Below are 115,343 nucleotides of genomic sequence, written 5' to 3'. Positions count from 1 at the left end.
CAGTTTTGCCATTGTGCCATCGGTACGGCGATGATAGCGGCTAAGGCGGCGGAAACCGACATGGTTGCCGACAGAGTGCCGACAACCAAACCGATACGTTTCGGCAGGTTGCGTTTTGCCAGTGCGGGTAACAATACATTGCCCATTGCAATGGCTGACGACAAAACGATAGTACCGGCAACCAGCAGGGTTGGCGAAGGTAAGGCGGAACGCAAAATAATACCGGCAGACAACAATATGATTGACCCCACCAATACATTTTCCATGCCGAAGCGTTGTGCAAACCGTGCGGCTAATGGTGAAAACAAGGCGAAAGCCAGCATCGGCAGCGCACCTACCATACCTATAAAAGAGCCGGATACACCTAAGTCATCGCGGATAAAGCCGACCACCGGCCCGATGGCAATAATCGGAGAACGGAGGTTGATAGCAAGTAGTACCACAGCAAATAAGAGAAGCCCGACGGAAATTTGCGGGCGTATAGGCGGAGTCGTCATAAATGCTTTTGTGTAGAATCAGTTGGCAGATAACGGCAGCATTATTTTCAGACGGGATTATAGCCAAATTAGCGAAAAGATAGATGTGGTATGTCAATTTCTGTGGAGAAACATTTATTCTTCCAATTTTCTTCCACCAATAAAAAAGAAAGAGATGTTCCAGTAATAAAAAGAGTAGTTTGCTTCAATTTGATTATTATGAAGAAGACAGCACAGAAAAAACGCCTTCCTAATCGGAAGGCGTTTGCCGGAAAAATTAAATGGTAAGTTTATTTGGCAGCAGAGGCAGTTGAAGCGGCTTCTGCGGCAGCAGCTTGTGCCGCTTGCTCGCCCCAAGAGGCAGGATATTTGTAACCTGCAAAGCGTTCTTTGGCGTAAGTTTTAAATTCCTCGGAATTATAGGCTTCGGCTACATCTTTTACCCATGGGCTGTCTTTATCGGCGGTTTTAACGGCTGCCCAGTTTACATAAGCAAAGCTCGGCTCTTGGAAGAGGTTTTCAGTCAGTTTCATCCCGCTGCTTATCGCATAGTTGCCGTTAACAACGGCAAAGTCGACATCGGCACGGCTGCGGGGCAGCTGTGCGGCTTCCAATTCAACGATCTTGATGTTTTTCAGGTTTTCGGCAATGTCGTTTTTAGACGCGGTAAGAGGGTTGACATCGGCTTTCAGTTTCAACCAGCCCAGTTCGTTCATCATAACCAGAGCACGGGCGAAGTTTGACGGATCGTTCGGTGCGGAAACACTGCTGCCTTCTTTTACTTCGTCCAACGATTTCAGTTTGCCGGGATAGAGGCCCAGAGGGGCGGTCGGCACTTGGAATACTTCGGTAATGTCCAGTTTGTGTTCTTTTTTGAAATCGTCCAGATAAGGTTTGTGCTGAAAGATGTTGATATCCAGTTCTCCTTCGGCCAAAGCCAAATTGGGGCGTACATAATCGGTAAACTCAACCAATTTTACTTTGTAGCCTTTTTTCTCCAAGGCAGGTTTGATTTGTTCTTTTACCATATCGCCGAAATCACCGACGGTGGTGCCGAAGACGATTTCTTTTTTCTCAGCGGTATTATCGGCAGAAGAAGGGGAAGTAGCCGCAGGAGCAGTTTCCTGCTGACCGCCGCAGGCAGCCAGAGCCAAAGCCAATGCACCGGCGGATAAGGTTCTGAGTAAAGCGTTTGCTTGCATGTTCGAATACTCCTTATACAGATAGGTAAGAGTAGGTGGTAAAGTTTTTACAGGCCGTCTGAAAAGGTTGTTTTCAGACAGTTTGATTCAAATATTCAGCGTTTGTCGAGTTTGTGGGAAATGAAATTGCCTAGTCCCTGAATCATGATAACCAGCAGTACCAAAATTGCCACGATGAAAATAATAACTTCAGTTTGATAGCGGTAGTAGCCGTAACGGATAGCTAAATCGCCCAATCCGCCACCGCCGATCATGCCTGCTGCTGCACTGTATGAGAGTAGGCCGATGGCCAAGACAGTAATGCTGGAAACCATACCGGCACGCGCTTCGTTGAGCAGCACTTTGAAAATAATCGCGGCGGGTGATGCTCCCATGCTGCCGGCTGCTTCGATTACGCCGCGGGGAACTTCACGGAGATTTTGTTCGACCAGTCGGGCAAAGTAAAACAAACCGGAAACGCTTAATACCAATGAAGCGGCAACCGGACCGATGGTGCTACCGACGATGGCACGGGTGGCCGGAATCATGGCAATCATCAAAATCACAAACGGAAAAGCCCGCATCAGATTTACGATGTTGTCGAGCACCAGATTGACGGGGCGATTGTAATGGAGCTGGCGGTTGGCGGTAACAAACAGCAATACACCCAGAAGCGTGCCGAATATGGTGGCGAATGTAGTGGAAAGACCAACCATAATAAAGGTTTCCCACAGTGCCTGAATGATTTCGTTCTGCATTCCACTAATAGTTTGTAGGGATTGCGTTAAAGTTAAATCAGCCATGTTAATCCTCACGCACCAGCTCGCACCCGATTTCGGATTGGGCATGGATTTGATTATTCTCTACATCAACCACTTCAACGATTTTACCGTGATGAATCAGGGCGGCACGGTCGCACAGACGGCGGAGAACACTCATTTCGTGAGTTACGATAACTATTGTAACGTTAAATCGTTTGTTAATGTCTTCCAAACATTCCAGAACACTGCGTGTGGTGGCAGGGTCGAGTGCGGAAGTCGGTTCGTCGGCAAGGATCACTTTCGGGCTGGAAGCCAGTGCTCGAGCAATGCCTACACGTTGTTTCTGGCCGCCTGAAAGTTGGGCGGGATAATGCTCGGCACGGTTTTCCAAACCGACGATTTCCAAACATTCGGTTACACGCCTGTTGATTTTATCTGCAGGCCAGCCGGCGATTTCCAACGGAAAAGCCACATTTCCGGCAACGGTACGGTTACTTAGTAAGTTAAATTGCTGAAATACCATACCGATATTTTGTCGTGCTTTACGTAAAGCGGCGGCACTTAAAGCAGTCAATTCTTCGCCACCGACGATTACTTTCCCGCTGTCAGGGCGCTCGAGCAGGTTAATCAGACGAAGCAGAGTGGATTTACCCGCACCGGAATAACCCATCAGGCCGAATATTTCGCCGGCTTTGATTTCCAAAGTGGTGGGTTCGACGGCAGTAAACCATGTTTTATCGCGATGTTGGTAGCGCTTGGAGACGTTGTCCAAAATAATCATAATTTTTCCAGATACAACAAAGCCCGATGTTTCGACACAGCGGGCTTTAACGGACGGGTCGGCCATGGGATGGCATAACCGCACGCTTTAGCTGGTTTAACGCCCGCAAGCTGTGTCAAATCGGCGTATTTAAATTCAGGCTGCAAACATTACTGCAAATCAGACTTATAGTCAAGTTTTGAGGATTAAAAGGTTTTTAGCCGAACTTTTTGAAAGTATCTCAGCACGACTCGGTTGAGAGGGCCGGATAAAGGAGGTCTTTTCAGACGGCCGTTAGGTTGGCAGTGAGGTATTTTTTAATGTTTGCCCGACCGCCAAATCGACCAAATAATCCACACGCTGTTGGCAAAAGCCAGCAGGTAGCCGATAAAGCCGATGAATTTGGGGCCGGTTTCGATGCTCATCACGATAGACGAGCCGATAATCAGCGCGGCAGTAACAATGCCCATGGTCAGGCGGTTGGTGGCGCGGTCGATTTGGTGGCTGAGTTGGTCGAAATGCTTGAAATCGATATTCAGCCCCACTTGGCCTTTTTGCAGGCGGCGGCTGAGGCGGAAAAGGTTTTGCGGCAATTCGTCGAGCGCTTGCACGATGGTTTGCGCGTGCATTTTGCTTTTACGCAGTATGTGTTCGGGCGACGCGCGTTCGCCGAACACTTCCGCCACAATCGGCTTGGCCTGTTCCAGCAGTTCGGTGCTGCCGTCGAGCCGTTTGACTACGCCTTCGAGGGTAATCAGGGTTTTGAACAGCATCACCAAGTCGCCGGGCAGGGTCAGCCCGTGGCGGCGCATGATTTGGGTGATGTCGTTGATCACTTGGCTGATGCGTAAATCGCGTATGGGCGTGTGTTCGTAGTTGAGCAGCATTTCCAAAACGTCGGCACCGAGCAGGTTTTCATCGGGCAGCTCGCCTTGCGCCCAGTTGATCAACACATATTGCATGGTGAATTGGTCGCGGTGGGTGAGGGCGTTGATGAGGTCGATGATTTCGCGGCGGCGGGTGCTGCTGAGGTGGCCGACCAAGCCGAAATCAATCAGGGTGATGCGGCCGTCTCTGTTAAGGAAAATATTGCCTGGATGCGGGTCGGCATGAAAAAAACCCTGTTTGAGTATCATGATAAAGAGGGTGTCGGTAATGCGGCCGGCGAGTGTACGGCGGGTGGCGGCATCAAGCGTTTCAGACGGCATGTCTTTCAACAAAGTGTCGGAAACGTATTCCTGCACGAGAATGTGGCGGTTGGAATATTCTTGATAAACTTTGGGAATATGGATAAACGGGTGGTTTTGAAACGTGGTTTCAAACCGCTGCATATAGCGCAGCTCTACCGATAAGTCGGTTTCTTTTGCCAAGCTGCGCGAAAAATACTGCACCATCTGTACCGGCCGGTAGCGGCGCGCTTCGGGTATTTCTGATTCAATCAGATTGGCCAGATGGGTTAAAATACGCAAGTCGGCCTGTATGGTCGGTTCGATGTCGGGGCGTTTGATTTTAACGGCTACGATTTCCCCGTTGATAAGCTCGGCACGGTGTACTTGCGCAATCGATGCGCTGCCTATGGGTTGGGAGCCTATGTGTTTGAATACGCTGGCAACGGGGCGGTTAAGGTGGGATTTGATCAGGGCGTGAATATCGGTGGTGGGAATCGGCGCTACGTCGCTTTGCAGCCGTTCGAATTCTTCAATCCATTCGGCGTTGAAAATATCGACGCGGGTAGACAATACCTGTCCGAGTTTGACAAAAGTAGGCCCCAATTCTTCAAATGCCATGCGGAAGCGGCGCGGGGTGCTCATATAGCGGCTTTCAGGTGCGGATTCATCTTCGTTGCTGTTTTGGTAAGACAGCTTGATGCGCTGCACAAACTCGCCCAAACCGTATTTGGTCAGGATGGCAATGATTTCACGCATTCGTGAGAAATCACGCATAGCAAGTAAAGTTGGAATCATCATGGCTTTTGCTGTATCTTAGCGGCTGATTGGAGCAGAGAGCATAACATAAAGGGCGGTAACAAATGACAAAAAGCCGTCTGAAAAGCAGTTTACGGAAAAATTAGATGACGATTCATTTTAAGCGATGGTGTTTTACCGTTTTTACAGCAGCCTGTTTGATGTTGCCCGGCGCGAGGAATCTGCAGGCCGACGAGTTGGAAAATTTAATCCGCCTTCAGTCGGGGCAGACATTGCAAGCCGATGATTACAGCCGGCGTCCCCAATCATCCGGCGGCCACAATGCCGATGATTTAATCCGCAGTGCAATGGGATTGCTTGGCGTGGCTTACCGTTACGGCGGTTCTTCTGCCCGCACGGGCTTTGATTGCAGCGGTTTCATGCAGCATATTTTCAGCCGCAGCATGCAGATCAGTTTGCCGCGAACTTCGGCGGAGCAGGCGAAAATGGGGGTTGCGGTAAGCCGCAGTGATTTGCAACCCGGAGACATGGTGTTTTTCCGCACTTTGGGGCGCGGGCGTATTTCCCATGTGGGGCTGTATATCGGCAACAATCGTTTTATCCATGCGCCGCGCTCGGGCAAACGTATCGAAATTACCAGCCTTTCCAATAAATATTGGAACTCAAAATACGCTACGGCGCGGCGGGTAAAGAAAAACGATCCTTCGCGTTTTTTGAACTAGGTGAGCTGATATGAGTATGCCCGAAATGCCGAAGTGGTATGGAGATAACGGTGAAATCGTATCGTGTACCGAAAAAATAAAAGTGATGACGGAAAATATGACCGAGCTTTTTCAGACGGCACAGGATGCTTTTGAAGATGCGTTGTTGATGGGCTGCGGCGAAGCACAGTTGCGCGAATATCTGCACCGCTTGGTAGACGGTGTGGAAAATCCTTATAAGCAAAGTTGAAACAGAGAAGCATATTGTTGCGATGTAGACGGAATCTTAACCAGATTCCGTTTTTCTTTTGGACATCGCAGCGGTTTCGTCTTTTCAGACGGCCTCTACGGCGTTATGATTTACACAGATTAACAACTTAATAAAACAAGATGGCAGGCGGTTTGGAAGACGGAAGGCTGGTTTCAGACGGCCTTCTGTAAAGGTTTTTTCAGACGGCACGTTATCGGCGGAGAAGGAGAAAACACACATATGATCAGGCCGTTGAGTATTATTTTTGGCTTCTTGGCATTGGGCGAGGGCGTGGTTTATTTCACGGGCATCAAATTGCCCGGCAGTATTGTCGGCATGGGGCTGCTGTTTGCCGCACTGCATGCGGGGTGGGTGAAAACGTCGTGGTTACAGCAGTTGGTGGATGTGCTGATGGGGAATCTTTCCCTGTTTCTCGTGCCACCGTGCGTAGCCGTGATGAGCTATCTTGATTTGGTGGGGCGCGATTTGCTTTCTATCGTTACCGCTACGGTAGTCAGCACTTTTTTGGTGATGTTTGTTACCGGAAAGGTGCATGAATGGATGAGGAGGCTGTGGTAATGGAAATGTTCGCCCATCCTGTATTGCTGTTGTTCATTACCGTAACCGTTTATTGGATTGCCAATGTGTTGCGGGCACGGACAGGCAGTTTTTTTTGCAATCCGGTAGTGTTGAGTACGATTGCGGTGATTCTTTATCTGAAAACATTCGATATCGACTATGCCACTTATCATGAAGCCGGGCAGTTTATCGACTTTTGGCTGAAGCCGGCCGTGGTATCGCTTGCCGTACCGTTGTATCTCAATTGGAAAAAAATCAGCAGCCAGTGGTTGCCGATTGTAATATCGCAGGCAGCAGGCAGCATTACCGGCATCATTACCGGCGTATATATTGCCAAGTGGATGGGAGCCGGGCGGGATGTGGTGTTGTCGTTGGCGGCAAAATCCGTTACCAATCCGATTGCGATTGAAATTACCCGTACCATCGGCGGTATTCCGGCTATTACCGCCGCAACGGTGATTTTGGCAGGGATGATGGGGCAGATGATCGGCTTTCGCCTGATGAATATGAGCACGGTGCGCATGCCTACGTCGCAAGGCATGTCGATGGGTGCGGCATCTCACGCGATGGGTATTGCCGCTTCGCTGGAACGCAGCCGCAAGCTCGCCGCGTATGCCAGCTTAGGGTTGATTTTCAACGGCGTGCTGACCGCCGCGTTGGTGCCGATACTGATTCCTCTGCTGGGTGTGTAATCACGCAACCGGAAAGGCCGTCTGAAACTTTTCAGACGGCCTTTGTAATACGTTCAGACGACCTGTATATTCTCCGAAATAACTAGCCCCTAGCCACAATGCAGCATCAACAAAGCGGGCAGGGCAGCATACAATCACCATCAAACACAACACATTATTACAGGTATTGCCATGCTTACCGACGCATTCGGCCGCAATATTGATTATTTACGTATTTCCGTAACCGACCGTTGCGATTTGCGTTGTACTTACTGTTTGCCCAAAGGCTTCAAAGGTTTTGCCATTCCCCAAGACTGGTTGACCATTGAAGAGCTTGCCCGTGTGGCTGCCGCATTCGCACGGTTGGGTACCAAGCGTTTCCGGCTTACCGGCGGCGAGCCGCTGTTGCGCAAAGGGTTGGCTGATTTGGCCGCTGAGATCAACCGCCAGCCCGGTGTCGAAGATATTTCGTTGACTACCAACGGTACGCAACTGCACAAACACGCCTGCGAATTGCGTGAAGCCGGTGTACGTCGTTTGAATATCAGTTTGGACAGCCTGCGCAACGATTGTGTGAAAGATATTACCGGTACCGATTGCCTACCGCAGGTATTGGACGGCATCCGAACCGCCAAAGAAGCCGGTTTCGAACGCATCAAAATCAATATGGTCCCGCTTAAGGGGATTAATGATGCGGATTTAGACGACATGGTAGCTTTCTGTATCGAAAACGGCTTTATTCTCAACCTGATTGAAGCCATGCCGATGGGAGAAACCGGGCAGGCACATGCCAAAGTCAGCTTGCAGCCGGTATTGGCGGAATTGCAGCAGAAGTTTGATTTAACGCCGTTTGAAGGCAAAATCGGCGGAGGACCTGCACGTTATTGGCAGAGTGCCGACGGCGGCTTTACGCTTGGCTTGATTACGCCGATGAGCCAGCATTTCTGCGCCACCTGCAACCGTGTGCGCCTTTCCGCCACAGGCAATATCCATCTGTGTTTGGGACAGGAAGATAAAGTGGCTTTGCGTCCGATGTTGCGTAATGGATGCAGTGATGATGAGTTGGAAGATACGGTTCGTAGTGCGATTATGCGAAAGCCGGAAAAACATGAGTTTGTAGAAAAGCCGAAAAAAATTATCCGAGTTATGGCGTTGACGGGCGGATAGCGGATTAAATTGAAACAGGCCGTCTGAAAAAATACTTTTCAGACGGCCTGTTTCAATTTAAGAATACAGAATAATTGTGGAGGCGGATGGTAAAAAGTGAAAATACTTCCTTGTCTGGATAACGGCTACTATTAGTTGTTGATTAATCCTAGTGTTACGAGATAGAAAAGAATGCTTAAACAAAAGTAAGGAACATTTTTATTGTTTATTGTTCTTATTATCTAAGGTTTATATCAGCCATTACTGCGTAATTGAAGAATTATTGTTTTAAGGCTCGTTTGCTGGTTTACATTTTTTTTCCAAATGCTAGAATTGTAAGAAATTGTTATCAAGCATTGGCCATGATTCGGTTGTTTAAAACATGATGCTTTAAAGAAAGCACGGGAATGAATATGCAAAAGAATTTGATATCGCAGATATTGATTTTAATCTCTTTTTTAATGCTGGGTGCTTGTGCTTCTGATCACAAGCCGCCGAAAGAATCGGATGAAAGCGGCGAAAAAGTCAATGTTCAAATAATCGTTGCACCCGATGTTAACCCCGATATGGTCGGTCGACCCTCTCCTGTTCGTTTGGATTTATACCAGCTCACTTCCGACGGTGAATTCAAACAGTCCAATTATTTCGATCTCATCAACGAAACCAAAGAAAAATTAGGCGATAAACTGATTCAGCATAATCAATATATGCTGCATCCCGATACGGTTAAGGTATTTCCGGTAAAAGTCGATTCGCATTTGAAATACTTCGGTGTGGTTGTCAGCTATCGCGATTTGAATGAAAGCCAATGGCGGTTGATGCTGTTGAAGCAAGACAAACGCTGGTATCAGTTCGGCAGACAATATCTATATCTGAATATCGGTAAAAATACCGTCAGCCAACTTTCCAAACAAGAAATGAGGGAAATGTTGAAAGAATATAAAGAGCGGCATCCCGAACAGAAAAATATTCGGGAAAGCGGCAAAGCGCGTAAGGAAGCCAATGATTTGAGCAAAGGTATTTTCCGCGAAGATAAATAATCTGCACACGTATAACGATAATTTATTTGGGTTGAAAACATGGCAATCGAAGCAAAAGTAGTCTGGTCGGAAGGTATATTCATTACCCCTCAGCATTTCCAGCAATTTGAGCGTTATATTGAATCCGGTCTGCGGCAATTGGCATTATCGCGGGAAGGATATTTTTGGGGATTTTCTTCATTGGTACTTGATACCGGCGGATTGAAGCGAGGCGTTATCGGTGTGCGTGAAGCCGAAGGAGTATTCCCTGACGGCTCGGTTTTTATGTTGTCTGAAAAGCAATTGGAAAGCTTAAGCTTCAAAGTGCCTGCCAATGTTAAAGATACCAAACTGTGTTTGGCGGTTACGCTGCCTTCATCAGTGAATAATGAAATCGGTTTTCCGGAAGAAGGGTTTGCCGGTTCTTTCCGATATAAGGCATTTGACAAAGCATTGGTCGATACAACCAATACCGAACTGGATACCCGTCAGTTGACATTGGCCGAACTCAATCCGATGCTTGTGTTGGAAAGCGATGTAACCAGCGGGCAAACTGCATTGCCCATAGCATTGATTGATTCTTGTTCGGCTGATTTTGAGGTGGTGCTGGACGAAACTTATATCCCACCATTTTTAGGTAGTCAAAAGCAACAGCATTTGAAAGCTTATATTTCCGAAATATACGGATTGCTGATGCAGAAGAGCAATAGCTTGGCCAATGCGGTGAATGATCCGAATACCGGCGGGTCGGTTGAAGTAATGGATTTCATGATGCTTCAAACAATTAACCGGTATTTGGCTTATTTAGGGCATGAGCAGGAAGGTGCACGCCAAACCCATCCCGAGCAGCTGTTTGTAAATTTATCCAAACTTTGTGCGGATTTGATGACATTCTTGCCAGCCAGAAAAGTAGGTGGGCTTCCGGTTTATATGCATAACGATTTGGCTTCCTGTTTCGGCAAGTTGTTTTTCCATCTGCGCAAATCTCTTTCCATTGTGCTTGAGCAGCGTGCCATCAGAATTCCGCTGGATATGCGCGATGAAGCGACGCACGTCGCACAAACGCCGGATCAGACTTTGCTGGATAAAGCCTCGTTTATTTTGGCCGTTAAAGCCGATATGCCGAATGAAGCACTGCGCCAGAAGATTCCCAGCGTGGTGAAGATTGGCACGGTAGAAAAAGTGAAAGAATTGGTGGCCTACCATTTGCCCGGTATCAGAGTGCATGCCTTGTCGGTTGCGCCGCGGGAACTGCCATATCACAGCGGTTATGTCTACTTCGAGCTGGATAAGAAGAACGAACTGTGGGATATGTTCGATACTTCTTCAGGAATGGCCTTCCATCTGGCAGGGAATTTCCCGAATTTGGACGTTGAATTTTGGGCGATTAAATCTTTGAGCTAATTAATTTGATTTGGAACTGTGTATGAATAACCAGAATTATGCTGCTTATGGAAATGTAAATATTTACAACCCATTGATTGAAGCGGCGAAGCCTGTTTTCATTTTGGTCAATGCTATGAGGCAAACAACCAGTCAGTTGCCTACAGATAGTCTGATCAACAAATTTTCTTTGTTGATTAACCGCTTTGAAGAAGACGCTGAAAAAAACGGTGCTAAATATGACGCAATACAGGCGGCAAAATATTGTTTGTGCACGTTTGTGGACGAGTTGGCCGTGCGTGCAGGCTGGGCCGATGAGAGTTGGTCTAAAAACAGCTTGCTGGTGTCTTTTTATGATGAAACGTGGGGCGGTGAGCGTTTCTTCGAAATTATTCAAAATCTAAAGCAAGATCCGGATAAAAATATTGATTTGATTGAATTTATGTATCTGTGCTTGCAATTCGGCTACAAAGGTAAATATCAAGTCTTGGCCAGCGGTGAGCTGGAAGTGGACAAAATCAAAAGAGATTTACTGGCGATCATTCATGCCCGCCGTCCTGACCAAACAGCTAATCTGTTCGGTCATGACCCAGTAGTTAAAAATACCGTACAAAGGCAACGGCGTAGATTGACTATTCCGTTATGGGTGGTAGGAGTTTTAGGTGCGGTAGTGTTAGGCATTGCTTATTTTGCGATGCAGTGGTCTCTTGGAGACGACTTCGATACGGCAAGCACGAAAGTAAACAGCCTCAAGTTGCCTATGGTTGCACCTAAGCAAAGAGAAGTGAAAAACACCGTTCGTTTGCGTCCGTTGCTGGAAAATGAAATTGCCAGGAAATTGGTTTCTGTTGCCGATGCTCCCGACCGCAGTACGGTAACTATTTTGGGTGATGGCTTATTTGAATCCGGTTCTGCCTATATCCAAGACCAGTACTATCCGGTTTTGGCGGCAGTAGGGCAGGCGTTGAACAGTGTTGACGGGCAAGTGGTTGTTACCGGATTTACTGACAACAAACCGATACAGAGTCTGAATTTCCCATCTAACTGGCATTTATCACAAGGAAGGGCAGATGCGGTTAAAGAAATTCTGTTGACTTACGTACAAAACGGAAACAACCGTATTCGTTCGGAAGGCCGTGGCTCCACAGATCCGGTGGCACCGAATGATTCTCCGGAAAACAGAGCTAAAAACCGAAGGGTTGAGATTACATTATTTACTACCGGTACCGGCCCTAGATTAGGCAGCAGTGTGGAGGTGCAGGCTGAATCGGCATCACCCGTTGCGCAATGATCTACCTGAGGACAAGTAATCTGAAATTGGATTGATACGGAAAAACGAGCATGAAAAAACTTCTTTATTTTCTAGGATCCCGCTCTTTATGGGTGATGTTGGGTATAGCCGGTTTGATTATCTTGGTATGGTTTATCGGCCCGTTGGTTTCTGTCGGAGATATTCGCCCGTTGGCGAGTAAAAGTATCCGCTTGGCGGTATGCGCGGCAATCGTGGCAATTTGGTTGGCTAAGGGTATATTCCGGCAATACCGGGAATCGCGCCGCAATGCTGCCTTGTTAAAAGAAATTCGCGCGGCACAAGAACCCATCTTAAAAAGTGCAACGGATATCAGCTCCATGAGCCGTCAGTTTGCGGAGATGGATAAGGTATTGAAAAACGCTAAGTTTTCGAAATCTAAAAACAGCCTGCTGGCCAGACTGGAAGAAGGCCAATATCTGTATCAAATGCCTTGGTATGTTGTTTTGGGGGCCGCCGGCTCGGGTAAAACCACCGCGTTGAAACATTCTGGATTGAATTTCCCGCTGGAAAGTACATTGGGCACTTCTGTAAGCGGTTTGGCCGGTACGCGTGATTGCGATTGGTTTTTATCGGATGAAATCGTGTTGCTGGATACGGCCGGCCGTTTGTCGGTGCATGACAACCATAGCGAAAAAGATTCCGAAGACTGGGAAGAATTCGTATCGCTGTTGAAACGTTACCGTCCCAAACAGCCGATTAATGGCGTGTTGGTTACCGTTGGCGTAGATGATTTGCTGGGCGGTAAAACCAATATTGCCGAGATGTCGGTGGAATTGCGTAAACGTATCCATGAAATGCACAATAAATTAGGCATTCATTTCCCTGTGTATCTGATGATAACCAAGCTCGATTTGCTGCATGGGTTCGATAAGTTTTTCGCACATCTTACCGAAGAGCAGCGCAGCCAATATTTCGGTATTTCATTATCTGCCAACGAGAGTTTGGAAACACCGCTTGCGGCTGCCTCTAATTTGCTGGTGCAGATTCAAGATAAATTGCGTTCTTCCATGTTGGGAACGATTAATAATCTGGAATCCCCGGAAGATAAAGCCGCGGCATTTGCATTTCCGGAAGAGTTTGAACGCCTGAATCAGGCCGTACTTTCTCTGCTGAAAGAATTGTCGAAGTCTTCCAAATTCGAGCAGCCCATTGTTTGGCGTGGTGTATATTTCTCTAGCGCAACCCAGACCGGAGAGCTTTTCAATCCGGCCTTGGAAAGTTTGCAAGGTGAATTTCAGCTGTCGAAAAAATACCTTGATTCAGAGCGCACCAGCCCCGCAAATACGGATTACAGCTTTTTCCTACACAGGTTGTTTTCGGATGTTATTCTCAGTGAGGCCAATTTAGCCGGAGAGAATAAATCTTGGTTTTTCCGTAACCAAATGCTGTATTGGTTGGGGGTGGCAGTTATTGCCGCAGCGGTTATCGGCGGGATTACCTTGATGTTGAACAGTTATGCGAACAACAGCTCGTATTTGTCGCAAGTTACCGATAAAGCAACTCAACTGGAGCAAAAAACTAAATCTTTTGCAGAAGCACCTGATTTGTTGAAAGCGGTTGCTTTCGCAGAGCAAGTACGGGATACCACAAAAAGCGAAGATATTCCTGATCTTTCTTCTCCGCCGTTCAGTTACAGAATGGGTTTGTATCAGGGTGGACAGATGGGTGATGTGGGCGAGTCTGCGTACCGTAGGATTCTCCAAGACAATGTGATGCCATTAATCAGCTACAAGCTCGACGAATTGCTGAGAACTACCAGTGGTTCAGACGGCATCAATGGCTATAACGCTTTGAAAGCATACTTGATGATGTTTAATAAAGAACATTTCGATGCTGCTTTCATGCAGAATTGGTTGATGTCCAATCTGTCTAAGGCAGAATCTGCCGGAATGGATGAACAACAAAAAAAATCCATTGAGCAGGCTTTGAGCCAAGTCCTTTCTAAACAAAGTATCATTTCCAGTGTGCCTTATGATGAAGAATTGGTGGAACGTCGTAGGCAGGAAATTGCACGGCGAGATATTGCAACGATGGTTCTGGAAGACACTCTCACTTCTGTGTCGCGTGAAGGTATAGGAGGAATAACGCCTGTATCGTTTTCAAGCATGGGTGGTGTGCAAAGCCATTTACTGTTTCGTCGTAAAAGCGGCGGTGCATTGAAACAACCGATTAATTTTATCTATATAAAAGAAACATATATTAAAAAAGTGCTGCCTACCATGGTCAAGTCGGCTGAGCGGTTTTTTAGTGAAGATAATTGGGTATTGGGGAATTATGCTTCGCTCAGTCAAAGTAAAGCTTCGGTTCTCTCCGATGCCCAAAGACTGTATTTTGATAACTATATCCGTGCGTGGAAAGGCTATGTGGCCGACTTATCACTGGTTACACCCAAATCGACTCGCGAAAGCATTCAAATTGCCAAATTATTGTCGGAAAAAAACTCTCCTTTGGCGAACATCATTAAAGGAATTAGCGAAAATACAACATTGAACATTAATAACCAGTTGACGGCTAAAGCAGGTAGTAAAGTTGCAGATTGGTTAAATAAGGCAGGGCTTTCCAAGCTACTCGGTACGGAAGGTGAAAATGAAGTTAAAAATGAATTGGCAGCCTTGAAACATTCCACTCCGGTGGATGATGCTTTTGCCGATTTTCATATATTGACGGTGTCTGACAACAACCAGGAACCGGCCATTAACGGTATCACAGAAGCTATTAACGAGCTTTATGTTTATTTGGTTGCTATTAATGTTGCAGTCGAGAAAGGTGTGGATCTTCCGCCTGATGATTCTTTTGTTAAATATAAAGCCGAGGTAAATCGCTTGCCGCTGCCGTTTCGTGAGATGCTGGATAATTTTTCGGGCATTATTCTGAAAAACACCGATAAGGTGGTTGATGAAAAGTTGATCTCTACTTTAGAGAAACAGCTTGTAACATTAACCAACAGCTGCCAAGATATGCGTAAACAAGGTTATCCTTTTGAATCAGGGTCAGCCAATAGTGTAGCACTCGAAAGTTTCTCCAATATTTTTGGGCCGAATGGTATATATAGTAACTTCAATAATTTATCTGGTCAGGCTGCCGTATTGGCAAAGTCGGATAAATTAGAAACAGTGAGGGCTAAAAGTGAGACCTTTAAAGAACGTTTTTCCACATTAGATAAAGTAACAGCCATCCGTCATGCTTATTTCGATAAAGGATCGGAAACTCCCACATTTGATTTTTCCGTGAAAGTATTGATTCTCGATCCTAGCGTAGAAAGTGCCAATATTTCTTATGACGGCAAAAGTTATGTTTACAGCCATGGTCCGGTTGCTCCGGTAACATTTACTTGGCCTTCAAAAAACGAAGGAGCTTTGGCTAAAATCGATATTGCATCTCCTGAAATCAATAGCGCAGGTATCAGTGAAACCGGTGTATGGTCGGTGTTTAAACTGATTGAAAAGGGTAAGATTTTGCGCCAAACAGGTAATACTACCGTAGTGGAATATAATATTCAGGGCAAAAACGTGGTGGTTGAGTTTGCTACCTCTACTGCATCTAATCCCTTTGATTTAAGTAAGTTACGCGCTTTTGAATGTATGTGAACAGAAAACGACTGCAATCATAATTTTAATTGTAAGGGCTGAGATAAAAGGGTGATGATATTGTCAGATTGTTTCAGCTCTGTTTATTTTTAGATTATTGCAGTAAGAATGAATGGCAAATTAAAAAACCGCTTGAAATTTCATTTTCAAGCGGTTGTAATCTTTTGGCAGGGTCTCTATCGAAACGTTCAATTAATATTTTGAATATATTATATTTATTTAAATTTGATTTTTCAGTTACCAACAATTTTACCAACATTTTGCAAAGGTCAAAGCGTTTTGCGGCGGGACTGGTGTTGTTTGCGAAAAGGCAAAAATGCCTGCCTTTTTACGGGTCAGAAAATTCACGCGGCCAATATGTCAGAAAATTCCGTTTCCCTTGTTCCGCTCCCCCTGTTTGTGTTTTGCCGTGGGGTTGTTTTGCAAATATTTGATTTTGCCTGAATGGCAGAATCGGGCAAGACGGGAAAGACGTTTTTAGGCCGTCTGAATGAGTTGACGCGGTTTGTCTTCGCTTCGGGGGTAAATCTGCCATTTGGGTGTTGAGCCGTCGTCTCCATTTTCAAAATGCGCTGCAAGCCGTCTATTTTCGCATCAGGTTGCGTTTCAAACACCTTGCAATACCTATCCATAGTAAAGCCATTAAATCTAATCTATGCGCTTATTTTCAGCCTTTATTTAAATTGATGTGTTTACTTCACATTTTAATGCCCCCGCCGTTTACATGGGATTGATTTTGAAAATGCAGAATTTGCAGGTGCAGAATTTGCAGGTGCAGGGACGTAAGAGATTCGATAGCGGGTATCGGCGTTTTTGCCGATAGGGGGCGCATCTTTTGCAAGGGGTGCGCTCCGCCTTGCCCGTCTGCAATATCGGTACGGTGGCTTTCCGTTTCCGCTCCGTCTGTATGGCACGGTTGCCGGCTCCGTGGGCTGTTTGGCCGTCTTAGGAACTCCATGCCTTTGCCCCCGCTGCGCGGCGGCTCTCTCCCCCTGTTTCTTCATGCTGTTGTCTGCAAGGCGGTAACCTGTGCTGTGGCCGACCGTTTTCCTGTCTGTATTTCTGTCTTCAGGCCGTCTGAAAATCTGCTTGCCCGTTTTTCAAGTTTTTGTGATTTTTCGTTTTTTCGGATTTTTCAGTTTCGGCGATTTTCGCCCCCGTGCATTTTCGCTGTATTTTTTTTGAAAAAAACTGAAAATCGAAAAGCTAAGGCTGCGCCATCAGAACCATACTGCGTATGGTAATTTATAAAGGTGGGTAAAAAGTACCTATCAAAAGGGGGTAAAAATGGCATGACTTGGGTAAAAAATACCCATCAAAACGCCTTTTTGCTTAATTTTTAAGCAGGTGATGGGTAAAAAGTACCCTTATTATTGCAAAAAGTACCCATCAAGAATTAATTAATTTTGAATGAATTGACCCTAAATTGTTGACAATCTGTCCGCAAAATCATCTCGAAGCAGGGATGGTTTTCGACTGGAAGATAGGAAAAATTGTCAACAATCTGCCCTATTTTCTGCTGGTGTTTCGCCTGTTTTTTAAGCAATGTTGATTCTGCATTTGGCGGTTGTTGATGTGTTTGCTTCACATATTCCAATATGTCATTAAATTATCATCGGCTCGTTTTTTCGGATAAGCGGTATCGGTATCCCTTTGTGCTTTTTTACGGGTCAAAAAATTCCCCGCTCCGTGTCTGCAACGGGGTAAATCTGCTCTGTACGGGGCGTTATCTGCTTGGATAAGGGGTAAGGACGTCTGAAAGGGGAAACGCGCTGTAAATGCAAAATAGGGGCATAAAAAACCGCCCTTGTTTAGACGGTCTTCGGGGGATTAAATCGGGCTGCCGATATTTCAGACGGCATCAAAGGGATTAAACACCCTTGCGCCGGTATGGGCAAAGTCGGCGGTATTGCGTGTTACCAATATCAAGCGGTGCTGTATGGCCGCCGCTGCTATCCACGCGTCGTTTTCGGGTGCGGGGTCTGGGGTGTGCAATCGGGCGCAAATGGCGGCGGTGGTTTCATCTATCGGCAAAATGCGGTTTTCAAACGTGGGCTTCACGGTTTGTTCAAGCCATGCCCGCAATACCTGCCCTTGTACTTGGTCTTTGCGTTCCATGCGTAATATGCCCCGTTCAAGCTCCATGATGTTTATTGCGCTGGTGTAAAGCATCGCGGCATCTGTTGATTCCAGCCATGCTTTTACTCCGCTGTTCACTCTATTTGGGCGGCGCGTTTCACTGATTATGTTGGTATCCAGTAAATACACGGTTACTCCCCAAAATCCACTTCCCGCCGTTGTGCTTTGCTGCGCGGCGGTATTTCAAAATCTATTTTTTCCAATTCTGCCGATAGATCGGGGGAAGGCGTTAATGCTTCTAGGGCATTTCGGGGCTTTCCTGCCAGCTTTTGATATTCGGCGTAGCTCAATAAAACCAATGCGGGCTTCCCCCTGTTGGTTATGGTTAACGGGGCATTGTCTGCTTCACGCATGGCGCGGCTCGTGTGTTGGTTAAATTCCCTGCTCGTCATGATGGCTGCCATGATGTCGCTCCTTTCTTTTGTGTTTGTATCTATGTTACTACTTTGTATTGTCTGAAACAATCCAATAGCGTATTACGGATAAAAAAACACCAGCGGCAAGGGCTGGTGTTGTTAGCAAATGTTAACATCTCAAACTGTTTTGGCGAAACTCGCAAGCTCGTTTTCAGACGGCTTTTTCCAATCGTCCGTAAACGTGTGGGTGGCCGGTATATCCAATATGCCCCCGCAATCGTCAACGGCAAAAAAGGTTAGGGCGTATAGGCTGCATCGGTTCTTTCCGCCTTGTCTGCTTACTGTGATGAAGCCTGTATCTTTCAGTTCTTTAATAGCTGCCTTTACTGCTCTGCTGGAAACGCCTATTTCAGCAGAGGCGGCTTCTGTCTGACCCGCCTGTAAATTGCCGTTGTTACTGCCTGTATATTGCGATAACAGATACAACAGCACTTTTACGGCGGTGCCGCTCAATGCTCGAAATTGCGGGGCGCGGATTACTTCTACCGGTAGCTGCCGATATGGTCGGATTGTGCGCTTGCCCCTTTGATGTCGTCTTGCCATATTTCCATTCCTTTTCGGTTGGCGTTTTTTCAGACGGCCTTACTGCTCCAGCGCGTCGGCAAACTTCTGATACACGGCCGCACGCGGATCGGCGTTGGTTTCCAGTATCAGAAACAGTAAATCAGGCCGCTTTTCCCTACGCTCGGCAATTTCCTTTTTGGCGGCCGTCTTGGTGGGGAAATAACCGATTAACAGCGGTTTGGCCGTTTGTCCGTCGGTGTCGGTTGCCCATAGGGGTAATGCGGGGTGATAGCGGATATTTAAGGCCGTCTGAAAAGCGGTATCAGGTATGCCGCGCCCGTGCAGATATTGCGCGGCGGGGTCTTGGCTGTTGATGGGCTGCGCTTCGTGCCATAGGGCAAGCAAGGCGGCCTGTTTGTCTTTCGGTTGGGCGGCAGGCTTGGCAGGCGGTAACGGGGCGCGGGGCTGATGTTGCGTTGCTTGGCCGTCTGAAAAACCCAATAAAGCGGCGGTTTCGTTGGCTGCGTTGGCAAAGTCGTAACCAAACACCAGCATAAGCAAGTCAAAACCGCTGCCGCCGTCGGGGGTGCATTGGTTGCAGATAAATGCGCCCGTGCCTTGATAGTCGGTATAGCGGTAACGGTCTTTGCCGCCGCAATAGGGGCAGGGCTGGTGTTTACGGGTGTTGAGTAGCTCGGCAGGCACACCAAGTGCGGCATGAATTTCAGGCCAGCGGCCATGTGCGGCGGCTTTCAGGTCGGATAGGTCGTAACGGCGGTTATTCATGATGTCTGCTCCGTTTCAGACGGCCTTATCTCGATACCCGCCTGAAAAAAGGTTGCACTTACCCCGCCTTGCCCGCGCGGGGCAAAGCTGGGGGAATAACAAAAGGGGGTTATGCCTGTTGAATCAGGTAGGCGTCGTAAGGCTTGGGATAGGCTTTAACGGCCTGCTCTGCGGCCTGTCTGTCGGCAAATTTGCCAAGTGAAAGCCATTTGCAGCCGGTAGCGTCCAGTTCGGGATAGCAGGCAGCGGGAACGGCAATGCGGGCAATGAATTGTACGGTTTGGGGATTTTGCACTTGTGGCGTGGTTTGAGTTTTTTGCATTTTGAATGCTCCTATACTTTTGAGATTAAGAAACCCATTAGGGGGCGGTGCTCTCTCTGGTGTATAGTCCAGCCTGCGCCTTACGGTTGGCAGACACCGCCATAACTTGACTTGATAGGCCGTCTGAAAATGGCCGCTCAATGTGAAATTTTGGCGTGAAAAAATCAGCGTTTACCCTGCTGATAAGGGCTATACAAATTTGAGAGAGAATCTGTAATTTAATTCTCAATGCTCAAGCTGTCAATGGTTTTGTTTGGCCGGTGTTGTATAAAGTGCTATATCAAGTGCTGTACATACAACATCACGGCGGCCAGTCCGATTTTTTCCGCGCTGTTTCCTACGATGGCTTCCAAGTCTGCAATGGTGGCCGATTTTTCTTTCTCCCCGAATAAATCGATCACCGCCCTTACTTCGCTTTCATCAAGCCGGAAAGGTTCGGGTTTCGGCGGCGTGGTATCGGCAATTTCCGCCTTATCCACAATCAAGCCTAAAATCTTTGCTTTGCCCATTGATGCGGAGACGGCGGCTCCTGATTGTGGTGTCGGTGCGTTTAATGCTTTCTGCCGCGCCTGCTCAAGCTCTGCAATTACATCGTCCACGGTTACTGCGTGTCTTGCCCTGTGTTCCGCCTTTAAGCCGTCAATCATCGCGGTAATATCGGGGTCTTGAAGCAGTTTATAGGCTTCGTTGGTTATCGTTTCGGGCTTCATGTTTTCGGCGTTGTATGCCTGCCGGTATGCTTCGCTTGCATTGCCTGTTTCCACAAACAGACGGGCAAAGTGTTCCTGTTTCGGTGTCATGGTATATATCCTTTCAGCAAGCCGCCATCGTGCGCGTTATAGGGCGTTTGCGCGGCCTGCGTATAGTGTCGGGTATGGGCAATGTCTTACTGCGCGTTTTTCATCGCTTCTTTGCAGTATTGATCTACTTGGCCGGAAACATCGAAAACACCGTTATGGCTGCCGTCTTCCCGCTGCTGTAAATTAAAGCCGTCAATGCGTAAATCAACGGCGCGGGCGGGTATGTGCTGCCCGTAAGCGGGGGCGGTTGTCCTGATACCGCTTTCAATCAGCTTATCGCGCATCATGGCGGCGGCTTTACCATATCCGGCCAGCTTGGCGGCGGCCTGTGCAAACGCTTCCGCCGCTTTCAGATATTCGGGAATATGCTCATTCTCGATTTCGGCGGCAAACATTTCATATTGCGATCCAAGCAATAAACGGCGCAATTCTTCAATGCGGTTTGCCAGTTCCAAACGCTCGGCATACAGACGCTCTAAAAGCTCGGATTGCGCTGCCAAAATATCGGCCGCCCGGTCGGCTTGGTCTCTCTTGGCGGCAATGGCCGCGTCAAGCTCTTTTACTTCGCTGTTTTCAAAATCGGTCTTGCCTATTGAAAGCAGGCGGGCAAAAAGGCTTTTCCGTTCGCTGCGTAAATGCTCGGCTTCGGCAACGGTTTCTTTTGCTGCCGCCGCGCCTGTTTCTGTTGCTGCTATTTGAGCATCCAGTTCTTCCATCTGCTTTTGTGCTTGTGCAAATAATTCTTTTCTTGTTTCAAGTGTTTGTTTTGTATATTGAAAATCCATTTTTTACTTTCCTTTTTAGTTTGCCAGCGTGTAGATACCGCGTTTAACGGTTCTGCCGCGTTTATTGATATGCGGCTGCATGGTGCAGACAACGGGATAACCTGCATGGCGCAAGTCATAGATACGCGCCTGAAAGCCCATGATGTCCATTTGTGAGGCTTCGTAGCTCGTGATGCTGCCGTGGGTGCGGATATGGTTCAGGATTTCGCCGCATTGTGAATCAGGCTCAAACGGGGCATAATGGCGGCCTGATTTTGGGGGATTGATGCCGTCTGAAATGCTTTGTGCGTTTTGGGCGGTTTCGTTTTTCATGATTTGCCCCCTTTAGATACGTTTAGCCGCTTGTTTGGCGATATAGTCGTCTATTTCGCTTTCCAGCCAGCCGATCGCGTTACCGCTGCCGGACAACTTAAACGGGCGGGGCATATCGGGGTCGTGGCGGCGGTTCTTGGGGTCGAGACGATACCAAAGCGTGCTTGATGAAATGCCAAGACGTTTGGTTACTTCTTGTTGTCGTAAGATGGTTGCCATAAGTAAATTGCTTCCTTCCTGATAAGGCGTGGTTGAAAATTATGGCAAAAAGATACCGCCCTCATGAGGCGGTTTAAATGAAGTAACTTGTTGATTTCCTGAAATAGCATGTTGATTTGGGTAAATCAGCTAGTTGATTTGGGTATTTTTGAAGTTATCTATCCATGAATCAACTGTTTCTTTTACGGGGGTACTAGGCGCGGGAATATCCCCATGTGCAATAAGGTCAAGAATCATTCTGTTTAATGCGGCTTTCCCGCCACGTTGGTTGAGTAGCTCTTTTTTTTTCTTTTAATAATTCATTTACTGCGGCAATTGTGCCAGCCTTTTGATAAGGGCTTTGCTTAGCACAACCTGCTTTACGGGCATTTTCTATAACTTTTTCCATGCCAATTTCTCCTTCCTCTCGTTCTATATTAATTAAAACGATAGATTCTGTTATTAAATTGGCAACTGATTGAAGTTCATAAAAATTATCTTCAAAAGTTCTATGTTCAAATTCTGAAACATAATCATAAATAGCTTTAGTTGTTATGAAATGTTGCATTTCAACAATCGTTTTCCAGTTTTGCTCAAAAGCTAATCCCTCTGTTACTGGAAAACAGAAAGTCCGGTAATTGTATGGTTCCCCTTCTCTTTCCTCGAATAGCTCTATTGCTTTGTTACATTCTTTTTCGATTTCAAGCATTTCAGTTTGTGTTTTTTGATGCCAAAAATATTCTCCATCGTTACATTTAAAGTTATAGAATGTTCTACGCAATATAGCTTCTGCATTAAATGCCAAAGACGATAATGCCTTATTAAATTCAGTAGTCTTTTTTATATCCCATAGTTTACTGTAAGACTCATCACTCAAAGCGTATCTTTCCATTATTTAAGTCTCTTTACTTGTTTCACTCTCGATCATCGCGCGGGCTTGGTTGTGCCGTTCCCGCAAAAAATCGCTATACCATTGCATCATCTCTACCCTGTGGGGCAGATATTCGGTGCGGTGGTATGCCGCCCGCACTTTGTTCTGTTCTACATGGGCCAGTTGCCGTTCGATTACATCGGGCGGGAAACCGTTTTCATTCAGTACATCGGTAGCCAAGCTGCGGAAACCGTGCGGGGTAGCAATACCGCTGTAACCCATGCGTCCCATTGCATAGCTTAGGGTGTTTTCGCTCATGGGCTTGCTGCTGTCTTTGTAGTTTGGGAACAGATACCGGCTGTAACCCGTAATAGGGTATAGATTCTCCAAAAGCTCCAACGTCCAATCAGACAAGGGCACAATGTGCGCGGCCCGCATCTTCATCTTCTCGGCAGGGATAACCCATAACCGCTTGTCCTTGTCGATTTCTTCCCATTCTGCAAAGCGGATATTCCCCGCCCGCACAAAGGTAAGCATGATCAACATCATGGCAATTCGGTTTTCTTGGCGCATCGGTTCGCGGATTAAACGGCGGTAAAACTCCGTGATTCCGCTTTGCGGCAAGGCGGGCTGGTGTTTGACTTTCTCACGCACAATCACGCCGCTAAGGGCAAAAGCGGGATTCTCTGCCGCCCTGCCCGTCTGAATGGCGTAATTGAAAACGGCCTTGATACGCTGCAATACGCGGGTGGCGGTTTCCGGCACTCCCCGTGCTTCTATCGCCCTTACTGCTTCCAGTAGCAAAGGGGCTTTGATTTCAGTAATGGGGTATTTTCCAAGAATAGGGAAAGCATCTGTTTCCAAAGAATGCAACACGCGGGCGGCATGGGTGCCCGTCCAGCGCGGCAGTTGGTTTTGATGCCATTCACGGGCGATTTTTTCAAAGCTGTTTGCAATGGCTGTCTGTTGTTGCCGTTTGGCCTGCTGCTTGGCTGCGGCGGGGTCTATACCGTTTGCAAGCTGTTGTTTGGCCTGTTCGCGCGCGGCTCTTGCTTCAAAAAGGCTGATAGCGGGATAAGTGCCGATTGATAAGGTTTTCTGTTTGCCGTCAAACCTGAAATTAAGCTGCCAGTATTTGCCGCCGTTCGGTTTGCACACCAGCGACAAGCCGCCGCCGTCGGATATTTTTTGAATCTTATCCGTGGGCTTCAAGTTCTTTATTTGGCGGTCGTTTAGCGGCATTTGTTGGCAAAAAAATAAGGGGTGTTGGTAACTATGCGAAAATTGTACCAACTAAAAACGGTTGATTCAATCGGCTTAAATTGGATTAAATTAGATAGCAAGACACGTTAAAAACGGCAGAAAGCCTTTTAAATATAATGGCTTGGTTGATGCGATTGGATAATATCAGACAAAAAAACAACCGCTTGAAAGCGGTTTGTGGTGCCCAGGGTCGGACTCGAACCGACACACCTTTCGGCGGGGGATTTTGAGTCCCCTGCGTCTACCAATTTCGCCACCTGGGCAGGTGGAAGAGAACGCCATTATAATGATAAAAATAATCTTGTAAAGCCTTATGGCGGGTATTTAGGTTTATTTTTAACAAGTATATGAAAAATATAAAAATTAAGTTTATTTTTAACTAAAGGTTTAATGGTAAAAGTAGCTTGGGGCAAATTCAGACGGAATTTGCCTGAAAAACTACGTTTTCCCCCTACATGAAAACGGTTAAACACGTTAAGATAGATACATTTTCGGTCTTTGGGAGAAACTGTTATGAACCGGATGATAAAGAATTTATTTTTTACCACGTTTGCATTGACTTCACTATCTGCCTGCCAGCCGCAAGAACAGGCTGCGCCCAAGCCTGTTGAATCAGCAGCATCGGTTGTGCCACAACCAGCTGCTGCTACAGGGTTTCACGGTTCGGATATGCGTAAGGAGGACATTGGCGGCGATTTCACTATGACCGATGGTAACGGAAAATCTTTTAACATCAGTGACTTGAAAGGAAAGGTGGTTATTTTGTCATTCGGTTACACGCATTGCCCCGATGTTTGCCCGACCGAATTATTGACCCACCGTGATGCGTTGAATCAGCTTGGCGAACAGGCTAAAGATGTGGCGGTGGTATTTGCCAGCGTGGATCCGGAGCGCGATACGCCTGAATTAATCGGCAAATATGTGAAACAGTTTCACCCCGAGTTTATCGGGCTTACTGTTACCGAGGGGCAGAATTTGCCGGTAATCAAACAACAATATCGTGTGGTTTCAGCCAAGGCTCAGGAGCAATCTGAGAAAGTATATTTGGTTGACCATACCGCAGGTGCGTATCTGTTGGATAAAGATGGTGAAGTGGCAGTATTCGAGCCTTACGGCAGCACGGCTGCACAATTCGCCGACGATATTAAAATTTTGCTTAAATCATAAACCTCGTCAAATTTGGCAGGCCGTCTGAAAATTTTGCTTTGCACATAATATTTTCAGGCGGCCTCAGCGGGAAAAAACATGACTGACAACGCTTTGACCATCGCCCTTTCTAAAGGCCGTATTTTTGATGAAACCCTGCCGTTGCTTGCAGCCGCCGGCATCGTGCCGCTTGAAGAGCCGGGCAGCTCGCGTAAACTGATTATCGGCACCAACCTGCCCAATGTGCGGCTGGTGATTGTGCGTGCCAGCGACGTACCCACTTATGTGCAATACGGCGCGGCGGATTTCGGCATCGCCGGCAAAGACGTATTGATCGAGCACGGCGGCGACGGTTTGTATCAGCCGCTGGATTTGCAGATTGCCAAATGCCGCATGATGGTTGCCGTGCGCAAAGGTTTCGATTACGCCGCCGCCTCACAGCCCGGCAACCGTTTGCGCGTCGCCACCAAATACCCCGACATCGCCGCCGAACACTTCGCCGGCAAAGGCGTGCATGTGGACATCATCAAACTTTACGGCTCGATGGAACTTGCTCCGCTGGTCGGCTTGAGCGACGCGATTGTCGATTTGGTATCCACCGGCGGTACGTTGAAAGCCAATAATCTGGAAGCCGTGGAGCATATCGTGGATATTTCCAGCCGTTTGGTGGTCAACAAAGCAGCGTTGAAAGTGAAACACGCGCTTATCCAGCCGATTATCAACGCATTTGCCGAAGCAGCCGGGCAGTCTTAAAGAGGCCGTCTGAAAAGCCGCCGTTACACGTTTTCCTTTAAATTAGACCTACCCATGAACATCACCTCAGATAAAAAACTGGCCGTCTTAATCGATGCCGACAACGCCCCCGCCGACATCATCGACCGCCTGTTGGCCGAAATCGCCAAATACGGCATTGCCAGCGTTAAACGGATTTACGGCGACTGGAGCCACGGCCTTTCCAAATGGAAAGCCGCCCTGCTGCCGCATGCCATTATCCCCGTGCAGCAATTCGCCTACACCAAAGGCAAAAACGCTACCGACATGGCATTGGTGATCGACGCGATGGACTTGCTTTACAGCGGCAATTTCGACGGCTTCTGCATTGTATCCAGCGACAGCGACTTCACCCGCCTAGCCAGCCGTCTGCGCGAAAGCGGCCTCACCGTTTACGGCTTCGGCGAAAAGAAAACCCCCGAAGCCTTCCGCAAAGCCTGCGACAAATTCATCTACACCGAAATTTTCCGCCCCGAAAAACGCACGCCGGAAAAAAACAAAAACAGCGGCAAAACCAAAGCGCAGAATGAACCGGCCGAACATACCGGCCAGCAAGCCGACCTTTCCAAACTGCTCACCCGCGCCGTCAAAGAAAATGCCGACGACCTCGGCTGGGCCAACCTCGGCCCCATCGGCAGCTACATCAACAAAACCAACCCCGATTTCGACCCCCGCCTTTACGGTTTCGGCAAACTTTCCGACTTGATCAAATCGCTCGATTTGTTCGAATACCGCACCGACAACAATCAAATCCAAGTGCGCAGATATCCGAATCCGGCCGAAAAAAACAACAGGCCGTCTGAAAATAAAGACAGCAAAGAAAAACAAGTTGCCGAAGCCGCTGCACCGCAAGCACCTGCCACCGAAGCCGACAGCGGCAAACTCGCAAACAAACGCGGCAAGAAACGCCAGCAGCAAGAGCGCAAACAGCCGGAAGCGGAAACAGCCGCTACCGTACCGCCCGCACCAACGGCAGAAGCCGCTGAAACCGCCAAGCCCGAGCAGCAAGACGCGCCCAAGCCCAAAAACGGCAAAGCCAAATTTACCAAGCTCATTCCTTTGGTGCAGCAAGCCGTTGACAACACCGCCGACCCGCAAGGCTGGGCACGCCTGAGCGACGTATTGAAACAGCTGGCCCCCACCGTCAACCCGCACGATTACGGCTTCGACACCGACCGCGCCCTGATTCACGCCGTTTACAGCGACTGGCTGGAAATCAAAAAAGCCGGCCGCGGCGAACGCGTGCGCGTGAACAAGCGGTTTGTGAGCAAGGATTGAATATTTTCAGACGGCCTTTTATTGCTTTGAGAGTTGGTTATAGGCCGTCTGAAAAACTTTTATTTTTATTGAAGAATTAAAGGCAGCACATACAAATGAAACATCTCTCCACCCAATCCCCCAACTTCCAAGCCGAGCTGAAAGCGTTGCTGGCTTTTGAAACCGCGCAAGACCCGAAAATCGATCAAATTGTTGCCGACATCTGTGCCGACGTACAAAAGCGCGGCGATGCGGCGCTAATCGAATACACCAACCGTTTCGACGGCATGAATGCACAAACTATGGCCGATTTAACGTTGAGCCAAGCCGATTTGCAGGCTGCTTTCGAACGCATTGCACCCGAAGTTCAGACGGCCTTGAAAACCGCCGCCGCCCGTGTGGAAAGCTACCACCAACGCCAAAAAATGACCTCGTGGAGCTATACCGACGAAGACGGCACCCTGCTCGGCCAGCAGATTACTCCGCTCGACCGTGTGGGCATTTATGTGCCCGGCGGCAAGGCGGCTTATCCCAGCTCGGTGATTATGAACGCCATGCCAGCGCATGTGGCGGGCGTGCCCGAAATCATCATGGTGGTGCCAACACCCAAAGGCGAGCGCAACGATATTGTGTTGGCGGCGGCATTTGTGGCCGGCGTAACCAAAGTGTTTACCGTCGGCGGTGCGCAGGCGGTGGCGGCTTTGGCTTACGGCACCGAAACCGTGCCGCAGGTCGATAAAATCACCGGCCCCGGCAATGCGTTTGTGGCCGCCGCCAAACGCCGCGTGTTCGGCGTGGTAGGCATTGATATGGTGGCGGGGCCGTCTGAAATTCTGGTGATTGCCGACGGCACCACGCCTGCCGATTGGGTGGCGATGGATTTGTTCAGCCAAGCCGAACACGACGAAATCGCCCAAGCGATTCTGATTGCCACCTCGCAGCAATATTTAGACGACGTTCAAGCGGCCATGAACAGGTTGATCGAAGACATGCCCCGCCGTTCGATTATCGAGGCTTCTTTAAACAACCGCGGCGCGATGATTCTGGCCAAAGACCTCGATGACGCTTGCGAAACCGCCAACTATATTGCGCCGGAACATCTGGAATTGTCGGTAGAAAATCCGCAGGAATGGGCGCCAAAAATCCGCCACGCCGGTGCGATTTTCATGGGCAAATACACCAGCGAGAGCTTGGGCGACTATTGCGCCGGCCCCAACCATGTGCTGCCTACCAGCCGCACGGCGCGTTTCTCTTCGCCGCTGGGCACTTACGATTTCCAAAAACGCAGCAGCCTGATTCAGGTTTCTGAGCAAGGGGCGCAAAAGCTCGGCCGGATTGCCGACGTGTTGGCACAAGGCGAAATGCTTACCGCCCATGCCAAAGCGGCGGAATTCCGTTTGAAAAAGCTTTGATATAGTTTGATAAGGTTGGAAGAGGCCGTCTGAAAGCGAATTCAGTGAACTTTGCCAAAACCCGCTTTAAGCAGGTTTCACTAAAAAGTTTTTCAGGCGGCCTGAAAACTTTGCAAACTTGCCGGATGTGGATACAGTTCAAGGTGTAGCAGCGCAGCGAACGCAGATATATCAAACAGATAGGGAAGCGAGCGGGCAGCGCACAACGCAGAAATGCGTTGCAAGCGGTGTTTGCAAAGGTTTCGGCCTGTGAATTTTGCATTGTTATGGGAATTTTATTCGAGCTGTTTGCAGAGTTCGTTTTACAGATTGTTGCCGAATTTTTGGTCGAATTAGGCATCGGTTCTGCCAAATCAAGCCTCAGTGAATCGCGGCCTTGGCTGGTAGCCGTAGGTTATGGGATTGTCGGTGCGTTAATCGGTGCGGGCAGTTTGCTGGTGTTTCCTGAACATTTCATCCGCAGCGAAAACCTGCAAGTATTCAATTTGCTGTTCACACCGGTATTGGCCGGTACGCTGATGTGCGTTATCAGCCGTGGGGAGAAGCGGAACGGCCGTTCTTTACGGCGGCACCGTTTTGTTTGCGGTTTTTTGTTTGCTTTTTATATGGCACTCGTCCGTTTGTCGGCATAAGCCCCTGTTTGAAAAATAAGTGCGAAACCATATTTGAAGGCCGTCTGAAAACCTGTTTTTCAGACGGCCTCTCGTTTATGCCTTCTACGGCGGCCTTTATGCCGTCTGAAACGGCGGCACGGGTAGGCCGAATTCTTGCAGTAGGGCCACGGTTTCATATACGGGCAGCCCCATCACGCCGGTGAAGCTGCCGTGCAGGTTTTCGACAAACAGGCCGCCCAAGCCTTGAATGCCGTATGCGCCGGCTTTGTCCATCGGTTCGCCGCTGGCAATGTAGGCGGCGATTTCGGCGGCGGTCAGCGGTTTGAAGGTAACGTCGCTTTGCTGGAGGACTGCACGGGTTTCGCCCTGCCAATACACGCATACGGCGGTAAGCACTTGGTGGGTGGTGCCGGAAAGCTCCAGAAGCATGGCGGCGGCTTCGGCAGGAGATGCGGGTTTGCCCAGAATGTGATTGTGCAACGCAACGGTGGTGTCGGCGGTAATCAGCGGGTATAGCGGCTGGTAGGGATATTGTTGCTGCCAGTAGGCAACGGCCGCGGTGTTTTTCTCGCAGGCCATGCGCGCGGCGTAAGCGGCGGTGGGTTCGCAGGCGTAAGGGGTTTCGTCGATATCGGCGGGCAGGCGGATAACGGTATAGCCGATGTTTTCGAGAATTTCGCGCCGGCGCGGGCTGCCCGAGGCGAGATACAGCGTGTTCATACTTCTTGTCCTTTTACGGCGCGCCGTTGCAGGCGGTCGAGCAGGGGCGTGGGCAGCAGGCGTTTCAGATACCAGAACAATACGGTGGGGAAAGTAACCAGATAGCGGGCTTTGGGTTGGGCAGCCGTGAGTGCTTTCACGCAGATGGCGGCGCAATCAGGCGACGACATGGTAAACGGTGCCACCGCGCCTTCCGCTTCGAGACGGTTGAGCTGGTGCCGGTAGCTGCGGGCGTGGAAACTGTTGTCGATGTCGATGTATTGGTGCAGCTTTTTCAAGGCGTTGGGGCGGAACTTCGTGGCAATAGGGCCGGGTTCGACCAAGCTCACGAAAATGCCGCTACCCGCCGTTTCGAGGCGGAGGGTGTCGCACATGCCTTCGAGGGCGAATTTGGTGCTGTTGTACGCACCGCGCCACGGCATGGCGGCGAAACCTAAAATGCTGCTGTTGACCAAAATCCGGCCGTATCCTTGTTTGCGGAACACTTCCATGGCGCGGCGGATACATTCCCATGCGCCGAATACGTTGGTTTCGAATTGTTCGCGCAGGGCATCGCGGGGAATGTCTTCCACCGCGCCCACCTGTCCGTAGCCCGCATTGGAAAACAGGGCATCGAGTTTGCCGCCGGTTTGGGAGAGCACGGTATCGAATGCCGTCTGAATGCTTTGACTGTCGGTAACGTCGAGTCGGAGGGTGTCGGTTAAACCTTCGTTGCGCAAGTGGGCAACGTCTTCGGGACGGCGGCAGGTGGCAAATACCCTCCAGCCGAGTGCATGCAGTTGTTTGGCGGTGTCGTAGCCGATGCCGCTGGAGCAGCCGGTAATTAAGATGGTTTTCATAGTATGTGTTTTTAAAGCGGTAAAGACGCTGTATGTTAAACGATAAAACCGCAGGCCGTCTGAAATTTTTCAGACGGCCTGCGGTAACGGAACGAAGTTAAAGCCGTTGGATTCTTTGCTTCAGTGCGGAAATACGGTTTTCGATGGCGGTAACCTGTTTGTGCCACGTCAGCAAACGCGTGGCGGCCAGTATATAGATGATCAGGATGCTGCTGCCGGAAAAATAGCTGTGGAAACTTTCCAATATTTCCCTGATCATGCCGCCGGACGGCGTGGAGCGGCCCGACCATGCGATGAAAAAGCAGATGATACCCAACATGCCCACACCCGAAGCCAGCATCACCAAGCCGCTGCTGAGCTGCCACCTTTTAAAGCGGTTGGAAGCCAAACCCGCCATCAAAGTAATCAGGCTCACCGCCAACGTGCCCGAAAGCATGATGCCTTTCGGAATGGCGGGTTCTGTCGAAATAAAAGCCACCAAGCCGAACATATGGAAAAAAGTTACCGCTACAACGAGAAATATGATGCTGAAAAAGGTACGCATTACCCGTTCCGTTTTGAAAGGTGGATATACAAAATATGCGGGCGTTGTTTCGGATTTGTCCCGCCACTGAAGCCGGTAAGAGGAGGCGGTATTATGCCGATGAATTTCTGGGCATGATAGTGTTTCGGACAAACGGCTTGAAATGCGGTTGGTTATAACCTGAGTAATTGCTTGTGCAGGGATTGGTTTAAGACGGCTTCCGGTTGTCGTCCGAACCACATCCGGCCGTCTGAAAATTTTTTCCTTTACCGATGGCGGTTTCAGACGGCCTCAATCCCCGCTACAATGCCTGCTTTTGTGTTTGCCGCATCCTATGGATTTATTCTGGCTGTATTGGGCACTTGCCGCTTCCGCTTTCACTTCCGCCACCATTTTGCCCGGCACCTCGGAAGCGGCGTTTGTGCTGTTCGTTCAAAACCGCCCCGGAGCGTGGGCGGGAGCATTGCTGGTTGCCGGCACCGCCAACGGTTTGGGCAGCATAGCCTCTTACGGCATGGGAAGGCTGTTTCCCGATAAAAAGAAGCCGTCTGAAAAAGTGTTGCGCTGGCTCAACCGCTACGGTATTTGGACATTATTATTAGCGTGGCTACCCGTTGTCGGCGACGGTTTGCCGATTGCCGCCGGCTGGCTGCGGCTGCATTTCTGGAAAAGCTGCATCATGTTGGTTGCAGGAAAATTCATCCGCTACGGTGTGCTGCTGGCAGGAATGAAAGCGTGGCTGTAAACAAGGTTTCGAGGCCGTCTGAACACCGTGTTTTTCAGACGGCCTCAAGTGTTTTGCGCTACAATGCACGATTGGAATGGATTCTGAAGAAGCAGCATGAAAGAACATAAAGCCCGCAAACGGTTCGGGCAAAATTTTTTGCAGGACACCCGCATCATCAGCGATATCGTGAACGCCGTCCGCCCGCAGCCGGAAGATACCGTGATTGAAATCGGTCCCGGTTTGGCGGCGATTACCGAGCCGTTGGCAAAGAAATTAAACCGGCTGCATGTGGTCGAAATCGACCGCGACATCATCAAACGTCTGAAAACCCTGCCATTTGCCGACAAACTGGTGATTCACGAAGGCGACGTTTTACAGTTCGACTTCAAAAGCGTGGCGGGCAGAAAAAAAATCGTCGGCAACCTGCCGTACAACATTTCTACACCATTGCTGTTCCGTCTGAGCGAAGTGGCGGACGAAGTGGAAGACATGCACTTTATGTTGCAGAAAGAAGTGGTCGAGCGCATGGTGGCCGAGCCGAAAACCAACGACTACGGCCGTTTGGGCGTGATGCTGCAATATTTTTTCGATATGGAAATGCTGATCGAAGTGCCGCCCGAATCGTTTGATCCCGCGCCGAAAGTCGATTCCGCCGTAGTGCGCATGATTCCGCAGCAGGGCCGCATCGGTGTCGCACGGGATTTCGGGAATTTCGGCAAACTGGTCAAAGCCGCATTTGCCCAACGGCGTAAAACCATACGCAACAATCTGAAAGAAATTGCTTCAGACGAAGATTTGCAGGCGGTAGGCATCAACCCGCAAGACCGTGCCGAACACATCTCACCGGAGCTTTATGTGGAATTGAGTAATTATTTGGTGAAAAAGGCCGTCTGAAATTTGGGAATAATATGATTAAATTCAAAAATGTACACAAATACTTCAAAGACCTGCATGTGATTAACGGCGTAAATTTGGAAGTGAAACAAGGCGAAGTGGTGGTGGTGTGCGGCCCTTCGGGCAGCGGCAAATCTACCCTTATCCGCACCGTCAACCAGCTCGAAACCATTGAAAGCGGCGAAATCTGGGTGGACGGCATGAACGTGGCCGACCCGAAAACCGATTTGAACAAAGTGCGTGAAGAAGTGGGCTTTGTATTTCAGGGATTCAACCTTTATCCGCATTTAAACGTGTTGGAAAACATCATCCTTTCTCCGATGAAAGTGAAAAAGCAAAGCCGCGAACAGGCCGGGCAAAAAGCAATGGAGCTTTTAGACCGTGTGGGCTTGGCGCACAAAAAAGATGCCATGCCCGGCCAGCTTTCCGGCGGCCAGCAGCAACGTGTGGCCATCGCCCGCAGCTTGGCGATGGAACCCCGTGTGATGTTGTTCGACGAACCGACTTCGGCATTGGATCCGGAAATGGTAGGCGAAGTGTTGAAAGTCATGAAAGATTTGGCGAACAGCGGTATGACCATGATGTGCGTTACCCACGAAATGGGTTTCGCCCGTGAAGTAGCCGACCGTGTGATTTTTGTCGATCACGGCCGAATTATTGAAGAAGCCGAACCGGAAGAATTTTTCACCAATCCGAAACACGAGCGTGCACAGCAATTTTTGCAGCAGGTAATGAAGCAGGGGTGAGAAAACGGTATTGTGTAAAACAAAGATTAACGGTTGATTTGCCGTTTCATTGCGGTTGAAACGATTTAAAAATACCAATCAAACAGGCCGTCTGAAATGATTTTCAGACGGCCTGTTTGAATTTATTTACTTGTACGGACTGTTTACTCGTATAGTGTGTGTGCGGATTAACGGTTACCTTCGCGTTTCAGTGAGTGATAGCTGTTGTCTACGCGTACACCGGTTGCTTCGGCAACGAATTTTACGCTGTCATCATTTTTAGCAGCACGTTTTACACCTTGGTGTTTTACTTCTTTCAGGCTGGTAATCACGCCGGAGTCATTAGCATGGTTCCATTTCGGTAATGAAGCTCCGCCTGCTGCGGCAAAAGCAGTGGCAAAAGTGGCAACAGCTGCAAAAATGATTGAGGTTTTTTTCATGAGAGTTCCTTTAACTTTCTAATTAAAAAATCTGTTTGTGAATGACAGTGCTCTGTCGATGGAATGCATTCTAATGATTTCCTATTGGTTTTAAAATATGGGTTTTATTGAAGTAATGTTTCCTATTGGGAAGTAATAAATATGACAGTAATACGTCTAAAGTCTATTTGAAGTGATCTAATTGAGCTTGAGCGTAACCCAAAGCATAACAGGGTAGAAGCCCCGGTATCATATAGATGAGGCACGGATGCACACCGGCAGGAATGCGCCCATAAATGTTATAGCGAAAAGTTCTCGTGAAAGAAAATGGCTGGGGAGAGGTGTTGTTTATTACAGATTGAAAACGGTTTCAGGCTTTACCCTGCATGTTGTGGTGTTCAATCTCAAAACCGCTGTTTCGATAAGCACGGAAGCGTTCGCGGGCTTCGGCCAACTCTTCCAAACTGCTGCCGACGATTTCCAACACCCGCGCAGGCGGCACCGGCGCGTCGCACCAAAAATCGGGCGCAAGATTCAGCACCACCAAACCGCTTTCCGTTTCGGGCAGGGTGTGGCCGTAAGCCAGCACCACAGGCACATTTTGCGGGCAGGTCTGACCTGTTTCCCATATTTCGTGAGGCAGGAAACTGGTCGGCTCGAACTGCCATAAGTCGATATCCAACCGCGCAACGGCTTCGGGAGAATCCGCCCACACCAATACGCGGGAGCCGCTTTGCATGGCGCGGGCGGCCAAACGGCAGGTGAAGGCGTAGGGGTTGCCGACATGGGTATAGAATGTTGCTTTAGGCATGTTGGTCTTTCGGGTTCGGTTGTACTTTGTTTTTCAGACGGCCTGAAGTGTCGTATGGGTATGTTTGATAGATGGGAAATACGGTAAGGCCGAGTTGCGGCGGAAACAATAAGATGAGGCCGTCTGAAAGTGTTCAGACGGCCTTTGCCGTTATTTGGCTTCCAGCTTGCTTACGCCGCCCATATAAGGTTGCAGGGCGGCGGGGATGTTGATGCTGCCGTCGGCGTTTTGGTGGTTTTCCAGCACGGCCACCAGCGTGCGGCCGACCGCTAAGCCCGAGCCGTTTAAGGTGTGTACCAAACGGTTTTTGCCGTTTTCATCTTTAAAGCGGGCTTTCATGCGGCGGGCTTGGAAGTCTTCGCAGTTGGAGCAGCTTGAAATTTCGCGGTAGGTGTTTTGTGCGGGCACCCATACTTCCAAATCGTAGGTTTTGGCCGCGCCGAAGCCCATATCGCCGGTGCACAGGGTAATCACGCGGTAGGGCAGTTCCAGCAGTTGCAGGATTTTTTCGGCATGCACTACCATTTCTTCGAGCGCATCGTAAGATTTTTCGGGGTGGACGATTTGCACCATTTCCACTTTGTCGAACTGGTGCTGGCGGATCAGGCCGCGCACGTCTTTGCCGTATGCACCCGCTTCGGAACGGAAGCAGGGCGAATGCGCGGTCAGCTTAATCGGCAGGCTTTCAGACGGCACGATGCTGTCGGCCACAGTATTGGTAAGGGTAACTTCGGCGGTGGGAATCAGATATTGCGTGGTTTTGGTTTCGTCGCCGCCGCGGGTAACGTGGAACAGGTCTTCACCGAATTTCGGCAACTGGCCGGTGCCGAACAGGGTGCTGTCGTTCACGATATAAGGCGTGTAACACTCGGTGTAGCCGTGTTGCGTGGTGTGGGTGTCGAGCATGAATTGCGACAGCGCGCGGTGCAGGCGGGCGATTTGGCCTTTCATCACGGTGAAGCGTGCGCCGGAAAGCTGCGCACCGGCTTCAAAATCCAAGCCCAGCGGCGCGCCCAAATCAACGTGGTCTTTCACATCAAAATCAAATGTGCGCGGTGTGCCGATTTTGCGGACTTCTACGTTTTCGGTTTCGTCTGCGCCTACGGGCACGCTTTCGTGCGGCAGGTTGGGAATGGTGGTGAGCCATGCTTCCAATTCGGCTTGAATGGCATCGAGCTTGGCGGCGTTTTGTTCGAGTTCGGTTTTAATATCGGCAACTTGTGCCATCACTTGCCCGGCTTCTTCGTGTTTGCCTTGCCCTTTGAGCATGCCGATTTTTTTCGATTCGCTGTTGCGGGCGGCTTGCAATTCTTCGGTACGGACTTGAAGCCGCTTGCGTTGGTTTTCCAATTCTTCAAAACGGGCGGTATCGAATGCGTAACCGCGGGCGGTTAAACGGGCGGCTACGGCGGCGGTATCGTTACGGAGCAGTTGGATATCTAACATGGTTTCCCTCGACATAAAAATTTTCGGAATACCTGTTATTGTAAACCAAATCCGCCTGAAAAGGCCGTCTGAAAGTGCTTTAAGCCATTTTCAGACGGCCTGTGCGCCAAATTGACCACCGTGTGAAAAAAGCGGATAATTCCACCGGTTTGTTTTTCAATGTTTCAGACGGCCTCAGTTGTCTGAAACTTTTTATTTTCTAAGAACTTATACCTCATGAAATCACCCGAACTCCTTCTTCCTGCCGGCGGTCTCGAACGCATGCGCGCCGCCTATGATTTCGGCGCAGATGCCGTTTATGCCGGCAGCCCGCGCTATTCCCTGCGCGCCCGCAACAACGAATTCGCCAAACTGCCGGTGCTGGAACAAGGCATTAACGAAGCACACCAACGCGGCAAAAAATTCTTCCTCACCGTCAACACTTTGCCGCACAACTCCAAACTGAAAACCTTTATGGCCGACATGGAGCCGCTGATCGCCATGAAGCCCGACGCATTGATTATGGCCGATCCCGGCCTGATTATGCAGGTGAGTGAAAAATGGCCGGAAATGCCGATTCACCTTTCCGTGCAGGCCAACACCACTAACTACTGGGGCGTGAAATTTTGGCAAAAAATCGGCGTGGAGCGGATTATCCTCTCGCGCGAATTGAGCATGGAAGAAATCGCCGAAATCCGCCAGCAGTGCCCCGACATTGAATTGGAAGTGTTCGTGCACGGTGCATTATGTATCGCTTATTCCGGCCGCTGTCTGCTTTCCGGCTACTTCAACCACCGCGACCCCAACCAAGGCACCTGCACCAACGCCTGCCGCTGGGATTACAAAGTGCACGATGCCGAAACCGATGAAATGGGTGATGCCAAATTGTTACAAGGCTTTAATTTCAGTCAGGCGCAGGAAGAAGCCAATGCCGCATTTGAAGGCATCAACGGTCAAGTGCGCCATCCCGAAGCCAACAAAGTGTTCCTGATTGAAGAAGCCAACCGCCCGGGCGAGCTGATGCCGATTATGGAAGACGAGCACGGCACCTATATCATGAATTCCAAAGACTTACGCGCCATCGAGCAAGTGGCCAAACTCGCCGAAATCGGTGTGGACAGCCTCAAAGTGGAAGGCCGTACCAAATCGGTTTACTACGTTGCCCGCGTCGCCCAAGCCTATCGCAAAGCGATTGACGATGCCGTAGCCGGAAAACCTTTTGATTACAGCCTGTTAGCCGAACTCGAAGGCTTGGCCAACCGCGGCTACACTTCGGGTTTTTTGGAGCGCCACCAAACGCAGGAATACCAAAACTACCTGCACGGCCATTCGCTGGCCAAACAAAGCCAGTTCGTCGGCCAGATTACCGAAATCGATGCCGACGGCTGGGCGACGGTGGAAGTGAAAAACCGTTTTGCCGTGGGCGACACCATTGAAATCATCCACCCGCAAGGCAACCAAACGCTGGTGCTGGATGCCATGACCCGCAAAGGTGAAGCGGTGGATGCCGCGCCCGGTAACGGTATTCAGGTGAAGATTCCCAACATGCAGGGTAAAGATAAGGCATTGATTGCGCGGATTATGAATCCTTAACCTGATGTTTTGTTGAAAGAGGCCGTCTGAAAATGAGCTTTGCGAGTTTTCAGACGGCCTCTTTCGGTTTGGGTTCGCGCGGGTTATCCCAGTAAGCCGTCGATATATTTCACCGGCGTGATGCCGCTCAACGAGGCCATGAATACCACCACGATCAGGCCGCATGCGGTCATCCGGTTCGGGTGGCAGTAATTACCGACGATGCTTGGACGGTAAGCTGCCTACCGTGCCACCGACCAAGGCTGTCGGTCCGCACGTCGTTACCGCAGCCTTACGGCCAAATTTGCATTCAAGTCAACGGGCTTCATCTGCTATCCTTTTGATTTTGTTTAAATAGATTTGGTTTTGGTGTTGAAGGGCTTCCGCTTCTTCAGGGGTGGCCGTCTGAAAAAAGATTTTGCTGCCGAAGCGGATTTGCGCCAGCCGCCCCAAATCGGCTGCTGCTACGGTGGCGATTTTCGGGTAGCCGCCGGTGGTTTGTGCGTCGGCCATCAGGATAATCGGTTTGCCGTTCGGCGGAACCTGTATGGTGCCGAACCAAACGGCGTGCGAAAGTATTTCCAGAGGTTGTTCCAACGGCAGCTCTTCGCCGTCGAAGCAGTAGCCCATGCGGTTGCTGTTGCTTTGCAGTGTCCAAGCGTTTTGCCAGAGGCGGTAATGTGCTTTGCGGGCAAAAGCTTGGTATTCGGAAGAAGGCAGTGCGTGAATACGGAGTGAGGGAGTGGGAGGGGCGATACCGATTCGGTTCATTTTCGACCCGAAGCAGTTTACCGGCACGGCATCTCCTGCACGCAGGCAACGGCCTTCAAAGCCGCCGAAAGCCGACCTCAAATCAGTGCTGCGTGAACCGAGCACTGCGGGCACGTCAAATCCGCCGTGTACGCATAAATAGCCGTACATACCTTTGACGGCGCGGATCAGTTTCAGCGTTTGCCCGCGCCGTGCGGTGTAGCGCCAATAGGAATAAACCGGTTCATCGTCAAGTTGCGCTTCGTAAATCGCACCGGTGATACAGAAAGGGGTGTCGTATTCAAACGATACGGTAATGCCGCCTAATGCTATTTCCAATGCTGCCGCGCCGGCATCGTTGCCCAATAGCAGATTACCGGCCTGAAGAGAAAGCGTGTCCATCGCACCAGCATGGCTTATACCGCGGCAATGCAGGTCGAACCTCCCCAAATCTTGAATATGGGCCATGGCTTGGACAGCAGCAACATGCATCATAAAAAAATCCTTTCCGTTACAAAGCGTACCGTGTCGACCGCCAAAAGCAGGGTCGGTGGGGGGAGGCCGTCTGAAACAACGGTATTTCCGTGCGGCCTATAATCTACTGTCCGTCGTTCGGAGAAGCAAACGGATAAATACCGGTTTGGCTGCCGCCTATTGCTACCGAATCGGTAGAATCGGTAGATATTTGCATCTGCGGTACGGTGCGGCGCGATGTGTATAGGTTTTCGGGCAAACCGCCCAAATAAGGAAAGCCGGGCTGGAAACCCACCGTAAACACGCTATAAACAGGCTCGGTATGGCGGCGTACGATTTCTTCGGGAGTGGTGTGGTGGAAAGCTGCTACTTCGGTTAAGTTTTCGCCGAACTCGTTGCCTTGGCAAATGAGGAAATGTCTACACGCCGGCTTATGGCTATATGCTTCGGTTTTTTCCATAAACGGTACAGGCCGTCTGAAAGGTTTTTCAGATCAGTCTGCGGAAAGGTAAACACCGTTAAATTATTCATGCCGGTTACTATTTCCGCTACATGGAACAGAGTTTGTGCTGTATCCGCAAACACCCGCAGCCGGCGTTGCTTCCGTAAGTCGGCAGGCGGTGGTAAAAAACATACGAGTACAAGCTCGCCGACAGTAATAATTTTCAGCACGGACATGTTAGTTTTTGTTATAATTTTTAAAATATATACTAATATTTTCAAAAGCTTTGTCAAGATTTGTCGGGGAAAAATACAGGTGGCATGCAGAGAGGGTGAAAGGCAGAAGAAAATTTAGAGATGCCTTTGCCGCCGATTTCTTTTAAAATAGTATTTGCATATTTTCATAAACAAGCAATAAAAGGGAAGACATGCGTTATCACGGAACCATTGTCAGCTGGGACAACGAGCTTGGGTTCGGATTTGTTAGGGAAGGGCAGTCTACGGCTGAAATATTTGCCCATATCGGCGAATTTGTTATCGACAACCCGCCACCGCGCGAGGGCGAAACCGTATCGTTTGAAATTGTCTGCAACAGTCGCGGCACAGAAGAAGCAAAACATATCGAATACACCAACCGCAGCAAGGCTCCTGAGCCGGAGCAATTCGATTTCACTGATGAAGCACCGAAAAAAATTTCCCGCTGGGTCGGTTTGATGCTTGCTGCCATTATCGGTATTCCTGCTTTGAGCGCAGCGGTTTACTATGGTATGGACTATTGGCAAACCCATCGTGCGGCTTATAGAAGCAACGAAATCGTGGTAGACCGGGTTGCTGCAGAAATGATGGCCGAACGAGAGGCATGGAAAAAGGCGGTTAATGCTTCGGCAGGGCGGAATGCAGCGAAGTCGGAGTTGTCGGATGATGCATCTGATGCTCAGGCGGAGCAGCATGCTGTCAAGTTAAAGTTGTTGGGAAATGTACGGGAAAATTTTAAATGCGACGGTAGACAATATTGTTCGCAAATGCGTTCCTTTGAAGAAGCCCAATTCTTCTTGAAAAATTGCCCGAATGTGAAGATGGACAGCGACAGAGACGGTATCCCCTGCGAAGACCATTTTCAACATTAATTAAGGTATCAATTCACAATTGTTTTTATCTATAAAACTTAAAAAGGCCGTCTGAAAACATTTCAGACGGCCTTTTTCTCTTAAACCGGCCGATAAATGAGGTGTTTTTAACGCTGATTTCTTTTAGAATACGGCTATTCAGCAAAACCGCTGCTTTATGACGGTTGCCGTTTTCAGACGGCGTTTTATTTTAATGAGCAAACAGAGAATATCCGAAATGAATCTATATCAAACCATTGCTACGGAAGCCGAAAAAGCCTTTGCTGCCGCAGGTATTGCCGATGCGCCTGTGGTTTTACAGGCTGCCAAAAATGCCGATTTCGGCGATTTTCAGATTAACGGTGTAATGGGCGCGGCGAAAAAAGCCAAACAAAACCCGCGCGAGTTGGCGCAAAAAGTAGCCGATGCGTTGGCAGGCAACAGGATTATCGAAACTGCCGAGGTGGCCGGCCCCGGTTTCATCAATTTGCGTTTGCGCTCCGACTTCCTTGCCGAACATGTTCAAGCTGCATTAAACGACAAACGTTTGGGTGTGGCCGAAGCCGAGCGGCAAATCGTGGTGGTGGATTATTCATCGCCCAATCTGGCTAAAGAAATGCATGTAGGTCATTTGCGTTCCAGCATTATCGGCGACAGCATCGCCCGTGTTTTACGTTATCTCGGCCATGAGGTTATCGCCCAAAACCATGTGGGCGACTGGGGTACGCAGTTCGGTATGTTGGTGGCTTATTTGGTTGAGCGGCAAACTGATAACGCCGCCTTTGAACTGGCCGATTTGGAAAAATTTTACCGCGAAGCCAAAGTGCGGTTTGATGAAGACGAAGCCTTTGCCGATACTGCCCGCGATTATGTTGTGAAGCTGCAAAGCGGTGATAAGGCAGTATTGGCTTTATGGCAGCAGTTTGTCGATATCTCCCTCAGCCATGCGCAAAATGTTTACGACAAGCTGAGTTTGAAACTCCGTCCCGAAGATGTAGCCGGCGAATCGATGTATAACGATGATTTGCAAAACGTGTCCGACGAGTTGGTAGAACAGGGTATCGCTGTCGACGATGACGGCACGCGGGTGGTGTTTTTGGACGAGTTTAAAAACCAAGACGACGAACCGGCAGCCTTTATTATCCAGAAAAAAGGCGGCGGATTTTTATATTCGACCACCGATTTGGCCTGTATCCGTTACCGTGTGAACCGTTTGGATGCCGACCGCGTACTGTATGTGGTTGATGCGCGCCAAAGCCTGCACTTCCAACAACTTTTCGCTGTTGCCCGCAAAGCCGGCTGGCTGCCTGAAAATGTTGTTGCCGAGCATATTGCTTTCGGTACCATGATGGGTAAAGACGGCAAACCGTTCAAAACCCGTAGCGGCGACACGGTAAAACTAGTGGAGTTGCTTGATGAAGCGGTGGAGCGTGCAACGGCATTGGTGCAAAGCAAAAACCCTGATTTGGATGCGGACGAAGCGGCTAAAATCGGCAGAAGCGTCGGTATTGGCGCGGTGAAATACGCCGATTTGAGTAAAAACCGCACCAGCGATTATGTGTTTGATTGGGAGTCGATGCTTTCATTTGAAGGCAATACCGCTCCTTATCTGCAATATGCCTACACCCGCGTACAAAGCGTGTTAAAAAAAGCAGGCGAATGGGATGCCGCCGCACCGCTGGTGTTGACGGAGCCGTTGGAAAAACAGCTTGCCGTAGAATTGTTGAAGTTTGAAGACGTGTTGCAAAACGTGGCCGATACTTCTTATCCGCATTATTTGGCGGCTTATCTGTATCAAGTATCAGCCTTGTTCAGCCGTTTCTACGAAGCCTGCCCGATTCTGAAGGCAGAAGGTACGGCTCGCAATACCCGTCTGCAACTGGCCAAGTTGGCCGGTGGCACTTTGAAGCAGGGTTTGGATTTGCTGGGTATCGAAACGCTGGAAATGATGTAATAGATAAACTGTATATCAGAGGCCGTCTGAAAAATTCAGACGGCCTCTGTGTTGAGGTCAGGTAACGGTGAGATAGCAGGATAAATATTTAAGGTTTCGCTTGGCATTGAATAAGATTCGGCTAAATGGAACAGTACGGAAATATGAAATCTTTGCAAGATTTTCATGCTGTGCATTTTTTACTTTTATTATTGATGTGTGAATATTGAGGCCGTTTGAAAACACTTTTCAGACGGCCTCAATATTTATGCTTGCAATATTAGACCGATTCCTCATATAGGTTTAAAATTAAATTGTCGGAATGCTTTAATTTTAATAAGGAGTATTGCCATGAATGCTTTTCACAAGGCTCTAACCTTGTCTGCCGTTTTTTTACTGGCGTCGTGTGCGGTAACACCCGAACAGCGTGCCGCACGTGAAGCGGCCCAGAAAAAATACGAGCAGGAGTTACAGGTTGCATTGGCAGCACAATGCGATAAGGAAACGGCTTCTTTGATGGAGCAGCAATTCAATCCGCCGGTGAAACAGAGTGAAAAAGAACGGAAAGAGTTCCGCCTGCGTTATGTCGATAAAGTGGCCGATCCAATGTTTCAGGCTTGCTATAAATTGGCTTGGCAAAACTATATTTCCCAGCAGCGGTTGCAGCGGATATATGATTATTACGATGATTGGGATAGCTTTTACTTCCCATACCGCAGGCCGTTTTGCCGTTATTGTTGGTAACGGAGGCAAGCCTCTTTTCAGACGGCCTCAAGCATTAGCCGGAGTTTATTTACAGAGCATGCAGCCGTATTTTGAAGAGGATCTGTAAAACGTTTTCATTCCGCAAAAAAACAGCCTTAGATTCTTTATCTAAGGCTGTTTTTTGTTGCAGTTAGCGTAATTCAGTATGCAGGCGGCTCAGCCATGTGGATGCGTCTTTGCCTTGGTATGTACTACCGTCTTTGTTCAGCAAACGCAGGCGGGTGCCGTCGGCGGTAGGTTCAACATAAACGATCAGTTCGGGTGCGGCCGCGGCAGGTGTTTGGTTTTTACCTTTGCCGAAAATACGCTTGAGGAGGCCCGGTTTCTTAGTTGAGATAGCCTCTCCTTCTTGAGGAGCCGGTTGTACCAAGAAAGCATGACGTTGGGTGTTTTGACCGATTACGGTAAGGCCGATACGGTCAAGTGCCAGCGCGGTACGCCGCCAGTTGCGGTCGTAATCGCCACGCAACACAACGCTGTTGCCTTCCAATTTGGCCAAATCGCTACCGCTACGGGCGGCAACGCTTTTACCCAAGGCGTTTTCGGCTTGTTTGGCATCTACGCCCAAATATTGCATGAAGCGTGCCAAGAAAGCGGCTTCCAGATTGGGGTCGTTCGGGCGCGGTTGCCATAGAGTGGTATCTTTGTTTTTATCGCCGTACACTTCTTTCATGCCTTTATGAGCGAAGAATACGTCGGTTGTGCCGCTTCTGCTTTGTTCGATGCGGATGATGAATTTATCGCGCTCGCTGGTAGAGTAAACACCGCCGAGACCGACTTTTTCAAACAGGCGGCGCAAGCTGTCTTGAGGAATTTTGGCACGGTTTTCCGCCCATTCGGTTTCCATCTGGCCGATGGCGGGTTCTTCGGATTTGATATCAAAGCCGTTCTCTTGCCAGAATACTTTCAAAAGCGGCCAGATTTCGGCAGGCTCTTTTCCTTCGACCACCAGCCAACGTTGGCTGCCGTCGCGTTCCAAGCGTACACCTTTCACGCTTTTCAATACGGCTTGATTGGCAAGCTGCTGCACCGTTCTGTTGCGGTTCAGATCGCTGGCGCGTACGGCACCACCGCCTGCGGGAATCTGATAACGGTTGCCTTGATCGGGGTTTGTCAGATCAGGCGGTACTTCAAGGTTGACTACTTTACGGTTTTGGGTTTGGTAGTCCAACCGGGGTTGTTCTTTGTTGCCGGAGCAAGCGGCAAGGCCGATCAGGGTAACGGCTAATACTACCGGTTTCATACGGTTCATATAGTGATTCCTGTGGTTAAATCAGTTTGGCATTTTTCAATGCATTGCGTACTTTGGCTTGGCCGTCTGAAGAAAGTTCAATAATCGGCAGCCTTGCGTGGGCATTACATTTGCCTAATTCGGAAGCGGCCCATTTGGGTGCGGCAGGGCTGGGCTCGCAGAACATAACGTCGTAAATGGGCACGAGCCGCTTGTTGAGGTCCCGTGCGGCCTCGATATCGCCAGCCAATGATGCATGGCACATGTCGGCGAATTCTTTGGGTGCAACGTTGGCTGCTACGCTGATCACGCCGTGGCCGCCGCAAAGCATGAAAGGCATGGAAGTGGGGTCATCACCGGAATAAACGGCAAAGCCTTCGGGAGCTTGGTTGATGAGCGCAATTTCGCGGGCAATGTCGCCGCTGGCTTCTTTAACACCAACGATGTTGGGAATTTCCGCCAGACGCAAAATGGTTTCATTGCTCATGTTGACTACGGTGCGGCCGGGTACGTTGTAGAGAATCATGGGAATATTCGCGGCTTCGGCAATGGCTTTGAAGTGTCGGTAAATACCTTCTTGGGAGGGCTTGTTGTAGTAGGGAACGACAGACAAAGTGTAGTCCGCACCCAAACGTTCGGCAGCTTTGGAAAGCTCGATGGCTTCTATGGTGTTGTTGGCACCTGTGCCGGCGATTACGGGAATGCGTTTGTTGGCATGTTTGACTATGGCTTCGATAACGGCCAGATGTTCTTGTACGAGAAGAGTAGCGCTTTCGCCTGTGGTGCCGACTGCGACGATTGCATCGGTACCACTGTCGATATGCCAGTCGATAAGGGTTCTGAGGTGGTCAAAATTTACGCTGCCGTCTTGATTCATGGGTGTAATCAGAGCGACGATGCTGCCTTTTAACATGGTAAAACCTTTATTTCTCGAAGTATTGGAAAAATTGCTGTGATTTTAGCTTAATTTTGCGGATTGTGTGCGATATTGCCGCCGGACGGCCTGCAAAGGTTTGCAAAGGTAAAAGGCCGTCTGAAAACCCTTTTAAACTCTTCCGGCAAATGCCGTATTTTTATCTGTTATATTATAAAGACATAAATTTAAAGGGGCTTTGGCTTGATCAGGCCGTCTGAAAATTGAAGCATCGGAGTAAATTGTTTACAATTCCGCTCTTACATTTTTTAGCTTTTTGTTACATCTGTAAGGAAGGATTTAATCGTTATGGCTGCTCCGATTCATAAAACGGCAGATAAACCCGATTTGGTTTACCGTTTGGAAGACAAACCGCCGTTTGCCAATGCGCTGCTGAGTGCCGTTACCCACCTGCTGGCGATTTTCGTGCCGATGATTACGCCGGCGCTGATTGTGGGCGGTGCGCTCAAATTGCCGTCTGAAATGACGGCTTATTTGGTGTCGATGGCGATGGTGGCTTCGGGCATCGGTACCTATTTGCAGGTCAACCGTTTCGGGCCGGTAGGTTCCGGACTGTTGTCGATTCAGTCGGTTAACTTTTCGTTTGTCGGCGTGATGATTTCGCTTGGTTTGGGCATGCAAGAGCAAGGGTTGGACGAGCACGCGATGGTTTCGGCGTTATTGGGCGTGGCATTTGTCGGCGCGTTTTTGGTGGCCGGTTCCGCTTGGCTGCTGCCTTATCTGAAAAAAGTGATTACGCCTACCGTGAGCGGCGTGGTGGTGATGATGATCGGCTTGAGCTTGATCAGTGTGGCGATTACCGAATTCGGCGGCGGTTTTGCAGCTTTGGGTAACGGTACGTTCGGTTCGTGGCAAAACATTGTTTTGGCAGCGTTTGTGTTGGCAGTGGTGTTGTTTTTCAATGCCTTGAAAAATCCGCTGCTGCGTATGAGCGGTATCGCGGTGGGCATGATTGCGGGCTATATCGTGGCTTTGTTTTTGGGCATGGTGGATTTTTCGGTGCTGGAAGATTTGCCGGTAATCACCGTGCCGGTGCCGTTCAAATACGGTTTTGATTTCCAGTGGGTGTCGTTTCTGGTGGCCGGCTTGGTGTATTTGCTGAGTATTTTTGAAGCGGTGGGCGATTTGACCGCTACGGCGATGGTGTCCGGCGAGCCTTATGAAGGCGACGAATTCCAACAGCGTTTGCGCGGCGGGGTGTTGGCCGATGGTTTGGTGTCGGTGATTGCCACTGCGCTCGGTTCGCTGCCGTTGACGACGTTTGCGCAAAACAACGGTGTGATTCAAATGACCGGCGTGGCTTCGCGCCATGTGGGTAAATATATCGCCGCGATTTTGGTGCTGCTCGGTTTGTTCCCGATTGTCGGACGTGCCTTTACCACCATTCCCAGCCCGGTAATCGGCGGCGCGATGGTATTGATGTTCGGCCTGATTGCGATTGCGGGCGTGCGCATCATTATGACTAACGGTATCAACCGACGCGAAGCCGTGATTGCGGCCACTTCTATCGGCTTGGGTTTGGGAGTGAGTTTCAAGCCGGAAGTGTTTGCTTTGCTACCGGTTAAAGAGTTGTTTCAAAACCCGATCTGTATGGGTGGCGTGGCGGCGTTGGTGATGAATCTGGTAATGCCGCGCGATACCGGTGCGAAAGTGTATTTGAGCGACGAGTTGGAGAGCTAACCGTTCGTTGTTTGATTTGGAGTGTAAACAGGCCGTCTGAAACTTTCAGACGGCCTGTTGCGTATGGCGGCATTTGGGTTAATCATCGTGGTCGATGCGTTTGGAGTAAACTTTTCCGGTTCTTGCATCTACTTTCAATTCATATTTTCTGCCTTTGGATACGATGTCCACATCGTAATGCGGGCGGCGTGAGTCGAGCTCGGAATCAATGTCGACCACCCGACCTTTCACTTTAGTTTTGGCAGCGGCAACTGCTTGTTGGGACGATATATATTGGGCTGCAAAAACCGGTGCTGCGATTGCAAGCACTAGGGCGGCAGCAGGTATGGCCATCAATGGTTTTTTCATAGCGATTTCCTTTTGGTGGGAGCAAGGCCTGTTATTTTAATGATGGAAAATTAGTGCCGAATTAGGGGTGTTTTTAAAGTATTGCGTTGGAAATTTTGCAGTTATAGGGCTTGCAACAGATTATTCTGGTTCGTAATCCGGAATCACGGAAAGCACTCTGCCGTGCTGTGCGTCTACCAGCACTTCGTAGCTGCGTTTGTTACTGGCGATATTGATTTCATAGTAGCTGCGGCCGTATGAGCGGGTTAGGTTGATGTCGGTAATATGCCCTTTCACCACGTTTTTGGCGGCTGCCACCGCTTGTCGGGGCGTATTCGATTTGGCAGAAGGCGCGGCATCCGCCGTAACAAGCAGCGCGGCGGCAGTAAGGGTAACGGTGGAAAAAATCTTTTGCGGCAGATGCATACAGTCCTCGTTCATGGGGATATAGGCGGGGCATGTTTTGAAGCGGTATTTATCGATTTATAAATAAGGCACAATCAGGCCGTCTGAAAGCAGCACCGGAGAAGAAGCGTTTTCCTTTTGTTTATTATCGGTTTAGGGTTTAACTATACCAGTTATGCGGAGCCACTGCATTCGTCTTGAAGGGATTAATTTCAGACGGCCTCTTGAGGAATGCAGTAAAATACCCGCTTTGAAGTTTTCAGACGGCCTTATTGAGATATGAGTACCGATGCACCGCAATCTCCCCCGATAAACTACATCACCCCCGCAGGCTGGCAGGCTTTGAAAGACGAGCTGTACAGCCTTGTCAACAAAGAGCGCCCGGAAATCGTGCAGATTGTTAACTGGGCGGCAAGTAACGGCGACCGCAGCGAAAACGGCGACTATCTTTACGGTAAACGCCGTATGCGTGAAATTGACCGCCGCATCCGTTTTTTAACCAAGCGTTTGGAAGCCGCGCAAGTGGTTGACCCTGAGCAGCGCGAAGCAACCGATCAGGTTTTTTTCGGCGCGACGGTTGAGTTGTTACGCGGCGACGGTAGCGAGCAGACGGTTAGAATCGTGGGTGTCGACGAGATTGATACCGCCCGAAACAAAATTTCATGGATTTCACCGCTGGCCCGCTGCCTGATTAAAGCGCACGAGGGAGACGAAGTTGTGTTGCACGGGCCGGAAGGTAAAGAAGTGATTGAAATTTTGTCGGTGGAATATGTGAAGATCGACTAAGGATATGATGTTCCGAAGTTGTATCAGGCCGTCTGAAACCGACCGTAAAAAATAATGACAACAAATCGATATGAGTAATACCTTGATATGGCAGGATAAACTGCCGGAACACAATTTGCCGGCCGGTGCAGACGGCATTATGCAGGCGCAATCGCTTACCGTGGCTTTACGCAGTTTGGGGCATGCTTTCTCCGTGTGCTTGTTGCATTTGGGCAGCAGCGGTTTTGACGACTTGTTTTCAGACGGCCTCGATAAAAACGAAGCATCAGAATGGTTTGCCCGCGACGTATTGCTATGTTTGGACGATACGCCGGTGGTGTGGGCGCGCAGTTTGTGTGCGGCATCAGCTTCCGAATGGCGCAATCTGCTTGACTGTGGCACCCGCCCGCTGGGTGAGCGCTTGTTTGACGGTTCGCTGCCTTTAATCCGTTCACCGTTTGAATATGCCTTCTTAAAAGATGCCTGTGTTTTAAGCGGATTTGACGGCGAGGCGGTGCTGGCGCGCCGTTCTCTGTTTGATTGGCACGGTAAAAAACTGGGCTTGGCAGAGTGTTTTCTTCCCAACTTGAAAAATTTTGTTTAACGGTGTGATTGTTTTAATTGATTGGATTATAATTCGCACAGTTTTGAAGCCGTTTGGGAACAGACGGCTTTTTTGTTGCAATTAATCTAATAAATATAGTTAATATTACGCATGAATGTTAGACGTTTACTCTTGAAATTTTTGCCGCGTTACGTGGTAGGCAGGCTGGTGATTTACAGCAAGCTGATGCGCGTGGAAAAACCCATCGGCACGTTGCTGCTGCTGTGGCCTACGCTGTGGGCTTTATGGATTGCTTCGGAAGGCGTGCCTGATTTTGTGGTGCTGCTGGCTTTTGCCGTCGGTACGTTTTTGATGCGCAGTGCAGGCTGTGTGGTGAACGACTTTGCTGACCGCGGCTTCGACGGCGCAGTAGAACGCACCAAAGCCCGGCCCTTTGCTCGGGGTTTGGTTTCTCCTGAAGAAGCCATATTGCTGGCCTTGATTCTCTGCTTGTTGGCGGCATTGTGTCTGCTGCCGCTCAACCGCCTTACTTGGCTGATGAGTTTGCCGGCGTTGTTTTTGGCGGTAACTTATCCGTTTACCAAGCGTTTTTTCCCGTTGCCGCAGTTTTATCTGGGGTTGGCTTTCTCGTTCGGCATTCCGATGGCGTTTGCCGCCGTTACCGAAACCGTGCCGCCGCTGGCATGGCTGCTGTTTACTGCCAATGTGCTGTGGACGCTGGCCTATGACACCATTTATGCGATGGCCGATAAGGAAGACGATTTAAAAATCGGTATCCGCACCTCAGCCATTACTTTCGGCGACAATGATATTTCCGCCGTGATGCTGTGCCATTTCTGGTTCACCATGCTGATGGTGATACTGGGTTTCCAAATCGGCGCAACATGGCCTTATTGGATGGCGTTGCCGCTGACGGTTTATTGGCAGTATGAGCAATATAAGGAAATCCAAAGCCGCGACCGTTGGGCATGCTTCCGCACTTTTCTTGAAAACAACCGCATCGGCATGGCGTGGTTTTTAGGTATTACCTGGCATTATATATGGGTGGCAATACAGGCCGTCTGAAAACAAACGGCATAAAATAGATAGGCTGTCCGAAATGTATTTTTCAGACGGCCTTTATGTTTTCTTTGACATAAATTATTGAAGTTAAAGGGGATAAATAAAAAATTGCCAGAAATGCCAAGTGTAAAGCAACCCTGAAAAATTTGAGCTTTGATAGAACAGTAGGTACAATCACAGCCTGTTTTGCCTAGTGTGAAGAGAATTATATGAGCCTGATCAGCGAAATCTTGCCTTTATCCCATATTGTGCTGGATTTGGAAGTCAGCAGTAAAAAACGGGTTTTCGAGCAGGCAGGCCTGCTGCTGGAAAACGAAGCGGAACTGGCACGCGCCGATGTTTTTGATTGTCTGTTTGCCCGTGAAAAGCTCGGTACCACCGGTTTGGGGCAAGGGGTGGCGATTCCGCACGGCCGCCATGCTTCAGTGAAAAAAGCGGTGGGAGCATTTATCCGCACTAAAGAACCGGTAGCTTTTGATGCGCCCGACGGTAAACCCGTTTCCTTGATTTTTGTGCTGCTTGTGCCTGAAAATGCCACCGGAGAGCATTTGGAAGTGTTGTCGAAATTGGCCGGCAGATTCTCCCAAAAATCAGTACGTGAAGCTTTAATGGCTGCTGCTACGCCCGAAGAAGTGCAGAGTTTGTTAAACGCAGAGTAATCGACTATGCCGAGCATTTCCGTTCGCCGTCTGTACCAAGACAACCAACATAAGCTGCAGCTGGCGTGGGCGGCAGGTACGGCAGGAGCCGATAACCGTATCGGGGTTGAGGCCGACAAGCCCGTTTTGGCGCTGGTCGGCCATTTGAATTTTATCCACCCCAATCAGGTGCAGGTATTGGGTGTGGCGGAAGTCGAATATCTGACCCGCTTGGAAGCAGAAGAAACGGCTGTCAGTTTCAGCCAGCTTTTCGATTTTTCAATGGCATTGGTTATTGTTGCCAATAGCTTGTCTGTGCCGCCTATATTGCGAGACTACTGTCATACCAATAATGTGCCGCTGTTGACATCGAAGCTGGAAAGCCCGTATTTGATGGACGTTTTGCGGATTTATCTGCAACGTACATTGGCTGTTTCCACTGTTAAGTATGGCGTATTTCTGGATGTGTTTGAAATCGGCGTATTGATTACCGGCCAGTCGGGTTTGGGTAAAAGCGAGTTGGCTTTAGAGCTGATTTCGCGCGGCCACAGCTTAATTGCCGACGATGCGGTTGAATTGTACCGTACCGGTCCGGAAACCTTGGATGGTCGTTGTCCGCCCATGCTGAAAGATTTTCTCGAGGTTCGTGGTTTGGGTGTGCTCAATATCCGCCATATTTTCGGTGAAACCTCTATCCGTCCTAAAAAAATTCTCCAGCTTATTATCAATTTGGTTGCTGCTGACGATGATTATATGAAGCAGCTCGACCGTTTGAGTATACGCACTGAAACCGAATCCATTTTAAATGTAAACATCCGTTCCGTTACCTTACCGGTGGCAGTAGGGCGGAACTTAGCCGTATTGGTGGAGGCGGCGGTGCGTAATTATATTTTGCAGTTGAGAGGTAAAGACAGTACGAGGGAATTTCTCGAACGCCACCAAAACATTTTGAAAGAAAACGAATCCGATCATGAAAATAGTGCTGATTAGCGGTCTTTCCGGTTCGGGAAAATCGGTTGCTCTCAAATTATTGGAAGATTTAGGCTATTACTGTGTCGACAACTTGCCGATGAAATTATTGCCCGGCCTGATCCAGTATCATCTCGATAATAGTGAAGTAACCCAACTTGGCATCAGCGTCGATATCCGTTCGCGTATCGATATCAATGAGGCGGGTGAGCAAATACAATATCTGCGTGAACAAGGTTATGATATAGAAGTGTTGTTTTTAGAAGCGGATGAAGCTGTGCTGATACGCCGCTTTTCCGAAACGCGCCGCAGCCACCCGTTGTCCGGTCAAACCATGACATTGCTTGAGAGTTTGCAAAAAGAGCGGGCATGGCTTTCGCCGCTACGTGAGTTGGCTTATTGTATCGACACTTCTAAAATGAATGCCCAGCAGCTTCGTTATACCGTGCAGCAATGGCTGAAGCATGAGCGCAAAGGCCTATTGGTAATTTTAGAATCGTTTGGCTTTAAATACGGCGTGCCGACCAATGTTGATTTTCTGTTTGACATGAGGAGCCTGCCTAACCCTTACTACGATACCGAGCTACGTCCGTTTAACGGAATGGATAAGCCGATTCAGGACTATTTGGCCGACCAACCCGCTGTGCAGGAAATGATTAACGACATCAGTAGTTTTATGAACCGCTGGCTGCCGCAGATGCAGGTAGAAAGCCGCAGCTACGTTACCATCGGCATCGGCTGTACGGGAGGGCAGCACCGCTCCGTATATGTTGTGGAGCAGTTGGCCGAGCGGTTGAAAGGCCATTACGAATTACTGGTTCGCCACCGTCAGCTATCCGTATTGGCAGAGCGTTAAATATCTTTTCAGACGGCCTCTTGCTATCAGAGGCCGTCTGAAAAGCCTAAAACAAAACAATATGCTATAATTGCCGCATCAAATTCAGGCAGCCTGTTGTCGGGCTGCCTGATTACGTTATTCCGGCGCAGGAAACCTTTTGTCTCAACACACTCTCGCAAAAGCCGTGTGAACAGCAGTTTCACTGCTTAACACTTTATCGAAGTTTCCGCTCCCCTTACCCATCAAGAGAACAGACACATGGCAATCCAATGGTTTCCCGGCCACATGAACAAGGCGAAAAAAGCCATCGCCGAGCGCATCAAAAGCATTGATATGGTGATCGAAATGCTCGATGCCCGCCTGCCTGCCTCCAGCGAAAACCCCCTGCTGGCACAGCTTTCCGAAGGCAAGCCCAAGCTCAAAATCCTCAATAAACAAGACCTTGCCGACCCCGAACGAACCGCCGTTTGGCTCAATTACTACAACAGCCGGCCAGACACCCAAGCCATCGCCCTCGACTCTTCCGAGCAAGGCGCAACCGCCAAAATCACCCGCGCCTGCCGCAACATGATGCCTAACCGTGGCGGCATCGACAAACCCCTGCGCGTACTCATCTGCGGCATCCCTAACGTCGGCAAATCCACCCTGATAAACGGCATGATCGGCAAAAAATCCGCCAAAACCGGCAACGAACCCGGCATCACCAAAGCCGAACAACGCCTGTTTCTCGCCGACGACTTCTGGCTCTACGACACCCCCGGCATGCTGTGGCCGAAAATCATCGTAGAAGAAAGCGGCTACAACCTCGCCGCCAGCGGAGCCGTAGGCCGCAACGCACTCGACGAAGAAGAAGTCGCCCTCGAACTGCTCGACTACCTGCGCCGCCACTACCTGCCCCTGTTGCAGGCACGTTACCAAGCCGACAAAGACCCCAGCAGCCACTGGAACGACACCGACTGGCTCGAATGGATCGCCAAAAAACGCGGAGCCGTATTAAGCGGCGGACGCATTAACTACCAAAAAGCCGCCGAAAACATCCTTACCGATTTCCGCGACGGCCACATCGGCAGAATCACACTCGAAACGCCGAACCAATGGGAAAGCTGGCTGAAAACTGCCCGTCAGAAAGAAGCCGAGCTTAAAGCCGCAAGGGAAGCCAGAAAGGCAGAGAGAAAAGGGCAGCACCCGAAAAGCGGAGAAAATGGCTGAATACCTTTCAGGCGGCCTGTTGCCAAAGGCCGTCTGAAAACCCAAGTTGCAATATCTAAAATTTTTAACCGGAAAGGTTTTTGATGATGGAACAAATAAGAAATAATCCGGCACCCCAAAAAATCATGGATAACCGTGTAACCCACTACAACGGTATCAGTTATTACTATAACGAATTGGGCAATATCGTATGTCGTGAAGCCCAAGGTATTATACAAAATCTGTATTATGATTTATTCGACCAGCTTATCAGAATAGAAACCTTTACCAAGTTTGAAAATAACACATGGGAAAAAGACGTATGGGCATATGAATATGATGCCCTGCGCCGCCGCACAAAAAAAGCCAAAATTCTTGACGACGGTACACAAACCAACATTACCGAATTTCTTTGGGACGGCTCGCGCCTGTTTCAAGAGATTTACGCCAACGGGCGTTACACCTATACCTATGCCGACCAAAACAGCTACGAACCTTTAGCCCAAGTTCACAATTGGACAAATGCAGAAGGCGAAACCAATGAAACCATCTTCTATTTTCATTGTGATCAAGCAAGCTCTCCTCGCGAGATGACGGATAAAGATGGTAATTTAGTGTGGTATGGTAAATACCGCGCATGGGGGCAGTTAACTTTTGCAGAATCCCTTGTTCCAAATGTTCATCAGCCTTTCAGACTGCAAGGGCAATATTACGACCCCGAATCAGGCCTGCATTACAATTTTCATCGTTATTACGATCCTAATTTCGGCAGGTTTATGACCCAAGACCCGATAGGCTTGGCAGGCGGAAGCAATGCTTATTTTGCTTTTCCGAATGCGCAAACTTGGGCTGATCCATTAGGATTAATTAGAATTTTACCAGGTAAAAAAGGAACTTCCGTTCATGCAAATCCTGGGCCAAATGCTACTCCTCCGGGTTCTAGGGCTGAGCATGATCCTCCTCATGTACATCTTGGAAGCAATGATGGGCCTCGTATGAGTACAGAAACTTTTGAACCATTTACTGATGCAGATAATAGAAAAATGTCAAAAGAGCAAAAAGATTTTTGTAAAGGATTAAGAAAAGAAAAAGATTCTCAAAGAAGAGAGACTATTCAAAAGCGTCAGCAACAAGTATTTGATACAGGTACATTTGATGAATAGTTTTGGAGCAAGAAAATGAATAAAAAAATGATTATGAGTAAATTTAAAAGAAAAGAAAATCTTATTAAATACAAAAGATTATTTCTAAGTCGCATTAGGGCCAATGTCAGTTGGATAAGCTTGGGTATGTATCCTGATGAATTATTTGTTATGCAAGTTATAAGTCATAAAAGGAAGCATGAGGAAAGCCCTGAGCATAATAGAAACGGTATGTTTCATTGGTGGCTTGGTAAAAAAAACATGAATAAAAAGGAAATGGAAAATTTAAAACAACTTGCACTCGTTGACGAGGATATTTTTTTAAAAAATGAAATATTAAAGAAGATTCAAGAGTATAAATCCTAAAAATGTTACTTAGTATTATTTATTCTGTGCTTTTCCCATGACCGAAAAACTCCCCCCCGATGCGCTGATTGAAGCCGCGCTTTTAACCCAAACCGAGCCTTTAAGCGAAAAAACCATGCGCGAGTTGTGCGTGCCGCCGCTGTCGCCCGACAAGCTGATCGATGTGCTGGCAAACTTGAAAACCCGCTGGCAAAACCGCGCTTTGCAGTTGGTGCATACGCATGAAGGCTGGCGTTTTCAGATTGCCCAAGCCGCATTCGAGCGGTTGGGCAGTTTGCAGGAACAGCGCGCGCCGCGCTATTCGCGTGCGGTGATGGAAACGCTGGCGATTATCGCCTACCAGCAGCCGGTTACGCGCGGCGACATCGAAGGCATACGCGGCGTGGCGGTGTCGCAAAACGTGATGCAGACGCTGCAAGACCGTGGCTGGATTGAGATTATCGGCCACCGCGATTCCATCGGCCGCCCCGCTTTATGGGCGACGACCAATGTGTTTTTAAGCGATTTGCAGTTGGAAAGTTTGGAAGAACTGCCGCCGCTTACCGAATTGGGCGAGCTGGTATTGCCCGACTTGATTGAACCCGCCGAAAGCGGCGACGAAGAAGAAACAGAAGCCGGGCAAACCGAGCCGCTTTCCGAACCGCCCGTACTGAATTAGCAGCTAGGTCGGATACTTGTATCCGACTTACGGTTAAATTAATTTCAGACGGCCTTACTTGAAAAAAACGATATGCCCGTCATACTCGGGCTTGACCCGAGTATCCCGCATCTCCGTAAGCAGTAGGTCGGATTCTCGAATCCGACAAAATCGCGGGCATTCCATTGTGTGTCGGATACAAGTATCCGACCTACGGTTGAATTAATTTCAGGCGGCCCCGACCCTACAAAAGGCCGTCTGAAAACCCATCTTATTTATTTTTTTAACAACCCATCCTGCCGCACAAGCCGCAGAAGAACCGTTTTCCTTTCAGGAAAATGCGTTAGGAGCTTTTAGTGAACACCAAAAAAATCTCAAGCAAACGTGAATTGCGCGACGGCGCACCGGCCAAGAAAAAGGCTGCCCGCAAAAACACAGGCAAGTTTTCAGACGGCCTTAAGAATAAAACAGGCGTAAAAGAAGCCGCAGGCAAACCCGCCGCGCCGAAAACGCAGGCTTCCCGCGCCAAAAAGCTGGTGGTGCGCAATCCCAATCAAAAAATCATGGAACGCGCCCGCGATTTGAAAGAAAAACGGGTCGACTTAGACAGCTTCGAGCCGGTGCGCCTGCAAAAAGCCCTTGCCGCGTCGGGCGTGGGTTCGCGCCGTGAAATGGAAGACTGGATTACGCAGGGCTTGGTTACTGTTAACGGCAAAACCGCCCGGCTTGGCGACAAAGTATCGCCCGACGACCAAGTTACCGTGAAAGGCAACGTAATCAAGCTCAAATGGCCCGACCGCCTGCCGCGCATCATCCTCTATTACAAGCAAGAAGGCGAAATCGTATCGCGCGACGACCCGCAAGGCCGCGTGAGCATTTTCGACCGCCTGCCGCAAGCCGCCAGCAGCCGTTGGGTGGCCATCGGCCGTTTGGACATTAACACCAGCGGCCTGTTGATCCTTACCACATCGGGCGAACTGGTCAACCGCTTCGCCCACCCCAGCTTTGAAGTCGAGCGCGAATACGCCGTGCGCGTGTTGGGCGGTCTGGACACTGAACAGATGAAAACGCTTACCGAAGAAGGCGTGATGCTGGAAGACGGTTTGGCCAAAGTGGAACGCATTTACGAGCAAGGCGGCGAAGGGGCAAACAAGTGGTATAACGTGATCATTAAAGAAGGCCGTAACCGTGAAGTGCGCCGCATTTTCGAGCATTTCGGCTTAACCGTGAGCCGTCTCGTGCGCGTAGGATTCGGCCCCATCGGCTTGCCCAACCGCTTGAAACGCGGCCAGTTTTACGAACTGAATCCGGCCGAAGTGGCGGGCGTGATGAAATGGGCCGACATGCCCCTGCCCGGCTCCCGCCGCAGATAAGAATATTGATAATAAGGAGGCCGTCTGAAAATTTTTCAGACGGCCTTCTTATTATCGGATTGGAATATTAACCGATTTTACGCTGCTCCATTGTATAGCCGTGAAGCAGATAATCGATGGTTTCACGAACACTTTTGATTGCATCTCCAAAGGGGAGAGGGTCTTTCCCACGGAAAAACAACCCCTTGTCTACTTCGCCACGCCATGCTGCCGCCAATTGTATATCGATACAGAACTGGCCGACTTTTTCTAAGCCGTCGCGTAAACCGCATACGGAAAGGCAGTTGATACCTTGTGTGCAACGTCGGGGATCTGCTTTGGCATTGCTTTGCAACTTCGCTTCGCGTTTAATGTAATTATCCAGAAATTTGGTACGGATACCACGGGCAGGTAAACCGGCAACCGACATGAATTCAACCACTTGTTCGGTAGGAGCTCTCGCCAGCGTTTTCTTAAAATTCAGGTGGGCATCACCTTCTTGGGTAACTGCAAAAGCTGTACCGATTTGTACGGCAGATGCCCCCCATTCTTTGAGGGCAGTAGTGATTTTTTCAAAATTAGCCATACCGCCAGCTAAAATTAAAGGGATTTTTTCGCTTTCCAGGCCGAGTTTTTTAAACACTTCAAACGTTTCCTCGATGACCCGCTTAAATTCGAATTTTGCATCGTTTACACCGTCTACCGTTGCTGCACCTAAATGTCCGGCGGCATGGGCGGGATGTTCTACAACGATGGCATCGGGCAATATGCCTTTTTTCATCCAGCGTTTCAGCACGATATTGATGCCGCGTGATTCGGAAAGAATCGGCAGCAGGGCAACGTCTTTATGATAGCCTTCGGTCATTTCCGGCAAATCAAGCGGCAGGCCGGCACCCATTACGATAGCGTCCGCACCCGATTCGCAGGCTTGGCGTACCAAGGCTTGGTGGTCTTTAACCGCTTTCATCACGTTAACGGCAATCATGCCCTTGCCTTGTGTGGAGGCTTTTGCTTTCTGAATTTCCCGATCAAGTGCGATGTGGTTGAGCTTGCAGTATTTTTCTTCGGTAGGGTTGATTTTCGACTCGGCGAGCAAGTCTTCATGCAGGTGGCGCAAATCTACGCTGGCAATTGTACCGACACCATTTTCACGAGCCACTGCGCTGGATAATTTGGATGCGGATACGCCTACGCCCATGCCGCCTTGCACAATCGGAATAAGTGATTTGCCACGGATAATCAAAGAGTCGAAATCGTGTTGCATGTATATGCTTCCTTTATAGAGTGGGCAGATTTCTCGAAATGGGGTAGGGGGGGAATTTTGTAGTGGATGGATAGTGTTTCCGCTTCGGAAGACAGAACCGCATTTCGTGAAACAGTTGATGTATTTTGTTGATGTGGGTTTTAAGGCTTAGGCATTATACTCTAGCATCTGCCAAAATTAGAGTAAAACTATAGTTTTTTTATTTCAGATGGTTGTAAAATTAAGTTATTGTCGATTAACTATTTGTTAGAAAAATATTTTTTAGATTTAAGCGAGTGAAAAAGGCCGTCTGAAAATGTTGTTCAGACAGCCTTTCGTGTGTAGATAAAAATTTAAGAACGGCGTTGCAGCATCCACGATTCGATTTGACGGGCATCATTCACACGGCTGAGGGAAGAGGGGGCATTCAGCAGCACAATGGTAATCGGTTGGTTTTGCACATTGGCTTTTACAACCATAGAACGGCCGGCTTCACGAATATAGCCTGTTTTTTGCAGTTCGATATTCCAGTTGCCTTCACGAACGAGGGCATTGGAATTTTTATAGCTCTGGCGGCGGCCGTTGTTGGTATAAACCGAGCCGTAGTTGGAAGTGCTGTTACGGCGGATAACGGCATATTTGCTGGCGGCTTGAACCATTTTGCTCAGGTCGTTGGCGGTAGATACGTTACGGAAATCCAAGCCGGTGGGTTCGTAGAAACGGGTGCTGGACATGCCGAGGCTTTGAGCCTTACGGTTCATAGCACTTACGAAAGCGGATATACCGCCGGGGTAGCTGCGTCCGAGCGCGTGGGTTGCACGGTTTTCACTACTCATCAGGCTCAAATGCAGCAGTTCGCCGCGGGTTAAAGTAGTACCGATGCTCAAGCGGCTGCCGGTACCTTTCAGACGGTCGATTTCATCCGGCGTGATGGTGATGGCTTCATTCATGTTTTGATTGGCATCCAGCACTACCATCGCAGTCATCAGCTTGGAAATGGAGGCAATCGGCATTACGCGGTTGGGGTTTTTCTGATAAAGCACTTCGCCGGTTTTATCATTAATAATCAATGCAGATTGGGAAGACAGCAGCGGGCCGGCAACAGCAGCCTGAGCTTCAATCTGTTCTTCGATATTCATTGCAGCAAATGCACCCAAGGGATCGCTTTGGGTGGAGAAGTTTTGCTCTAAGAATTGGCCTAAAATGTCTAAGTCATCGGCGGCTGCGGGAAGAGTAAAAGCAGCCATGCTGATGCTCAAGCAAATAGCGGCTGCTTTTTTGGTTATGCGGATAATCGGCATATTCATATTCCATTATTTTTCAAGATTAATATGCGGTAACTTTATGTATTATTGATTGAATTTGATCGGCTTGTAAAGCGAGGGCAGCAAATTTTTCACTTTTTACCGTCATATTTTACGTAAACGGTACACTTCCCGGATAAAAGGCCGTCTGAAAAACTGTAATTTGCATTATTTGTTGCCAATGTCGTTTGATAAACGGGCGGATACTTATTATACTTATTTGTTCAATATTTATTAAACGGGCAATGCCCGACGGCAATTTAATTTTAAAAGATACGGAATATGTCTGACGAAAAACGTTCCTGCTCGTTTTGCGGTAAGCCCGAGCATGAAGTAAAAAACTTGATTGAAGGCGAACATGCCTTTATCTGCAACGAATGTGTGGAAACCTGCGGCATTATGCTGCAAACCCAGGACGATCACACGGAAGCTTATGAAACCAATATGCAGGGTGTTCAGGACAAACTACCTACGCCTGCCGAGATTGTTGCCAATCTGAACGACCATGTTATCGGTCAGGAGCAGGCGAAGAAAGCTCTTGCGGTAGCGGTGTATAACCATTACAAGCGTTTGCGCCATCCGAAAAGCAGTGGCAACGTGGAATTGTCTAAAAGCAATATTCTGTTGATAGGGCCTACCGGTTCGGGTAAAACGCTGCTGGCGCAATCGTTGGCGCGTAAGTTGGATGTTCCTTTTGTAATGGCCGATGCTACTACGCTGACCGAAGCCGGTTATGTGGGTGAAGATGTCGAGCAAATTATTACCAAATTGTTGGGCAAATGCGATTTCGATGTGGAAAAAGCCCAGCGCGGCATTGTTTATATTGACGAAATCGACAAGATTTCCCGCAAGAGCGACAATCCTTCGATTACCCGTGATGTTTCCGGCGAAGGGGTACAGCAGGCTTTATTGAAGTTGATTGAGGGTACTGTGGCTTCCGTGCCTCCGCAAGGCGGGCGCAAGCATCCGAATCAGGAATTTATCAATGTCGACACTACCAATATTCTGTTTATTTGCGGTGGTGCGTTTGCCGGTTTGGAAAAAGTGATCCGTCAGCGTACGGAAAAAGGCGGCATCGGTTTCGGCGCGGTTGTGAGCAGTAAAGACGAGAATGCTGATATTACTACTTTATTTGAAACCGTCGAGCCGGAAGATTTGATTAAATTCGGTTTGATTCCCGAGCTAATCGGCCGCCTGCCGGTGATTGCTACTTTGGCGGAATTGGACGAAGACGCATTGATTAATATTTTGACCGAGCCGAAAAACGCGTTGGTTAAACAATATCAAGCTTTGTTCGGCATGGAAAATATTGAATTGGAAGTGTTGCCCTCGGCTTTACACAGTATTGCAAAACAGGCGATGGAGCGCAAAACAGGTGCGCGCGGTCTGCGTTCGATTGTAGAGCGTTGCCTGCTGGAAACCATGTATATGCTGCCTGATTTGAAAGGCGTGAAAAAAGTTGTGATTAATGAAAACGTGATTGAAAAAGGAGAGCAGCCGAAGTTGCTGTTGGCCGATGGCAGCGAATACAAGTTGGGTTGCGAAGATAAAATGAAAAGCCGTAAACCGGCTGCGTAATATCGTTTGATTGTTCAATAGGCAAAAAGGCCGTCTGAAACAGTGTTTTCAGACGGCCTTTTTTGTATCGGATTCTGTTTTACAGATTTTTGCCGCGGTAGCGTCCGGCCATGGCTTTGTAGACCATGTTTTCGTATTTTAAAGTTTCGTAGCGTGCGTTCAGCAGTGTTTGGGCGGAGGCATATTCAGTGTTGAGCGCATCCAGCCAGTCTTTCAGTTCGTTTTTGCCGTGTTGGTAGCGCACTTGGTAGTAGCGGCTGTTTTTTTGATCGAGTGCATATTTTTTGCGGGCATTGGCTAAAGTGGCTTCCGCATGGCTGAATTTTTGGTAGTTGCCGTGCACTTCGTTTAAAGCGGCGGTCAGCGTTTGTTCAAAATTCAGGCGGGCGTTTTCAAAATTTGCTTCGGCGGTTTTATCTTCCCATTTCAAAGTCTTCCAGTTGAGGAAGGGCAGGTTGAGTTTGACCGAGCCGCCTAAGAACGGCACGTCGAATGCGGTGCGTGCCTTATCCGAAGAAGTGCTTAATGTCGCACCTACGGTAATGCTCGGATACCAACTGCGTTTTTGTGCGGTTACGTTTTTCAGCGACGATTGCAACCGGTATTCTGCAGCACGTAAATCGGGGCGGTTGGCAAGAGTGGAAATGGGAACGTTTAAATCCACGCCTTTGGCGCTGCTCAAGCGATAGCTTGCGGGAGAGGCTGCCATGGCTTCGGCGGGTTTCAGGTTCAGCAGGTTACGCAAGGTCTCTTGTGTTAATTCACGGCTGTTTTTCAGAGAAATCAGGCTGTTTTGTGCGGACAGCAATGACTGCTGCGCCTGACGCGGTTGGGCGGCATCGGCTTTGCCGTACCGGTATTTGGCCGAGGTGATACGGTTGATTTCTTGGTATTGCTTGATGGTTTTTTCGGTTAAGGCGATGGCTTCGTTCAGGTAGGCGATATTGAAGTAGGCATCGGCAACGTTGTTGGCCAATGTCAGACGGGTGGCGGCCAAGTCTTGTTGCGTAGCCTGATATTCCCATACTTGCGCGTCGGCTTGAGCATTGAGTTTTTGCCATAAGTCGATTTCATAGCTTAAACCGAGCTGGCTGCTGAATGAAGGAGTGCTGTTGCCGCCTTTGAGGTTTTTGCTGGCGGATGCGCCCAAAGAGCCGCTGAAAGAGGGAACCAATTCTGCGCCGAGAATGTTGGCTTGGTATAAGGCTTTGTTCATATTGACGGCGGCCTTTTTCAAGTCGATATTGCGGGTAAGGGCTTGTTCTATCAGGGCATTGAGCCGGGTGTCGTTATAGGTTTCCCACCAGCTAAGGGTAATGTCGTAACGTTGGGCGGCTTCTTCCGCGGAAATGATGTGGCCGGTGGCTTCGAGCGTCAGGTTTTTGTTCGGGGTGTGGTTGACGACGCAGCCGCTGATGATGAAGACGATGCTTAAGTTTAAGGCCGTCTGAAAAGGTTGGTGCAGTTTCATAAGGTTCTCCGCTGTCGTTAAACCGCTTTGAAACAACGGTTGTGCAGGTTTGTCCGGTTGCATGGATATGCTGTTTCAAATGGGTTTGACTGCATGGTTTTCAGACGGCCTCTTGATGGCGGAGGCCGTCTGAAAAATTTAATCATGTGCCAGTGCGTCAATCGGGTTGAGTTGGGATGCCCGTTTGGCCGGCATAAAGCCGAATATTACGCCGATGATCGAGGAACAGGATACGGCGGCCACAATCGACATGGGCGAGAATTTCATGGCGAAATCGGTAACGAAATGGTTGAACACCAAGCTGATGGCTACTGAAAACAATACGCCAGTCAAACCGCCGATCAAACAAATTAAGACGGCCTCGATAAGGAATTGCTGCAAAATGTTTGACTGCCGTGCGCCGATGGCCATACGTATACCGATTTCTTTGGTACGTTCGGTAACCGATACCAGCATGATGTTCATTACGCCGATGCCGCCGACAATAAGTGAAATCAGGGCGATGCTGGAAATCAGCAGCGTCATGGTGCCGGTGGCGCTTTCGATGGTTTGCTTGATGCTGTCGCTGTTTTGCATAAAAAAGTCTTCACTGCCGTGGCGTGAAATGAGCAGTTCGGTTAGACCTTTTTCTGCGGCTTGCGAGTTGACATCATCTTTAATTTTAACGGTGATGGCACTGATATAACGCTGGCCGGTAATTTGGTTGAGCACTGTGGTGTACGGTGCCCATAATTGCAGGCTGTCGGTGCTCCCGAACGGGCTGTCGTCTTCTTCGGTGATGCCGATGACGCGCAGCGGGCGTTTTTTGAACAAAATCACTTTGCCCAGCGGGTCGGTGCCGTCTGAAAACAGCTTGTTTTTGGTATTTTGGTCGATAACCACGACTTGGCTGCCGTGTTTCACATCATCTTCGCTCAAGAGCCGACCTTGTGCCAGTTTGATGCCGCGCACGTCAAAATACTGTTCGCCCACGCCGTAAAGCTGGGCGGTAGCATCAATATTACGGTAAGTCAGTATGCCGGCGGTGGCGGTAGTCGGCGTGGTACTGGCAACATAGCTTTGTTTGGAAATGGCATTCGCATCGGCGATTGTGAGTGTGCGGATGCGTGAAGCCTGACGGTCGCCGAAACCTTTGCCGGGCCTGATGCTGATGGTATTGGTGCCGATTGCGCTGATATCCTGCAAAATTTTTTCTTGCGAACCTTTACCTAAGGCAACCACCGACACCACGGAAGCAATGCCGATGATGATGCCGAGCATGGTAAGCAGCGAGCGCATTTTGTGTGTCAGAACCGCCTGCACCGACATACGGAAAGATTCTAAAAATTGGTCTTTGAAAAACAGCCACGAGGTGTTTTCTTCGATGCTTTTCACGCTGCTGGGAGGAATATCGGTGTTTTTGCTGGTGTCGGAGATAATGCGGCCGTCGCGGATTTCGATGATGCGGTTGGCTCTGGCCGCGATTTTCGGGTCGTGCGTAACCAGAATTACGGTATGACCTCGGGCGTGCAGATCGTGGATGATTTCCATTACGTTTTCGCCCGATTGGGTGTCCAATGCGCCGGTGGGTTCGTCGGCGAGGATAACTTCGCCGCCGTTCATCAAGGCACGGGCGATACTTACGCGTTGTTGCTGGCCGCCTGAAAGCTGGCTGGGTTTGTTGCTTTCTTTGCCTTCCAAGCCTAAATCATGCAGGATTTTTTCGGCGCGTTTGCTACGTTCCGCCTGCTCTATACCGGCATAAACGGAAGGTAGGGCCACATTGTCGCGAGCGGTTAAGGCATTGAGCAGATTGTATTTTTGAAAAATGAAACCGAACCGTTTGCGGCGTAGGGCGGCCAATTCGTCGGCGGACATCTGTGAAGTTTCGATACCGTCGACAGTATAAGAGCCGGAGCTGGCGGTATCCAAACAGCCCAAAATATTCATCAGGGTCGATTTGCCTGAACCGGATTGGCCGATGATGGCGACAAAATCGCCTTTTTCTATGTTCAGGTTGACGTCTTTCAAAACATGAACGCGGTTGTTGCCGCTGCCGAAACAACGGTTGATGTTTTTACACTCGATTAAGCTCATAATCCGCTCCGTTACCTCGGTCCCATTCTGCGGCGGGCGGTATCGATGTCATCAGCGGTTGATTCGGAAATAATGACTTTTTCTCCTTCTTTCACACCTTCCGTAATCTGAATATTAGTGCCGTCGCTTAATCCGGTTTTGACCGCACGTTCTTGTACTTGGTCTTTATCGCCTAAAATGCGTACGGTTTTTTTTCCGTCTTTGGTTTTTACCGCCAGATTGGGTACGCTCAACACTTTCTCGGCTTGATTGATCACAATGGTGTTTTCAGTAGTCATACCGATATGCAAAGCACCGTCTTCATTTGGTACTAAAGCGCGGGCGTAGTAGTAGATGGCGGTATCGGTGGTGTCGGTGCTGGTGGTGTAAGAGCCGTTAGACATGGCGGTAAGGCCGGGGTCGACCGTGTCGATAACCGCTTCACGGCTATTGTCGGGCATAGACAAAGTGGTAAATATTAGCTTTTGCCCGGCTTTCACTTTATTGGCATCTCCTTCGGCAATCTGCATTTTATTCAGCATTTTGCTCAGATCGGCCACTTGGACGATAGTAGGTGTCGTTTGGTTGGCGTTAACGGTTTGCCCTTCTTCTACAGGAATGGAAACAACCGTGCCATCTATCGGTGAAGAAATGTGTGTATAGCCTAAGTCAGCCTCGGCCGTATTGATGGCGATTTGAGTTTGCCTGATTAAGGATTTCAGTTCGGCAACCGATGCTTTGGCTGCAGCCAGTATGTCTTCCGCATCTTCAAATTCGGCTTTGGAAGTGGCATTTTCCGCCCATAATGCTTTCTCGCGCTTGTATTTTTTTTCTGCCGTGCGTTGTTTGATTTCAGCGGAATGCAATTGGGCTTTATAAGTGTCGAGCTTGGCTTTGTTGGTATTTAACGTATTCAGTTGGGTGGTAGAGTCGATTTCGGCGATCAAATCGCCTTTTTTAACTTGTTGCCCCAATTTGACATGCAGTTTCTTGATTTGCCCCGAAGCTTGCGAACCGACAGCCACCAGCTGTGCTGCCGATATTGTACCGGTTGCGCTTACCGTTTGCCGTATATCCATGCGGCTGGCAGGCTGGGTAAGATAATTGATTTTGTCGTCAGATTTGAAATACGACCATGCAGCAAAGACCAGTATTGCTGCTGCGGCCAACAGAATAAACCATTTAATTGTTTTTGCCATAATGTTTGAATATCTTTGATAGATTACCGGTTTTGTATGCCCGGAAACCAAAGTGGTTCTATGAAAATAAAAACAGCGGCAGTGTACTTCAATCCTGTTTGGCAGCCAAGTTGATTGCTATTTAGAAATGAAAAAACAACTCTTTGTTCTTTAATTGTTTTGTGGGATAATTTAAATGTAAGTAAAGATTGGCGTTTACTCAAAAATCCTGATTGCTGAAATTTTTTAATGGTAAGTGCTGAAGAACAATATCAAATACCGATAATTCCGCTCAGTATATTTACATGACCAAATATCGCTTTTATTCATAGAAATATTGCTGAGTATATTATACTGATTTGTACTTAAATACTTTTTCTTTAAGAAATTTTTAATAATCAGCTTTCACATAACGGCTTAACTTCCCTCACAACAGGATAATATGAAATTCCAACAAAAAGGCTTTACCTTAACCGAACTGATGATTATCGTTTTGATGATAGGTATTTTGGCAACCATCGCTTATCCGTCTTACGATACATATATCCGCCGCACCAGATTGGAGAGTGTACGTTCCGATTTGTTGGCGAATGCACAACTGCTCGAGCGTTATTATGTGCAAAACCACAAATTTCCGGGTAGTGCGGCAGAAGATCAAGTGGAGCGTGATAAAGTAGGGAGTGCATTAAAGCAGAATGCCTATTTTGACATCTCGTACCAACCGGCCGAAGACAGCAACAGCAATTTCAGCTTGGTTGCCCAGGCCAATCCAACCAGCAATAAGGGTGAAACGCGCGTTATGAAAATAGATGGTAACGGCATTGTTACCGTTTGTTCTTCTGCTGAAAATGAAGCGGATTGTTACATATATTAACGCAAAGCTTGATTAAATTCGGTCGTTTTCTTTACATAGGCTATAAATTTTTGCATACTGCCAGCATAATTTTTTATAAAATAATGACAGGGAAGACAGTATGCAAAATACACAGCAAGGCTTCACGCTCGGCCAATTACTCATCACCATGGCGATTGCCGCCATTTTGGCGGCAATCGCCATTCCGTCTTACCTGCATCATATTCAAAACGGCAATTTACAACGCGCCCACGCGGCTTTGTTGGAAAACGCTCATTTTATGGAACGTTTTTACCAACAAAATCGCACATTCAAACAAACCTCCACAACTTGGCCGGAGCTGCCGGTTTCCGAAACTAATGCGTTTTGTATCCGTGTTCAGGGAAAAGCACAAGGGGCGCATGATAATCAGTTTACTTTAAAAGCGGTTGCACTCGATAAGAATGATGAACCGCGTATCTTAAAAATAAATGAATCTTTGATAACAATGGTTTGCGAAGACAGCATCAGTTCCTGCAAAGATGGCGAAAATGTTTTTTCAGGAAACGATTCGACGGATAAATCGTGTTCCGTATTCAAATGACGCAGGTGGTAAGGTCTGGGATTGATGACAAGAGGCCGTCTGAAAACAGTTTTTCAGACGGCCTGAGCTTTACCTAAACAATCGAAAAACGTTTAGGCGTGGAAAACAGATTATTTCTGTTTCGGGCGGAATGCTTTGCACACGTTTTCATCGGTTTCGATAAACGTTCCGCCGATTAAATCGACGCAATACGGAATGGCGCTGAACAGGCCGTGTACCTTGACTTCGCCGTTTTCGCCGCGTACGCCGCCCAAAGTTTCGGCAATCGCTTTGGGGCGGCCGGGCAGGTTGATAATCAAACATTTGCCGCGAATGCCTGCCGTTTGGCGCGACAAAATCGCTGTCGGCACATAATAGAGGCTGATTTGGCGCATTTGTTCGCCGAAACCGGGCATTTCCTTATCGACAACCGCCAATGTTGCTTCGGGAGTAACGTCGCGCGGGGCAGGGCCGGTGCCGCCGGTGGTAAAGATGAGGTCGCAGCCGTCGGTATCGGTCATACGGCGTAAGGCGGCTTCGATGGCGGATTGTTCGTCGGGAACGAGTGCCTCGGTGAAATGAACGGGATTGTTTACGGCGGCCTGCAACCATTCTTTCAAGGCGGGAATGCCTTCGTCTCGATACACGCCGCTGCTGGCTCTATCGCTGGCGGAAAGCAGGCCGATGGTAACGGTAGCTAAGGTTTTGCTCATGCGGTTTCTTTCTTTGGTTTTCAGACGGCCTATAAATCCACCAGCAGGCGGCGGATTTTTTCGATGGCATTGCGTGCGTCTGCGCCGCAAGCGTCGGATCTGTCGGAGCCGTTTTTCATGCAGGCGATACCGGTTATACCGCACAAGTGTACATACGGCAGCTCCAATTCGCGTGCCAGTGCGGCTTCAGGCATGCCGGTCATGCCGATAATATCGACACCGTCATTTTGGTAGCGGCGCACCTCTGCCCGTGTAGGCAGGCGCGGGCCTTGGATGCAGCCGTACACGGCTTTGTCGTATACGGGAGTACCGTGCGAGGCGGCATGCTCCAGCAGGGCTTGGCGCAGCTTGGCATCGTAGGGTTCTGAAAAATCGATATGTACCACTTCCTGAGATTGGCCTTCGAAAAATGTGTTATGGCGGTGGTGGGTATAGTCGACCAAGTCATCCGGCACCACCAGCGAACCCGGCTCGTAGGCTTCGGTTAAGGTGGCCACCGACGCTACGGATACGATGCGCTCTGCACCGATGGAGTGTAAAGCCCAAATATTCGCACGATAGTCGATTTCGTGCGGGGCGAGCGAATGGTTGAGGCCGTGGCGGGCAAGAAAAACGATGTCGCGACTGCCGAGTTTGCCGAACAGCAACGGGCTGCTGGTCAAACCGTAGGGCGTGCGGACGATACGGCGGTCGGTAATGTTGAGTTCGGGCAGGCGGGTCAGGCCGCTGCCTCCGATAACGGCTATCATGGGCGGTTCTCGCATCAGTTCGGGAAAGGTATTGTAAAGGATTCGCCGACGGGTGTGTATCGGCGGCAGGGCGGTAAAACAAAATAGAGGCCGTCTGAAAACATCTTTCAGACGGCCTCTTGTCGATAAATGTCAGCTTGCTGCCTTACTTCACATGCGGCGCAATGATTTGCAGCATTTGGCCCAATACTTTCGGGTTGCCGGCCACGATGTCGCCGCTTTCCAGCCAGCTTTCGTTGCCTTGCATGTCGGTTACGATGCCGCCTGCTTCCTGTACCAACAACGCACCGGCGGCGATGTCCCACGGTTTGAGGTTGAATTCGAAAAAGCCGTCCAAACGCCCGCAGGCGACGGCACACAGGTCGAGCGCGGCGGCACCTTCGCGGCGGCCGCCGGCGGTTTTGGCCAAAAAGTCTTTCAGGATGGCGAGGTAGGTGTCCATCATGCTTTGGTCGACAACCGGAAAGCCGGTGCCGATTAAGCAGCGGTTGAGTTCGATGCGGGAAGAAACGCGGATGCGGCGGTCGTTCAGCAATGCGCCTTTGCCGCGCGAAGCCATGTATAAATCGTTGCGTTCGGGCGCGTACACCAATGCTTCCTGCAACACGCCTTTGTGCAGCAGCGCCATAGAGATGGCATATTGGGGATGGCCGTGCAGATAGTTGGTGGTGCCGTCGAGCGGGTCGATAATCCACTCGTATTCGGCGGTGGATTTGCCTTGCGAGCCGCCTTCTTCGGCGGTGATTTTGTGATGGGGATAGGCTTCTTTGAGCGCGTCGACCAAAATGGCTTCGGCGGTGCGGTCAACATCGGAAACAAAATCGTTAAACGCTTTGCTGTCGGTTTTAACGGCATCGAGATTGCGCGACGCGCGGATCATCATATCGCCTGCTTTGCGCGCGGCTTTGAGGGCGGTGTTTAAAATCGGGTTCATGGCATTCTTTCTAATCGGGTACAATAAGGCAAAACGTAAAACGCTGCGTTTACGCTGTTTCCAATGTTGTTAAAGAGCATTCAGACGGCCTTGAGGCCGTCTGAAAAATATTCAGGCGCACATTATACCCCTGTTCCGAAAATAAAACATGATGAATCCCAAGCCCGCCGTTCCCGCTTATCTCGACAATATCCATATCGTGCTCGCCCGCACCAGCCACCCCGCCAATATCGGTTCCGCCGCCCGTGCCATGAAAACCATGGGGCTGCACCGTTTGACTTTGGTTGCGCCGCAGCTGATTGCCACGCCGATGACCGAAAACCCGCCGCTGTTCGATGCCGCCAAGCCGCAGGATTTCAAACTGCCCGAAGAGAGCTTCGTGCTGGCATCCGGCGCGGCGGACGTGTTGGAAAACGCCCGTATCGTGGCTACGCTCGACGAAGCGTTGGCGCACACCACCCTGAGCTGCGCCTTAACCAGCCGCAAACGCGAGTTGACCGCGCCGCTGCAAACCCCGCGCCAACTCGTGCCCGAATTGCTGCAAGCCGCTTCAGACGGCCGACAGGTTGCGCTGGTGTTCGGCAACGAAACTTTCGGCTTGAGTATCGAAGAAGTGCAAAACTGCAACCGCCTGATGACCATCAACGGCAACCCCGACTATTTCTCGCTCAACCTCGCGCAAGCCGTGCAGGTGGTGTGTTACGAACTGTTCAGCCAAACCGACATGCCGATGAAGCATTTAGAGCAGGAAACCCGGCCGGCCACCCACGAACAGATTGCCGGTATGGTCGGCCATATGGAAAGCGTGATGAACGACATCGGCTTTTTCAACCGCCGCAACAGCGAACGCCTGATGCGCCGCATGCAGAATCTGTTTATGCGGGCGGATACGCAAACCGAAGACATTGATATCCTGCGCGGCTTTTTGAATACCGTGAAACGCAATTTGAAAGATTAATCGTTGAGGCCGTCTGAAAAAAAGTTCCGGCAAAGCGGAAAGTTTTCAGACGGCCTCAGACATAACCGTAAAACAAAACAACTCTCCAAACATTTCCATTTATGAACTACGCACTCGATGCCTTATGGTGGCGTTTAACCGACCCCAACGTCCGCGATTTAGCCTCCGTTCTCACCGCGCCGGCCTTGTGGCACAGCGGCTGCGAACTGCCCGTGCGCGAATTGTTGGGGGAAACGGGCTTCCGTTACCTGCTCGATTTGGACGACCGCTCCGAAGCATTGCAGCAATATCTGGCCGACAAACAACCGTTCGGCCACCGTTTGGGATTGTATGCCGAACATCTGCTCGCATTTTGGCTGTCAACCGCCCCGCATGCTTCACTGCTTGGGCAGAATGTGGCAGTTAGTCGTGCCGATGGGCAGACCGCGGGGGCGGCAGATTTTATCGCCGTCTTGAACGGCCGTACTTACCACATCGAATTAACCTGCAAATATTACGGTTGCGCATCAGGGAGGCCGTCTGAAATGGTGGGGCTGAACCGTCAAGACCGCTTGCAGAACAAAGCGGCCAAGCTCCCGCAACAGCTTGCCCTGCTGCAAAGTGAAGCGGGGCGGGAAGCGTCGGAAGCGTTGGGGTTGGAGCCGCAACGGATTAAAGCGGTTTCAATTGTGCGCGGTGTCGGCTTTTCCGCGCAGCCGCAGCCGCTGCACGAAGCCCCGCTGAATCCTTACGGTTGGCACGGTTCGTATATCGCTGATTGGGCCGAATACAATTTTTCAGACGGCCTCAACCGCCGCTATTGCCTATTGCCCCGCATGAACCTGCTTGCACCGGCCAGAATGGATTCGGCCGAAACGCAAAATGCGGAAAATATTCGGAAAACCGACAGCGGCGTCGTTGCGGTTTTGGAACAGCGTCCCGACGGTTGGTGGCATGAAGTAAAGCGGGTCATGAAAGCGGAGGCCGTCTGAAAAACAAACGCCAAGCCGTTTTCAGACGGCCTGAACGATGTGCAAACGGCATTTTTATTGCGTAAAAAACGCGCCGCAGTCTATTCCGCCGCGTTAATGCAAAATCTCAGGGCAATATATTTTGTGGCGGCATTGTGATATACTCGCCGTCTGAATTTTTACCCCCTGATTGCAGGGGCAGCATAACAAAACGGGCATGATGCCCGTTTCATTGATTAACACGAGAAAATTTAAGGGCTTACGATGAGCGTAACTGTAGAAAATTTAGAAAATCTGGAACGCAAAGTAGTGTTGTCTCTGCCGTGGAACGAAATTAACGCAGAAACCGACAAACGCTTGCAGCAAACCCAACGCCGCGTGAAAATCGACGGTTTCCGTCCGGGTAAGGCACCGCTGAAAATGGTTGCTTCTATGTACGGCTCAAGCGTGCAAAACGATGTGATGAACGAGCTGGTTCAAAAAGCGTTCTACGATGTTGCCGTGGCCCAAAACCTGAAAGTAGCCGGTATGCCCCGCTTTGAAGGCGTGGAAGAGCAAGAAGACAAAGATTCTTTCAAAGTGGCCGCCCTGTTCGAAGTGTTCCCTGAAGTAAAAGTAGGTGATTTGTCTGCACAGGAAATCGAAAAAGTAACCGCCGAAGTGGGCGATGCCGAAGTGGACAAAACCATTGAAATCCTGCGCAAACAACGCACCCGTTTCAACCACGTTGAACGCGAAGCCCAAAACGGCGACCGTGTGATTATTGATTTTGAAGGCAAAATCGACGGTGTTGCTTTCGACGGCGGCAGTGCTAAAAACTATCCGTTCGTATTGGGCAACGGTCAAATGCTGCCCGAATTCGAAGCCGGCGTGCTGGGCTTGAAAGAAGGCGAAAGCAAAGAAGTCGAAGTCAATTTCCCTGAAGACTACCACGGTAAAGACGTAGCCGGCAAAACCGCCGTATTCACTATCAGCGTAAGAAACGTTTCCGAAGCGATTCTGCCGGAAGTGGACGGACAATTTGCCAAAGCGTTAGGCATTGAAGACGGCGACGTAGCCAAAATGCGCGAAGAAGTGAAGAAAAACGTAGCCCGCGAAGTGGTGCGCCGCACTAAAGACCAAACTAAAGAAGCAGTGATGGAAGCCTTGCTGAAAGTAACCGACATCCAATTGCCGAAAGTATTGGTTGCCGAAGAAGCAGCCCGTTTGGCTGCCGAGATGAAGCAAAACTTTGTGAACCAAGGCATGGCAGATGCGGCAAACTTGGATCTGCCTGCCGATATGTTCAACGAGCAAGCGGAACGCCGTGTGGCTTTGGGCTTGATTCTGGCCCAACTGGTTGACGAAAACAAATTGGAACCAACCGAAGAGCAAATCAAAGCCATCGTTAATGACTTTGCCGAAAGCTACGAAGATCCGCAAGAAGTAGTTGACTGGTATTTTGCCGACCGTCAACGTTTGCAAGGCCCGACTTCTCTGGCTGTTGAAGCCAATGTGGTTGAGTTCGTATTGGGCAAAGCCAAAGTGAACGAAAAAGTATTGTCGTTTGACGAAGTAATGGGCGCACAAGCCTAAGGCCGCCTGAAAAATTCGGCTAATTGAATAAGCACCGAAGCTGCCTTCCGCGCTTTGGTGCTTTTTACTGACTATCCTGAAAAGGAGAACAATATGATTCCTGACATCAGCAACGGCTATTTGGTGCCGACCGTTATCGAGCAAAGCGGGCGCGGCGAGCGGGCGTTTGATATTTACTCCCGCCTACTGAAAGAACGCATTATTTTTCTGGTGGGGCCGGTAAACGACGACAGCGCCAATCTGGTGGTGGCGCAGTTATTGTTTTTGGAAAGCGAAAATCCCGACAAAGATATTTTCCTGTATATCAATTCGCCCGGCGGCTCCGTGTCGGCAGGTTTATCGATTTACGACACCATGAATTTCATTAAACCGGACGTATCGACTTTATGTCTCGGCCAAGCGGCCAGTATGGGTGCGTTCCTGCTTTCCGCCGGTGCCAAAGGCAAGCGTTTCGCTTTGCCAAACAGCCGCGTGATGATTCACCAGCCCTTAATCAGCGGCGGCTTGGGCGGGCAGGCTTCCGACATTGAAATCCATGCCCGCGAGTTGTTGAAACTGAAAGACAAACTAAATCGCTTGCTGGCGGCCCACAGCGGTCAGGATTTGGCCAAAGTGGAGCGCGATACCGATCGCGACAACTATATGTCGGCAGAAGAAGCACAGGCTTACGGTTTGGTTGACCAAGTGTTGGCGAACAGAGAAAGCATTAAAATCTGATAAGGTTGCAAAGATAAGCCTGTTTGCTATAAAAGGCCGTTTGAAAAGCATTTGTTAATTCCGGAATGCTTTTCAGACGGCCTTATTTTTGAGTTTGCAGCACTTTTGCCGTTACCGTCGGCTTACTTGCGTGCCGCTTGCTTTTTAGGCTTTGCTGCCGCTTGCTTTTTCATGCGGTAGTCGTAGGTAAAATCATGATCCGCCACGCCGATGCTTACCGCCGAAACCTGTTTGCCTTGCGTTGCACAAGTGAGCAGTTCGCGGCTGATTTGCGGCAGAACGGTATTGGTGAGAATCGCATCGATCATGCGGCCGCCCGATTCGACTTCGGTGCAGCGCGAGGTAATCAGCTTCGGCACTTCGGGCGAGTAAGTGAGGTCGATGTTGTGGTTGTCTTTGATCCGTTTCACGATACGGCCCAATTGCAATTCAACGATTTTCGCGAGCATATCGTCGGATAGCGGATAGTAGGGGATAACCTGCATGCGGCCCAGCAGGGCGGTGGGGAAAACTTTCAGCATGGGCGTGCGCAAGGCTTTGGCCAAGCCTTCCGGAGTCGGCAGCATGTCGGGGTCGTCGCACATGTCCATAATCAAATCCGTACCGACGTTGGTGGTGAGGATGATGATGGTGTTTTTGAAGTCGATGTAGCGGCCTTCGCCGTCTTCCATCCAGCCCTTGTCGAATACTTGGAAAAAGATTTCATGCACGTCGGGGTGCGCTTTTTCCACTTCGTCGAGCAGGATAACGCTATACGGTTTGCGGCGCACGGCTTCGGTCAGCACGCCGCCTTCACCGTAACCGACATATCCCGGCGGTGCGCCTTTCAGGGTGGATACGGTGTGCGCTTCCTGATATTCGCTCATGTTGATGGTAATCACGTTTTGCTCGCCGCCGTACAAAGTGTCGGCCAGAGCCAGCGCGGTTTCGGTTTTACCCACACCGGAAGGGCCGGCCAGCATGAAAACGCCGATGGGTTTGTTGGGGTTGTCGAGATTGGCGCGCGAGGTTTGAATGCGGCGGGCAATCGCATCCAAGCCGTGGCGTTGGCCGATGATGCGTTTGTTTAAAGTGTCGGCCAGTTGCAATACGGCCTCGACTTCGTCTTTCATCATTTTGCCGACGGGAATGCCCGTCCAGCCGGCCACCACGTCGGCAATCGTGCGGCTGTCGACCAACGGCATCACCAGCGGTTGGATGCCTTGCAGTTCTTTCAGTTTGTCGACCAGTTCTTTTTGGTGTGCGTACAACTGCTTGCTTTCATCATCGGCAGTTTCTTGCCCTGCCTGCATGATTTGTTCGCGTACGGCCAACAGCTCGGTAACCAAGCCGGTTTCTGTTTGCCATCGTTCTTCCAATTCTTTCAGACGGCCTTCAACTTCGGCCAGTTCTTTGCCGATATTCGCCATCCGTTCTTCGGAATCGAAACTGAGCTTTTTCTCACGTTCCAGATGGGCTTGTTCGAGCTTTAATGCTTCGGATTTTTTTTGTAGGTATTCGATGCTGCCCGGTACGGCGTGCTGGCTGACGGCAACGCGCGCGCAGGCGGTATCAATCAGGCCGACGGCTTTATCAGGCAGTTGGCGTGCGGGAATATAGCGGTGGGAAAGTTTCACGGCCGCCTGAATGGCTTCGTCGAGAATGATCACATTGTGGTGTTTTTCCAGCGAGGCGTTCAACGCTCTGAGCATGTTGACGGCTTTTTCTTCGTCGGGTTCGTCTACCTGCACGACTTGGAAACGGCGGGTAAGGGCGGGGTCTTTTTCAAAATATTTTTTGTATTCCGCCCATGTTGTTGCGCCGATGGTGCGCAGTTTGCCGCGGGCCAACGCGGGTTTGAGCAGGTTGGCGGCATCGCCCGTGCCGGCTGCACCGCCCGCGCCGATTAAGGTATGGATTTCGTCAATAAACAGCACAATCGGTGTGGGGCTGGATTCGACTTCGTCCATCACCGCTCTGAGCCGCGATTCAAATTCGCCGCTGATGCTGGCACCGGCTTTAAGCAGGCCGATGTCCAGCAGGATTAACTGCACGTTTTGCAATCCGGGCGGCACGTCGCCTGCGGCCAAGCGCAAGGCCAACGCCTCGACCACGGCGGTTTTGCCGACACCGGCTTCGCCCGTGAGAATCGGGTTGTTTTGACGGCGGCGCATCAGGATGTCGATGATTTGTCTGATTTCGGCATCACGGCCTGTGAGCGGGTCTATTTCGCCGTTTTGGGCTTTTTCGGTAAGGTTGCTGCCGTATTTGGCCAACGCGCTTTCTTTATGGGTGGCGGTAGGTTCCGAAGACAAGGCGTTTTTAGCGGCATCGAGATTTTCTTCCGAACCGGCGGTAATGGCGATGATGTCGTCCGCCAGCGTTTCGGGTTTGATTTTGAGGAATTCCGATGAAATGTTGGCCAAGATGCCCTGCAAGGTTTTATTTTGCAGCATGGTGTAGAAAATATGTGCCGTGCGGATTTTGTCGGTGCCGAATTTCAGCGAGCTGTATGTCCAAGTTTGTTCGACAAGGGTTTGGATATGCTCGGAAAAATCGATAACGGCGGTGGCGCCGGCAGGCAGTTTTTCCACGGCGGCCAATACGTCTTTGCGTACTTTCGCTTCGTCTAAATTGAAACGGTTTATCAGGCAGAAAATGTCGGTTTTTTCGGTTTGCAGCAGGGAATGGAGCCAATGTACCAGCTCGACGTAGCTGTTTTCCCGAAGGCGGCAGAACGTGTAGGCATTTTCCAGAGTTTTGTATAAGGTAGTATTCAACTTACCGAATAATACGCTGCGGCTGATGTCTGACATAAGATTTCCTTAAATAATCCAACATGTCCAAAACGGTTTATATAAGAGGCTTTTATCAGGATGAAGCCGTCTGAAAAAGCCGTTTAACGGTTGCTGACGATTAAGTCTTCAGCGTCGCGGGAAACATTGCCCAGCCAAGTTGATAAGCCGAGCTGGGTTTGCCCGCCCAAATCCATCGGGGGAACTTCTTTTTGCATCAAAACGGGCTGTATGTCCCATTCGTATTCGTCTGTGGCAAACAGGCGCACCCATTCCCGCAGGCGGGCGGTGTTGGTGCCGTCTTTAAAAAACGACCGGTAGGCCGGCAAAGTAAGCGGGCCGATGATGATGCGGAATTTGCTTTGAACATCGTAAAGTTTGTCGCCCAGCAGCAAACCTTCTCCCAGCGTATAGCCGCCTGTTGCGCCGATTTGCGTTTTTTCCTCGGCAACTTCAACCCAGTATCCGACATTGGTTTGAATGGTAACGGGCGCTTTGAAATAGCGGTTGAGCAACTGTTGCAGGTTGGCGGCGGAACGACTTTGCTTCATCAGCAAACCGGCAAAATAACGCTTGGCAAATTCGTGAATCAAGCCTTCGTTGTGTATGGGCGGGGTGTTCAGACCGTTGAAACAGGCGATGTATCTGCCGAAGCGGTCGTCGGCGTTTTTGTCTAAAGAAGTAATGCTCTGTGCGTTGGCCCATGCCCGGTAAAACAACACCGCCAAACGGTGTTGCAGCATATTGGCAAAGCCCGTCCATGTGCGGTCGCCGTGCTGGTGTTGGCGCTCGTAGGCATATTCGGTCAAATGCAGGGGCAGGGGGCCGGAAGGGCCGAACAAACCGAAGCCGTTGATGGAAATTTCCGCATAATGGGGCGACAGCGTTACCGATTGGATGTTGCGCGGGGAAAATATAAGCGAAGGCTCTTGGCGGATTCTGATTTTTTCCATTTTCGGGCTGACGGCTTTGCCCAACATTTTGCCGCCGGTAACAAACTTAACCGACTCAAGCTGGCGCAAGAGTGCAAAGTAGTCATATTTATACGGTTGGGAAGCGACTTTGTTTAAAAAGCCGGTGAGTTTTTCATCCCAAGCATCGTCCAGCGGGTCGCCGAAATCTGTTTGCACGTTAACCGGACTCATATGATCACCCTTTCTCCAACCGCGGTCGGCCACGTGGCCACATGCCCTTGTTGGAGCGTGTCGATTTGCAGTTGTATGAATGAGTTGATCGACACCAAGCGCCGGAAGTAATGGTTTAAAACCGAGCCGAACAGGAAGGGATGGATGCCGCCCAATTGTGCGTCGTCGAGCGTAACGGTGATTTTGATGCCGCGCACGGGAGCAGCGGTGCCGTGATGGCGAACCACTTTATTTACGACGGCGGTGTCCACCCGCGTGATCGACTCGATCTGTTTCTTCAGCAAATCGTTTTCAGAAGAAACAAACACCATCAATAATTCTTTCAAGGTAACGGGGGCATCTTCTTGGTCGGTGTTCAGCAGCGACAGATAGTTCAGGCTCAATTGGTTTAAAAACGGCCAAAGCGTTCTGTCTTCGCTCACCGCTGCCTGAGGCCGCGTCAGCTTCGAAATCAGTTTGATCGAGCTGACCGGCAAAAAGCCTTCGATCAGAAAATCCGACTCGCCGTCGCGCGGCATCATCAGCGGCAAATCCCTGCTGGTACACCAAGCATCGACGGAAAGGTGCTGGATGCCTGAATTGAAGGCGTAGTCTTTATTGTCGGCCAGCGACAAAAACACTTCGCTACCCAGATAGGAAGAACGGAAACCGTTTTTAACGGCATTTTCAGACGGCATCCTGTCTGCCCGCCGTGCCGAAAAATAAGCGTGTTGGGTTTGCGCTTCAGGAAACAAACCCATATCCGGCGCTTTGTACATCGGCGAAAAAACCACGGTTTGGCGGTTGTTGGTGTCGAAGCCTTTTACCTGCTCGATAGAGTGGACTTCGTAATTCAGCGGCTGGGTGCGGTCGATAACGACATGGTGTTCCCGATCTTGAATGTTCACGGGGAAGCGCGCGCTCTTTTTCCTGAATAGATTTACCACCGGCACGGCGTTTACGGAAAAATCTTCCACGCCGACCAGCTCCGTCAGCTCGGGTATTTTGTGGCTGAACAAAAATGACAGGCTGAAATAGCGTTTGCGGTAAGTGATGATTTTCTTATTGATGCCCTTATCGCTCACAATTTCTTCCAGCTGTTCGGGCACTTTGGGCAGATGACCTTCTTTTTCGGCCTGCCGGACAGCTTGCTTGATATCTTTTTGGGCAATAAACAGGAATTTTTCCGGTAACCGCGCATATTCCTGAAGAATCCGAAACGCGCTGACTGATTTGTCCAGATTGAAAGACAAGGCTTCGTCTTCGCTAAATCCGCTGTGTTCCGGTTTGGACGGCAGCAGGTAGTGCCATTGTTTGGGGTTTTCATAACTGTGGCAGACTACGCCCACGCATTCGGAAGCCAGCAGGAACAGCAAAGAAGACGACTTGGAAAGCTCCGTGCCTAAAAACACAGGCAATGTGTCCGGCAGCATTTCCGAACACGCCCCGGGCACGCTGAGCGAGAAATCCAAGCGTAGGGCGGATTGCACTTTTTTGCCGGAAGAGGGTTTGAGCATGGGAAGCGTACCCGGCAAATAGCCGAGCGAATCGGTATATTTGGCTTTTTCTATACGCAGCGGCAGGATTTCGGTGGTTCTGGTTACCGAAAATGGGCAGCTTACCTTGAATTCGTCAATCGGCAGCGACCTCAATATTCTGCCGCGCTCCAGCAGATTGATAACGTCGGCGTTGTATTGGCCGGCGGGTTCTAAATTGACAATGGCCGCCGTCGGTTTTTGGTTGATGAAGTCGGGGTAAACGACTTCTAAAATTCTTTGCACGAAACGGGGATATTCCGCATCCAGTTTAAGCTGGGTGCGGGCGGTGAGAAAGCTCACGCCTTCCAGCAGCCGTTCGACGTAAGGGTCGGGAATGTCGGAAGTATCCAAAGCCAGTCGGGAAGCCACTTTGGGATATTTGAGCGCAAACTCCCTGCCCATTTCTTTCAGGAAGGCCAGCTCTTTATTGTAATAAGACAGTAATTTGTTATTCACGGCCCGTTCCCCCTTCTAATAAATTAAACAGCCCGGTTTCGATATCCATGCTGGTTCGCAGCAGGAATTCTTTTGGATAAGGGTTGAGTTTCAGATGGCCTTTGATTTCAATGATAAGTTTGTTGTGCAAGGCATCGTCGTCATCGTCTTCGGTGTTCACAATCACTTGCAGCGATTTGCTGTCGAGCCGCGGTTCGAAATCGAGAATGGCCTGCTTGATGTTTTGCTCCACGTCCTGCCATTCTATGTCGGAAAAATTCACGCCGGAAAGGGGCGGAATGCCGTAGTTGAGCGTGGACGAACGCACGTTTGCGGGCAGGTGTTGCTCCATGGTTTCCGCTTGCAGGTTGCAGGTGTTCAACAGGTAAAGAATATCGCGCAGCACGGCTTGCCGATATTGGTCAAGATTGATGGCCTGATCGGGTCGTGCTTCTTTTTTCTTACGCGGCTCTTCGTCAGTGAGTCTGTCGAACAAAGAGGGCAGCAGTTGGTTTTTGAATGGCGACATGATTAATTGCCGTGGCTGAAGGATGGGTGGGTTTAACGGTGTTGCCCGAATTTAATGCTGCGAATATCCAACAGGCCGAAATCATGGTTGTCGGTGTACAGCATCTTCTGACCGATGCCGGTGAAAAGCTGGTCTGCCGCTTCAACCCAGTCGGTTTGTGCGCATTGCAGCAGCAGATCCGACCATTCCGATTCTGCATCCGGTAAAACGGCATAGCGGGCGGGGCTGGTGCATTGGATGCATTCGCCGTGGCTGAATGTGATTTCAGACGGCCTCCAAATCACGTCGAGCAAGGAAGCGGGTGCTTTGAAAGAAATGCTTTCGATGGAGCCCCAAGTTTGCCAGTAGTATTGGCCGCGGTAGAAGTATTCGTAAACGAAGGCGGTGCGCACGTCGCCGTCTATGATCCAGCTGCCGGATGCATCGGCAACCGATTTGTCTGCCAGAAGATAGGTAATGTTTACCGGTATTTCGTCGATGTCGTCGGATAAAGCGGCGTAGTCGTCGGCAAGGGCCGCGCTTTTTTGTTCTGCTACATGGGCGACCAAAGAGAGTTGTTTTTGCAGAATATCGAGCTTGCCGGCGTGCTGTTCCAGCGTTTTCGGCTTTTGCTGTGCCGATAAAACGGCTTGGCGGCGCATTTCGGCTTCGATATTTTCAATGAGATAGAGCATCAGGGGCTTTTGGCTGTTGGGGAAGAGCTTTTGGTATTGCCCGATCTGTTTCAGCGCCTGATCCCATTTTGCACACAGGCAGAGATATTGAATCAATGCCAAACGGTGTTCCTGATTGTCGGGATTTGAACGCACCAGTTCAATCATGTCCGATAATTTAGTTTTCAAATCCATCTCAGCAACTCCTTGTTTATTTTTGTAGAAAGTGCGGTAAGAGCGAAAGCCCGAATCAACTTTTCAAGAAGGGTAGAGGCCGTCTGAAAAGTGTATATATGTAAAGCCTGACTTAAAACGCCTTTTAAGCCAGGCTTCTCCAACTAAACGTGCATAAAGATTATGCAGATTTGTTTTCTTTGATGTTGAAGGCCATCTGAACTTCGGCGCCTTTGGAACCTTTATCGGTTTGTTCCCAATATTGGTTTTTCACTTTGGCAGCTTGGAATGAGTAACGCATTTTCAGCGCGTCATCACCTTGTACGCCGATGAATTTCACACCGGTTACCAAAACGTCTTCCAATGTGGTGCGCGAATATTCGATTTGCTCGCCGCCGGCTTTGCACACGGAGATTTCTACTTTGCTCAAGTGTTGGCCGGTAGCACAATTTTTCAGAATGGTCGGAGCGGCTTTATCAATGGCGGCCACTACGGTCAAGTCGTTAAAATTCACTTTGCCGGCACCGCCGCCGCCACCGCTGGTCATCGAACCGGGTTGTTCGGCACCCCAGTCGAAACTTTCGATATTGGTCCAGTCTTTGTGGTTGGCATCTTTTGATTCGCCGTTTACACCTTCAACTTTCATGAACATATCAATAGCCATGTTTTACTCTCCTTGTTAAGAAATTTAAGCGATCAGACAACAGGGCACGAGTATGCCCGACTAAATAAACCAAACCCGACTATTCCTGTTTAGCCGAAGGCAGTTTGGAAACTAAGCGCAATGAAACGGTAAGCCCCTCAAGTTGGTAGTGCGGACGCAGGAAGAATTTGGAAGTGTAGTATCCGGGGTTGTCTTCCACTTCTTCCACCACTACTTCCGCCGCCGCCAACGGTTTGCGGGCTTTCGTTTCTTGGGTAGAGTTAATCGGGTCGCCGTCTACATAATTCATAATCCATTCGTTCAGCCAGCGCTCCATATCTTCGCGTTCTCGGAAAGAACCGACTTTGTCGCGCACGATACATTTCAGATAGTGGGCGAAGCGGCAGCATGCAAACAGATAAGGCAGGCGGGCGGACAAACGGGCATTGGCCGTAGCATCGGGATCATAATATTCGGCAGGCTTGTGCAGGGATTGTGCGCCGATAAACGCCGCCAAATCGGTATTTTTGCGGTGGATCAGCGGCATAAAGCCCAATGCGGCCAATTCGGCTTCGCGGCGGTCGCTGATGGCGATTTCTGTCGGGCATTTCATGTCCACGCCGCCGTCGTCGGTCGGGAAGGTGTGGCAGGGCAGGTTTTCAACGATGCCGCCGGATTCCACGCCGCGGATAGAAGTACACCAACCGTAGTATTTGAACGAGCGGTTGATGTTTACCGCCATCGCATAGGCTGCGTTGGCCCAAGTGTATTTGTTGTGATCCGCGCCTTCGGTTTCTTCCTCGAAATCGAATTCATCCACAGGATTTGTGCCGGCACCATAAGGCAGGCGCGACAAGAAACGCGGCAAGGCCAGGCCGATATAGCGTGAGTCTTCGGAATCACGCAAGCTGCGCCACGGTGCGTATTCGGCGTTTTGAAAGATTTTGCTTAAGTCGCGCGGATTGGCCAATTCCTGCCAAGATTCCATCTGCATCAGTTTGGGCGATGCGCCGGCAATAAACGGGCAGTGTGCGGCCGCAGCAATTTTTTCGAGGCTGTTGAGCATTTCCACATCGGGTGCGGAATGGTCGAAATAATAGTCACCAACCAAGCAGCCGAAAGGTTCGCCGCCGAACTGGCCGTATTCTTCTTCGTAAATGCGTTTGAACAGCGGGCTTTGATCCCAAGCCGTGCCTTTAAAGCGCTTCAGGTTGCGGGCGACTTCCTTTTTGGAAATCGGCAATACTTTGATTTTCAGCAGGGTGTCGGTTTCGGTATTGGTAACCAAATGATGCAAACCGCGCCATTCGCCTTCCAGCTTTTGAAAATCTTCGTGGTGCAGAATCAGATTGATTTGTTCGGAAAGTTTTCTGTCGAGTTCGGCAATGATTGCTTCGATGGTTTGATAAGTGTCGTCTGAAATCGTAACGACATTTTGCAAGGCTTGTTGGGCCAATGTTGCTACGGCGTTGGTTACGGCACTTTTGGCTTCTTCGGTTTTGGGTTTGAATTCTTTTTGCAGCAGTTGTTCAAATTCGCTCGCTGCAAACGCGGTTTGCGCGCCGCCGCCCCCTTGGATATCTAATTGCTTTTCAGCCATGATTCACTCTCGCTTTATTGGTTTTCATCCGAAATTACTGCTCGTCTTTGGGTGTTGCTTTCGGCGCGGCTGCAAGGCTTTTCAGCAGCTCGCTGTCGCCCAAGACTTTTCCGATTAATTCCTCCGCACCGCTCTTGCCGTCCATGTATGAGAGCAGGTTGGAAAGCTCCGTGCGCGCTTGCAAAAGTTCGTTTAGAGGTTCTACTTTTTTGGCTACTGCGGCGGGTGAGAAATCATCCATGCTTTCAAATTCGAGCTCTACGTTCAAATTGCCTTCACCGGTGAGCGTGTTTTTCACGTTGAAGGCCACGCGCGGTTTGAGGGCTTTCATACGCTCGTCGAAATTATCTACGTCAATTTCCAGAAACTTGCGTTCGGCCAATTCGGGCAGCGGTTCGACAGGTTTGCCGACCAAATCAGCCATCACGCCCATTACAAACGGCAGTTCGATTTTTTTCTCGGAACCATACAGCTCTACGTCGTACTCGATTTGTACGCGCGGTGCCCGGTTGCGGGCGATAAACTTTTGACCAGATGATTTGTTTCGTGACATTTTCGCTAACCTCTAAAATTGTTAAAGTTGTTTTCCAACAAACTTTAGTGCATTAATCCTAGACCGTTTCAGTCGTCGGAAGTTCCTGTTTCTTCGTCCGGTTTGCCGATTAAAACTTCAAGATTGGCAATGCTTTCCGGACTGATGTCTTTCATGATGTCGTAGAAATCCATGTTCATCAGACGCTGCACCCTGCGGATAAACAGTGGGGCAGGGTGGCTGGGCTCAAGGGTTTCAAAATAGACGCAGATTTTTTCCAAAGCCAAATCGACATCGGCGCGGTTTTTGATATTCAGACGGCGCCACGCATCGGCATCTTGGAAAGACGTTTGCTCTTGTGTGCCGGTTGGGGCAGAAGTTTCGGCTGTTGGATCCGTTTGTTCCGCCTGTTGCGGCTGCGGTGTGCTGCCGTCGTTGTAATTGACGGCTTTATGAATCAGGGTGAGCGGCTTTTGAATGACCTCGAAATTGAGGGAATGCTCGTCTTGCAGCTTGGTTGAGAAAGTGCTTTGGATGTCTTTCAGATGGCCTAATGCTTGGATTAAAGCCACCAATTCCGGCTTGCCGGTGTCGGCGCTTACCCTGATGTCGAGCATCAGCCGGTCTTTTCCGCCCGGATAGCTTTGCGGGACGTTGCCTTGTAATACGGAAACCGCTTCTTTTACGGTAACCGGTTGCTGGGTCAGCCCGTTTATCAACAGTTTGGCCGGAAAAATTTCTTTAACAATGCCGTCGAGCGTTGTGAAAGCGCTGAGTGCATTGATGCGGTAAAACGGGTCGTACTCGCCGTCTTCATCTTCGAGCTTAGGGTAGATGGAATCCCAGTACGAATCCACATTGGTTTTGATGGCTTCGCAACCGGCGCAGAATCCGGCGAGCCCGTGTTTGGCGGTGAGGGCTTGCGTGTAATAAGCCAAGACGCGCAGGTCTTTCGATTCGGCCAGCAATTGGTTGCATAATTTCTCTACCGTTGCCCAATCCGGTTCTTCCGCCGGAATAATGGTGTCGCCGTATTGTTGCTCGGGCTTGCCTTCGGCAGCACTTTGCAGCTCCAGAAAGCGGCTGTCGTATTCGATATCGACTCCTGCCGGAGCTTCTGCTGAAATCGGTTCGTCCCACCGGGGAAATGTTTTCATGAGCTTACGATCCAAATAATTTATTAAACAAAGAGCATGAAGGATGTCCTTCGTGTTCTATATGGCGGCCGCTTTCGCTTTCAAGCCAGAAGCTGCCGGGGTTGCCGTTGTTGGATAGATAATGCAGAAAAGATTCGGGCAAAGCAGGTTGTGTGTGATGCGGGTGTGTGTTGCAATTTTTGATAAGGCATTTCCCGTGATTCAACGTGTCGCGGAAAAAACCTGTTTTTTCGGCAAAAAGTTCAATTTGTGCCGTTAAGTCCGAGTCGGAATCGGGTTTACAGAATAAAACAAACGGATATTGCCTGCCGGTTTGATCCGAGCTGAGTGCTGCCAGCCCCGTGTAGAAAATACCGTCCGGCAATTTAATACAAAACAACCAAATCCGCGGCGTGGAAAATGTTTTTCGGGTAAAAGGAATTAATCTGTCTTGACTGGTGCAACGACTAAACCAGCCATCCCAAAAGTGTCTATCGTCGGCTTGCAGATTCTCGGAAACAATGAAGTCGCGAGATTGGTTTAACTTGCCGAAAAAATGCATTTCTCTTTGCAGCATCAATCGTAATCCCAATAATATGAATGAAATGACGATCATTCCCCTAGCTGATATTTTTATTTTGAATTTTTCAGATACTTTACCATATTTTGATAAACGGATTAACACTATTTTATTTTCAGACGGCCTGATAATTTGCCTATGATGCCCCGTGTGAAAAGGAACAAATACGGATATTGGATGTCTGAATTAAGATTGCTTTTGATCGGTTGTTTGTAAAGCGGCATTTTCAAATGAGCAGAAGCGATTTAAAATTTACTTCAGAAACCTGCGGGCGCTCTATTTTTAATTTTAAAAACAACAGAATTTTGACGGAGTAATCTCATGGCATCTTTCGGCAACACCATAGGCATTCTCATTCCCCAGCCTTCCGCGCCGGCCATGGTATCCCAAGGTTCCGCCAATCCGCCCGAACCGCTGACCAATGCCGCCGGCCCCGTTGATGTGATCGAAATGGTGGCCGATGTTGCTTCTACCGCTTTGTCTCTTGCTTCCCCCGATTCCGCCGTATCGGCAGCCGTTGATGTTGCTTCTACCGTGATTTCCTTAGCCTTGATGATTCCAGGGGTTCCGGGGCCGAAGCCGCCTACTAAAAAGACCGTTAAAGGGTTCAGTGGCGGCGGTGGAATGGGATTTAACGGCGGGCTGGTTACTCAAGGGAAAGGAAAAAAAGGCAGGGGGCGTAAAGGCAGGCCCGCAGGAGGAAGAGGAGCCGGTTCGGGAGGTTGTCCGTGTAAAGGCGGTGGCAAGGGCGGTGCAGTCGGTCGTCCGGTGAATGCCATACTGGGTATTAAAGTCCTTCCCGAAGAAACCGACTTTGTTTTCGATTCCCCTCTCCCCCTAATCTGGCAGCGCAGCTACTATTCCGACCAACCCGGCAACGGCTGGTTGGGGCAGGGCTGGTCGCTGCCGTTTTCGATGCGGTTGGAACGGACGCAGGACGGTTTCCTCTACATTGACGAACAAGGCCGGGAAATTCCGCTGCCGGATATCGACGACGAGCAAGACGAACCGCAATATGCCGATGATGAAGACGACTTCGACACAGAAGAGGCCGACCCCGTTGCCGACCCTGCGGAAGAAGACCCCTACGGTTTGGAAGATGCCTATTTCGACCACGAAGAGCAAATCTATTTTTCACAAGTTTCAGACGGCCTCTACCAAATCGCCTCACCTGACGGCGGTGCCCGTTTGTGGTTCGCCGAAGTCGACGAAGGCGACGGCGTTTACCAGCTCATTGCCCAACTCGACCGCAACCATCACCACATCCGCCTTTGCTACGGCGACAACGGACTGCCGCACAGCGTTTACGACAGCAACGGCAGGCAGTTCCAATTACATTTCTCCTCCATCCGCCTAAACGACAGCGACGAAGTATTCGATGCCGCTGCCGAACACGGCGTATTTGTCGGCAAAGACGACCACCTTTACGTCAACCGCCTAACCTCGGTTACCTTCAACAGCCGCGAACTGGTGCGCTACGGCTACGACGGCTATGGCGATTTGACCGCCGTTTACGGCCGCGACGGCAAACGTCTGCGCGGTTTCGCCTACCGCAACCATATTATGATCGAGCACAACCAGCCCGACGGGTTGGTATCGCATTACGAATACGACCGTTACGACACCGACGGTAAAGTGCTCAAAAGCCATACCAATCTCGGCGAAGCATGGACATTCGACTACCGCGAGGGCTACACCCGCGTTACCGACGCATTGGGCAGGGAAGAGATTTACGGTTTCGACGAGAACTACGAAGAGATTTACCACATCGATGCCGCCGGCCACCGCAGCGATACGGAGCGTGACGACTGGGGGCGGATTACCCTTCAACGCGACGAACTCGGCCGCGAAACCCGTTTCGGCTACGACACCTTTGGCAACGTGATCAGCATCACCGCCCCCGACGGCAGCCGCACCCAAATCGATTACCACGACACTTTAAACCTGCCGGTTGCCGTCAACGACCCCGCCGGCAGAATCACCGAATACGCCTACGACGGGCGCGGCAATCTGATTCACATCACCGACCCTGCCGGCCACAGCACCGGGTATACCTACAACGAACAATGGCTGCCCGCCACCATCACCGACGCATTGGGCAAAACCAAACAGCTCGAATACGATTCAGACGGCCAACTGATCCGCTATACCGATTGTTCCGGCCAAGCCACCCGTTTCAGCTACACCGAATACGGCGACCTCGAAACCGTTACCGATGCCCTCGGCCATACCACCCGCCACCATTACGACGCAGCCGGCAACCACATCCGCAGCGACTACCCCGACGGCAGCAGCGAAAGTTTCGAATACGACCGCATCAACCGCCTGATCGCCCATATCGACGGACTCGGTGCCAAAACCGAATACGAACTGGCGGTGGACGGCTTACCGGTCAAACGCACCAACGCCCTCGGCCATAGCTTCGGCTACCGCTACGACCAAGCCCGCAGATTAACCACCCTCACCAACGAAAACGGCGACACTTACCGCCTCGATTACGACAACACCGACAACCTGATTCAAGAAACCGGCTGGGACGGCAAAATCACCGGCTACACCTACGATGCCGCCGGCCAACTGACCGAACAAACCGAATACGGCCTTTCAGACGGCCTCAATGCCGACCGCCCTGAGATTTGGCACATCCACAAGTATAGATACAATCTTATGGGGCAATTAATTGAAAAAGTTAGTCGTAAGGTTGAAGGTAAAACAACTTCTAATACTGAAGCTTATAACCGTATACGTTTCGAATATGATTGTTTGAGTGGGAAATTAATTAAAGCGAGAAACCACCATAGCAGCATAGAATTTATATATGACTCTATAGATCAACTTATTCAAGAAACAACTGTTCACAATGGTTATAAAGTAACGGTTCAACACCGTTATGATGCTTTAGGTAATAAAATTCAAACTATTTTACCTGATGGTGGACTTATCAATAATTTATATTATGGTAGTGGCCATTTGCATCAAATCAATCTTAATGGAGAGTTAATCGCTGATATAGAACGTAATGAGCTACATCAAGAAGTAAGCCGTACTCAAGGTGAGTTAACTAGCTATTATGAATATGATCCAATGGGAAGATTACGTTCTCAAGTTACTACTGCTAATCAAATTCTAAAAAATAATTCAAAGCTAAATACCTTAGTTGGAGGAGTAGTCAGGAGAAATTATCATTATGATAAGGCTGGTAATTTGATTCAGTTAATTGACCTAAGAAGTGGAGTGTTAAATTATGTATATGATAAACTAGGCAGAATTCAGAAGAATGGTAAAAAGACTTTTGCTTTTGATCCCGCCGATAATATTTTATCAGAAGAACATTTTAATACTGAATATAAAGGTAGAAACATAGGAATTGGTAATCGCCTTGAGAAATACAATGGAATTGAATATACCTATGATGCTTTAGGTAATATGATTTACCGCCAATTACCTAATGGTGAAAGTCAATTTTTTCATTATGATGCAGAAAGTCAATTAATTTTTGCTGAGATAAAAAAAGCAAATGGTGAAACTCAAATTTGGGAATATACCTATGATCCACTTGGTAGACGTTTGAGTAAAAATAGGATTGATAATAATGCATTGAAGTCTAAAGCGACTGTTTTTATTTGGGATGGAAGAAAATTATTACAAGAATATAATTACAGAGGAAATTATACTTATTTTTATACAGATCAAGATAGTTATGAGCCATTAGCACAAGTTTTTCATAGCAAACAAGATAATAAAGATTATTTAAGTTATTTTCATACTGACCAAATTGGCATCCCGTACGAGATGACGGATCAGTATGGCAACTTATTGTGGTTTGGTGAATATTCAGCATGGGGCAAATTGCAGAAAGATGAACGAGTGTATCAAAATGCACACCAACCGTTTAGATTACAAAATCAATATTATGATGTTGAGACAGGGCTTCACTATAATTTATATCGTTACTATGAGCCAGATATAGGTAGATTTGTTAGCTCAGATCCTATAGGTTTATTCGGCGGTGATAATTTATATACTTTTGCTCCTAATATAACTGCTTGGATTGACCCTTGGGGATTAAATCGTTTTAGTCGTTCAATATGGCAGGCTCCTTCAAGAGGTACCGGACAGCAATATGTAGTATTTCAACAGGGTATTAATTGGGATCAAGTAGATAATAAAGGCAGAACAAACTTAGAGAGAGCATCTAAAGGAATAGCTCCGTTGGGACCTGATGGCAGATCCATAAATTTACATCATTCAAAGCAAGACGGAAGAGGTCCATTATTTGAACTTTCTGGAACTTCTCATAGTAAATTTGATCGTTCGAATGCCTTGCATCCATATAAAGTTGATGGTACTGGAAAACATCCTCACCACCCTGTAGATAGAAAATCTTTTGGTAGAGATCGAAGGCAGTATTGGATAGATCGAGCAAAAGCTGAAAGACGACGCAGAAGAGCTACTGGTCGATGTTAAGTGATTAATGTGTAAAATTTCGGAGATTGATTATGCTGGATAAAAAATTTACAGAATATCTTGAAGAAGAGCTTGGTAGAATTTTACCTGATGAAAAGAAAAAATATGAAGTAATGTTTAAAAGCCTAGGGTTTGGTGATATAAATCAAGATTTTGTTGAATTTTGGACAAATTATAGTGATGAAATTTATGGTAAAGAAGGATATCTTGTTGATTTGTCTATGGATTTAGAGGATTTTCAGAGTAGCCAAACTCAGAATCTTAGAGAATGGGAAAATTTACCAGTTAATTATATTTCATTTCTTCATAATGAGCTTGATGATTATTTGTTTTATGATAAAAATACTGATGAAGTATATTTTGTGGAAGCACCAAATATTAAAAATTTTATTAATAAAAAACAATTCGATAAAAAATGGGGTAACTTTATATCCTTTATAAAATATTTCCTTGATTATAATGAATAATAAATTTCCAGTTTATTAAAATAATCATAATATGCCGAATGAAAATTTTTTTCAAACGGCATTTTTCTAATGATCTTTAATAATCTAAATTTTTCATCTATCTGCCTGAAAAAACCAGCCGCCGCATCGACGGCACCCCCGTTCCCGCCGAAGAGGGCAAACACTACAGCCGCACCCGCTTCGACTACGACCCGCTGACCGGCAATCTGGTTAAAGCCCGCAACCGCCACAGCAGCGTCGAACTCGTTTACGACGTACTCGACCAACTTGTCAGCGAAACCACCGTCCACAACGGCCAAAGCGCAACGGTAGGCTATCAATACGACCCGCTCGGCAACCGTACCCAAACTATTCTCCCCGACGACCGCAGCATCAACTGCTTCTACTATGGCAGCGGCCACCTGCACCAAATCAACCTCGACGGCGAAGTCATCAGCGATATCGAACGCGACCGGCTGCATCAGGAAATCCGAAGAACCCAAGGCGCCTTAACCAGCCGCTACGACTACGACCCGATGGGCCGTCTGAAACACCAAACCGCCACCGCCAACCGCACTTTGCAGCACAACGGCAAACTCAATACCCTGGTCGGCGGCGCAGTGCGCCGAAGCTACCGCTACGACCAAGCCGGCAACCTGATTCAGACCGCCGACCAACGCAGCGGCGTATTGGATTACGTGTACGACAAACTCGGGCGGATTGAAAGCGCCGTCAACCAACAAACCGGCAGCCGCGAAAAGTTCGCCTTCGACCCCGCGCACAATATCCTGTCGGATAAGGTTTCAGACGGCTTTAAAGACACCCAAGGCCTGTCTGAACACCTTTCAGACAGGCATCACATCAGCCGGACAAAAGGCCGCAACATCGGCAAAGGCAACCGCCTCGAAGCATACAACGGTACCGAATACACCTACGATGCCTTGGGCAATATGATTTACCGCCAACTGCCCAATGGTGAAAGCCAGTTGTTCCAATGCGACAGCGAAAATCAACTTATCCGCGCAGAGATTAAAAAGCCCAAAGGCAATACCGAGATATGGGAATACGCTTATGATCCGTTCGGGCGCAGACTGAGCAAAGAGCGCAAAGACAAATTGGCGTGGACGAGCACCGCGCCGAAACGGACGCATTTCGTTTGGGACGGAACAAGACTGCTTCAGGAGTATAGCCATAAGGGCAGCTATACCTACGTTTACACCGACCAAGATTCCTACGAACCCCTGGCCCAAATCTTTGACAGCCACAAAGACCGACAACAATATCTTTTTTATTTCCACAACAATCAGATTGGAACACCTCATGAGATGACCGACATTCACGGTAATTTACTGTGGTACGGCAGTTACTCGGCTTGGGGTTCTCTTGCGTCTGAAAAGCGCATTTATGAAAACGTTCATCAGCCTTTCAGGCTTCAAAACCAGTATTTTGACCAAGAAATAGGGCTTCACTATAACTGCTTCCGTTACTATGAACCAGATACGGGTCGGTTTGTGAATCAGGATCCAGTTGGATTGTTAGGTGGAGATAACTTTTATTTCTTTGCTCCTAATATCCAAGATTGGCTAGATCCTTTAGGTTTAGCTCGAGCAAGAGCTAGGCCAGGAACATATGGCGCAGAAAGAAGAACCCATACTGGCGGAGAAACTAATCATGTTCCTGCTTATGATGCATATAAAGGATTGGATGGTGCTCCATCTCGACATTATGGCCCAGCATTTCACATGGATAGAGCAGATCATAGAAGCATGACAACTACAGGTTCATCTCATCGTTCTGTAGCTTATAGAGCGCAACAGAGAAGTCATATAAGATCAGGCCGTTGGGATTTAGCTATGGAAATGGATATTCGAGAAACAAAAACAAAATTTGGTGATAAATATGATCGACGTATGAGAAGAATGATTTCAGAAGCAAGAAGACAACGCTTGCTTTCTAGAAAGCAAGCAGCACGACTACGTAGAATTATTGGAAGATGTTCATAATTTTTTGAGTATTATGATTCAATTACAGAAAGGAAATATCATGAAAATGTTAATTAATTCTTATAAATCAGTGGGTGAGTTCACATTTGGTTCCTCACTTGTTGATGTAAAAAAACAGCATGGAGAGCCAGCACGTTTAATTGAAGATAATATTATGAATAACATAGTTGAACAAAGAAATGCTTGTGAATTGGTTTATGAAAATAATATCCTTGTGTATGTTAATTGTTTTAAAGACTCTAATCCTCAAATAAATGGCATTGATATTTTTAAAGAATCTATTGAAGCCTTGAAATCCATGGATTCTGATTTTGTTGAGGGAAAGAAGTATATAACTTTTAGAAATTTGGGAATTTGTGTAGGTGGTATGCTAGGAAAAAAAATACCTGAAGGAAAACTATTAATAGCATTTGATAAAAATCATTTAGATTTTTTTGAAACATTTACTGAAGTATAATTTTTGAGGAACATTTTTTATTAATATTCTACTCAACTATTTCACCTCTCTCTTTTACCTTGGGCAATCATGATATCTTGCGGCAACACCATAGGCATTCTTATTCTCTAAATCTTCCGCACCAGCCATGGTATCCCAAGGTTCCATCAATCCGTCCGAACTGCTGACCGATGCCGCCTACTCTGTTGACGTAATTGAGATGTTGGTTCAAGCATCATACGGGCTGGATAAAAGGCTATATAACATCGGCAAAGGCAACCGCCTCGAAGCATACAACGGCACCGAATACACCTACGACGCCTTGGGCAATATGATTTACCGCCAACTGCCGAATGATGAAAGCCAGTTGTTCCAATACGACAGCGAAAACCAACTTATCCGCGCAGAGATTAAAAAGCCCAAAGGCAATACCGAGATTTGGGAGTATGCTTACGACCCGTTCGGGCGCAGACTGAGCAAAGAGCGCAAAGACAAATTGGCGTGGACGAGCACCGCACCGAAACGGACGCATTTTGTTTGGGACGGGACGAGATTGCTTCAAGAGTATAGCTATAAGGGCAGCTATACCTACATTTACACCGACCAAGATTCTTACGAACCGCTGGCGCAAATCTTTGACAACGCCAAAGACGGCAAACAATACTTAAGCTACTTCCACACCGACCAAATCGGCATCCCGCGCGAAATGACCGACCAGTTTGGCAATCTGCTGTGGTACGGCGAATATACCGCTTGGGGCCGTCTGAAAACAGACGAGCGGGTTTATCAGCATGCGCACCAGCCGTTTAGGTTGCAGAACCAGTATTGCGATGAAGAGACGGGGCTGCACTATAACCTTTTTCGCTACTATGAGCCTGATTGTGGTCGGTTTGTGAATCAGGATCCGATTGGCTTGTGGGGTGGGGATAATCTTTATTGGTTTGCTCCGAATATTCAAGACTGGATTGATCCCTTGGGTTTAGTCCATGAAAAGGCTCCAGGTTATCATGTTTACGGTTTATTCGATGTAGACCTTAAAACAGGTAAATTGGCAGATAAACCTTATTATATTGGGATAACTAATGATACGGCGAGAAGGATTACTGAACATCAAGAATCTAGGAGACTAACTACAGATGGATCTACAAGAATGCAAACGTTACATCGTGATTTAACATATGGTCAAGCAAGAGGTTATGAACAGGCTTTAATTGAGCATTACGATACGAAGAAAGGTGTTATTGGGGAAGAAATCTCTCAACAGAATAGACAAAATAAAATTAATTCTTTTGATGTAGATAGTAAAACTCGTAGAAAATCTCGACAAAGATATTTTATGAAATTTCGTAACCAATTACTGAAGAAATTGAAAGGAAAATGCTCATGAGCAAGATAGAACTATGGGATTGGAATAAAAAGAAACGAACGATGTTACGATTTATTAAAGTTGGTGACATTGTTTGTTTCGAAATTAATGAGCCTAAAAAGAAATATGGTTATGGTATTTTAATTGCCAAACTGGATGATGGTTGGTTTGCTTGTAAAGTGTATGATATTCAGCATATTGATCCTAACTCAATCACAGAAAAAGAAATAATAGAAGCTAATCAATTTGGTGATATTTTTATATTGGATGTATATAGTACCTTAGATGTAAAAAAATATATAAATGATGGAGAGTGGAGAATTTTAGGCCATTATGGTGATTTCAAACTCAGTCAAGATGAAATAGATAATACATTCTTTGAATATGGTGTCAGTGGCATGAAAAGAAAAATTAATTTATTAGGAGATGAACAAGAAATTTCAGATCAAGAAGCAGAAAGTTATCTACCTTATAGTCCTGTGACAGGAGATGACGCTAAAAGATGGTATATAAAGTATGATTAATTCTTTTTGAATAGTTAAGCATAGCGTAATAGCGTAGATTGAGTTGGAAATCCAACAAAAGTAACTATGCCGTTTGGAGATTTTATTTAAAACTTTTTCAGACGGCATTTTTTGTTCTTTAACAGCATAGTTTATCTAGCTGGCAAACCGCCCCGAAATTTGGCACATCCACCGCTTCAAACGCAATATCCTCGGCCAGTTGGTGGAAAAAACCAGCCGCCGCATCGACGGCACCCCCGTTCCCGCCGAAGAAGGCAAACACTACAGCCGCACCCGCTTCGACTACGATCCGCTAACCGGCAACCTGATTCAGACGGCCGACCAACGCAGCGGCGTGTTGGATTATGTGTACGACAAACTCGGGCGGATTGAAAGCGCCGTCAACAAACAAACCGGCCGCAGCGAAAAGTTCGCCTTCGACCCCGCACACAATATCCTGTCGGATAAGGTTTCAGACGGCCTCAAAGACACCAAAGGCCTGTCTGAAAACCTTTCAGACAGGCATCAGACCGGCCGTCTGAAAGGCCGCAACATTGGCAAAGGCAACCGCCTGCAGGAATACAACGGTACCGAATACACCTACGATGCCTTGGGCAATATGATTTACCGCCAACTGCCCAATGGTGAAAGCCAGTTGTTCCAATACGATACCGAAAACCAACTCGTACTGGCCGAAATCAAAAAGAACAGCGGCGAAAGCCAAACATGGGAATACGCCTACGACCCATTTGGACGGCGCTTGAGCAAAGAACGAACCGATAAAGGCGTCTTAACCGCTACCGCGCCGAAACAAACCCATTTCGTGTGGGACGGCGCAGCCGCCTGCTGCAAGAATATAACTACCGCGGCAGCTACAGTTACATTTACACCGACCAAGGCAGCTACGAACCGCTGGCGCAAATCTTTGACAACGCCAAAGACGGCAAACAATACCTAAGCTACTTCCACACCGACCAAATCGGCATCACGCGCGAAATGACCGACCAGTTAGGCAATTTACTGTGGTACGGCAGCTACTCGGCTTGGGGTTCTCTTGTGTCTGAAAAGCGCATCTATGAAAACGTTCATCAGCCTTTCCGCTTACAGAATCAATATTTTGATGCTGAAACGGGGCTGCATTATAACTATTTCCGGTATTACGAAGCAGATACGGGTCGGTTTGTGAATCAGGTCCGATTGGGTTGGTTGGCGGGGATAATTTATACCTGTTTGCTTTCAATGGGCAAATATGGGTGGATCCACTTGGGTTAAAATGTACTAGATTAGTTAAAGAGGCAGATGGTACTACTACATTAGAGATTAAAAATAAATTTAAACCAGGATCTTATGAGTCTAGGCAATTGCAAAGATTTGTAAGACTATGGAATCAGCAGATAGCTGCTGCAGGAGGTTCTATGACAAAAAGAGGAACTTTGACGCCTGTACAGCAACGCCTTAGTGATGCTTGGACACGGCTGATGAGAAGAAGATTTCCAGGGCGATTTAGAGGTAAAGTGGTTGGACATACACCAGATGCCATAATGGGAGGGTTAGTTGCTAATGGACGTGCTACGGCACTAAGTACTCAAGTTAATAGTTATTTGGGAGGTGTCGCAAGAGGGGTTCCTAATGGTACTGTGTATCATTCAGTTAGGCTGGCTAGATGGTAAATAATTATAGAAAGGAAGAAATGATGACAGAATTAACAGCTCTTCTTCAAAAATATAAAGAAGATTATGAACTTAGAAAATGTGAAGTAGTAAAAGAAGCAATTGCTTGTGGCATGACGGAAGAAGATGTATCTCCTTTTATTGATAAGCAAAAAATTAAAAAATCTACTAATAACATTGACACAATGCCTACATTAGCGAAAGGTATTGAGAAAATTTTATCTCCTTTGCTGGTCGAGAGATTTCAGTTCGCAGGCAATTGGATGGATATTGGGGAACAATTTCTCGGTATAGAAGAATTAAAGAAATTAATTGCTAGCAAAAATTTTCAAAAATGGTTACGTTCTATGAGAGAGAATTGGGAAGGGTCAGCACCTAATTTGTATCAAGATGATCAACTTTCTGTTTTTTCTATTATAGACAAAAATAATGGAAATTATAGTTTATTGGTATGGATTGAAAATGAGACAGAACCAGAGGTTTGGCGTTATTTTGGACAATCAGAGCAAAAATTTAAAAATTTAACAACATATTTTGAATGGTTGAGCAAATAATGAAGAAAGTACCTATTTGATATAGATAGAGTACACTTGAAATAATTATATGTAAATATAAAATATTTTGAAAAGCCGTCTGAAAACTTTATCCGAAACTTTTTCAGACGGCCTTTTCCTGCTCTTTAAAAAATTAACCTCTTTAAGAATAGCAACGGCTAAGTACAACCAGCCCGCTACGACTGCGATCCGTTCGGCAGACGCTTGAGCAAAGAACGAACCGATAAAGGCGCCTTAGCCGCTACAGAGCCGAAACAAACCCATTTCGTATGGGACGGCAGCCGCCTGCTGCAGGAATATAATTACCGCGGCAGCTACAGCTACATTTATACCGATCAATATTCCTACGAACCGCTGGCGCAAATCTTCGACAACGCCAAAGACGGCAAACAATATTTAAGCTATTTCCACAACGACCAAATCGGCATCCCGCGCGAGATGACAGATCAGCTCGGCAATCTGCTGTGGTACGGCGAATATACCGCTTGGGGCCGTCTGAAAACAGACGAGCGGGTTTATTAGCATGCGCACCAGCCGTTTAGGTTGCAGAACCAGTATTGCGATGAAGAGACGGGGTTGCACTATAACCTGATGCGGTATTATGAGCCTGATGCGGGTAGGTTTGTGAATCAGGATCCGATTGGGTTGTGGGGTGGCGATAATTTTTATTCGTTTGCCCCCAACGGACAAGTGTGGATTGATCCGTTAGGACTGGCACGGCCTCCTAAAGAGGGACGTTATCATGGTACAAAGCCCGCATATGAAAATCCAGGCCATCATGACCCAAGTTCTGGTAATTTTAGAGGAGGTGGTTCAGGTAAGACATCTATATTACCTCCGCATGCTGAGGAACTATATCGACATGCTATTCCTGACTCTCAAGGTGTTCATTGGTATGCTATTGATGATAAAGGAGTAGTCCATCGGTTTGGCAACAGTAATGACGGGAAAGTTCATTGGAATGGGGATAGCTCTCAAGGCAGAGGAATAAAAATCCCTTCTGATGTTCGCGCTCGTATAGAAGGGATGAAGAAAGACGGAATAGTAGTCCCTTCTCCTTGTAACAGTAATGAGAAGAAAAAAGGAAAAGGGAAAAAAAGATGAAGATTTCAACAAATTTAAAAATAGAATCAAATAGTAACTATTCTTTTGTAAATATTATAATTCATTTAGGAAGAGTAAAATTAGGAGATGAAAATAGTTTTGAAATAAAAGGGACTGTTATTCTTGGATTATTGGAAGTAATTAAGAATATACAGTTATTCATCAATGATTCAATATCAAATGATGATAAAATAAATTTAGAAAATATAGATTTAGAAGAATATATATTTACAATGCATGACTTGTTGCCGCGTAATTCCAATCTATTCGATGGAGATGATTTAGTTGCCTTTAAAGTAAAAGAGAATGCATTTATGGCAATATGTAAACCATATGAAAAAGATATTGTTATTATCCACAAATTTCCCATAAGTGAGTATTTGCAACATATGTTAGATTTAATGGGGCAATTAAACTCAACTGCATAGCAACTGTATCAAGTCCTAGCTTGCATAAAAAGCCTCTTTCGCAGGTAGGTGTGCGTCTTAGGCACGCACGCATTTTTATTTCTGAGCTTTCAAGGCCGTCTGAAAAAACTAGCTAAAATCTTTTTCAGACGGCCTTTTGTTCTTTAACAATTTAAATTTACTCATGGCGGTACCCGTTTGTGGTTTGCCGAAGTCGACGAAGGCGACGGCGTTTACCAGCTCATTGCCCAACTCGACCGCAACCATCACCACATCCGCCTTTGCTACGGCGACAACGGACTGCCGCACAGCGTTTACGACAGCAACGGCAGGCAGTTCCAATTACATTTCTCCTCCATCCGCCTAAACGACAGCGACGAAGTATTCGATGCCGCTGCCGAACACGGCGTATTTGTCGGCAAAGACGACCACCTTTACGTCAACCGCCTAACCTCGGTTACCTTCAACAGCCGCGAACTGGTGCGCTACGGCTACGACGGCTATGGCGATTTGACCGCCGTTTACGGCCGCGACGGCAAACGTCTGCGCGGTTTCGCCTACCGCAACCATATTATGATCGAGCACAACCAGCCCGACGGGTTGGTATCGCATTACGAATACGACCGTTACGACACCGACGGTAAAGTGCTCAAAAGCCATACCAATCTCGGCGAAGCATGGACATTCGACTACCGCGAGGGCTACACCCGCGTTACCGACGCATTGGGCAGGGAAGAGATTTACGGTTTCGACGAGAACTACGAAGAGATTTACCACATCGATGCCGCCGGCCACCGCAGCGATACGGAGCGTGACGACTGGGGGCGGATTACCCTTCAACGCGACGAACTCGGCCGCGAAACCCGTTTCGGCTACGACACCTTTGGCAACGTGATCAGCATCACCGCCCCCGACGGCAGCCGCACCCAAATCGATTACCACGACACTTTAAACCTGCCGGTTGCCGTCAACGACCCCGCCGGCAGAATCACCGAATACGCCTACGACGGGCGCGGCAATCTGATTCACATCACCGACCCTGCCGGCCACAGCACCGGGTATACCTACAACGAACAATGGCTGCCCGCCACCATCACCGACGCATTGGGCAAAACCAAACAGCTCGAATACGATTCAGACGGCCAACTGATCCGCTATACCGATTGTTCCGGCCAAGCCACCCGTTTCAGCTACACCGAATACGGCGACCTCGAAACCGTTACCGATGCCCTCGGCCATACCACCCGCCACCATTACGACGCAGCCGGCAACCACATCCGCAGCGACTACCCCGACGGCAGCAGCGAAAGTTTCGAATACGACCGCATCAACCGCCTGATCGCCCATATCGACGGACTCGGTGCCAAAACCGAATACGAACTGGCGGTGGACGGCTTACCGGTCAAACGCACCAACGCCCTCGGCCATAGCTTCGGCTACCGCTACGACCAAGCCCGCAGATTAACCACCCTCACCAACGAAAACGGCGACACTTACCGCCTCGATTACGACAACACCGACAACCTGATTCAAGAAACCGGCTGGGACGGCAAAATCACCGGCTACACCTACGATGCCGCCGGCCAACTGACCGAACAAACCGAATACGGCCTTTCAGACGGCCCCAACGCCGACCGCCCCGAGATTTGGCACATCCACCGCTTCAAACGCAATATCCTCGGCCAGCTGGTGGAAAAAAACCAGCCGCCGCATCGACGGCACCCCCGTTCCCGCCGAAGAGGGCAAACACTACAGCCGCACCCGCTTCGACTACGACCCGCTGACCGGCAATCTGATCAAAGCCCGCAACCGCCACAGCAGTGTCGAACTCGTTTACGACGTACTCGACCGGCTCGTCAGCGAAACCACCGTCCACAACGGCCAAAGCGCAACGGTAGGCTATCAATACGACCCGCTCGGCAACCGTATCCAAACCGTTTTCCCCGACGGCCGCAGCATCAACTACCTCTACTACGGCAGCGGCCACCTGCACCAAATCAACCTCGACGGCGAAGTCATCAGCGACATCGAGCGCGACCGACTGCATCAGGAAATCCAAAGAACACAGGGAGCCTTAACCAGCCGCTACGACCAAGCCGGCAACCTGATTCAGACCACCGACCAACGCAGCGGCGTATTGGATTACGTGTACGACAAACTCGGGCGGATTGAAAGCACCGTCAACAAACAGAGCGGCAGCAGCGAAAAGTTCGCCTTCGACCCCGCACACAATATCCTGTCGGATAAGGTTTCAGACGGCCTTTTTATCTTTGAAATAAAAAAATTATGATTTCAATGCAGCGGCTTCTTTGGCCAAGCGGGTGATGGTTGCCCAGTCTTTGTTTTGTACTGCGTCTTTGGGGGTGAGCCATGAGCCGCCTACGCATAATACGTTGGGCAGTTTCAAGTAATCGGGTGCGGTTTCAAGGCTGATGCCGCCGGTAGGGCAGAATTTTACTTGTGGGAAGGGGCCGTATAGTGCTTTGAGCATGTTTTTGCCGCCCACGACTTCGGCGGGAAAGAGTTTCATGGTATCGATGCCGTGCTCCAGCGCAAGCATCAGTTCGCCGGGGGTGGCGATGCCGGGGATAACGGCAATGCTGCTTTGTTGGGCGGCTTTGGCGAAGTTGATGTTGAAGCCGGGGCTGATGGCGAATACTGCGCCTGCATCTTCTACTGCTTTGAGTTGTTCGCCGTTAATTACGGTGCCGGCACCGACGATGGCGTTGGGGACTTCTTTTTTAATCAGTCGGATGGCTTCAATGCCTGCAGAGGTGCGCAGGGTGATTTCCAGTGTGGGGATGCCGCCTTCTACGAGGGCGTGTGCCAGATCGACGGCGGTGCTGATGTCGTCAATCGCCATTACGGGAACAACTGCTCCTGCGGTGAGGATGTCGCGTGGATTCATGTTAAGCTCCTAATTCAAATCAGAGAAAGCGGTTTTCAAAGGGTATGGGCTTGTTTCTAAAAGGCGGTTTTCAGACGGCCTCTGCATATGGCAAATAAACTTGGCTTTTACGATGGTTTGCCGTACTCGGGTTTGGCCCGAGTTATTTTTTTAAGTTGATTCGCTATGATGTTGAGGCCGTCTGAAAATGTGTTTAGGCAAAGTCACCGCTGAAGCTCATGGCACCGGTTTCTGCGCTGCTGGTCAGGCTACGGAATCCGGTAAACAATTCGCGCCCTGAACCGTGTTGGTTTTTACTCAGGTCGGGCGTGGGGATTTCGCGGGCATTCCATTCTTTTTCGTCTACCAGTGCGGTCAGTTCGCCAGTTTCGGCATTGAAGCGGATTAAATCGCCAGTGCGGATTTTGCCGATACTGCCGCCAAGCAAGGCTTCGGGGCTCATGTGGATGGAGGCGGGCACTTTGCCTGATGCACCGGACATGCGGCCGTCTGTAACTAGGGCGACCTTAAAACCGCGGTCTTGCAGAATGCCTAACGGCGGGGTGAGTTTGTGCAGCTCGGGCATGCCGTTGGCGCGGGGGCCTTGAAAGCGCACGATGCAGATGAAGTCGCGCTCCAGCTCACCGCGTTCGAATGCGGCCAATACGTCTTTTTGATCGTCGAAGACAATGGCCGGGGCTTCAATGATGCGGTTTTCAGGTTTGACGGCGGAAATTTTAATCACGCCGCGACCGATATTGCCTTTCATCAGGCGCAGGCCGCCGTCGGGTGAGAAAGGATTGGCGGCCGGGCGTAAAACATTTTCGTCCCCGCTAACGGCAACGGCATCGCGCCAAACAACTTTGCCGTTATCTAAGAACGGTTCTTGCGCATAACGGCGCATACCATGCCCGACTACCGTATCGACATCTTTATGCAACAGCCCAGCGTCCAACAGTTCACGTACCACAAAGGCGAGACCGCCGGCGGCTTGGAGATGGTTCACATCGGCTTTGCCGTTGGGGTAAACGCGGGTAAGCAGCGGAATAATGGACGAAATTTCGTCGAAGTCGTCCCAAGTGAGGATAATGCCGGCTGCGCGTGCCATGGCCACCAAGTGCATGGTGTGGTTGGTTGAACCGCCGGTTGCCATCAGGCCGATAAGGGCGTTGATGATGTTTTTTTCGCTGATCATTTCGCCTAGCGGCATCGCCGTGCCGTTTTTGATGCTTTCGGCCAGATGTTCGCCCGCCGCGCGCACCAACGCTTCGCGCATCGGTGTGTTGGGGTTGACGAAAGCGGTGTTCGGCATGTGCATACCCATCAGCTCCATCATCATTTGGTTGGAGTTGGCGGTGCCGTAAAACGTGCAGGTGCCGGGGCTGTGGTAAGAGCCCATTTCGCTTTCCAGCAGGGCATCGCGGCCTACTTTGCCTTCGGCGAACAATTGGCGGATTTTGGATTTTTCATCATTGGAAATCCCGCTGGTCATCGGGCCTGCGGGCACGAACAAGGCGGGCAGGTGCCCGAAAACCAATGCGCCGATCATCAGGCCGGGAACGATTTTGTCGCACACGCCTAAGAAGAAACTGCCGTCGAACATATTGTGCGACAGGGCAACGGCGGTACTCATGGCGATTACGTCGCGTGAGAACAGCGAAAGCTCCATACCTGCATAACCTTGGGTAATCCCGTCGCACATGGCAGGCGTGCCGCCGGCAAACTGCACGGTTGCGCCGTGTTTGTGCGCACTTGCTTTGATCCATGAGGGAAAGTCGTGGAAAGGCTGATGGGCGGAAACCATATCGTTATAAGCCGACACGATAGCCAAGTTGGGAATGCTTTCTTGCTGCATCTCGATTTTGATGGTTTTGGGCATGGCCGCCATGCCGTGCGCCAAGTTGGTGCAACCCAATTGGTTGCGTTCCATGCGCCCTGATTGGCGGGCGGCGCGGATGCGTTCGAGATACGCCGTGCGGGTGGCTTTGCTGCGTTCGACAATCCGTTCGGTAACGGCAGCAAGGGTAGGGTGGATACGGGCGGGTGTGTTCATGATTATTTTGCCTTTCATGGCCGGATACCGAATGATGTGGATGTCGATACACGGTTAATAGTCGGATACGGCTTAATAAAGGGAAGAGGCCGTCTGAAACCGGTTGAAATCATTATAATCTATAATTGTAGTTTAGTTACAGAAGAATGCTTGAACTAAGTCAAACTTTGTTTTGTAGTTTTGTAACATAATTTCAGTTCAAGTTAACCATATATTTACTTAGGTCAAATTATTTGGCTAAAACAGCGTAGACAAAAGGTGTAGTGCTGTGTAGGATTGCTACTAATTGTTAAGGCGGCTTCTTTGGAATTTTAAATTAGGCCGTCTGAAATATGCTTAAAGTATAATTAGATATAAAAATTTCAAGTTTGAAATACCTTTATAGGCCGATTTTGTAAGCGATGCTATTGAAAACTGCGGGTTAGATGGCAAAATGTAGTAGGATTACTTATCTGGAATAAGCGGTAGAAATAAAATACCGGATGATACCGGTATTAACGGAGCAGAGTTTTTATATATGTATATGGCGCAAGCCACCTTGATTGAAAGACAGAATGATGGATACACAAACAAACTTCGATTTGGTGTTATTTGGTGCGACCGGCGATTTGGCGATGCGTAAACTGCTACCCTGCCTGTATCAAGCGCATGTCGCGGGCTTATTGCATCCCGATGGCCGTATCTTGGGGGTAAGCCGTAGCGATTTGGATACCGCCGGTTTTTTGGCGAAGGTCGAAACCAACTCCAAAATCCACATCAAACAAAATTTCAGTGAAGAAGCGTGGTCATCATTTATCAAGCGCATTGCTTATTTAACGGTGGATGTTACTCGGCCGGAGCATTTCGATACGCTGGCGGAAAAAGTGAAAGCACGCAAGCAAACCGATAATGTCGTTATCTATCTTTCTACCGCACCGAAATTCTTTGCACCCGCTTGTGAAAATCTGGCCGCTGTGGGCTTGAATGCCGCCAACGTGCGTATCGTGCTCGAAAAACCGTTGGGCACCGATTTGAAGTCTTCACAAGAAATCAACACCGATGTCGCCCGCTTCTTTAAAGAAGAGCAGGTTTACCGTATCGACCACTATTTGGGCAAAGAATCGCTGCAAAACCTGCTGGCTTTGCGTTTTGCCAACGTGATGTTCGAGCCGTTGTGGAACAATAAATATGTGAAAAGCGTTCAACTGACCATTGCCGAACAATTGGGCGTGGAAGAGCGCGGAGAGTTTTACGACATCACCGGTGCGCTGCGCGATATGGTGCAAAACCACTTGATGCAGATGTTGTGTATGACAGCGATGGAAGCGCCCGCCAGTTTGGATGCAGATGCCGTGCGCGATGAAAAACTGAAAGTGATTAAGTCTTTAAAACCGCTGACTTCGGCCGATGTCGATGCAAATGTGGTGCGCGGCCAATATACCGCCGCCCAAAAAGACGGCCAAACCGTTAACGGCTATTTGCAAGAACATAATGTGCCTGCCGACAGCCGCACTGAAACCTATGTGGCTATTAAGGCGGAAATCGATAACCCGCGCTGGGCGGGCGTGCCTTTCTACTTGCGTACCGGCAAACGCATGGCGGGTAAAGTAGCCGAAATCGTGCTGAATTTCCGCGAGCTGCCCAACCATATTTTTGAGGGCAGCCAAAAAGCACCCAACCGTTTGGTTATCGAACTGCAACCCACCGAATCCGTCCGCCTGTACACGCAAGTCAAAACGCCGGGTGCGGGCAACCATGTGGAACTGACCGCGTTGAGCGTGGATATGGGTAAAGAAGTGGCCGGCCGCCGTGCCGAGGCTTACGAACGTTTGCTGTTGGATGTGATCAACGGCAAGCTGGCATTATTCAACCGCCGCGACGAACTGGAGGCCGCGTGGGAATGGGTGATGCCGATTATGGACAACTGGGAAAGCAGCCCGACTCCGCCGCACGGTTATGCCGCACATTCTTGGGGCCCCGAAGCGGCACGCGAATTGCTGGCGCGCGACGGCAATCAATGGCACGAAGAACAATAAATCAAGGTTGTTTCAGACGGCCTCCTGCTTCTTGAGGCCGTCTGAAAAATAGAGAAAGGAAATATCATGGCTTACCAATGGCACCATCACGAAAGTGCCGCCGCATCTGCCGTCGCCTTGGCCGATGCCGTTGCCGCTGCATTGAAAGTTGCGCTGGATAAACGGGGCAATGCCGTTTTAGCCGTGTCAGGCGGGCGTTCGCCAATCGCTTTTTTTGAAGCCTTATCGCAAAAAGATTTAGATTGGGCACATATTGCCGTTACGCTGGTAGACGAGCGTATCGTTCCTACCGACCACCCCGACAGCAATGCCGGATTGGTACATGAATACCTGTTGAAAAATAAGGCCGCCGCCGCGGAGTGGATTCCGGTGGTGGAAGCAGAGCGGCAAGCAGCCGATCTGCAACCCGAAGCCGTTGTTCAGACGGCCTTGAAACACTACCGCCAGCCAGACGCGCTGGTGTTGGGAATGGGAGGCGACGGGCATACCGCATCACTGTTTCCGCAAGCGCCGCAATTGGACAATGGGCTGGATTTAGCCAACGAAGTGCCGTTGCTGCATACCACTCCCGTTACCGCGCCGCATGAGCGTGTGAGCATGACGCTGGCCGCCATTGTGAAAACGCCCGCAGTATTTTTGGCGATTCAAGGCGCAGAGAAAAAAGCCGTGTTCGATCAGGCCGTCGCCGCGCTTTCGAAAAACCTCCCGACCAGCTTTATTCTCAATAATGAAAAGGTAAATTGCCATGTCCACTACGCAAACTAAAACCGTTGTTGCCGAATGGCCGCGTTTGGTAGCCGATATCGGCGGCACCAATGCGCGCTTTGCATTGGAAACCTCCCCACAAAAAATTGAAAAGATAGAGGTACTGCCGTGTAATGATTACGATACGGTTGTCGATGCCATCCGCGAATACCTTAAACGTGCGGGTAATCCGAAAATCAGCCATGCTGCTATTGCCATTGCCAACCCGATTTTGGGCGACTGGGTGCAGATGACCAACCATCATTGGGCATTTTCCATTGAAACCACCCGCCAATCATTGGGTTTTGAAACGTTGATTTTGCTCAATGACTTTACTGCACAAGCATTGGCAATTACGCAATTGGGAGCGGAAGATCTGGTGCAGATAGGAGGCTCGAAACCGGTGGAAAATGCACCTAAAGCCGTTATCGGCCCGGGTACCGGTTTGGGTGTGAGCGGATTGATTCCGAGCAATGCCGGCTGGGTGCCGCTGGCCGGTGAGGGCGGGCACGTGAGCTTTTCTCCTTTCGACGATGCGGAAAGCATGATTTGGCAATATGCTAAGAAAAAATACGGCCACGTTTCCGCCGAACGGTTCTTGAGCGGTGCGGGTTTGTCGCTGATTCACGAGGCTTTGTCTGCCAAAGAAGGGGTAAAACGTCAGAAAATGACACCGGCCGAAATCAGCGAACAGGCTTTGAGCGGTTCTTCGCCTTTGTGCCGCCTGACATTGGATATTTTCTGTGCCATGTTGGGTACGGTATCGTCCAACCTTGCACTAACGTTAGGTGCAAGCGGCGGTGTATATTTGTGCGGCGGCATCATTCCGCGTTTTATCGACTATTTTAAAAATTCGCCGTTCCGTACCCGTTTCGAGAGCAAAGGCCGTTTCGATGCTTATTTGGCAGCTATTCCCGTATATATCGTGTTGGGAAAATATCCCGGTATCTACGGTGCGGCGGTAGCGTTGTCCAACCATTTGCAAGGCGCATGCAATAACACTGCGGCACTCGGCGGTGCGGCAGGTAAAAAAGATAAATAAGTGTAATCACCCGGTTGGTTTGTTTTACAACATTGAAACCGCACGGATTGGCTCAGTGTAGGAATGATGCAAAAATCCGTGCGGTAATCCGCCGTTTGTTGTCCGGCAGCAAAATGTTGTGTCAATATATCGAATAAAATTTCAAATAGGAATTTTTCAACCATATAATTCATAATAATTGTCGGCTCCATCACATATAGATAGAGGGACAGACAACAGGCTTAAATGGAGCAGATACTTATGTTAAGCAAAATCAGTGAATCATTGGCTAACCTGTCAGGAGCGGAGCGCAAAGTTGCCGAATCTGCTTTGGCCGAACCCAAGTGGTTCGTTCATGCAGCGGTAGCGGAAATTGCCGAACGCGCTTCCGTGAGCCAGCCGACGGTTATCCGTTTCTGTCGCAGTTTGGGTTATAAAGGTTTGCCCGAGTTCAAATTGGCGTTATCGGCCAGTATCGGTCATGAAGGCCTGCCGTATGTGCACGAAGAATTAAATACCGATGACGATATTTCGAAGGTTGTGGAAAAAGTATTGGGCAATACCGCTGCTTCCGTTCTCGGCGCACGCCGGTTTTTGAAAGAGGCGGAGTTGGAAAAAGCCATTGCCATGCTCACTCATGCCCGCCGTATCGAATTTTATGGTGTCGGCAATTCAGGCATCGTGGCACATGATGCGCAGCACAAATTTTTCCGTTTCGGTATTTCTACCGTTGCTTATGTTGACACCCATATTCAATTGATGGCTGCGGCCGTGCTGGGCAGTCAGGACGTGCTGGTGGTAATTTCCAATTCCGGTTCTTCCATCGAATTGCTGGATGCTGTGAGCATCGCCAAGGAAAACGGAGCGGCGGTTATCGCGATTACCCGCGCCGGTTCGCCGCTGGCGCAACTTGCCGATTGCGTTTTGAGTGTTGCCGCCCAGGAAAACAGCGAGCTTTACACACCTATGATTTCGCGTTTGCTGCAATTGGTCGTAGTGGATATTCTTGCCATCGGTTTGGCCTTACGTTTGGGTGAAACAGCCAGCCTGCAATTGCAGAAAGGCAAACGCAGCATTCACAGCAAACATTTGGAATACAATAAGGAAGAATCATGAAACACTTGCAGGAGCTACCCGTATGGCGCGAGCTGTGGAAGCATTTCGATGCAACCAAAAGCCTGCATATGCGCGATTTGTTCGAGCAAGATCCCGAACGGGCGCAGCGTTATTGGCTGGAAGTAGGCGGTTTGATTTTAGATTATTCGAAAAACCGCATTACCGATGAAACATTGGTTCTGCTGATGCAGCTTGCCCGCGAATCCGGCGTGCCGGAGCGCATCAAACAGATGTTCCGCGGCGAAAAAATCAACGCAACGGAAAACCGCGCCGTATTGCATGTGGCTTTGCGCAACCGTACCAATGCCCCGATCCTTGTGGACGGCGAAGACGTGATGCCCCAAGTCAACCGCGTGTTGAGCCGTATGGGCGAGTTTGCACACGAAGTACGCAGCGGCGAATGGCTGGGCTATACCAACCAAGTGATTACCGATGTGGTCAATATCGGCATCGGCGGTTCCGATTTGGGGCCGCTGATGATGTGTACGGCACTCAAGCCTTACGGCCATCCGCGTTTGAAAATGCACTTTGTATCGAATGTGGACGGCTCGCAGTTGCGTGATGTGTTGGAAAAGGTGCACCCCGAAACCACGCTGTTCATCATTGCTTCCAAAACCTTTACCACGCAAGAAACCCTAACCAATGCGTTAACCGCCCGAGAGTGGTTCTTGAAATATGCTGATGAAGAATCTGTCGTAGCCAAGCACTTCGTAGCCGTATCGACCAACAAAAAAGCCGTGGCCGATTTCGGTATCGACACCGCCAATATGTTCGAGTTTTGGGATTGGGTCGGCGGGCGTTATAGCCTGTGGTCTGCCATCGGCTTGCCGATTATGCTTTATTTGGGCGAAGAGAACTTTATCGAAATGCTCAACGGCGCACATCTGATGGACCAGCATTTCTTCAATGCGCCGTTGGAGCAGAATATGCCTGTGCTGTTGGCGTTGATCGGCATCTGGTACATCAACTATTACGGAGGCGGCAGCCACATCATTGCCCCGTACGACCAGCACCTGCACCGCCTGCCCAAATTCATCCAGCAGCTTGATATGGAAAGCAACGGCAAACAGGTTACGCTCGACGGACAAGCGGTAGCCCATGAAACCGCACCGATTATTTGGGGCGAAACCGGCATCAACGGCCAACACGCTTTCTTCCAACTGCTGCATCAAGGCACGCATATTACGCCCATCGATTTGATTGCTTCGCTGCAAAAACGCAGCAATCTGCCCGGCCATCACGAGATTTTGCTGGCCAACGTATTCGCCCAAGCCGAAGCCTTTATGCGCGGCAAAACGCCCGACGAAGTGCGTGTCGAACTGAAAGAGCAGGGCATGGATGAAGCGCGCATCGAAGAATTGGTGCCGCATAAAACCTTCTCCGGCAACCGCCCCAGCAATCTGATTCTGATGAACAAAATCAACCCCCGCAACATGGGCAGCCTGATTGCGCTGTATGAACACAAAACCTTCGTGCAGGGCATTATTTGGGGCATCAACAGTTTCGACCAATGGGGCGTGGAATTGGGCAAACAGCTTGCCAAAACCATTTTGTCGGAGCTGACGGGGGAAGCCGCCGTCCAGCCACACGACAGCTCAACCGAACGCTTAATCCGCCTCTACCGCAATGCCAACTGCGATAAGCCGGGAACGTGCTGAAACAAAAGGCCGTCTGAAAACTTTGTTTGTAATTCAGACGGCCTTTGATTTAATACAAATTGTAGTAAAATAACAGTTGCAAACCTATAGAATATCAGTAAGATAGCTTTCATATTAAAGTTGTTTAACTTTAATTTAACACTTGTAAGTAAATTTTATTACATATAAATTTAAGGGCAATTACAATGTCTGCGCAATCACAAACAAACAACAATACCGCTCTGTCTGTATTAACCGCATTGTTCTTCATGATGGGTTTCATTACCTGCATGAACGACATCTTGATTCCCCACCTGAAAGCCATTTTTGATCTGAATTACGTTCAGGCCATGCTGATTCAGTTCTGTTTCTTTACCGCATATGCCATTATGTCGATTCCGATGGGTAAAGTGGTAGAGAAACTAGGTTACAAAAACGGTGTTATCGGCGGTTTCCTGTTGACGGCCGTCGGTTGTCTGCTGTTCTACCCCGCCGCTTCCAGTGAGGCTTATCCGATTTTCTTGGGTGCGCTGTTTATTCTGGCTTCGGGTGTAACGTTGTTACAAGTAGCGGGTAATCCTTATGTAACTTTGCTGTCAAAACCAGGTAAAGAGTCTGCCACTTTAACATTGGTGCAAGCCTTTAACTCGCTGGGTACGACAATTGCACCGCTGTTGGGCTCCGCATTGATTTTGGCGGATGCCAGCCAAGCGGCGACCAAAGCGGAGCAAGTGGCATCCGTACAGATTCCGTATTTGGGTTTGGCGGGTTTACTGGTATTGCTGGCGGTGTTTGTGAAAATGATCAGATTGCCCGATGCACGTAAAATTGCTGAGGCGGAAACCGAACACAATCACGACGGTAAAACCAGCGTATGGCAATACAAACACTTGGTGTTGGGCGCAGTGGCTATTTTCTGTTACGTAGGTGCCGAAGTATCTATCGGCTCCTTGCTGGTTAATGTGATGGAAGTAACCGCCGGTTTGGATCATGCTACGGGCGCGAAATATCTGTCGCTCTATTGGGGCGGTGCCATGGTGGGCCGTTTCTTGGGTTCTGCCGTGATGAATAAAATTACACCGAACAAATACCTGACTTTCAATGCGGTAATGGCAGTGTCGTTGATTACCATTGCTATTCTGGCAGGTGGAGGTGCAGTGTCTATGTGGGCGTTGCTGGCAATCGGTTTCTTTAACTCAATCATGTTTCCGACTATCTTCTCGTTGGCAACCAAAGGTTTGGGTAAATTTACCGGTGCGGCTTCAGGTGTTATCTGTACTGCGATTGTGGGCGGTGCGATTGTGCCGGTGGTTCAAGGTTTCTTTGCCGACCATATCGGTTTGCTGGTATCGTTCTTCGTTTCCGCCATCTGTTATCTGTATATTGTATTCTTTGCGGTTAAAGGTTTCCGTGCCGACGAAGCGTAATAGTGGTTTTCAGTAAAATTCAAACAGGCCGTCTGAAATGTTTTCAGACGGCCTGTTTGATTGATCTGTTATGATGCTACGCTCTTTTATGGTTATCGAACCCGATGTTTCATACTTCGTTAACTTTTTCGGGTTTAAAAGAATGGTTTTGCAAACTGCCGAAGCGGTAACAAGATCGGTTCGGCATTGATACGGAATATCGGTTTTACAACCGCTACGGTATCGGGTTCAAACTGTTCGGTTTGATACCGTAAGCAATAATATATGGCAAATAAACTTATTTTTGATACAAGGCAGCAAGCCGCAGACGGTACAAGTAGTACGGCTGCTTCTGTTGCTGCTTTAGCGGTTGATAAAATTGTTCTCTTCGAGCTAAGGCGCAGTGCCGTAGCAGAAATTAAGTTTATTTGCTGTAAAATAACACTTTTTGAAAGCGGTTTTGTGCCGCTTTCTGTTTCCAAAAGTGCACCGCGGAAAAACCGCACGGCTTTTTCAGGTGAGCATATCAATAAAAAAGGATGGGCAACATGTTCGGTTTCAAACCGCTGTTAAATATGCCGCGCTGGGAAGCGTTTTTGGTGGTGGTTTTATTGGTTTCCGCTATGGGTTACAGCATTATTTCACTTGGCTGGCTGCCGCATATGTCGATTATTACTGCGATTACGGTGCTTTTGGTATACGGCTTGTTGCGCGGAGTGAAGTATATCGATATGCAGCGCGGGATGGTTGATTCGGTGGGCCAAGGGATGGGCGCGATTTACCTGTTTTTCTTTATCGGCTTGCTGGTTAGTGCTTTGATGATGAGCGGTTCTATTCCTACGTTGATGTATTATGGTTTCGGCTGGATTTCTCCACAGTATTTTTACCTTTCTGCATTTGTTCTAAGCTCGCTGATAGGAGTGGCTATCGGCAGTAGTTTGACGACTTGTGCCACGGTGGGTGCGGCTTTTATCGGCATGGGCGAGGCTTTCCATGCAGATTTGGCAATGACGGCAGGCGCGGTGGTTTCAGGCGCGTTTTTCGGAGATAAAATGTCGCCGCTTTCCGATACCACCGGTATTTCGGCTTCGATTGTGGGTATTGATTTGTTTGAACACATCAAAAATATGGCTTATACCACGATTCCTGCATGGTTGATGACTGCTGCGTTCTTGTTGTGGCTGCTGCCTGCGGTAGCAGCGCAAGATTTGGGCAATACGTCGGTTTTCCGCGAACAGCTTGCCGCTTCGGGTTTGGTGCACGGCTATTCGCTGATACCGTTTGCTTTGTTGGTGGTGTTGGCCATAAAGCGTGTGAATGCCATCGTTGCTATGATTGCCACCGTATTTGCCGCTTTAATCGTTACTTATTTCCACAGCTCACCTGATTTGGCAAAATTGGGTGGTTGGTTCTACGGTGGTTTCAAACTTGAAGGTAACTTTGAAAATATTGCCCGCCTGGTTTCGCGCGGCGGCGTGGAAAGTATGTTTTTTACACAAACCATCGTGATTCTGGGCTTGAGTTTGGGCGGGTTGTTGTTTGCATTGGGTGTGATTCCAAGCCTGCTTGAAGGCATCCGCCAGTTTTTAACCACGGCGGGACGGGCCACATTCAGTGTGGCCGTTACCGCTGTGGGGGTGAACGTACTTATCGGCGAGCAATATTTAAGTATTCTGCTGTCGGGCAGAACATTCAAGCCGGTGTACGATAAACTCGGCCTGCACCCGCGCAATCTGTCGCGTACTTTGGAAGATGCCGGTACGGTGGTTAACCCGCTGGTACCGTGGAGCGTATGCGGTGTGTTTATCAGCCAAGCCTTAGGCGTGCCGGTGTGGAGTTACCTGCCTTATGCGTTTTTCTGTTATCTATGTTTGATATTGACTTTATTGTTCGGTTGGACAGGGCTGACCTTAAGCAAGAAATAAACCTTGAGGCCGTCTGAAATATGTTTTCAGACGGCCTCAAGGTTTATGATGGCGATATGGGTTAAGTGCGCCAACCCTGTAAATGTTGTTCAATCAAATCGGCCAATGCGTTTATCCAAGCGGGGTGGGTGTTGAGGCAGGGGATATAGTGGTATTGCACACCGCCTGCCTCATGAAACTGCTCGCGCCCTGCAATAGCGATTTCTTCCATAGTTTCCAAGCAGTCGCTGACAAAGCCGGGGCAGAATACGTCCAGTTTGGAAACGCCCTGTTTGGGCAGTTCGTCGAATAAATCTTGTGTGCTCGGTCCCACCCATTTTGCTTTACCGAACTGGCTCTGAAACGACACGATATAATCGTTTTCATTTAAGCCTAATGCTTGCGTAAGCAGTTCGGCGGTGTGCCGGCATTGGAGCGGGTAAGGGTCGCCGTCGTCATGGTGTTTCTGCGGAATGCCGTGAAAACTCAGCATCAATTTTTCGCCACGGCCATGTTCTGCCCAATAAGCCTGAATGTGCTGTTTCATGGCTTCAATATAGCCGGCATTGTTATAGAAACTCGTCAAGGTACGTATACTCATTTGATAGCGCTGCCGCAATAGGGTATTGAATACCTTATCCAAAGCGGCGGCGGTGCTGGATGCCGCATATTGCGGATACAGCGGCAACGCCAAAACCTGCGTAACCCCTTGTGCTTTCAGCTCGGACAGCACCTGCGCAACATTTGATTCGCCATAGCTCATGGCATAACGCACAATGACATCAGGTAGTTTTTCAGATAGCGCAGCTGCCTGCCGTTGGGTGTACACCGTTAGCGGCGAACCTTCGGGAAACCAGATTTTTTCATAACCGTGTGCACTTTTCTTTGGGCGGAATGTTAATACCAAGCCATACAGAATCGGCTGCCAAAGCCATTTGGGCAGCTCTACAACGCGTTGGTCGGATAAAAAATCCCGTAGATACGGGCGGACGGCTTGGGCGGTGGGTGCAGAAGGAGAACCGAGGTTAATCAGCAGCACGGCGGTTTTATTTTGTTGCGTGTAAGGAACGGCAGGTTCGGTTTGGAAAAGCGGCATATCGAAGCATCCTGATAAATTTTAGACAGCATCTTACGGTATTTTGCCGTAAGGCGAAACCATAAGAGTAAGGAAGGCCGTCTGAAAACAGTGTGCAGGTTACAGCCGTGCCTGAAAAGCGTTATCATGTTTGCCGATATATCAAGGAGCCGACCATGAACTTTTTCGATACCCGCAGCATAACTTTTGCCGAACCGGTAGAAATGCTGTATGCCTGCCACGGAAAAGTCCGCCGTTTTTGCGGGCAGATAAAAATGTTACCGGATTACCTTGAAGAAAACGGCTGCAATGATGTTGTTTTGCAGGCGGTAAAGCAGATTGCCCAGTATTTCAATGTCGCCGCGCCGCTGCACCATCAAGACGAAGAAGAGGATTTCTTT

Annotated in this window: 110 protein-coding genes, 1 tRNA gene and 2 pseudogenes (2 of these 113 cut by a window edge); 61 read left to right on the top strand and 52 right to left on the bottom strand. The window is 49.0% G+C overall.

The features are described from left to right. The 5 genes from EL216_RS04620 to EL216_RS04600 form a co-directional block, all read right to left on the bottom strand. Positions 1 to 497, bottom strand: the 5' end (the start) of a protein-coding gene (locus tag EL216_RS04620; protein WP_085389373.1) for an MFS transporter. The gene continues 703 nt to the left of window position 1, outside the view; 497 of the gene's 1,200 nt are visible here — the first part of the coding sequence; the start codon lies at positions 495 to 497; the stop codon falls past the left edge of the window. Positions 498 to 766: 269 nt separating this feature from the next. Continuing rightward, positions 767 to 1,678, bottom strand: coding sequence for a MetQ/NlpA family ABC transporter substrate-binding protein (locus EL216_RS04615; protein ID WP_085389374.1), 912 nt, complete (start codon positions 1,676 to 1,678; stop codon positions 767 to 769). 95 nt (positions 1,679 to 1,773) lie between these two features. Next, positions 1,774 to 2,460, bottom strand: a complete 687-nt coding sequence (locus tag EL216_RS04610) for a methionine ABC transporter permease (RefSeq protein WP_085389375.1) — start codon at positions 2,458 to 2,460, stop codon at positions 1,774 to 1,776. A 1-nt stretch (position 2,461) separates the two neighbouring features. Then, entirely contained in the window at positions 2,462 to 3,199 is a 738-nt protein-coding gene (locus tag EL216_RS04605; protein ID WP_085389586.1) for a methionine ABC transporter ATP-binding protein, read from the bottom strand. Between the two features lie 296 nt (positions 3,200 to 3,495). Beyond that, on the bottom strand, positions 3,496 to 5,145 hold the full coding sequence (locus EL216_RS04600) for an ABC1 kinase family protein (protein ID WP_085389376.1): 1,650 nt from the start codon (positions 5,143 to 5,145) through the stop codon (positions 3,496 to 3,498). Positions 5,146 to 5,249: 104 nt separating this feature from the next. Between EL216_RS04600 and EL216_RS04595 the strand changes: the two genes are divergently transcribed. The 9 genes from EL216_RS04595 to tssM all read left to right on the top strand — a co-directional run bounded on the left by EL216_RS04595 (position 5,250) and on the right by tssM (position 15,751). Then, entirely contained in the window at positions 5,250 to 5,825 is a 576-nt protein-coding gene (locus tag EL216_RS04595) for a C40 family peptidase (protein WP_085389377.1), read from the top strand. 10 nt (positions 5,826 to 5,835) lie between these two features. Beyond that, complete coding sequence (locus EL216_RS04590; protein WP_085389378.1) at positions 5,836 to 6,054, top strand: hypothetical protein; 219 nt, start codon at positions 5,836 to 5,838, stop codon at positions 6,052 to 6,054. 240 nt (positions 6,055 to 6,294) lie between these two features. Beyond that, positions 6,295 to 6,633: a CidA/LrgA family protein gene (locus EL216_RS04585; RefSeq protein ID WP_085389379.1), complete on the top strand. Its 339-nt coding sequence runs from the start codon at positions 6,295 to 6,297 to the stop codon at positions 6,631 to 6,633. Continuing rightward, positions 6,633 to 7,325: an LrgB family protein gene (locus EL216_RS04580; RefSeq protein WP_085389380.1), complete on the top strand. Its 693-nt coding sequence runs from the start codon at positions 6,633 to 6,635 to the stop codon at positions 7,323 to 7,325. The genes EL216_RS04585 and EL216_RS04580 overlap by 1 nt, the downstream gene beginning before the upstream one ends. A gap of 171 nt (positions 7,326 to 7,496) precedes the next feature. Next, positions 7,497 to 8,471 (top strand): GTP 3',8-cyclase MoaA, encoded by a 975-nt coding sequence (gene moaA / locus EL216_RS04575; RefSeq protein WP_085389381.1) that lies wholly within the window; start codon positions 7,497 to 7,499, stop codon positions 8,469 to 8,471. A 392-nt stretch (positions 8,472 to 8,863) separates the two neighbouring features. Further along, positions 8,864 to 9,490 carry a type VI secretion system lipoprotein TssJ gene (gene tssJ, locus EL216_RS04570; RefSeq protein ID WP_085389587.1) on the top strand — a complete coding sequence of 209 codons (627 nt, stop codon included), beginning with the start codon at positions 8,864 to 8,866 and terminating at the stop codon, positions 9,488 to 9,490. Between the two features lie 39 nt (positions 9,491 to 9,529). Next, positions 9,530 to 10,873: a type VI secretion system baseplate subunit TssK gene (gene tssK / locus EL216_RS04565; protein ID WP_085389382.1), complete on the top strand. Its 1,344-nt coding sequence runs from the start codon at positions 9,530 to 9,532 to the stop codon at positions 10,871 to 10,873. A 22-nt stretch (positions 10,874 to 10,895) separates the two neighbouring features. After that, complete coding sequence (gene tssL / locus EL216_RS04560) at positions 10,896 to 12,143, top strand: type VI secretion system protein TssL, long form (RefSeq protein ID WP_085389383.1); 1,248 nt, start codon at positions 10,896 to 10,898, stop codon at positions 12,141 to 12,143. Between the two features lie 50 nt (positions 12,144 to 12,193). After that, positions 12,194 to 15,751 carry a type VI secretion system membrane subunit TssM gene (gene tssM / locus EL216_RS04555; protein WP_085389384.1) on the top strand — a complete coding sequence of 1,186 codons (3,558 nt, stop codon included), beginning with the start codon at positions 12,194 to 12,196 and terminating at the stop codon, positions 15,749 to 15,751. A 1,851-nt stretch (positions 15,752 to 17,602) separates the two neighbouring features. On the opposite strand, the gene EL216_RS04550 is transcribed toward tssM, so the two are convergent. From EL216_RS04550 to EL216_RS04495, 12 genes are all read right to left on the bottom strand, one after another. Next, a complete protein-coding gene (locus EL216_RS04550) occupies positions 17,603 to 18,019 on the bottom strand; it encodes a type II toxin-antitoxin system VapC family toxin (RefSeq protein ID WP_085389387.1) in 417 nt (138 codons plus the stop codon). A gap of 2 nt (positions 18,020 to 18,021) precedes the next feature. After that, entirely contained in the window at positions 18,022 to 18,294 is a 273-nt protein-coding gene (locus EL216_RS04545) for a type II toxin-antitoxin system prevent-host-death family antitoxin (RefSeq protein ID WP_085389388.1), read from the bottom strand. Between the two features lie 129 nt (positions 18,295 to 18,423). Continuing rightward, a complete protein-coding gene (locus EL216_RS04540; RefSeq protein ID WP_085389389.1) occupies positions 18,424 to 18,849 on the bottom strand; it encodes a hypothetical protein in 426 nt (141 codons plus the stop codon). A 39-nt stretch (positions 18,850 to 18,888) separates the two neighbouring features. Continuing rightward, positions 18,889 to 19,596 (bottom strand): primase-helicase zinc-binding domain-containing protein, encoded by a 708-nt coding sequence (locus tag EL216_RS04535; protein WP_232005268.1) that lies wholly within the window; start codon positions 19,594 to 19,596, stop codon positions 18,889 to 18,891. A 109-nt stretch (positions 19,597 to 19,705) separates the two neighbouring features. After that, on the bottom strand, positions 19,706 to 19,918 hold the full coding sequence (locus tag EL216_RS04530) for a hypothetical protein (RefSeq protein ID WP_085389390.1): 213 nt from the start codon (positions 19,916 to 19,918) through the stop codon (positions 19,706 to 19,708). Positions 19,919 to 20,193: 275 nt separating this feature from the next. Then, positions 20,194 to 20,718, bottom strand: a complete 525-nt coding sequence (locus tag EL216_RS04525) for a terminase small subunit (RefSeq protein ID WP_085389391.1) — start codon at positions 20,716 to 20,718, stop codon at positions 20,194 to 20,196. Between the two features lie 86 nt (positions 20,719 to 20,804). Beyond that, positions 20,805 to 21,503, bottom strand: a complete 699-nt coding sequence (locus EL216_RS04520) for a hypothetical protein (RefSeq protein WP_085389392.1) — start codon at positions 21,501 to 21,503, stop codon at positions 20,805 to 20,807. A 15-nt stretch (positions 21,504 to 21,518) separates the two neighbouring features. Then, complete coding sequence (locus EL216_RS04515; RefSeq protein WP_085389393.1) at positions 21,519 to 21,815, bottom strand: helix-turn-helix domain-containing protein; 297 nt, start codon at positions 21,813 to 21,815, stop codon at positions 21,519 to 21,521. Positions 21,816 to 21,827: 12 nt separating this feature from the next. After that, entirely contained in the window at positions 21,828 to 22,034 is a 207-nt protein-coding gene (locus EL216_RS04510) for a helix-turn-helix transcriptional regulator (RefSeq protein WP_085389394.1), read from the bottom strand. Between the two features lie 226 nt (positions 22,035 to 22,260). Continuing rightward, on the bottom strand, positions 22,261 to 22,905 hold the full coding sequence (locus tag EL216_RS04505) for a hypothetical protein (protein WP_085389395.1): 645 nt from the start codon (positions 22,903 to 22,905) through the stop codon (positions 22,261 to 22,263). Between the two features lie 3 nt (positions 22,906 to 22,908). After that, on the bottom strand, positions 22,909 to 24,126 hold the full coding sequence (locus tag EL216_RS04500) for a tyrosine-type recombinase/integrase (protein WP_085389588.1): 1,218 nt from the start codon (positions 24,124 to 24,126) through the stop codon (positions 22,909 to 22,911). A 199-nt stretch (positions 24,127 to 24,325) separates the two neighbouring features. Next, positions 24,326 to 24,410 (bottom strand) — tRNA-Leu (locus tag EL216_RS04495). A gap of 250 nt (positions 24,411 to 24,660) precedes the next feature. On the opposite strand from EL216_RS04495, the gene EL216_RS04490 reads away from it, so the two are divergent. From EL216_RS04490 to hisD, 4 genes are all read left to right on the top strand, one after another. Further along, the gene (locus EL216_RS04490) at positions 24,661 to 25,314 is read left to right on the top strand and encodes an SCO family protein (protein WP_085389396.1); all 654 of its coding nucleotides are present in this window, start codon (positions 24,661 to 24,663) and stop codon (positions 25,312 to 25,314) included. 78 nt (positions 25,315 to 25,392) lie between these two features. Continuing rightward, the gene (gene hisG, locus EL216_RS04485) at positions 25,393 to 26,046 is read left to right on the top strand and encodes an ATP phosphoribosyltransferase (RefSeq protein ID WP_085389397.1); all 654 of its coding nucleotides are present in this window, start codon (positions 25,393 to 25,395) and stop codon (positions 26,044 to 26,046) included. A 54-nt stretch (positions 26,047 to 26,100) separates the two neighbouring features. Then, positions 26,101 to 27,342, top strand: coding sequence for an NYN domain-containing protein (locus tag EL216_RS04480; RefSeq protein ID WP_085389398.1), 1,242 nt, complete (start codon positions 26,101 to 26,103; stop codon positions 27,340 to 27,342). 95 nt (positions 27,343 to 27,437) lie between these two features. Continuing rightward, positions 27,438 to 28,733, top strand: a complete 1,296-nt coding sequence (hisD, locus tag EL216_RS04475; RefSeq protein ID WP_085389399.1) for a histidinol dehydrogenase — start codon at positions 27,438 to 27,440, stop codon at positions 28,731 to 28,733. Positions 28,734 to 28,825: 92 nt separating this feature from the next. Here the strand turns inward: hisD and EL216_RS11280 are convergent, their stop codons facing one another. Then, positions 28,826 to 28,957 (bottom strand): lipoprotein signal peptidase, encoded by a 132-nt coding sequence (locus tag EL216_RS11280; RefSeq protein WP_085389400.1) that lies wholly within the window; start codon positions 28,955 to 28,957, stop codon positions 28,826 to 28,828. A gap of 42 nt (positions 28,958 to 28,999) precedes the next feature. Between EL216_RS11280 and EL216_RS04465 the strand changes: the two genes are divergently transcribed. Then, the gene (locus tag EL216_RS04465; RefSeq protein WP_085389401.1) at positions 29,000 to 29,365 is read left to right on the top strand and encodes a hypothetical protein; all 366 of its coding nucleotides are present in this window, start codon (positions 29,000 to 29,002) and stop codon (positions 29,363 to 29,365) included. Between the two features lie 96 nt (positions 29,366 to 29,461). Here EL216_RS04465 and EL216_RS04460 read toward each other — a convergent pair whose 3' ends face one another. The 3 genes from EL216_RS04460 to EL216_RS04450 all read right to left on the bottom strand — a co-directional run bounded on the left by EL216_RS04460 (position 29,462) and on the right by EL216_RS04450 (position 31,450). Further along, positions 29,462 to 30,067, bottom strand: coding sequence for a Maf family protein (locus EL216_RS04460; protein ID WP_085389402.1), 606 nt, complete (start codon positions 30,065 to 30,067; stop codon positions 29,462 to 29,464). Then, positions 30,064 to 30,906 carry an SDR family NAD(P)-dependent oxidoreductase gene (locus EL216_RS04455; protein WP_085389403.1) on the bottom strand — a complete coding sequence of 281 codons (843 nt, stop codon included), beginning with the start codon at positions 30,904 to 30,906 and terminating at the stop codon, positions 30,064 to 30,066. The genes EL216_RS04460 and EL216_RS04455 overlap by 4 nt, the downstream gene beginning before the upstream one ends. A gap of 97 nt (positions 30,907 to 31,003) precedes the next feature. Continuing rightward, on the bottom strand, positions 31,004 to 31,450 hold the full coding sequence (locus EL216_RS04450) for a hypothetical protein (RefSeq protein ID WP_085389404.1): 447 nt from the start codon (positions 31,448 to 31,450) through the stop codon (positions 31,004 to 31,006). Positions 31,451 to 31,763: 313 nt separating this feature from the next. Between EL216_RS04450 and EL216_RS04445 the strand changes: the two genes are divergently transcribed. From EL216_RS04445 to EL216_RS04435, 3 genes are all read left to right on the top strand, one after another. Continuing rightward, complete coding sequence (locus EL216_RS04445) at positions 31,764 to 32,174, top strand: YqaA family protein (protein WP_085389405.1); 411 nt, start codon at positions 31,764 to 31,766, stop codon at positions 32,172 to 32,174. Between the two features lie 96 nt (positions 32,175 to 32,270). Further along, positions 32,271 to 33,050: a 16S rRNA (adenine(1518)-N(6)/adenine(1519)-N(6))-dimethyltransferase RsmA gene (rsmA, locus tag EL216_RS04440; protein WP_085389406.1), complete on the top strand. Its 780-nt coding sequence runs from the start codon at positions 32,271 to 32,273 to the stop codon at positions 33,048 to 33,050. A gap of 14 nt (positions 33,051 to 33,064) precedes the next feature. Continuing rightward, positions 33,065 to 33,796, top strand: a complete 732-nt coding sequence (locus EL216_RS04435) for an amino acid ABC transporter ATP-binding protein (RefSeq protein ID WP_085389407.1) — start codon at positions 33,065 to 33,067, stop codon at positions 33,794 to 33,796. Between the two features lie 167 nt (positions 33,797 to 33,963). Here the strand turns inward: EL216_RS04435 and EL216_RS04430 are convergent, their stop codons facing one another. The 3 genes from EL216_RS04430 to serS all read right to left on the bottom strand — a co-directional run bounded on the left by EL216_RS04430 (position 33,964) and on the right by serS (position 36,451). Further along, positions 33,964 to 34,215 (bottom strand): hypothetical protein, encoded by a 252-nt coding sequence (locus EL216_RS04430; RefSeq protein ID WP_085389408.1) that lies wholly within the window; start codon positions 34,213 to 34,215, stop codon positions 33,964 to 33,966. A gap of 349 nt (positions 34,216 to 34,564) precedes the next feature. Beyond that, positions 34,565 to 35,005 (bottom strand): DNA polymerase III subunit chi, encoded by a 441-nt coding sequence (locus EL216_RS04425; protein ID WP_085389409.1) that lies wholly within the window; start codon positions 35,003 to 35,005, stop codon positions 34,565 to 34,567. Positions 35,006 to 35,155: 150 nt separating this feature from the next. Beyond that, the gene (gene serS / locus EL216_RS04420) at positions 35,156 to 36,451 is read right to left on the bottom strand and encodes a serine--tRNA ligase (RefSeq protein ID WP_085389410.1); all 1,296 of its coding nucleotides are present in this window, start codon (positions 36,449 to 36,451) and stop codon (positions 35,156 to 35,158) included. 216 nt (positions 36,452 to 36,667) lie between these two features. Between serS and trhP the strand changes: the two genes are divergently transcribed. Continuing rightward, on the top strand, positions 36,668 to 38,023 hold the full coding sequence (gene trhP, locus EL216_RS04415; RefSeq protein ID WP_085389411.1) for a prephenate-dependent tRNA uridine(34) hydroxylase TrhP: 1,356 nt from the start codon (positions 36,668 to 36,670) through the stop codon (positions 38,021 to 38,023). Positions 38,024 to 38,317: 294 nt separating this feature from the next. Here the strand turns inward: trhP and EL216_RS04410 are convergent, their stop codons facing one another. After that, entirely contained in the window at positions 38,318 to 39,247 is a 930-nt protein-coding gene (locus EL216_RS04410) for a 5-oxoprolinase subunit C family protein (protein ID WP_085389412.1), read from the bottom strand. Between the two features lie 103 nt (positions 39,248 to 39,350). Beyond that, positions 39,351 to 39,686, bottom strand: a complete 336-nt coding sequence (locus EL216_RS11275; protein ID WP_232005267.1) for a carboxyltransferase domain-containing protein — start codon at positions 39,684 to 39,686, stop codon at positions 39,351 to 39,353. A gap of 409 nt (positions 39,687 to 40,095) precedes the next feature. On the opposite strand from EL216_RS11275, the gene EL216_RS04400 reads away from it, so the two are divergent. The 3 genes from EL216_RS04400 (at position 40,096) to EL216_RS04390 (ending at position 43,450) form a co-directional block, all read left to right on the top strand. Next, positions 40,096 to 40,794, top strand: a complete 699-nt coding sequence (locus EL216_RS04400; protein ID WP_085389413.1) for an excalibur calcium-binding domain-containing protein — start codon at positions 40,096 to 40,098, stop codon at positions 40,792 to 40,794. A gap of 217 nt (positions 40,795 to 41,011) precedes the next feature. Beyond that, positions 41,012 to 42,727 (top strand): arginine--tRNA ligase, encoded by a 1,716-nt coding sequence (gene argS, locus EL216_RS04395; protein ID WP_085389589.1) that lies wholly within the window; start codon positions 41,012 to 41,014, stop codon positions 42,725 to 42,727. Between the two features lie 330 nt (positions 42,728 to 43,057). After that, on the top strand, positions 43,058 to 43,450 hold the full coding sequence (locus tag EL216_RS04390) for a hypothetical protein (protein WP_085389414.1): 393 nt from the start codon (positions 43,058 to 43,060) through the stop codon (positions 43,448 to 43,450). Positions 43,451 to 43,601: 151 nt separating this feature from the next. On the opposite strand, the gene bamC is transcribed toward EL216_RS04390, so the two are convergent. Together bamC and dapA are read right to left on the bottom strand one after the other, a co-directional pair. After that, positions 43,602 to 44,723, bottom strand: a complete 1,122-nt coding sequence (bamC, locus tag EL216_RS04385) for an outer membrane protein assembly factor BamC (RefSeq protein ID WP_085389415.1) — start codon at positions 44,721 to 44,723, stop codon at positions 43,602 to 43,604. 16 nt (positions 44,724 to 44,739) lie between these two features. Then, positions 44,740 to 45,615 (bottom strand): 4-hydroxy-tetrahydrodipicolinate synthase, encoded by an 876-nt coding sequence (gene dapA / locus EL216_RS04380; RefSeq protein WP_085389416.1) that lies wholly within the window; start codon positions 45,613 to 45,615, stop codon positions 44,740 to 44,742. 309 nt (positions 45,616 to 45,924) lie between these two features. Here dapA and EL216_RS04375 point away from each other — a divergent pair, with 309 nt between their 5' ends. Continuing rightward, a complete protein-coding gene (locus EL216_RS04375) occupies positions 45,925 to 47,316 on the top strand; it encodes a nucleobase:cation symporter-2 family protein (protein ID WP_085389417.1) in 1,392 nt (463 codons plus the stop codon). 78 nt (positions 47,317 to 47,394) lie between these two features. Here the strand turns inward: EL216_RS04375 and EL216_RS04370 are convergent, their stop codons facing one another. Together EL216_RS04370 and EL216_RS04365 are read right to left on the bottom strand one after the other, a co-directional pair. Further along, the gene (locus EL216_RS04370) at positions 47,395 to 47,664 is read right to left on the bottom strand and encodes a PepSY domain-containing protein (RefSeq protein WP_085389418.1); all 270 of its coding nucleotides are present in this window, start codon (positions 47,662 to 47,664) and stop codon (positions 47,395 to 47,397) included. A 120-nt stretch (positions 47,665 to 47,784) separates the two neighbouring features. Beyond that, complete coding sequence (locus EL216_RS04365) at positions 47,785 to 48,069, bottom strand: PepSY domain-containing protein (protein ID WP_107878739.1); 285 nt, start codon at positions 48,067 to 48,069, stop codon at positions 47,785 to 47,787. A gap of 258 nt (positions 48,070 to 48,327) precedes the next feature. Between EL216_RS04365 and greB the strand changes: the two genes are divergently transcribed. The 11 genes from greB to EL216_RS04310 all read left to right on the top strand — a co-directional run bounded on the left by greB (position 48,328) and on the right by EL216_RS04310 (position 57,591). After that, on the top strand, positions 48,328 to 48,834 hold the full coding sequence (greB, locus tag EL216_RS04360; protein ID WP_085389420.1) for a transcription elongation factor GreB: 507 nt from the start codon (positions 48,328 to 48,330) through the stop codon (positions 48,832 to 48,834). A 70-nt stretch (positions 48,835 to 48,904) separates the two neighbouring features. After that, positions 48,905 to 49,417 (top strand): chorismate--pyruvate lyase family protein, encoded by a 513-nt coding sequence (locus EL216_RS04355; RefSeq protein ID WP_085389421.1) that lies wholly within the window; start codon positions 48,905 to 48,907, stop codon positions 49,415 to 49,417. A 111-nt stretch (positions 49,418 to 49,528) separates the two neighbouring features. After that, entirely contained in the window at positions 49,529 to 50,443 is a 915-nt protein-coding gene (gene ubiA / locus EL216_RS04350) for a 4-hydroxybenzoate octaprenyltransferase (RefSeq protein WP_085389422.1), read from the top strand. Positions 50,444 to 50,649: 206 nt separating this feature from the next. After that, complete coding sequence (gene ptsN, locus EL216_RS04345) at positions 50,650 to 51,099, top strand: PTS IIA-like nitrogen regulatory protein PtsN (RefSeq protein ID WP_085389423.1); 450 nt, start codon at positions 50,650 to 50,652, stop codon at positions 51,097 to 51,099. A gap of 6 nt (positions 51,100 to 51,105) precedes the next feature. Further along, positions 51,106 to 52,068: an HPr(Ser) kinase/phosphatase gene (gene hprK, locus EL216_RS04340; RefSeq protein ID WP_085389424.1), complete on the top strand. Its 963-nt coding sequence runs from the start codon at positions 51,106 to 51,108 to the stop codon at positions 52,066 to 52,068. Further along, positions 52,049 to 52,903 (top strand): RNase adapter RapZ, encoded by an 855-nt coding sequence (gene rapZ / locus EL216_RS04335; RefSeq protein WP_085389425.1) that lies wholly within the window; start codon positions 52,049 to 52,051, stop codon positions 52,901 to 52,903. The genes hprK and rapZ overlap by 20 nt, the downstream gene beginning before the upstream one ends. A 240-nt stretch (positions 52,904 to 53,143) precedes the next feature. After that, positions 53,144 to 54,094 carry a ribosome biogenesis GTPase YlqF gene (gene ylqF / locus EL216_RS04330; RefSeq protein ID WP_085389426.1) on the top strand — a complete coding sequence of 317 codons (951 nt, stop codon included), beginning with the start codon at positions 53,144 to 53,146 and terminating at the stop codon, positions 54,092 to 54,094. A gap of 83 nt (positions 54,095 to 54,177) precedes the next feature. Further along, positions 54,178 to 55,236: an RHS repeat domain-containing protein gene (locus EL216_RS11405; protein WP_085389427.1), complete on the top strand. Its 1,059-nt coding sequence runs from the start codon at positions 54,178 to 54,180 to the stop codon at positions 55,234 to 55,236. 15 nt (positions 55,237 to 55,251) lie between these two features. Then, positions 55,252 to 55,581: a hypothetical protein gene (locus EL216_RS04320; protein WP_126300838.1), complete on the top strand. Its 330-nt coding sequence runs from the start codon at positions 55,252 to 55,254 to the stop codon at positions 55,579 to 55,581. Between the two features lie 37 nt (positions 55,582 to 55,618). Next, entirely contained in the window at positions 55,619 to 56,239 is a 621-nt protein-coding gene (scpB, locus tag EL216_RS04315) for an SMC-Scp complex subunit ScpB (RefSeq protein ID WP_085389429.1), read from the top strand. A 335-nt stretch (positions 56,240 to 56,574) separates the two neighbouring features. After that, positions 56,575 to 57,591 (top strand): pseudouridine synthase, encoded by a 1,017-nt coding sequence (locus EL216_RS04310; protein ID WP_085389430.1) that lies wholly within the window; start codon positions 56,575 to 56,577, stop codon positions 57,589 to 57,591. A gap of 67 nt (positions 57,592 to 57,658) precedes the next feature. On the opposite strand, the gene EL216_RS04305 is transcribed toward EL216_RS04310, so the two are convergent. After that, on the bottom strand, positions 57,659 to 58,834 hold the full coding sequence (locus EL216_RS04305) for an NAD(P)H-dependent flavin oxidoreductase (RefSeq protein ID WP_085389431.1): 1,176 nt from the start codon (positions 58,832 to 58,834) through the stop codon (positions 57,659 to 57,661). A gap of 332 nt (positions 58,835 to 59,166) precedes the next feature. Beyond that, entirely contained in the window at positions 59,167 to 60,060 is an 894-nt protein-coding gene (locus tag EL216_RS04300) for a serine hydrolase (RefSeq protein ID WP_408633982.1), read from the bottom strand. A gap of 339 nt (positions 60,061 to 60,399) precedes the next feature. Here EL216_RS04300 and clpX point away from each other — a divergent pair, with 339 nt between their 5' ends. Beyond that, positions 60,400 to 61,695, top strand: a complete 1,296-nt coding sequence (gene clpX, locus EL216_RS04295) for an ATP-dependent Clp protease ATP-binding subunit ClpX (RefSeq protein ID WP_085389432.1) — start codon at positions 60,400 to 60,402, stop codon at positions 61,693 to 61,695. Positions 61,696 to 61,774: 79 nt separating this feature from the next. Here clpX and EL216_RS04290 read toward each other — a convergent pair whose 3' ends face one another. The 3 genes from EL216_RS04290 to EL216_RS04280 form a co-directional block, all read right to left on the bottom strand. Further along, positions 61,775 to 63,166, bottom strand: a complete 1,392-nt coding sequence (locus EL216_RS04290) for a TolC family protein (protein ID WP_085389591.1) — start codon at positions 63,164 to 63,166, stop codon at positions 61,775 to 61,777. 138 nt (positions 63,167 to 63,304) lie between these two features. Then, positions 63,305 to 65,242 carry a MacB family efflux pump subunit gene (locus EL216_RS04285; RefSeq protein ID WP_085389433.1) on the bottom strand — a complete coding sequence of 646 codons (1,938 nt, stop codon included), beginning with the start codon at positions 65,240 to 65,242 and terminating at the stop codon, positions 63,305 to 63,307. Between the two features lie 11 nt (positions 65,243 to 65,253). After that, positions 65,254 to 66,420: an efflux RND transporter periplasmic adaptor subunit gene (locus tag EL216_RS04280; RefSeq protein WP_085389434.1), complete on the bottom strand. Its 1,167-nt coding sequence runs from the start codon at positions 66,418 to 66,420 to the stop codon at positions 65,254 to 65,256. A gap of 421 nt (positions 66,421 to 66,841) precedes the next feature. On the opposite strand from EL216_RS04280, the gene EL216_RS04275 reads away from it, so the two are divergent. Then, positions 66,842 to 67,273, top strand: coding sequence for a type IV pilin protein (locus EL216_RS04275; RefSeq protein ID WP_085389435.1), 432 nt, complete (start codon positions 66,842 to 66,844; stop codon positions 67,271 to 67,273). A 100-nt stretch (positions 67,274 to 67,373) separates the two neighbouring features. After that, complete coding sequence (locus EL216_RS04270) at positions 67,374 to 67,835, top strand: type IV pilin protein (protein ID WP_085389436.1); 462 nt, start codon at positions 67,374 to 67,376, stop codon at positions 67,833 to 67,835. Between the two features lie 110 nt (positions 67,836 to 67,945). Here EL216_RS04270 and mog read toward each other — a convergent pair whose 3' ends face one another. The 3 genes from mog to EL216_RS04255 all read right to left on the bottom strand — a co-directional run bounded on the left by mog (position 67,946) and on the right by EL216_RS04255 (position 70,210). Further along, positions 67,946 to 68,527, bottom strand: a complete 582-nt coding sequence (gene mog, locus EL216_RS04265; protein ID WP_085389437.1) for a molybdopterin adenylyltransferase — start codon at positions 68,525 to 68,527, stop codon at positions 67,946 to 67,948. Positions 68,528 to 68,556: 29 nt separating this feature from the next. Then, complete coding sequence (locus tag EL216_RS04260; RefSeq protein ID WP_085389438.1) at positions 68,557 to 69,276, bottom strand: S-methyl-5'-thioinosine phosphorylase; 720 nt, start codon at positions 69,274 to 69,276, stop codon at positions 68,557 to 68,559. Positions 69,277 to 69,421: 145 nt separating this feature from the next. After that, positions 69,422 to 70,210 (bottom strand): inositol monophosphatase family protein, encoded by a 789-nt coding sequence (locus EL216_RS04255; RefSeq protein WP_085389439.1) that lies wholly within the window; start codon positions 70,208 to 70,210, stop codon positions 69,422 to 69,424. Positions 70,211 to 70,358: 148 nt separating this feature from the next. On the opposite strand from EL216_RS04255, the gene EL216_RS04250 reads away from it, so the two are divergent. The 4 genes from EL216_RS04250 (at position 70,359) to clpP (ending at position 74,410) form a co-directional block, all read left to right on the top strand. Continuing rightward, positions 70,359 to 71,168, top strand: a complete 810-nt coding sequence (locus EL216_RS04250; RefSeq protein ID WP_107878751.1) for an RNA methyltransferase — start codon at positions 70,359 to 70,361, stop codon at positions 71,166 to 71,168. 101 nt (positions 71,169 to 71,269) lie between these two features. Further along, positions 71,270 to 72,139: a DUF1853 family protein gene (locus EL216_RS04245; protein ID WP_085389440.1), complete on the top strand. Its 870-nt coding sequence runs from the start codon at positions 71,270 to 71,272 to the stop codon at positions 72,137 to 72,139. A gap of 243 nt (positions 72,140 to 72,382) precedes the next feature. After that, positions 72,383 to 73,693 carry a trigger factor gene (gene tig, locus EL216_RS04240; RefSeq protein ID WP_085389441.1) on the top strand — a complete coding sequence of 437 codons (1,311 nt, stop codon included), beginning with the start codon at positions 72,383 to 72,385 and terminating at the stop codon, positions 73,691 to 73,693. A 93-nt stretch (positions 73,694 to 73,786) separates the two neighbouring features. After that, complete coding sequence (clpP, locus tag EL216_RS04235; protein WP_085389442.1) at positions 73,787 to 74,410, top strand: ATP-dependent Clp endopeptidase proteolytic subunit ClpP; 624 nt, start codon at positions 73,787 to 73,789, stop codon at positions 74,408 to 74,410. A 122-nt stretch (positions 74,411 to 74,532) separates the two neighbouring features. On the opposite strand, the gene tssH is transcribed toward clpP, so the two are convergent. From tssH to tagF, 10 genes are all read right to left on the bottom strand, one after another. Further along, positions 74,533 to 77,205 carry a type VI secretion system ATPase TssH gene (tssH, locus tag EL216_RS04230; RefSeq protein ID WP_085389443.1) on the bottom strand — a complete coding sequence of 891 codons (2,673 nt, stop codon included), beginning with the start codon at positions 77,203 to 77,205 and terminating at the stop codon, positions 74,533 to 74,535. A gap of 83 nt (positions 77,206 to 77,288) precedes the next feature. Beyond that, on the bottom strand, positions 77,289 to 78,329 hold the full coding sequence (tssG, locus tag EL216_RS04225) for a type VI secretion system baseplate subunit TssG (RefSeq protein WP_085389444.1): 1,041 nt from the start codon (positions 78,327 to 78,329) through the stop codon (positions 77,289 to 77,291). Next, positions 78,326 to 80,302, bottom strand: a complete 1,977-nt coding sequence (locus EL216_RS04220) for a type VI secretion system baseplate subunit TssF (RefSeq protein ID WP_085389445.1) — start codon at positions 80,300 to 80,302, stop codon at positions 78,326 to 78,328. The genes tssG and EL216_RS04220 overlap by 4 nt, the downstream gene beginning before the upstream one ends. Continuing rightward, complete coding sequence (gene tssE, locus EL216_RS04215; RefSeq protein WP_085360734.1) at positions 80,295 to 80,810, bottom strand: type VI secretion system baseplate subunit TssE; 516 nt, start codon at positions 80,808 to 80,810, stop codon at positions 80,295 to 80,297. The genes EL216_RS04220 and tssE overlap by 8 nt, the downstream gene beginning before the upstream one ends. A gap of 32 nt (positions 80,811 to 80,842) precedes the next feature. Then, complete coding sequence (locus EL216_RS04210) at positions 80,843 to 81,658, bottom strand: type VI secretion system accessory protein TagJ (RefSeq protein ID WP_085389446.1); 816 nt, start codon at positions 81,656 to 81,658, stop codon at positions 80,843 to 80,845. Positions 81,659 to 81,818: 160 nt separating this feature from the next. Beyond that, positions 81,819 to 82,301: an Hcp family type VI secretion system effector gene (locus EL216_RS04205; RefSeq protein WP_085389447.1), complete on the bottom strand. Its 483-nt coding sequence runs from the start codon at positions 82,299 to 82,301 to the stop codon at positions 81,819 to 81,821. Between the two features lie 79 nt (positions 82,302 to 82,380). After that, a complete protein-coding gene (gene tssC, locus EL216_RS04200; RefSeq protein ID WP_085356907.1) occupies positions 82,381 to 83,880 on the bottom strand; it encodes a type VI secretion system contractile sheath large subunit in 1,500 nt (499 codons plus the stop codon). A 34-nt stretch (positions 83,881 to 83,914) separates the two neighbouring features. Then, positions 83,915 to 84,433 carry a type VI secretion system contractile sheath small subunit gene (gene tssB / locus EL216_RS04195; protein WP_009115600.1) on the bottom strand — a complete coding sequence of 173 codons (519 nt, stop codon included), beginning with the start codon at positions 84,431 to 84,433 and terminating at the stop codon, positions 83,915 to 83,917. A 68-nt stretch (positions 84,434 to 84,501) separates the two neighbouring features. Next, on the bottom strand, positions 84,502 to 85,569 hold the full coding sequence (gene tssA, locus EL216_RS04190; RefSeq protein ID WP_085389593.1) for a type VI secretion system protein TssA: 1,068 nt from the start codon (positions 85,567 to 85,569) through the stop codon (positions 84,502 to 84,504). A gap of 4 nt (positions 85,570 to 85,573) precedes the next feature. Further along, a complete protein-coding gene (gene tagF / locus EL216_RS04185; RefSeq protein WP_085389594.1) occupies positions 85,574 to 86,125 on the bottom strand; it encodes a type VI secretion system-associated protein TagF in 552 nt (183 codons plus the stop codon). Between the two features lie 324 nt (positions 86,126 to 86,449). On the opposite strand from tagF, the gene EL216_RS04180 reads away from it, so the two are divergent. Next, positions 86,450 to 90,595 carry a DUF6531 domain-containing protein gene (locus EL216_RS04180; protein WP_232005266.1) on the top strand — a complete coding sequence of 1,382 codons (4,146 nt, stop codon included), beginning with the start codon at positions 86,450 to 86,452 and terminating at the stop codon, positions 90,593 to 90,595. Positions 90,596 to 90,627: 32 nt separating this feature from the next. Continuing rightward, complete coding sequence (locus EL216_RS04175) at positions 90,628 to 91,062, top strand: hypothetical protein (RefSeq protein ID WP_009115605.1); 435 nt, start codon at positions 90,628 to 90,630, stop codon at positions 91,060 to 91,062. Here the strand turns inward: EL216_RS04175 and EL216_RS11500 are convergent. Further along, complete coding sequence (locus tag EL216_RS11500; RefSeq protein WP_085389448.1) at positions 91,050 to 91,523, bottom strand: hypothetical protein; 474 nt, start codon at positions 91,521 to 91,523, stop codon at positions 91,050 to 91,052. The two genes, EL216_RS04175 and EL216_RS11500, sit on opposite strands and share 13 nt — an antisense overlap. Positions 91,524 to 91,577: 54 nt before the next feature. Here EL216_RS11500 and EL216_RS04165 point away from each other — a divergent pair, with 54 nt between their 5' ends. The 10 genes and pseudogenes from EL216_RS04165 (at position 91,578) to EL216_RS11495 (ending at position 101,256) form a co-directional block, all read left to right on the top strand. Continuing rightward, positions 91,578 to 93,044: an RHS repeat domain-containing protein gene (locus tag EL216_RS04165; protein WP_232005265.1), complete on the top strand. Its 1,467-nt coding sequence runs from the start codon at positions 91,578 to 91,580 to the stop codon at positions 93,042 to 93,044. 40 nt (positions 93,045 to 93,084) lie between these two features. After that, on the top strand, positions 93,085 to 93,501 hold the full coding sequence (locus EL216_RS04160) for a CTP synthase (RefSeq protein WP_085389449.1): 417 nt from the start codon (positions 93,085 to 93,087) through the stop codon (positions 93,499 to 93,501). Positions 93,502 to 93,700: 199 nt separating this feature from the next. Then, positions 93,701 to 94,867 (top strand): RHS repeat-associated core domain-containing protein, encoded by a 1,167-nt coding sequence (locus tag EL216_RS11165; RefSeq protein WP_232005281.1) that lies wholly within the window; start codon positions 93,701 to 93,703, stop codon positions 94,865 to 94,867. Next, on the top strand, positions 94,864 to 95,370 hold the full coding sequence (locus EL216_RS04150) for an Imm26 family immunity protein (RefSeq protein ID WP_158087720.1): 507 nt from the start codon (positions 94,864 to 94,866) through the stop codon (positions 95,368 to 95,370). The genes EL216_RS11165 and EL216_RS04150 overlap by 4 nt, the downstream gene beginning before the upstream one ends. 478 nt (positions 95,371 to 95,848) lie before the next feature. Further along, positions 95,849 to 96,620: pseudogene (locus EL216_RS11260) on the top strand (RHS repeat domain-containing protein); the annotation flags it as partial. Next, positions 96,603 to 97,019 carry a hypothetical protein gene (locus EL216_RS11255; protein ID WP_232005294.1) on the top strand — a complete coding sequence of 139 codons (417 nt, stop codon included), beginning with the start codon at positions 96,603 to 96,605 and terminating at the stop codon, positions 97,017 to 97,019. The pseudogene EL216_RS11260 and the gene EL216_RS11255, both read left to right, overlap by 18 nt. Next, positions 97,013 to 97,573: a hypothetical protein gene (locus EL216_RS04140; RefSeq protein ID WP_085389451.1), complete on the top strand. Its 561-nt coding sequence runs from the start codon at positions 97,013 to 97,015 to the stop codon at positions 97,571 to 97,573. Before EL216_RS11255 ends, EL216_RS04140 begins: the two co-directional genes overlap by 7 nt. Positions 97,574 to 97,750: 177 nt before the next feature. Then, positions 97,751 to 98,290 (top strand): annotated as a pseudogene (locus EL216_RS11150) (RHS repeat-associated core domain-containing protein); the annotation flags it as partial. 383 nt (positions 98,291 to 98,673) lie between these two features. Further along, complete coding sequence (locus EL216_RS04130; protein ID WP_085389454.1) at positions 98,674 to 99,105, top strand: hypothetical protein; 432 nt, start codon at positions 98,674 to 98,676, stop codon at positions 99,103 to 99,105. Positions 99,106 to 99,282: 177 nt separating this feature from the next. Further along, on the top strand, positions 99,283 to 101,256 hold the full coding sequence (locus tag EL216_RS11495) for a hypothetical protein (protein WP_408633980.1): 1,974 nt from the start codon (positions 99,283 to 99,285) through the stop codon (positions 101,254 to 101,256). Positions 101,257 to 101,368: 112 nt separating this feature from the next. Here EL216_RS11495 and EL216_RS04115 read toward each other — a convergent pair whose 3' ends face one another. Further along, on the bottom strand, positions 101,369 to 101,992 hold the full coding sequence (locus EL216_RS04115) for a bifunctional 4-hydroxy-2-oxoglutarate aldolase/2-dehydro-3-deoxy-phosphogluconate aldolase (protein ID WP_085389455.1): 624 nt from the start codon (positions 101,990 to 101,992) through the stop codon (positions 101,369 to 101,371). 193 nt (positions 101,993 to 102,185) lie between these two features. Beyond that, on the bottom strand, positions 102,186 to 104,024 hold the full coding sequence (edd, locus tag EL216_RS04110; protein ID WP_085389456.1) for a phosphogluconate dehydratase: 1,839 nt from the start codon (positions 104,022 to 104,024) through the stop codon (positions 102,186 to 102,188). Between the two features lie 557 nt (positions 104,025 to 104,581). Here edd and zwf point away from each other — a divergent pair. The 8 genes from zwf to nhaC all read left to right on the top strand — a co-directional run bounded on the left by zwf (position 104,582) and on the right by nhaC (position 113,888). Beyond that, positions 104,582 to 106,039 carry a glucose-6-phosphate dehydrogenase gene (gene zwf / locus EL216_RS04105; RefSeq protein WP_085389457.1) on the top strand — a complete coding sequence of 486 codons (1,458 nt, stop codon included), beginning with the start codon at positions 104,582 to 104,584 and terminating at the stop codon, positions 106,037 to 106,039. Positions 106,040 to 106,105: 66 nt separating this feature from the next. Continuing rightward, positions 106,106 to 106,804, top strand: coding sequence for a 6-phosphogluconolactonase (pgl, locus tag EL216_RS04100; RefSeq protein WP_085389458.1), 699 nt, complete (start codon positions 106,106 to 106,108; stop codon positions 106,802 to 106,804). Further along, the gene (locus tag EL216_RS04095) at positions 106,785 to 107,825 is read left to right on the top strand and encodes a glucokinase (RefSeq protein WP_085389459.1); all 1,041 of its coding nucleotides are present in this window, start codon (positions 106,785 to 106,787) and stop codon (positions 107,823 to 107,825) included. The genes pgl and EL216_RS04095 overlap by 20 nt, the downstream gene beginning before the upstream one ends. Before the next feature lie 240 nt (positions 107,826 to 108,065). Continuing rightward, the gene (locus tag EL216_RS04090; protein ID WP_085389460.1) at positions 108,066 to 108,920 is read left to right on the top strand and encodes an SIS domain-containing protein; all 855 of its coding nucleotides are present in this window, start codon (positions 108,066 to 108,068) and stop codon (positions 108,918 to 108,920) included. Beyond that, positions 108,917 to 110,578: a glucose-6-phosphate isomerase gene (gene pgi / locus EL216_RS04085; protein ID WP_085389461.1), complete on the top strand. Its 1,662-nt coding sequence runs from the start codon at positions 108,917 to 108,919 to the stop codon at positions 110,576 to 110,578. Before EL216_RS04090 ends, pgi begins: the two co-directional genes overlap by 4 nt. 185 nt (positions 110,579 to 110,763) lie before the next feature. Next, a complete protein-coding gene (locus EL216_RS04080) occupies positions 110,764 to 111,984 on the top strand; it encodes a sugar MFS transporter (protein WP_085389462.1) in 1,221 nt (406 codons plus the stop codon). A gap of 264 nt (positions 111,985 to 112,248) precedes the next feature. Continuing rightward, on the top strand, positions 112,249 to 112,536 hold the full coding sequence (locus EL216_RS04075; protein WP_085389463.1) for a hypothetical protein: 288 nt from the start codon (positions 112,249 to 112,251) through the stop codon (positions 112,534 to 112,536). Next, positions 112,512 to 113,888, top strand: a complete 1,377-nt coding sequence (nhaC, locus tag EL216_RS04070; RefSeq protein WP_085389464.1) for a Na+/H+ antiporter NhaC — start codon at positions 112,512 to 112,514, stop codon at positions 113,886 to 113,888. Before EL216_RS04075 ends, nhaC begins: the two co-directional genes overlap by 25 nt. 61 nt (positions 113,889 to 113,949) lie before the next feature. Here the strand turns inward: nhaC and hemH are convergent, their stop codons facing one another. Further along, positions 113,950 to 114,963, bottom strand: coding sequence for a ferrochelatase (gene hemH / locus EL216_RS04065; protein ID WP_085389465.1), 1,014 nt, complete (start codon positions 114,961 to 114,963; stop codon positions 113,950 to 113,952). A 155-nt stretch (positions 114,964 to 115,118) separates the two neighbouring features. Here hemH and EL216_RS04060 point away from each other — a divergent pair, with 155 nt between their 5' ends. After that, positions 115,119 to 115,343 carry the 5' end (the start) of a hemerythrin domain-containing protein gene (locus tag EL216_RS04060; RefSeq protein ID WP_085389466.1) on the top strand. Its footprint extends 291 nt past the window's final position, so 225 of the gene's 516 nt are visible here — the first part of the coding sequence; it begins with the start codon at positions 115,119 to 115,121; its stop codon lies off the right edge, out of view.

Origin of the sequence: Neisseria animaloris, assembly GCF_900637855.1 — a bacterium.
In the GTDB taxonomy this organism is placed as follows: domain Bacteria; phylum Pseudomonadota; class Gammaproteobacteria; order Burkholderiales; family Neisseriaceae; genus Neisseria; species Neisseria animaloris.
Note: the sequence above shows the minus strand (reverse complement) of the source record. Positions and strands in the feature narration are given on the sequence as shown.

Coding starts and splice junctions, on each gene's coding strand:
- moaA (WP_085389381.1), top strand. CDS start 7,497: ATGCTTACCGACGCATTCGGCCGCAATATTGATTATTTACGTATTTCC.
- argS (WP_085389589.1), top strand. CDS start 41,012: ATGAATCTATATCAAACCATTGCTACGGAAGCCGAAAAAGCCTTTGCT.
- EL216_RS04425 (WP_085389409.1), bottom strand. CDS start 35,005: ATGCCTAAAGCAACATTCTATACCCATGTCGGCAACCCCTACGCCTTC.
- EL216_RS11275 (WP_232005267.1), bottom strand. CDS start 39,686: ATGGAAAAAACCGAAGCATATAGCCATAAGCCGGCGTGTAGACATTTC.
- EL216_RS04095 (WP_085389459.1), top strand. CDS start 106,785: ATGTCCACTACGCAAACTAAAACCGTTGTTGCCGAATGGCCGCGTTTG.
- tssJ (WP_085389587.1), top strand. CDS start 8,864: ATGCAAAAGAATTTGATATCGCAGATATTGATTTTAATCTCTTTTTTA.
- nhaC (WP_085389464.1), top strand. CDS start 112,512: ATGTTCGGTTTCAAACCGCTGTTAAATATGCCGCGCTGGGAAGCGTTT.
- pgi (WP_085389461.1), top strand. CDS start 108,917: ATGAAACACTTGCAGGAGCTACCCGTATGGCGCGAGCTGTGGAAGCAT.
- tssA (WP_085389593.1), bottom strand. CDS start 85,569: ATGAAAACATTTCCCCGGTGGGACGAACCGATTTCAGCAGAAGCTCCG.
- zwf (WP_085389457.1), top strand. CDS start 104,582: ATGGATACACAAACAAACTTCGATTTGGTGTTATTTGGTGCGACCGGC.
- EL216_RS04510 (WP_085389394.1), bottom strand. CDS start 22,034: ATGGCAACCATCTTACGACAACAAGAAGTAACCAAACGTCTTGGCATT.
- tssH (WP_085389443.1), bottom strand. CDS start 77,205: ATGTCAGACATCAGCCGCAGCGTATTATTCGGTAAGTTGAATACTACC.
- tssC (WP_085356907.1), bottom strand. CDS start 83,880: ATGGCTGAAAAGCAATTAGATATCCAAGGGGGCGGCGGCGCGCAAACC.
- EL216_RS11405 (WP_085389427.1), top strand. CDS start 54,178: ATGATGGAACAAATAAGAAATAATCCGGCACCCCAAAAAATCATGGAT.
- EL216_RS04520 (WP_085389392.1), bottom strand. CDS start 21,503: ATGGATTTTCAATATACAAAACAAACACTTGAAACAAGAAAAGAATTA.
- EL216_RS04465 (WP_085389401.1), top strand. CDS start 29,000: ATGGGAATTTTATTCGAGCTGTTTGCAGAGTTCGTTTTACAGATTGTT.
- EL216_RS04355 (WP_085389421.1), top strand. CDS start 48,905: ATGAGTAATACCTTGATATGGCAGGATAAACTGCCGGAACACAATTTG.
- ptsN (WP_085389423.1), top strand. CDS start 50,650: ATGAGCCTGATCAGCGAAATCTTGCCTTTATCCCATATTGTGCTGGAT.
- EL216_RS04165 (WP_232005265.1), top strand. CDS start 91,578: ATGGGCCGTCTGAAACACCAAACCGCCACCGCCAACCGCACTTTGCAG.
- EL216_RS04410 (WP_085389412.1), bottom strand. CDS start 39,247: ATGATGCATGTTGCTGCTGTCCAAGCCATGGCCCATATTCAAGATTTG.
- tssG (WP_085389444.1), bottom strand. CDS start 78,329: ATGAGTCCGGTTAACGTGCAAACAGATTTCGGCGACCCGCTGGACGAT.
- EL216_RS04455 (WP_085389403.1), bottom strand. CDS start 30,906: ATGAAAACCATCTTAATTACCGGCTGCTCCAGCGGCATCGGCTACGAC.
- EL216_RS04245 (WP_085389440.1), top strand. CDS start 71,270: ATGAACTACGCACTCGATGCCTTATGGTGGCGTTTAACCGACCCCAAC.
- EL216_RS04540 (WP_085389389.1), bottom strand. CDS start 18,849: ATGGCAAGACGACATCAAAGGGGCAAGCGCACAATCCGACCATATCGG.
- EL216_RS04130 (WP_085389454.1), top strand. CDS start 98,674: ATGAAGATTTCAACAAATTTAAAAATAGAATCAAATAGTAACTATTCT.
- EL216_RS04320 (WP_126300838.1), top strand. CDS start 55,252: ATGAATAAAAAAATGATTATGAGTAAATTTAAAAGAAAAGAAAATCTT.
- EL216_RS04605 (WP_085389586.1), bottom strand. CDS start 3,199: ATGATTATTTTGGACAACGTCTCCAAGCGCTACCAACATCGCGATAAA.
- EL216_RS04160 (WP_085389449.1), top strand. CDS start 93,085: ATGAAAATGTTAATTAATTCTTATAAATCAGTGGGTGAGTTCACATTT.
- EL216_RS04600 (WP_085389376.1), bottom strand. CDS start 5,145: ATGATGATTCCAACTTTACTTGCTATGCGTGATTTCTCACGAATGCGT.
- EL216_RS04290 (WP_085389591.1), bottom strand. CDS start 63,166: ATGAAACTGCACCAACCTTTTCAGACGGCCTTAAACTTAAGCATCGTC.
- pgl (WP_085389458.1), top strand. CDS start 106,106: ATGGCTTACCAATGGCACCATCACGAAAGTGCCGCCGCATCTGCCGTC.
- EL216_RS04090 (WP_085389460.1), top strand. CDS start 108,066: ATGTTAAGCAAAATCAGTGAATCATTGGCTAACCTGTCAGGAGCGGAG.
- tssK (WP_085389382.1), top strand. CDS start 9,530: ATGGCAATCGAAGCAAAAGTAGTCTGGTCGGAAGGTATATTCATTACC.
- greB (WP_085389420.1), top strand. CDS start 48,328: ATGAGTACCGATGCACCGCAATCTCCCCCGATAAACTACATCACCCCC.
- EL216_RS04545 (WP_085389388.1), bottom strand. CDS start 18,294: ATGGCAGCCATCATGACGAGCAGGGAATTTAACCAACACACGAGCCGC.
- EL216_RS04445 (WP_085389405.1), top strand. CDS start 31,764: ATGGATTTATTCTGGCTGTATTGGGCACTTGCCGCTTCCGCTTTCACT.
- EL216_RS04080 (WP_085389462.1), top strand. CDS start 110,764: ATGTCTGCGCAATCACAAACAAACAACAATACCGCTCTGTCTGTATTA.
- EL216_RS04590 (WP_085389378.1), top strand. CDS start 5,836: ATGAGTATGCCCGAAATGCCGAAGTGGTATGGAGATAACGGTGAAATC.
- EL216_RS04615 (WP_085389374.1), bottom strand. CDS start 1,678: ATGCAAGCAAACGCTTTACTCAGAACCTTATCCGCCGGTGCATTGGCT.
- EL216_RS04370 (WP_085389418.1), bottom strand. CDS start 47,664: ATGAAAAAACCATTGATGGCCATACCTGCTGCCGCCCTAGTGCTTGCA.
- EL216_RS04210 (WP_085389446.1), bottom strand. CDS start 81,658: ATGGATTTGAAAACTAAATTATCGGACATGATTGAACTGGTGCGTTCA.
- tagF (WP_085389594.1), bottom strand. CDS start 86,125: ATGCTGCAAAGAGAAATGCATTTTTTCGGCAAGTTAAACCAATCTCGC.
- bamC (WP_085389415.1), bottom strand. CDS start 44,723: ATGAACCGTATGAAACCGGTAGTATTAGCCGTTACCCTGATCGGCCTT.
- scpB (WP_085389429.1), top strand. CDS start 55,619: ATGACCGAAAAACTCCCCCCCGATGCGCTGATTGAAGCCGCGCTTTTA.
- EL216_RS04305 (WP_085389431.1), bottom strand. CDS start 58,834: ATGCAACACGATTTCGACTCTTTGATTATCCGTGGCAAATCACTTATT.
- EL216_RS11500 (WP_085389448.1), bottom strand. CDS start 91,523: ATGCAGCCGGTCGCGTTCGATATCGCTGATGACTTCGCCGTCGAGGTT.
- EL216_RS04375 (WP_085389417.1), top strand. CDS start 45,925: ATGGCTGCTCCGATTCATAAAACGGCAGATAAACCCGATTTGGTTTAC.
- EL216_RS04280 (WP_085389434.1), bottom strand. CDS start 66,420: ATGGCAAAAACAATTAAATGGTTTATTCTGTTGGCCGCAGCAGCAATA.
- tig (WP_085389441.1), top strand. CDS start 72,383: ATGAGCGTAACTGTAGAAAATTTAGAAAATCTGGAACGCAAAGTAGTG.
- rsmA (WP_085389406.1), top strand. CDS start 32,271: ATGAAAGAACATAAAGCCCGCAAACGGTTCGGGCAAAATTTTTTGCAG.
- EL216_RS04255 (WP_085389439.1), bottom strand. CDS start 70,210: ATGAACCCGATTTTAAACACCGCCCTCAAAGCCGCGCGCAAAGCAGGC.
- ubiA (WP_085389422.1), top strand. CDS start 49,529: ATGAATGTTAGACGTTTACTCTTGAAATTTTTGCCGCGTTACGTGGTA.
- EL216_RS04505 (WP_085389395.1), bottom strand. CDS start 22,905: ATGGAAAGATACGCTTTGAGTGATGAGTCTTACAGTAAACTATGGGAT.
- EL216_RS04515 (WP_085389393.1), bottom strand. CDS start 21,815: ATGAAAAACGAAACCGCCCAAAACGCACAAAGCATTTCAGACGGCATC.
- EL216_RS04140 (WP_085389451.1), top strand. CDS start 97,013: ATGGTAAATAATTATAGAAAGGAAGAAATGATGACAGAATTAACAGCT.
- EL216_RS04450 (WP_085389404.1), bottom strand. CDS start 31,450: ATGCGTACCTTTTTCAGCATCATATTTCTCGTTGTAGCGGTAACTTTT.
- EL216_RS04115 (WP_085389455.1), bottom strand. CDS start 101,992: ATGAATCCACGCGACATCCTCACCGCAGGAGCAGTTGTTCCCGTAATG.
- EL216_RS04180 (WP_232005266.1), top strand. CDS start 86,450: ATGGCATCTTTCGGCAACACCATAGGCATTCTCATTCCCCAGCCTTCC.
- EL216_RS04250 (WP_107878751.1), top strand. CDS start 70,359: ATGATGAATCCCAAGCCCGCCGTTCCCGCTTATCTCGACAATATCCAT.
- EL216_RS04075 (WP_085389463.1), top strand. CDS start 112,249: ATGGCAAATAAACTTATTTTTGATACAAGGCAGCAAGCCGCAGACGGT.
- EL216_RS04400 (WP_085389413.1), top strand. CDS start 40,096: ATGCGTTATCACGGAACCATTGTCAGCTGGGACAACGAGCTTGGGTTC.
- tssE (WP_085360734.1), bottom strand. CDS start 80,810: ATGTCGCCATTCAAAAACCAACTGCTGCCCTCTTTGTTCGACAGACTC.
- hisG (WP_085389397.1), top strand. CDS start 25,393: ATGACTGACAACGCTTTGACCATCGCCCTTTCTAAAGGCCGTATTTTT.
- EL216_RS04435 (WP_085389407.1), top strand. CDS start 33,065: ATGATTAAATTCAAAAATGTACACAAATACTTCAAAGACCTGCATGTG.
- hisD (WP_085389399.1), top strand. CDS start 27,438: ATGAAACATCTCTCCACCCAATCCCCCAACTTCCAAGCCGAGCTGAAA.
- trhP (WP_085389411.1), top strand. CDS start 36,668: ATGAAATCACCCGAACTCCTTCTTCCTGCCGGCGGTCTCGAACGCATG.
- tssL (WP_085389383.1), top strand. CDS start 10,896: ATGAATAACCAGAATTATGCTGCTTATGGAAATGTAAATATTTACAAC.
- EL216_RS04260 (WP_085389438.1), bottom strand. CDS start 69,276: ATGATAGCCGTTATCGGAGGCAGCGGCCTGACCCGCCTGCCCGAACTC.
- EL216_RS04610 (WP_085389375.1), bottom strand. CDS start 2,460: ATGGCTGATTTAACTTTAACGCAATCCCTACAAACTATTAGTGGAATG.
- hemH (WP_085389465.1), bottom strand. CDS start 114,963: ATGCCGCTTTTCCAAACCGAACCTGCCGTTCCTTACACGCAACAAAAT.
- tssM (WP_085389384.1), top strand. CDS start 12,194: ATGAAAAAACTTCTTTATTTTCTAGGATCCCGCTCTTTATGGGTGATG.
- rapZ (WP_085389425.1), top strand. CDS start 52,049: ATGAAAATAGTGCTGATTAGCGGTCTTTCCGGTTCGGGAAAATCGGTT.
- EL216_RS04525 (WP_085389391.1), bottom strand. CDS start 20,718: ATGACACCGAAACAGGAACACTTTGCCCGTCTGTTTGTGGAAACAGGC.
- dapA (WP_085389416.1), bottom strand. CDS start 45,615: ATGTTAAAAGGCAGCATCGTCGCTCTGATTACACCCATGAATCAAGAC.
- hprK (WP_085389424.1), top strand. CDS start 51,106: ATGCCGAGCATTTCCGTTCGCCGTCTGTACCAAGACAACCAACATAAG.
- EL216_RS04500 (WP_085389588.1), bottom strand. CDS start 24,126: ATGCCGCTAAACGACCGCCAAATAAAGAACTTGAAGCCCACGGATAAG.
- EL216_RS04300 (WP_408633982.1), bottom strand. CDS start 60,060: ATGGCTGCTTTTACTCTTCCCGCAGCCGCCGATGACTTAGACATTTTA.
- clpP (WP_085389442.1), top strand. CDS start 73,787: ATGATTCCTGACATCAGCAACGGCTATTTGGTGCCGACCGTTATCGAG.
- EL216_RS04430 (WP_085389408.1), bottom strand. CDS start 34,215: ATGAAAAAAACCTCAATCATTTTTGCAGCTGTTGCCACTTTTGCCACT.
- edd (WP_085389456.1), bottom strand. CDS start 104,024: ATGAACACACCCGCCCGTATCCACCCTACCCTTGCTGCCGTTACCGAA.
- EL216_RS04460 (WP_085389402.1), bottom strand. CDS start 30,067: ATGAACACGCTGTATCTCGCCTCGGGCAGCCCGCGCCGGCGCGAAATT.
- EL216_RS04595 (WP_085389377.1), top strand. CDS start 5,250: ATGACGATTCATTTTAAGCGATGGTGTTTTACCGTTTTTACAGCAGCC.
- EL216_RS04390 (WP_085389414.1), top strand. CDS start 43,058: ATGAATGCTTTTCACAAGGCTCTAACCTTGTCTGCCGTTTTTTTACTG.
- EL216_RS04585 (WP_085389379.1), top strand. CDS start 6,295: ATGATCAGGCCGTTGAGTATTATTTTTGGCTTCTTGGCATTGGGCGAG.
- EL216_RS04365 (WP_107878739.1), bottom strand. CDS start 48,069: ATGCATCTGCCGCAAAAGATTTTTTCCACCGTTACCCTTACTGCCGCC.
- EL216_RS04205 (WP_085389447.1), bottom strand. CDS start 82,301: ATGGCTATTGATATGTTCATGAAAGTTGAAGGTGTAAACGGCGAATCA.
- EL216_RS11165 (WP_232005281.1), top strand. CDS start 93,701: ATGTTGGTTCAAGCATCATACGGGCTGGATAAAAGGCTATATAACATC.
- EL216_RS04175 (WP_009115605.1), top strand. CDS start 90,628: ATGCTGGATAAAAAATTTACAGAATATCTTGAAGAAGAGCTTGGTAGA.
- EL216_RS04530 (WP_085389390.1), bottom strand. CDS start 19,918: ATGCAAAAAACTCAAACCACGCCACAAGTGCAAAATCCCCAAACCGTA.
- EL216_RS04535 (WP_232005268.1), bottom strand. CDS start 19,596: ATGAATAACCGCCGTTACGACCTATCCGACCTGAAAGCCGCCGCACAT.
- clpX (WP_085389432.1), top strand. CDS start 60,400: ATGTCTGACGAAAAACGTTCCTGCTCGTTTTGCGGTAAGCCCGAGCAT.
- serS (WP_085389410.1), bottom strand. CDS start 36,451: ATGTTAGATATCCAACTGCTCCGTAACGATACCGCCGCCGTAGCCGCC.
- EL216_RS04490 (WP_085389396.1), top strand. CDS start 24,661: ATGAACCGGATGATAAAGAATTTATTTTTTACCACGTTTGCATTGACT.
- ylqF (WP_085389426.1), top strand. CDS start 53,144: ATGGCAATCCAATGGTTTCCCGGCCACATGAACAAGGCGAAAAAAGCC.
- EL216_RS04150 (WP_158087720.1), top strand. CDS start 94,864: ATGAGCAAGATAGAACTATGGGATTGGAATAAAAAGAAACGAACGATG.
- mog (WP_085389437.1), bottom strand. CDS start 68,527: ATGAGCAAAACCTTAGCTACCGTTACCATCGGCCTGCTTTCCGCCAGC.
- tssB (WP_009115600.1), bottom strand. CDS start 84,433: ATGTCACGAAACAAATCATCTGGTCAAAAGTTTATCGCCCGCAACCGG.
- EL216_RS04270 (WP_085389436.1), top strand. CDS start 67,374: ATGCAAAATACACAGCAAGGCTTCACGCTCGGCCAATTACTCATCACC.
- EL216_RS04580 (WP_085389380.1), top strand. CDS start 6,633: ATGGAAATGTTCGCCCATCCTGTATTGCTGTTGTTCATTACCGTAACC.
- EL216_RS04285 (WP_085389433.1), bottom strand. CDS start 65,242: ATGAGCTTAATCGAGTGTAAAAACATCAACCGTTGTTTCGGCAGCGGC.
- EL216_RS04275 (WP_085389435.1), top strand. CDS start 66,842: ATGAAATTCCAACAAAAAGGCTTTACCTTAACCGAACTGATGATTATC.
- EL216_RS04480 (WP_085389398.1), top strand. CDS start 26,101: ATGAACATCACCTCAGATAAAAAACTGGCCGTCTTAATCGATGCCGAC.